This is a genomic window from Candidatus Methanocrinis alkalitolerans, from assembly GCF_029167205.1.
GTDB lineage: Archaea > Halobacteriota > Methanosarcinia > Methanotrichales > Methanotrichaceae > Methanocrinis > Methanocrinis alkalitolerans.
This window is the reverse complement of the sequence record NZ_JARFPL010000005.1, coordinates 1-80,983: the sequence shown is the minus strand read 5'-3', so window position 1 is coordinate 80,983 and position 80,983 is coordinate 1. Positions and strand designations below refer to the sequence as shown.

General features: G+C 59.1%; 91 protein-coding genes and 2 tRNA genes. 39 read left to right on the top strand and 54 right to left on the bottom strand.

Annotation, left to right across the window (positions count from 1 at the left end; translation table 11 throughout):
• Positions 1 to 162: 162 nt before the first annotated feature.
• The 4 genes from P0O24_RS02650 (at position 163) to P0O24_RS02635 (ending at position 3,197) form a co-directional block, all read left to right on the top strand.
• Positions 163 to 1,344: a hypothetical protein gene (locus P0O24_RS02650; RefSeq protein WP_316968188.1), complete on the top strand. Its 1,182-nt coding sequence runs from the start codon at positions 163 to 165 to the stop codon at positions 1,342 to 1,344.
• 14 nt (positions 1,345 to 1,358) lie between these two features.
• Positions 1,359 to 2,036 carry a HemK2/MTQ2 family protein methyltransferase gene (locus P0O24_RS02645; RefSeq protein WP_316968187.1) on the top strand — a complete coding sequence of 226 codons (678 nt, stop codon included), beginning with the start codon at positions 1,359 to 1,361 and terminating at the stop codon, positions 2,034 to 2,036.
• A 248-nt stretch (positions 2,037 to 2,284) separates the two neighbouring features.
• Entirely contained in the window at positions 2,285 to 2,689 is a 405-nt protein-coding gene (locus P0O24_RS02640) for a DUF1699 family protein (protein ID WP_316968186.1), read from the top strand.
• Between the two features lie 103 nt (positions 2,690 to 2,792).
• Positions 2,793 to 3,197, top strand: coding sequence for a DUF1699 family protein (locus tag P0O24_RS02635; RefSeq protein WP_316968185.1), 405 nt, complete (start codon positions 2,793 to 2,795; stop codon positions 3,195 to 3,197).
• 40 nt (positions 3,198 to 3,237) lie between these two features.
• Here the strand turns inward: P0O24_RS02635 and P0O24_RS02630 are convergent, their stop codons facing one another.
• Complete coding sequence (locus P0O24_RS02630) at positions 3,238 to 4,188, bottom strand: NOG1 family protein (protein ID WP_316968184.1); 951 nt, start codon at positions 4,186 to 4,188, stop codon at positions 3,238 to 3,240.
• A gap of 123 nt (positions 4,189 to 4,311) precedes the next feature.
• Here P0O24_RS02630 and P0O24_RS02625 point away from each other — a divergent pair, with 123 nt between their 5' ends.
• Positions 4,312 to 4,590: an H/ACA ribonucleoprotein complex subunit GAR1 gene (locus P0O24_RS02625; protein WP_316968183.1), complete on the top strand. Its 279-nt coding sequence runs from the start codon at positions 4,312 to 4,314 to the stop codon at positions 4,588 to 4,590.
• Positions 4,568 to 5,581: a transcription initiation factor IIB gene (locus P0O24_RS02620; protein ID WP_014587776.1), complete on the top strand. Its 1,014-nt coding sequence runs from the start codon at positions 4,568 to 4,570 to the stop codon at positions 5,579 to 5,581. Before P0O24_RS02625 ends, P0O24_RS02620 begins: the two co-directional genes overlap by 23 nt.
• A 7-nt stretch (positions 5,582 to 5,588) precedes the next feature.
• On the opposite strand, the gene truA is transcribed toward P0O24_RS02620, so the two are convergent.
• Both truA and P0O24_RS02610 read right to left on the bottom strand, forming a co-directional pair.
• Complete coding sequence (gene truA / locus P0O24_RS02615) at positions 5,589 to 6,392, bottom strand: tRNA pseudouridine(38-40) synthase TruA (RefSeq protein ID WP_316968182.1); 804 nt, start codon at positions 6,390 to 6,392, stop codon at positions 5,589 to 5,591.
• 27 nt (positions 6,393 to 6,419) lie between these two features.
• Complete coding sequence (locus tag P0O24_RS02610; protein WP_316968181.1) at positions 6,420 to 7,682, bottom strand: 3-isopropylmalate dehydratase large subunit; 1,263 nt, start codon at positions 7,680 to 7,682, stop codon at positions 6,420 to 6,422.
• 215 nt (positions 7,683 to 7,897) lie between these two features.
• Between P0O24_RS02610 and P0O24_RS02605 the strand changes: the two genes are divergently transcribed.
• Complete coding sequence (locus P0O24_RS02605; protein WP_316968180.1) at positions 7,898 to 9,250, top strand: TrpB-like pyridoxal phosphate-dependent enzyme; 1,353 nt, start codon at positions 7,898 to 7,900, stop codon at positions 9,248 to 9,250.
• Between the two features lie 14 nt (positions 9,251 to 9,264).
• Complete coding sequence (locus P0O24_RS02600; RefSeq protein ID WP_316968179.1) at positions 9,265 to 10,407, top strand: ATP-NAD kinase family protein; 1,143 nt, start codon at positions 9,265 to 9,267, stop codon at positions 10,405 to 10,407.
• 265 nt (positions 10,408 to 10,672) lie between these two features.
• Here P0O24_RS02600 and P0O24_RS02595 read toward each other — a convergent pair whose 3' ends face one another.
• The 10 genes from P0O24_RS02595 to P0O24_RS02550 form a co-directional block, all read right to left on the bottom strand.
• Complete coding sequence (locus tag P0O24_RS02595; protein ID WP_316968178.1) at positions 10,673 to 11,419, bottom strand: V-type ATP synthase subunit D; 747 nt, start codon at positions 11,417 to 11,419, stop codon at positions 10,673 to 10,675.
• A 4-nt stretch (positions 11,420 to 11,423) separates the two neighbouring features.
• On the bottom strand, positions 11,424 to 12,806 hold the full coding sequence (locus P0O24_RS02590; RefSeq protein ID WP_316968177.1) for a V-type ATP synthase subunit B: 1,383 nt from the start codon (positions 12,804 to 12,806) through the stop codon (positions 11,424 to 11,426).
• Positions 12,807 to 12,818: 12 nt separating this feature from the next.
• Complete coding sequence (locus P0O24_RS02585; RefSeq protein ID WP_316968176.1) at positions 12,819 to 14,552, bottom strand: V-type ATP synthase subunit A; 1,734 nt, start codon at positions 14,550 to 14,552, stop codon at positions 12,819 to 12,821.
• Positions 14,543 to 14,842, bottom strand: a complete 300-nt coding sequence (locus tag P0O24_RS02580; RefSeq protein WP_316968175.1) for a V-type ATP synthase subunit F — start codon at positions 14,840 to 14,842, stop codon at positions 14,543 to 14,545. Before P0O24_RS02580 ends, P0O24_RS02585 begins: the two co-directional genes overlap by 10 nt.
• Positions 14,842 to 15,885 carry a V-type ATP synthase subunit C gene (locus P0O24_RS02575; protein WP_316968174.1) on the bottom strand — a complete coding sequence of 348 codons (1,044 nt, stop codon included), beginning with the start codon at positions 15,883 to 15,885 and terminating at the stop codon, positions 14,842 to 14,844. The genes P0O24_RS02580 and P0O24_RS02575 overlap by 1 nt, the downstream gene beginning before the upstream one ends.
• A gap of 4 nt (positions 15,886 to 15,889) precedes the next feature.
• Positions 15,890 to 16,438, bottom strand: coding sequence for a V-type ATP synthase subunit E family protein (locus P0O24_RS02570; protein WP_316968173.1), 549 nt, complete (start codon positions 16,436 to 16,438; stop codon positions 15,890 to 15,892).
• A 29-nt stretch (positions 16,439 to 16,467) separates the two neighbouring features.
• A complete protein-coding gene (locus P0O24_RS02565) occupies positions 16,468 to 16,725 on the bottom strand; it encodes an ATPase (RefSeq protein ID WP_316968172.1) in 258 nt (85 codons plus the stop codon).
• 33 nt (positions 16,726 to 16,758) lie between these two features.
• On the bottom strand, positions 16,759 to 18,825 hold the full coding sequence (locus P0O24_RS02560) for a V-type ATP synthase subunit I (protein ID WP_316968171.1): 2,067 nt from the start codon (positions 18,823 to 18,825) through the stop codon (positions 16,759 to 16,761).
• A complete protein-coding gene (gene ahaH / locus P0O24_RS02555; protein ID WP_316968170.1) occupies positions 18,818 to 19,144 on the bottom strand; it encodes an ATP synthase archaeal subunit H in 327 nt (108 codons plus the stop codon). The genes P0O24_RS02560 and ahaH overlap by 8 nt, the downstream gene beginning before the upstream one ends.
• Before the next feature lie 144 nt (positions 19,145 to 19,288).
• A complete protein-coding gene (locus P0O24_RS02550) occupies positions 19,289 to 20,458 on the bottom strand; it encodes a RuBisCO large subunit C-terminal-like domain-containing protein (RefSeq protein WP_316968169.1) in 1,170 nt (389 codons plus the stop codon).
• Positions 20,459 to 20,779: 321 nt separating this feature from the next.
• Between P0O24_RS02550 and fbp the strand changes: the two genes are divergently transcribed.
• The 8 genes from fbp to P0O24_RS02510 all read left to right on the top strand — a co-directional run bounded on the left by fbp (position 20,780) and on the right by P0O24_RS02510 (position 30,027).
• Positions 20,780 to 21,892 (top strand): fructose-1,6-bisphosphate aldolase/phosphatase, encoded by a 1,113-nt coding sequence (gene fbp / locus P0O24_RS02545; RefSeq protein WP_316968168.1) that lies wholly within the window; start codon positions 20,780 to 20,782, stop codon positions 21,890 to 21,892.
• A 244-nt stretch (positions 21,893 to 22,136) separates the two neighbouring features.
• The gene (locus P0O24_RS02540) at positions 22,137 to 22,610 is read left to right on the top strand and encodes a 4Fe-4S binding protein (RefSeq protein WP_316968167.1); all 474 of its coding nucleotides are present in this window, start codon (positions 22,137 to 22,139) and stop codon (positions 22,608 to 22,610) included.
• 27 nt (positions 22,611 to 22,637) lie between these two features.
• Positions 22,638 to 24,374, top strand: a complete 1,737-nt coding sequence (locus tag P0O24_RS02535) for an aldehyde ferredoxin oxidoreductase family protein (RefSeq protein WP_316968166.1) — start codon at positions 22,638 to 22,640, stop codon at positions 24,372 to 24,374.
• Entirely contained in the window at positions 24,365 to 25,306 is a 942-nt protein-coding gene (gene pfkB / locus P0O24_RS02530; protein WP_316968165.1) for a 1-phosphofructokinase, read from the top strand. The genes P0O24_RS02535 and pfkB overlap by 10 nt, the downstream gene beginning before the upstream one ends.
• Positions 25,307 to 25,311: 5 nt before the next feature.
• Positions 25,312 to 26,238: a beta/alpha barrel domain-containing protein gene (locus tag P0O24_RS02525; protein WP_316968164.1), complete on the top strand. Its 927-nt coding sequence runs from the start codon at positions 25,312 to 25,314 to the stop codon at positions 26,236 to 26,238.
• Between the two features lie 54 nt (positions 26,239 to 26,292).
• A complete protein-coding gene (locus P0O24_RS02520) occupies positions 26,293 to 28,392 on the top strand; it encodes a thioredoxin domain-containing protein (protein ID WP_316968163.1) in 2,100 nt (699 codons plus the stop codon).
• Positions 28,393 to 28,514: 122 nt separating this feature from the next.
• A complete protein-coding gene (locus P0O24_RS02515) occupies positions 28,515 to 29,240 on the top strand; it encodes a hypothetical protein (protein ID WP_316968162.1) in 726 nt (241 codons plus the stop codon).
• Between the two features lie 178 nt (positions 29,241 to 29,418).
• The gene (locus P0O24_RS02510; RefSeq protein WP_316968161.1) at positions 29,419 to 30,027 is read left to right on the top strand and encodes a COG1470 family protein; all 609 of its coding nucleotides are present in this window, start codon (positions 29,419 to 29,421) and stop codon (positions 30,025 to 30,027) included.
• Between the two features lie 3 nt (positions 30,028 to 30,030).
• On the opposite strand, the gene P0O24_RS02505 is transcribed toward P0O24_RS02510, so the two are convergent.
• The 3 genes from P0O24_RS02505 to P0O24_RS02495 form a co-directional block, all read right to left on the bottom strand.
• On the bottom strand, positions 30,031 to 30,954 hold the full coding sequence (locus P0O24_RS02505; protein ID WP_394356668.1) for a ribose 1,5-bisphosphate isomerase: 924 nt from the start codon (positions 30,952 to 30,954) through the stop codon (positions 30,031 to 30,033).
• 26 nt (positions 30,955 to 30,980) lie between these two features.
• Positions 30,981 to 31,466: a flavodoxin family protein gene (locus P0O24_RS02500; RefSeq protein WP_316968159.1), complete on the bottom strand. Its 486-nt coding sequence runs from the start codon at positions 31,464 to 31,466 to the stop codon at positions 30,981 to 30,983.
• A 118-nt stretch (positions 31,467 to 31,584) separates the two neighbouring features.
• Positions 31,585 to 31,944, bottom strand: coding sequence for a cyclophilin-like fold protein (locus P0O24_RS02495; protein ID WP_316968158.1), 360 nt, complete (start codon positions 31,942 to 31,944; stop codon positions 31,585 to 31,587).
• Positions 31,945 to 32,082: 138 nt separating this feature from the next.
• On the opposite strand from P0O24_RS02495, the gene P0O24_RS02490 reads away from it, so the two are divergent.
• Entirely contained in the window at positions 32,083 to 32,274 is a 192-nt protein-coding gene (locus P0O24_RS02490) for a DUF433 domain-containing protein (RefSeq protein WP_316968157.1), read from the top strand.
• Positions 32,275 to 32,586: 312 nt separating this feature from the next.
• Here the strand turns inward: P0O24_RS02490 and P0O24_RS02485 are convergent, their stop codons facing one another.
• Positions 32,587 to 33,111: an ester cyclase gene (locus P0O24_RS02485; RefSeq protein WP_316968156.1), complete on the bottom strand. Its 525-nt coding sequence runs from the start codon at positions 33,109 to 33,111 to the stop codon at positions 32,587 to 32,589.
• A 107-nt stretch (positions 33,112 to 33,218) separates the two neighbouring features.
• On the opposite strand from P0O24_RS02485, the gene P0O24_RS02480 reads away from it, so the two are divergent.
• Complete coding sequence (locus P0O24_RS02480; protein WP_316968191.1) at positions 33,219 to 33,662, top strand: DUF4231 domain-containing protein; 444 nt, start codon at positions 33,219 to 33,221, stop codon at positions 33,660 to 33,662.
• A gap of 285 nt (positions 33,663 to 33,947) precedes the next feature.
• Here P0O24_RS02480 and argB read toward each other — a convergent pair whose 3' ends face one another.
• From argB to P0O24_RS02460, 4 genes are all read right to left on the bottom strand, one after another.
• Positions 33,948 to 34,826, bottom strand: coding sequence for an acetylglutamate kinase (gene argB, locus P0O24_RS02475; protein ID WP_316968155.1), 879 nt, complete (start codon positions 34,824 to 34,826; stop codon positions 33,948 to 33,950).
• Between the two features lie 41 nt (positions 34,827 to 34,867).
• The gene (gene oadA / locus P0O24_RS02470) at positions 34,868 to 36,574 is read right to left on the bottom strand and encodes a sodium-extruding oxaloacetate decarboxylase subunit alpha (RefSeq protein WP_316968154.1); all 1,707 of its coding nucleotides are present in this window, start codon (positions 36,572 to 36,574) and stop codon (positions 34,868 to 34,870) included.
• Positions 36,575 to 36,595: 21 nt separating this feature from the next.
• On the bottom strand, positions 36,596 to 36,868 hold the full coding sequence (locus P0O24_RS02465) for an HVO_A0114 family putative DNA-binding protein (RefSeq protein ID WP_316968153.1): 273 nt from the start codon (positions 36,866 to 36,868) through the stop codon (positions 36,596 to 36,598).
• A 124-nt stretch (positions 36,869 to 36,992) separates the two neighbouring features.
• Positions 36,993 to 37,373 (bottom strand): YkgJ family cysteine cluster protein, encoded by a 381-nt coding sequence (locus P0O24_RS02460; protein ID WP_316968152.1) that lies wholly within the window; start codon positions 37,371 to 37,373, stop codon positions 36,993 to 36,995.
• Between the two features lie 475 nt (positions 37,374 to 37,848).
• Here P0O24_RS02460 and P0O24_RS02455 point away from each other — a divergent pair, with 475 nt between their 5' ends.
• From P0O24_RS02455 to P0O24_RS02435, 5 genes are all read left to right on the top strand, one after another.
• Positions 37,849 to 38,256: a DUF1699 family protein gene (locus P0O24_RS02455; protein ID WP_316968151.1), complete on the top strand. Its 408-nt coding sequence runs from the start codon at positions 37,849 to 37,851 to the stop codon at positions 38,254 to 38,256.
• A 434-nt stretch (positions 38,257 to 38,690) separates the two neighbouring features.
• Positions 38,691 to 39,098 (top strand): DUF1699 family protein, encoded by a 408-nt coding sequence (locus P0O24_RS02450; RefSeq protein ID WP_316968150.1) that lies wholly within the window; start codon positions 38,691 to 38,693, stop codon positions 39,096 to 39,098.
• A gap of 387 nt (positions 39,099 to 39,485) precedes the next feature.
• Positions 39,486 to 39,893, top strand: coding sequence for a DUF1699 family protein (locus tag P0O24_RS02445; protein ID WP_316968149.1), 408 nt, complete (start codon positions 39,486 to 39,488; stop codon positions 39,891 to 39,893).
• 283 nt (positions 39,894 to 40,176) lie between these two features.
• Positions 40,177 to 41,025: a DUF4198 domain-containing protein gene (locus tag P0O24_RS02440; RefSeq protein WP_316968148.1), complete on the top strand. Its 849-nt coding sequence runs from the start codon at positions 40,177 to 40,179 to the stop codon at positions 41,023 to 41,025.
• A 153-nt stretch (positions 41,026 to 41,178) separates the two neighbouring features.
• A complete protein-coding gene (locus P0O24_RS02435; RefSeq protein ID WP_316968147.1) occupies positions 41,179 to 42,042 on the top strand; it encodes a DUF4198 domain-containing protein in 864 nt (287 codons plus the stop codon).
• 86 nt (positions 42,043 to 42,128) lie between these two features.
• Here the strand turns inward: P0O24_RS02435 and P0O24_RS02430 are convergent, their stop codons facing one another.
• From P0O24_RS02430 to P0O24_RS02395, 8 genes are all read right to left on the bottom strand, one after another.
• Positions 42,129 to 42,896: an energy-coupling factor ABC transporter ATP-binding protein gene (locus P0O24_RS02430; protein WP_316968190.1), complete on the bottom strand. Its 768-nt coding sequence runs from the start codon at positions 42,894 to 42,896 to the stop codon at positions 42,129 to 42,131.
• A 59-nt stretch (positions 42,897 to 42,955) separates the two neighbouring features.
• Positions 42,956 to 43,735, bottom strand: a complete 780-nt coding sequence (gene cbiQ, locus P0O24_RS02425) for a cobalt ECF transporter T component CbiQ (RefSeq protein WP_316968146.1) — start codon at positions 43,733 to 43,735, stop codon at positions 42,956 to 42,958.
• Positions 43,736 to 43,784: 49 nt separating this feature from the next.
• Entirely contained in the window at positions 43,785 to 44,201 is a 417-nt protein-coding gene (locus P0O24_RS02420) for a hypothetical protein (RefSeq protein ID WP_316968145.1), read from the bottom strand.
• Positions 44,198 to 44,599: a hypothetical protein gene (locus tag P0O24_RS02415; protein WP_316968144.1), complete on the bottom strand. Its 402-nt coding sequence runs from the start codon at positions 44,597 to 44,599 to the stop codon at positions 44,198 to 44,200. Before P0O24_RS02415 ends, P0O24_RS02420 begins: the two co-directional genes overlap by 4 nt.
• Positions 44,600 to 44,601: 2 nt before the next feature.
• Positions 44,602 to 45,231, bottom strand: a complete 630-nt coding sequence (cbiM, locus tag P0O24_RS02410) for a cobalt transporter CbiM (protein WP_316968143.1) — start codon at positions 45,229 to 45,231, stop codon at positions 44,602 to 44,604.
• Between the two features lie 18 nt (positions 45,232 to 45,249).
• Positions 45,250 to 46,032, bottom strand: a complete 783-nt coding sequence (locus tag P0O24_RS02405; RefSeq protein WP_316968142.1) for a DUF4198 domain-containing protein — start codon at positions 46,030 to 46,032, stop codon at positions 45,250 to 45,252.
• Positions 46,033 to 46,245: 213 nt separating this feature from the next.
• Positions 46,246 to 47,064: a DUF4198 domain-containing protein gene (locus P0O24_RS02400; RefSeq protein ID WP_316968141.1), complete on the bottom strand. Its 819-nt coding sequence runs from the start codon at positions 47,062 to 47,064 to the stop codon at positions 46,246 to 46,248.
• Positions 47,065 to 47,243: 179 nt separating this feature from the next.
• A complete protein-coding gene (locus P0O24_RS02395; RefSeq protein WP_316968140.1) occupies positions 47,244 to 48,041 on the bottom strand; it encodes a DUF4198 domain-containing protein in 798 nt (265 codons plus the stop codon).
• A 345-nt stretch (positions 48,042 to 48,386) separates the two neighbouring features.
• Here P0O24_RS02395 and P0O24_RS02390 point away from each other — a divergent pair, with 345 nt between their 5' ends.
• A complete protein-coding gene (locus P0O24_RS02390; RefSeq protein ID WP_316968139.1) occupies positions 48,387 to 49,199 on the top strand; it encodes a PDC sensor domain-containing protein in 813 nt (270 codons plus the stop codon).
• Between the two features lie 183 nt (positions 49,200 to 49,382).
• Here P0O24_RS02390 and P0O24_RS02385 read toward each other — a convergent pair whose 3' ends face one another.
• Entirely contained in the window at positions 49,383 to 49,655 is a 273-nt protein-coding gene (locus P0O24_RS02385) for a non-histone chromosomal MC1 family protein (protein ID WP_316968138.1), read from the bottom strand.
• A 258-nt stretch (positions 49,656 to 49,913) separates the two neighbouring features.
• Here P0O24_RS02385 and P0O24_RS02380 point away from each other — a divergent pair, with 258 nt between their 5' ends.
• The 4 genes from P0O24_RS02380 (at position 49,914) to P0O24_RS02365 (ending at position 53,247) form a co-directional block, all read left to right on the top strand.
• The gene (locus tag P0O24_RS02380) at positions 49,914 to 50,456 is read left to right on the top strand and encodes an adenylyl-sulfate kinase (protein ID WP_316968137.1); all 543 of its coding nucleotides are present in this window, start codon (positions 49,914 to 49,916) and stop codon (positions 50,454 to 50,456) included.
• Positions 50,457 to 50,521: 65 nt separating this feature from the next.
• Positions 50,522 to 51,676: a glyceraldehyde-3-phosphate dehydrogenase gene (locus P0O24_RS02375; protein ID WP_316968136.1), complete on the top strand. Its 1,155-nt coding sequence runs from the start codon at positions 50,522 to 50,524 to the stop codon at positions 51,674 to 51,676.
• 14 nt (positions 51,677 to 51,690) lie between these two features.
• On the top strand, positions 51,691 to 52,749 hold the full coding sequence (gene endA, locus P0O24_RS02370; RefSeq protein WP_316968135.1) for a tRNA-intron lyase: 1,059 nt from the start codon (positions 51,691 to 51,693) through the stop codon (positions 52,747 to 52,749).
• Positions 52,750 to 52,773: 24 nt separating this feature from the next.
• The gene (locus P0O24_RS02365; protein ID WP_316968134.1) at positions 52,774 to 53,247 is read left to right on the top strand and encodes a tetratricopeptide repeat protein; all 474 of its coding nucleotides are present in this window, start codon (positions 52,774 to 52,776) and stop codon (positions 53,245 to 53,247) included.
• Positions 53,248 to 53,306: 59 nt separating this feature from the next.
• Here P0O24_RS02365 and P0O24_RS02360 read toward each other — a convergent pair.
• The 4 genes from P0O24_RS02360 to P0O24_RS02345 all read right to left on the bottom strand — a co-directional run bounded on the left by P0O24_RS02360 (position 53,307) and on the right by P0O24_RS02345 (position 54,541).
• Positions 53,307 to 53,378 (bottom strand) — tRNA-Ala (locus P0O24_RS02360).
• A 25-nt stretch (positions 53,379 to 53,403) separates the two neighbouring features.
• Entirely contained in the window at positions 53,404 to 53,670 is a 267-nt protein-coding gene (locus P0O24_RS02355; protein WP_316968133.1) for an elongation factor 1-beta, read from the bottom strand.
• A gap of 9 nt (positions 53,671 to 53,679) precedes the next feature.
• Complete coding sequence (locus P0O24_RS02350; RefSeq protein ID WP_316968132.1) at positions 53,680 to 53,847, bottom strand: HVO_2753 family zinc finger protein; 168 nt, start codon at positions 53,845 to 53,847, stop codon at positions 53,680 to 53,682.
• Between the two features lie 10 nt (positions 53,848 to 53,857).
• A complete protein-coding gene (locus P0O24_RS02345; protein WP_316968131.1) occupies positions 53,858 to 54,541 on the bottom strand; it encodes an amino acid kinase family protein in 684 nt (227 codons plus the stop codon).
• 245 nt (positions 54,542 to 54,786) lie between these two features.
• Here P0O24_RS02345 and P0O24_RS02340 point away from each other — a divergent pair, with 245 nt between their 5' ends.
• Genes P0O24_RS02340 through P0O24_RS02325 form a run of 4 tightly spaced genes read left to right on the top strand, consistent with a single transcriptional unit; the run spans position 54,787 to position 57,837 of the window.
• A complete protein-coding gene (locus P0O24_RS02340) occupies positions 54,787 to 55,176 on the top strand; it encodes an NUDIX hydrolase (protein WP_316968130.1) in 390 nt (129 codons plus the stop codon).
• Between the two features lie 29 nt (positions 55,177 to 55,205).
• The gene (locus tag P0O24_RS02335; RefSeq protein WP_316968129.1) at positions 55,206 to 56,903 is read left to right on the top strand and encodes a glutamate--tRNA ligase; all 1,698 of its coding nucleotides are present in this window, start codon (positions 55,206 to 55,208) and stop codon (positions 56,901 to 56,903) included.
• A 27-nt stretch (positions 56,904 to 56,930) separates the two neighbouring features.
• The gene (locus P0O24_RS02330) at positions 56,931 to 57,518 is read left to right on the top strand and encodes a hypothetical protein (protein ID WP_316968128.1); all 588 of its coding nucleotides are present in this window, start codon (positions 56,931 to 56,933) and stop codon (positions 57,516 to 57,518) included.
• Positions 57,519 to 57,549: 31 nt separating this feature from the next.
• Positions 57,550 to 57,837, top strand: a complete 288-nt coding sequence (locus tag P0O24_RS02325; protein WP_316968127.1) for a hypothetical protein — start codon at positions 57,550 to 57,552, stop codon at positions 57,835 to 57,837.
• 106 nt (positions 57,838 to 57,943) lie between these two features.
• On the opposite strand, the gene P0O24_RS02320 is transcribed toward P0O24_RS02325, so the two are convergent.
• Entirely contained in the window at positions 57,944 to 58,765 is an 822-nt protein-coding gene (locus P0O24_RS02320) for a geranylgeranylglycerol-phosphate geranylgeranyltransferase (protein ID WP_316968126.1), read from the bottom strand.
• A gap of 145 nt (positions 58,766 to 58,910) precedes the next feature.
• Between P0O24_RS02320 and P0O24_RS02315 the strand changes: the two genes are divergently transcribed.
• Complete coding sequence (locus tag P0O24_RS02315; protein ID WP_316968125.1) at positions 58,911 to 59,561, top strand: hypothetical protein; 651 nt, start codon at positions 58,911 to 58,913, stop codon at positions 59,559 to 59,561.
• A gap of 123 nt (positions 59,562 to 59,684) precedes the next feature.
• Here P0O24_RS02315 and trpD read toward each other — a convergent pair whose 3' ends face one another.
• The 8 genes from trpD to P0O24_RS02275 all read right to left on the bottom strand — a co-directional run bounded on the left by trpD (position 59,685) and on the right by P0O24_RS02275 (position 67,001).
• Positions 59,685 to 60,794, bottom strand: coding sequence for an anthranilate phosphoribosyltransferase (gene trpD, locus P0O24_RS02310; protein WP_316968124.1), 1,110 nt, complete (start codon positions 60,792 to 60,794; stop codon positions 59,685 to 59,687).
• A 64-nt stretch (positions 60,795 to 60,858) separates the two neighbouring features.
• On the bottom strand, positions 60,859 to 61,890 hold the full coding sequence (locus P0O24_RS02305; protein ID WP_316968123.1) for an alcohol dehydrogenase catalytic domain-containing protein: 1,032 nt from the start codon (positions 61,888 to 61,890) through the stop codon (positions 60,859 to 60,861).
• 278 nt (positions 61,891 to 62,168) lie between these two features.
• Positions 62,169 to 62,999, bottom strand: a complete 831-nt coding sequence (locus P0O24_RS02300; RefSeq protein ID WP_316968122.1) for a D-aminoacyl-tRNA deacylase — start codon at positions 62,997 to 62,999, stop codon at positions 62,169 to 62,171.
• Positions 62,996 to 64,057 carry an Lrp/AsnC family transcriptional regulator gene (locus P0O24_RS02295; RefSeq protein ID WP_316968121.1) on the bottom strand — a complete coding sequence of 354 codons (1,062 nt, stop codon included), beginning with the start codon at positions 64,055 to 64,057 and terminating at the stop codon, positions 62,996 to 62,998. The genes P0O24_RS02300 and P0O24_RS02295 overlap by 4 nt, the downstream gene beginning before the upstream one ends.
• A gap of 137 nt (positions 64,058 to 64,194) precedes the next feature.
• Positions 64,195 to 64,806 carry an MBL fold metallo-hydrolase gene (locus P0O24_RS02290; RefSeq protein ID WP_316968120.1) on the bottom strand — a complete coding sequence of 204 codons (612 nt, stop codon included), beginning with the start codon at positions 64,804 to 64,806 and terminating at the stop codon, positions 64,195 to 64,197.
• 15 nt (positions 64,807 to 64,821) lie between these two features.
• Positions 64,822 to 66,162 (bottom strand): adenylosuccinate lyase, encoded by a 1,341-nt coding sequence (gene purB, locus P0O24_RS02285; protein WP_316968119.1) that lies wholly within the window; start codon positions 66,160 to 66,162, stop codon positions 64,822 to 64,824.
• Between the two features lie 387 nt (positions 66,163 to 66,549).
• Positions 66,550 to 66,780: a type II toxin-antitoxin system HicA family toxin gene (locus P0O24_RS02280; RefSeq protein WP_316968118.1), complete on the bottom strand. Its 231-nt coding sequence runs from the start codon at positions 66,778 to 66,780 to the stop codon at positions 66,550 to 66,552.
• Positions 66,777 to 67,001, bottom strand: a complete 225-nt coding sequence (locus tag P0O24_RS02275) for a type II toxin-antitoxin system HicB family antitoxin (RefSeq protein WP_316968117.1) — start codon at positions 66,999 to 67,001, stop codon at positions 66,777 to 66,779. Before P0O24_RS02275 ends, P0O24_RS02280 begins: the two co-directional genes overlap by 4 nt.
• A gap of 599 nt (positions 67,002 to 67,600) precedes the next feature.
• Between P0O24_RS02275 and P0O24_RS02270 the strand changes: the two genes are divergently transcribed.
• Both P0O24_RS02270 and P0O24_RS02265 read left to right on the top strand, forming a co-directional pair.
• Complete coding sequence (locus tag P0O24_RS02270; protein WP_316968116.1) at positions 67,601 to 67,828, top strand: type II toxin-antitoxin system HicB family antitoxin; 228 nt, start codon at positions 67,601 to 67,603, stop codon at positions 67,826 to 67,828.
• Complete coding sequence (locus P0O24_RS02265; RefSeq protein WP_316968115.1) at positions 67,812 to 68,045, top strand: type II toxin-antitoxin system HicA family toxin; 234 nt, start codon at positions 67,812 to 67,814, stop codon at positions 68,043 to 68,045. Before P0O24_RS02270 ends, P0O24_RS02265 begins: the two co-directional genes overlap by 17 nt.
• Before the next feature lie 142 nt (positions 68,046 to 68,187).
• Here P0O24_RS02265 and P0O24_RS02260 read toward each other — a convergent pair whose 3' ends face one another.
• The 10 genes from P0O24_RS02260 to P0O24_RS02215 all read right to left on the bottom strand — a co-directional run bounded on the left by P0O24_RS02260 (position 68,188) and on the right by P0O24_RS02215 (position 74,715).
• Positions 68,188 to 68,487, bottom strand: a complete 300-nt coding sequence (locus P0O24_RS02260) for a hypothetical protein (RefSeq protein ID WP_316968114.1) — start codon at positions 68,485 to 68,487, stop codon at positions 68,188 to 68,190.
• 148 nt (positions 68,488 to 68,635) lie between these two features.
• On the bottom strand, positions 68,636 to 68,857 hold the full coding sequence (locus tag P0O24_RS02255; RefSeq protein WP_316968113.1) for a type II toxin-antitoxin system HicA family toxin: 222 nt from the start codon (positions 68,855 to 68,857) through the stop codon (positions 68,636 to 68,638).
• Between the two features lie 4 nt (positions 68,858 to 68,861).
• The gene (locus tag P0O24_RS02250; RefSeq protein WP_316968112.1) at positions 68,862 to 69,113 is read right to left on the bottom strand and encodes a type II toxin-antitoxin system HicB family antitoxin; all 252 of its coding nucleotides are present in this window, start codon (positions 69,111 to 69,113) and stop codon (positions 68,862 to 68,864) included.
• Positions 69,114 to 69,192: 79 nt separating this feature from the next.
• A complete protein-coding gene (locus tag P0O24_RS02245) occupies positions 69,193 to 70,128 on the bottom strand; it encodes an ATP-grasp domain-containing protein (protein WP_316968111.1) in 936 nt (311 codons plus the stop codon).
• A 32-nt stretch (positions 70,129 to 70,160) separates the two neighbouring features.
• Positions 70,161 to 71,582: a proline--tRNA ligase gene (proS, locus tag P0O24_RS02240; protein ID WP_316968110.1), complete on the bottom strand. Its 1,422-nt coding sequence runs from the start codon at positions 71,580 to 71,582 to the stop codon at positions 70,161 to 70,163.
• Positions 71,579 to 72,202 carry a stage II sporulation protein M gene (locus P0O24_RS02235; RefSeq protein ID WP_316968109.1) on the bottom strand — a complete coding sequence of 208 codons (624 nt, stop codon included), beginning with the start codon at positions 72,200 to 72,202 and terminating at the stop codon, positions 71,579 to 71,581. Before P0O24_RS02235 ends, proS begins: the two co-directional genes overlap by 4 nt.
• A 100-nt stretch (positions 72,203 to 72,302) precedes the next feature.
• Positions 72,303 to 72,920, bottom strand: coding sequence for a LysE family transporter (locus P0O24_RS02230; RefSeq protein WP_316968108.1), 618 nt, complete (start codon positions 72,918 to 72,920; stop codon positions 72,303 to 72,305).
• Positions 72,921 to 73,018: 98 nt separating this feature from the next.
• A tRNA-Ala gene (locus tag P0O24_RS02225) sits at positions 73,019 to 73,090 on the bottom strand.
• A gap of 85 nt (positions 73,091 to 73,175) precedes the next feature.
• Positions 73,176 to 73,901: a glycosyltransferase gene (locus P0O24_RS02220; protein WP_316968189.1), complete on the bottom strand. Its 726-nt coding sequence runs from the start codon at positions 73,899 to 73,901 to the stop codon at positions 73,176 to 73,178.
• Positions 73,828 to 74,715: a UbiA prenyltransferase family protein gene (locus tag P0O24_RS02215; RefSeq protein ID WP_316968107.1), complete on the bottom strand. Its 888-nt coding sequence runs from the start codon at positions 74,713 to 74,715 to the stop codon at positions 73,828 to 73,830. The genes P0O24_RS02220 and P0O24_RS02215 overlap by 74 nt, the downstream gene beginning before the upstream one ends.
• Before the next feature lie 190 nt (positions 74,716 to 74,905).
• Here P0O24_RS02215 and P0O24_RS02210 point away from each other — a divergent pair, with 190 nt between their 5' ends.
• Together P0O24_RS02210 and P0O24_RS02205 are read left to right on the top strand one after the other, a co-directional pair.
• Positions 74,906 to 75,406, top strand: a complete 501-nt coding sequence (locus tag P0O24_RS02210) for a hypothetical protein (protein ID WP_316968106.1) — start codon at positions 74,906 to 74,908, stop codon at positions 75,404 to 75,406.
• A gap of 459 nt (positions 75,407 to 75,865) precedes the next feature.
• Positions 75,866 to 76,195 (top strand): DUF5320 domain-containing protein, encoded by a 330-nt coding sequence (locus P0O24_RS02205; protein WP_316968105.1) that lies wholly within the window; start codon positions 75,866 to 75,868, stop codon positions 76,193 to 76,195.
• 63 nt (positions 76,196 to 76,258) lie between these two features.
• Here P0O24_RS02205 and P0O24_RS02200 read toward each other — a convergent pair whose 3' ends face one another.
• Complete coding sequence (locus P0O24_RS02200; protein WP_316968104.1) at positions 76,259 to 77,782, bottom strand: cobyric acid synthase; 1,524 nt, start codon at positions 77,780 to 77,782, stop codon at positions 76,259 to 76,261.
• 334 nt (positions 77,783 to 78,116) lie between these two features.
• On the opposite strand from P0O24_RS02200, the gene P0O24_RS02195 reads away from it, so the two are divergent.
• Both P0O24_RS02195 and P0O24_RS02190 read left to right on the top strand, forming a co-directional pair.
• Positions 78,117 to 79,040 (top strand): hypothetical protein, encoded by a 924-nt coding sequence (locus tag P0O24_RS02195; protein ID WP_316968103.1) that lies wholly within the window; start codon positions 78,117 to 78,119, stop codon positions 79,038 to 79,040.
• Positions 79,041 to 79,143: 103 nt separating this feature from the next.
• Positions 79,144 to 80,694, top strand: coding sequence for a hypothetical protein (locus P0O24_RS02190; RefSeq protein ID WP_316968102.1), 1,551 nt, complete (start codon positions 79,144 to 79,146; stop codon positions 80,692 to 80,694).
• Positions 80,695 to 80,983: the final 289 nt, after the last annotated feature.

Sequence of the window (80,983 nt, the reverse complement as noted above, 5' to 3'; positions counted from 1 at the left end):
GATTAGAGAGAGCGATTAGAGAGAGCGATTAGAGAGAGCGATTAGAGAGAGCGATTAGAGAGAGCGATTAGAGAGAGCGATTAGAGAGAGCGATTAGAGAGAGCGATTAGAGAGAGCGATTAGAGAGCGAAGAAGATGAAATCCGCCGAATTTGATATAAAAATGCCCCGGGCCAAAAAGAGACCTTCTGCCATCGGGTCCCTCTTGGGGGCCGCCCTCATCATATCGATGGCGGCCCAGACCGCCCTCGGTCAGCCTCCGGATCTCCAGTGGGAGAAGAGCTTCGGCGGGGCAGGCGACGAGAGGGGGCTCGCGATCCAGGAGACGAGAGACGCGGGGCTCATAGCGACCGGGTTCACCGGATCGAAGGGGGCGGGAGGAAGAGACATCCTCCTCATCAAGACCGATAAAGATGGGGGGCTGGAGTGGGAGAGGACCGTCGGCGGTCCCGGTCGCGACGAGGGGTGGGCTTTGGTGGAGACGAAAGAAGGGTTCGTCGTCGCCGGGGTCACAGACTCCTGGGGTTCCGGCAAAAAAGACCTGTTGCTCGTCAATACCGACTCCGAAGGGTACGAGAAATGGAAGAAGAGCTTCGGCGGGGCCGGCGACGACTGGGGAGTCGCCCTCCTGGAGACGAAAGAAGGGTTCGTCGTCGCCGGAGTGACCACCTCCAGCGGGTCCGGCAGCTCCGACGGCTGGATCGTAAAGACGGATCCCGACGGGAACGGGGAATGGGAGGTCGCCATCGGCGGATCGAAGAACGACGGCTTCAACTCGATTTTGGAGACGGAAGACGGCTACCTCCTGACGGGGACGACCGAATCCTACGGTTCCGGAGGAAAGGACCTCTGGATCGTGAGGACCGACGGCAACGGCGAGAAGATATGGGAGAAGACCTTCGGCAAAGGCGCAGACGAGAGGGGAAACTACATCCTGGAGGCCGGGGGGAGCCTCTATGCGGTCGGGGCAGCGGAGTCGGGGAGCTATGGCGGAAGAGACCTCTTCGTCGTCAAGACCGGCAAGGATGGAGAGAAGGTCTGGGAGGGTGCATACGGTGGGACCGGCGATGACGGCGGCTCGTCTGCCCTGGCGGCGGAGGACGGTGGGATCATCATCGTCGGCTACACCAGATCTCAGAGAAATGGCGATACAAACCTTTGGCTGTTGAAGATAGATCCCGAAGGGGAGAAAGTATGGGAGAGGACCTTCACAGGAGCGGGCTTCGACCTCGGAAGGTCGGTCGTCACGACCAAGGACGGCGGCTTGGCCATAGTCGGGTGGCGGAGACCTGCGGGGTCGGGGTCCGAGGACTTATGGCTCTTGAAGACCGAGAAGCTTCAGTGAATCGACCCCGCCGGATGGACGGTCGGAAGGGAGGGGGCGGGCCTGCAACGCCTGTAGCTGAGCCTCCACCAGAAGGCCGCGATCTCGATGATATCTACGAGCCAGCCGAAGACACCTTCCTCCTCCTCCGGGCCGCCGAAGAGGAGGTCGGCCCCGAGGATCGAGTCCTGGAGGTGGGGTGCGGCAGAGGGGTCATATCAAAAGCTATCGCCCCCCTGGCCCGGAGGGTCATCGCCACCGACATCAACCCCGGAGCAGTCTCCCTCCTCCATAGGGAGGGGATCGAGACGATCCGGGCCGACCTCTTCATGGGGATCGGATCAAAGTTCGATCTCGTCCTCTTCAACCCCCCGTACCTCCCCACCGAGGAGGATGAGGTGCTGGAGGGGTGGCTGAACCTCGCCTTCGACGGCGGAAAGACGGGAAGAGAGGCGATAAACCGATTCCTGGAGATGCTGAAAGACCATTTGGATCCTGATGGAGGGCGGGCCCTCCTCCTCGTCTCAAGCCTCTCCGGCCCTTCCGAGGTGGCAGAGAAGGCGCGACGGGAAGGGCTGTCGTCTGAGGTGGTGGCGAGGGAGAGGTACTTCTTCGAAGAGCTCTTGGTCCTGAGGCTCGCCCCCTGCCCGCCGGAGGGAAAAGAGGGGTGGAGGGGGCGCGAGATCGAGGCGTCCAGTCCCGTACCTATTTAAATATACATAATATATACGGAGTTGGAGGCGCGTCCTATGATGGATCCCTCTGATGAAGGGCGGCGCCATCACAGATCGATGTAACTGATCCTAACTCATCCTGATGCGCGACCATCTTCAGAGAGTTAAAAGACAGAAACCCCCTGACCGAAGGGGCTTCCCGTTCTTTGCTGATATTGAGCAAAAATGTTAGAATGCAATAAACTTATATTAGAGGAACAACAACACGTTATATCAGAGGTGCGTTGATGATAAAAATCAGAGTCGTCAGTTCAAAGGAAGAGATCGGCGAACTTAACCGAAACGAACATATGATACACCTGGCCTTCAGAGCCTCCAATACGGACATATTCAAGCTCCTCCAGTCCTGTCCCAGGCTCAGGGCGATCCAGGTCCCCTCTTCATATTACAAGACTATGTCCCACGCAGGCCAGATGTTCTTGGAGATGCAGGGCGTGGAGATCATCGAGGGAGACGTCTGGGGGCACAGAAAGGATATCGACGAATATTACACCGTCGAAGACAGGGTGATTGAAAGAATTAACGATCTCCAGTCCGATGGGATAAACGTCGACGAGATCGCCGGGATGATCTCGAGAGAATCTAAGCTCTCGCCTTCCATGGTCAAGTACATGGTAAAACAGGCGGCCTGAGATGGGAGAAGGGCTCTTCGAGACCTCCGAAGGGCGGGTCCCACCTTTTTAGAAGGCGATGCAGGACTATATATAAATTTGTCATAATTTGGTTGCGGTTACCATGATGAAGATCAGGATAGTAAGCTCCAAGGACGACATAAAGGATCTCACGAGGAACGATCTGACGGTTCACCTGGCCTTCAGGGCCTCCAGCACCGACATGTTCAGGCTGTTGCAGGCTAGCCCCCGCCTCCGGGCGGTCCAGGTCCCCCCCTCCTACTACAAGAATATGCCCCAGACAGGCCGGGCTTTCCTGGAGACTCAGGGGGTGGAGATCATCGAGGGGGACGTCTGGGGGCACAGAAAGGATATCGACGAGTATTACGTAGTCGACAACGAGACGATCGAAAGGATAAACGATCTTCAGTCTGAGGGGCTGAAGGTCGAAGAGATCTCGTCGAGGATCTCCTGGGAGTCGAAGCTCTCGCCGGCGATGGTCAACTACATCATCAAACAGACGGCCTGAAGGGGGGGAGAGATCTCCCTCATCCCTTTGAGGGTCGCGGCTACTCTTCTCTTGATTCTCCTTCCTCTTTGTCCACCTCGCCCAGCATCTCCACCATCCGATCCAGGACCTCGGCGACGCCGGCGCCGCTCTGGGTGGACATGGTCATATCCGCCCCCCCGTAATCTGATAGATCGCTCTTGTTGGACACCACCAGGACGGGAAGGTGAAGCCAGCCCCTCACGTCGGAGAGGAGTCTCAGCTGCTCCTCAAGGGAGAAGCCGCAGTATTCGCTGGGGTCGAGGATGAAGAGGACGGCTCCCCGAAGGTGTCGGAGGGCGGCTATAGCCTGGAGCTCTATCTCGTTCCTCTGGGATAGGGGCCGGTCCAGAAGCCCCGGTGTATCCACCACCTGGTACCTCTGATGATCCCGGATGAAATGGCCCACCCCCACCCCTTTCGTGGTGAAGGGGTAGCTGGCGATCTCGGGCCTCGCCCCAGTGACGGAGATCATGAAGCTGGACTTGCCGACGTTGGGGTAACCCGCGACGATGATGGTGGGGACGTCGGGGTCGACGGTGGGCATGAACCTGAGCTTTTGGCGGGCGTCGTTGAGGAACAGGAGGTCCGGCTCGATGGACTTCATCACCGAGGCCATCCTCCCGAAGGCCGCCCTTCTGACGGACGGCTTATCCACCGTCCCCTTCATCCTGGTCAGGTGGTCCTTTGTGATCGTCCGGATCTGGGAGGCGGCCCAGGTGACCCGAGAGAGGTGGATCCTCATATCGTCCACCCCCACCACGGCGTCGGCCAGGTCGTGGTAGAAGGGGGGGATGTTCATGAAGGAGGGGTACTTTCGGACCAAATTTGCCAGATTGTCTGAGAGGATGTTCCCTGCGGTCATCAGCATCGCTTCGTCCTTATTTTGGCTCGAAGCCGCCCTCTTCGACCTTCTGAAGGCCCGGTCCACCAGCTCCTGGGATGTGGGGACGGTTGGAAGCCTTTCGAACATAACAGCTACGGACGTCCCTCCGAGGAGATAAACTTTGAGTCTGAGGGTGAAAACTCATCAAATAAAATGTTTGCGGAACCTTTATATAAGATCAACCCGAACAGAGGAGGTTGAGGTGACCTGTTGAAAAGGTTGGGCACCACCCATCATTTCGTTCAGAAGAAGTTGATTGTGAGAGGAGAGCCCTCAACTGGCGAAAGGAAAGAAGAGATTCCGAAGATCAATTCTGTCGTGGTAGATCAGAAGAAAGCCGGAATCGGCCGGGTTTTTGACGTATTCGGTCCCGCAGATCGGCCGTACATCATCGTCAAGCCTTATCGGAACGTCGATGCATCGGTTTACCTGGGGAAAAAACTCTATTTCGAGGAGCGCGGATTTGGTGGAAGAAATAGAAAAGATTAGGGAGATAGAACGGTCTGAGAAGGAGAAGATCCAGGAGAAGATCAAGCTCAGGCGAGAGAAGGAGAAGGTGGACGAGTTCGAGAAGTTCATTGTCGAATGTCCAGAGTGCGGCAGCCATGCCCTCGTCCACGACTACGAGAGGGCGGAGCTCGTCTGCTCCGACTGCGGACTCGTCATAGACGAGAACTTCATCGACCAGGGGCCTGAGTGGCGGGCCTTCGACCACGACCAGAGGATGAAGAGGTCGAGGGTCGGCGCCCCTATGACCTACACCATCCACGACAAAGGGCTTTCGACGATGATAGACTGGAGGAACCGGGACTCCTACGGCAAGACTATATCATCCAAGAACAGGGCCCAGCTCTACCGTCTCCGAAAATGGCAGCGGAGGATCAGGGTCAGCAACGCCACCGAGAGGAACCTAGCCTTCGCTCTATCGGAGCTGGACCGGATGGCATCGGCCCTGGGCCTCTCCCGGAACGTCAGGGAGACGGCGGCCGTAATATACCGAAAGGCCGTCGACAAGAACCTGATCCGGGGAAGATCCATCGAGGGGGTCGCCGCAGCGGCGCTCTACGCCGCATGCCGGCAGTGCAATGTCCCAAGGACCTTAGACGAGATCGCCGAGGTCTCCAGGGTCAGCAGAAAGGAGATCGGGAGAACCTACAGATTCGTCTCTCGGGAGCTGGCCCTGAAGCTGATGCCCACAAGCCCCATCGACTACATACCCCGGTTCTGCTCCGGGTTGAGCCTCAAAGGCGAGGTCCAGGCCAAGGGGATCGAGATCCTACGGCAGGCGGCGGAGAAGGAGCTGACGAGCGGCCGGGGCCCCACGGGGGTGGCGGCGGCGGCAATATACATCGCATCGATCCTCTGCGGCGACCGGAGGACCCAGCGGGAGGTGGCGGACGTAGCCGGGGTGACGGAGGTCACCATCCGGAACCGCTACAAAGAGCTGGCAGAAGAGCTGGGGATCGAGATCATCCTCTGAACCGGCTTCATACGACCATGGACCTGGCGAGGACCTCAGTCGCCTCCGCCAGGGCCGCATCTCTTTTCCAAACGGCAGTGAGCCTCTCATTTGCCATCCTCATGGAGTAGGGCTCCATCTTCCAATCGATCCCCTGGTATCCTACGTCCATCAGTATCAGCCCCTCGGCGGGGGCTGGAGGGACTCCAGAGTTGGTCGCGGGATCCAACAAGCTGCGAACCCACTCTATATCTCGCTCATTTGAGCCGACCATCACCAGAACTGTGGCGATCTTCCTGACCATATTCCAGAGGAAGCCGTCAGCTCTTACATCCATGACGACAGACCCCTTCTCCTCGGTCACCTCGATCTTCATAAGATTCCGGGTGGAGGGCCCCCTCTTCTCCGACGAGAGGTTCCGGAAGTTGTGAACGCCCAGGAGCGTCCGGGCCGCCTCCCGCATGAGATCGATCTCGATGCCGTCGTCCCTTGGAAGGATGTACCTGTACTCCCGCCAGAGGGCGGCGTGCCTTGCGCTGAAGTTCTCGGGGACGGAGGCGACCGCCCAGGTCCAGACGTCCGGGGGAAGCCTGCTGTTTAAGACCCTCGGAACCGCCAGATCCGCCCTCGCTGGATCGATGTAGAAGTCGATCACCTGGGAGAGGGCACAGACCCCCCTGTCGGTCCTCCCGGCGTAGCAGAAGCTGCCGTCGTTTAATTTTAAAGACCGGAGGGCCTCGCCGACGACTGCCTGGACCGTCGGCACGCCCGGCTGGAGCTGAAAGCCGTGGTAGTTCCTTCCGAGGTAGCCGAGCTTGAAGGCGACTTTCATGATCCACTCCGGCCCAAGCCCTCCGGATCAGATCTCTCTGGGGTCGGTGATCTCGCCGGTGATCGCCCCCGCGGCAGCCGTCGCCGGGGAGGAGAGGTAAACCCGGGCCTTGGGGCTCCCCTGCCTTCCTTGGAAGTTTCTGTTGGACGTCGAGAGGGAGGCCTCGCCGTCCCCCAGAAGGCCGAAGCTTCCGCCCATGCAGGGGCCGCAGCAGGGAGATTCGACGGTGGCGCCCGCCTCCATGAACGTCTCCACGAGCCCCGCCCGGAGGGCCTTCATGTACTCGGTCCTGCTGGCGGGGATCACCACCATCCGCACCCCCCGGGCGAGGGGCTCGCCTCTCATCACCTCGGCGGCGAGGGCGAGGTCCTCGAACCTCCCGTTGGTGCAGGAGCCGAGGAAGACCTGGTCGATCTTAGTTCCGGCAAGCTCGCTCGCCGCCACGACGTGGTCGACGTTGTGGGGGACGGCGACCTGGGGAGGAAGGGAGCTGACATCCCAGATCTTCTCATCGAAGACGGCGTCCTCGTCGCCGTGGAGGGCACTCTTCCGGTCGAAGCTCCCGACCCTCTCTTCGATGTACCGGTACGTCGTCTCGTCGGGGTCGACGAGCCCCGCCTTTCCGCCCATCTCGATGGCCATATTCGTCATCGTCATCCTCTCTGGAGTCGACATCCTCGATACCGCAGAGCCGGCAAACTCGCAGGCCTTGTAGGTGGCGCCGTCGGCGCCGACGTCGCCGATCATCCTCAGGACGACGTCCTTGGAGGTGACGAGCCTCTGGAGGGTTCCCTCGGCCCTGAGACGGAGGGTCTCGGGGACCATGAACCAGAGCTTTCCTGTTGCGAAGACAGAGGCCATATCGGTGCTCCCGATCCCGGTGGAGAAGGCGCCCAGGGCCCCGTAGGTGCAGGTGTGGGAGTCGGAGCCGACGATGAGGTCCCCGGGGAGGGCATGCCCCTTCTCCGGCATCACCTGGTGGCATACCCCCTCGAAGATGTCGTAGTTGAGGATGCCCTGCTCTTTTGCAAACTTCCGGAGCATGATGTGGTTTTCGGCGGCCGCAAGGCTATCTGCCGGGACCTGATGATCGAAGAGTATCACTATCTTTTCAGGGTCCCAGACCGCTCCGTCCTCGCCTGCAATCTCATAAAACCCCTTCACCGCCAGGGGGCCGGTGATGTCGTGGACCATGGCTCTGTCGATATCGGCCATCACGAACTCGCCGGCCCTCACCTCCTTCTTCGAGGCTCGAGAGAAGATCTTCTCAGAGAGGGTATAACCAGCCATGGCCGGAGAGATCTCCGGCAAAATAGATAAAGCTTGACCCAGACCTTCGGAGATCGATGAGAAGATGGCGGGGGAGGAGAATGGATCGATAATAGACTTTTTTAGTCGAATTCTAGGGGTAAAAAGAGACCCCACAACCCTTAAATAACGCCGCCATCATTACCCTGATGCACATTAGAGTACATCAAAACTCATCGTTTCTGGAGGACATGCCCTTGAAAACCAAAATTCTGCTGGATGAAGAAGAGATCCCCAAGCGGTGGTACAACGTCGCCGCAGACCTTTTAACACCCCTGGACCCGCCCCTCCACCCCCAGACGGGAGAGCCCCTCAAGCCCGAAGACCTGGAGATGATCTTCCCGAAGGGGCTGATCAGGCAGGAGATGTCCACCGACCGGTGGATCGACATACCCGACGAGGTCCGGGATATCCTCCGGCTCTGGAGGCCGACACCCCTCTTCCGGGCCCACCGCCTCGAGGAGCACCTCAAGACCCCGGCCAAGATATACTACAAGTACGAGGGGGTCAGCCCCGCCGGGAGCCACAAGCCGAATACCGCCGTCCCCCAGGCCTACTACAACATGAAGGAAGGGGTCGAGAGGATCGCCACCGAGACCGGCGCCGGCCAGTGGGGCTCAGCCCTATCCATGGCGACGTGCCTCTTCGACCTGGAGTGCAGGGTCTACATGGTCCGGGCGTCCTTCGACCAGAAGCCCTATCGAAAGTCCATCATGCAGGTCTGGGGCGCCGAGTGTGTCGCGAGCCCCAGCGAGCTGACGAACGCCGGAAGGGCGATATTAAAAGACCACCCCAACACCGGCGGAAGCCTGGGGATCGCCATCTCCGAGGCGGTCGAGGACGCGGCGACCCACGATAACACCAACTACGCCCTCGGATCCGTCTTAAACCACGTCCTCCTCCATCAGACGGTGGAGGGCCAAGAGCTGATGGCGCAGCTGGCGATGGTCGACGACTATCCCGACGTCATCTACGGCTGCGTCGGCGGAGGCTCAAACTTCCCGGGGATGGTCTTCCCCTTCATCCCCGACAAGTTGAAGGAGAAGAAGGAGATCAGGATGGTCGCCTGCGAGCCCTCCGCCTGCCCGACCCTGACGAAGGGGCTCTTCACCTACGATTTCGGCGACACGGCTAGGCTCACCCCCCTCCTCAAGATGTACACCCTCGGCCACGACTTCATACCGCCATCGATCCACGCCGGGGGGCTCCGCTATCATGGCGACGCACCCCTCCTCTGCAACCTCGTCCACGACCGGGTGATCGAGGCCATGTCCTTCCACCAGAACGAGGTCTTCAAGGCCGCCGTCACCTTCGCCAGGACGGAGGGGATCCTCCCCGCCCCCGAGGCGTCCCACGCCCTCAAGCCCGCCATCGACGACGCCATCGCCTGCAAGAAGACCGGCGAGGAGAAGACGATCGTCATCTCCCTCAGCGGCCATGGCCACTTCGACCTATCCAGCTACGACGCCTACTTCGCTGGTAACCTGGAGGACTACGAGTATCCAGCGGAGCTGGTGAAGCAGTCCCTGGCCAATCTGCCCAAATTCTGACCTATGATGGGGGAATGATCAGCCTGAAGAAGGTGGGGTTCCTGATTAACCCCATAGCCGGGATGGGCGGGGCGGTCGGCCTCAAGGGGACCGACGGCCTCGCCGAGGAGGCAAGAAGGAGGGGAGCGAAGCCTGTCGCCACCCACCGAGCCGAAACTGCCCTGAAAAAGCTTTTGGGCCTCGATGCCCTATTTTTTACAGCCAGCGGCAAGATGGGCGAATCTGCGCTTAGAAGATGCGGCCTAGAATATCAGGTCGTCTGCCAAACGTCGGAAGAGTCGAGCGCCGAGGACACAAAGAAAACCTGCAGATCATTTCTCGAGAAAGGCGCTGATCTCGTCGTCTTCTGCGGCGGCGACGGGACCGCCCGAAACGTCTCAGGGGTCATCAGATCACAGGTCCCCATAATCGGCATCCCCGCCGGCGTGAAGATGCACTCGGGGGTCTTCACCATCAGCCCTCAAGCTGCAGGAGAGCTGATCAGAGGATACCTGGAAGGGGATCTCAACGTGAGAGAGACCGAGATCGTGGACGTCGACGAGGAGAAATACCGGGCCGGGACCCTCGATACCAAGATCTACGGGATAGCAGCGACCCCCTACAAGCCTGCCCTCGTCCAGGAGAGAAAGCAGATCTACTCCGCAAGCTCCGAGGAGGAGTTCAAAGAAGAGATCGCGATCTTCGCCTCGGAGTTCATGCGAGACGGCTCGGCCTACATCCTGGGGGCCGGGACCACCACCGCCAAGATCGCTGAAGTCCTGAGGGTCGAGAAGACCCTTCTGGGGGTGGACGTCGTCAAAGACGGTCGCGTGATCTGCACCGACGCCTCGGAAGAAGACCTCCTCGGGATCATCGACGAGGTGGGTGAGATAAAGATCATAGTCAGCCCCATCGGAGCGCAGGGGTTCGTCCTGGGGAGGGGAAGCCAGCAGATAAGCCCCAAAGTCCTACGTAAGGTGGGGCCGGAGAACCTGATCATCGTCGCCACCCCTCACAAGCTGAAGGAGACGCCCCGCCTCCTGGTGGAGACGGGCGACTTTGATCTCGACGAGACAATCTCAGGAAGGCGGCAGGTGATCTGCGGCTACAGGATCGCCCAGCTCAAAGATGTAGAGGCCTCATCGAGAGTTGGGATGGATCAGAGCGGCTCATTCTAATAGCTTTAAAAATAGGGAGTGACGGGGTGCTCGATCTCCCATGATGGCGAGAGAACACAAGACCCCATCGCCTTTACCTCAGTGAGTTCCAAAGGGCGGTCAAATGATCGCCGTACAGAACGTAAATGAGGATGAACACCCCGAGGATGATGTACATATTCGATATGTACACGAGCCACTGTAGCAGCCGCGCCTTCTTCTCGGGGGTTCCAAACCAATCTTTTGCCTTTCGTTCCAGCAGGTTGGGCATAGGTCAACGTCGAACTTAAGCCGCTTGCGTCTTTGGCAAGCCCTTCGACTTCCCGGTTCCGGGCCCCAGGGGCTCAGTGCCGGATCCCTCAATAGCTGCCCTCTTAGCCTCGGCCTCTGCGGCCTTCTCGGCCCTCTGAGCCTTCCCCTTCAGCATCTTCAGCTTGACGAGGTTGTCTCGTTCCATCTCTTCAAGAGCGAAGCCGATGAACCGGACGGTATCGTAGATGTCGGGGATTACCTTGAACTCCAGAGCGTTCACTCGTCTCTTGGTGGCCTCGATGTCGTCCACCAGCTTTATCAGAGCGGTCTCCACCTCTGCGGCGGTGATGACCTTGTCCACCAGGCTCTCGTATGCCTCAGCAGCTTCGTCGATGGCGGCGCTCGTACCGATGATGCCGTATCCACGCTCGAACATCTGCTTTTGAACAGAATCTGCCGTAATCTTCGGCACAACGACGCCCATGATGTTCCTGCTCTCCAGCTCTATGGCCGGCTCCTTCTGGAGGGCGAAGGCGACGCTCTTGATCGCCAACGCGCCCTCGGTGGCCTTGGCCATGTTGAGGCTCTGCTGAGCTTTTATGAAGTCCTCGACCAGCTCCTGCCTGATCGTCCTCGCCTGGCTGAGGACCTCAAAAAATTCGATCATCAGACCATCCCGCTTCATCTTAAGAAGCGAGTGTCCGGTCTGAGCGACCTTGATCCTCTTCTTCAGGCTGATCAGGACGGCCCTAGTCGGCTTTGTCCCAGGGATTACGGCCATGATCTCACTCTTTCTTCCTGTACCTGGGGTGGTACTTTTTGATGAGGTGGTCGTCGATCCTCGTCAGCATCGTCTCAGGAAGGGCCTGGAGAAGGTTCCATCCGATGTCCAGGGTATCGAAGATGCTTCGATCCTCGTCTCTTCCCTGATTGACGAACTTCTGCTCGAAGGCGTCGGCGAACTCCAGGACGAGCCGGTCCCTCTCAGAGAGAGCTTCCTTGCCGACGATGGCCACCAGCCCCCGGAGATCGCAGCCCTCTGCGTAGTAGGCGTAGAGCTGGTCTGAGACCGCCCTGTGATCCTCTCGGGTGTGGCCTGCGCCGATCCCGGAGTTCATCAGCCTGCTGAGGGAAGGCCTGATGTCGATGGGCGGATAGATCCCCTTTCGGTGAAGCTCACGAGATACGATGAGCTGACCTTCGGTGATGTAACCGCTGAGGTCTGGTATCGGGTGAGTGATGTCATCGCCGGGCATGGTGAGGATCGGGAACTGGGTGATGGACCCGTTCTTACCGGTGATGATCCCAGCACGCTCGTACTGGATCGCCAGGGTGGTGTACATGTAGCCGGGGTATCCTCTTCGGCCAGGCACCTCTTCTCGGGCCGCGCCCATCTGTCTCATCGCCTCACAGTAGTTGGTCATGTCGGTGTAGATGACCAGCACATGCATGTCGAGGTCGAAGGCGAGATACTCTGCCGTGGTCAGGCCGAGCTGAGGTGTCAGCAGCCTCTCGACGGCGGGGTCGTCGGCCAGGTTCAGGAAGACGACAGCCCTCTCAAGAGCTCCGGTCCTCTCGAAGTCGGCCATGAAGTGCTGAGCTTCCTCGTTGGTGATCCCCATGGCGCAGAAGACCACGGCGAAGGACTCGGCCTCTCCGAGGGCCTTGGCCTGACGGGCGATCTGCAGAGCCACATCGTTGTGGGGAAGACCTGCCCCAGAGAAGATGGGAAGCTTCTGGCCCCGGACTAAGGTGTTGGTCCCGTCGATGGTCGATATGCCGGTCTGGATGAAAGCTCTCGGCTTCTCTCGGGCGGCGGGGTTGATGGCCGCACCAGAGATATCTTTCGATACGTCGGGCACTATCGGCGGGCCGCCGTCTCGGGGCTGGCCTGATCCGGACAGAACTCTCCCGATGATGTCGGGGGAGAGGGGCATCTTGATGACGTCGCCGGTGAACTTGACGGAGGACTCCTTGCCCAGTCCGCCCGTACCCTCGAAGACCTGAACGACGACGACCTGATCGGAGGTGTCCAGAACCTGGCCTCTCTTCAGCTCACCCTTCTCGGTCCGGATCTCCACAAGCTCGTTGTAACCTACGGGCTCGGTCTTCTCGACGAAGAGGAGAGGGCCCTTGATCTCGTTAATCGTTTTGTACTCCTTGGTCATTGAAAACCACCCTCATGCCATCGTCTTGAACTCGCTCTCCATCTGAGCCTGCACCTTCGCGAGCTCCGGCTCGTAGTCCTCAAGAAGTCTGACCTTTGCCAGGGCGTCCTTCGAGGGAGTCCCGAGGATCACGTCGGTGGGAACGCCACGGGCGAGAGCCTCGAAGGCGTGATCCCTGAACTGGAGGATGGCCTTCAGCAGGTCGAACTGCTTCTTGTAGGGACAGAATGTGTCCACCGGGTGGAAGGCGCTCTGAGCCAGCCAGAAGTTGATGATCATCCTCGCGACCTCGAGGGTCAGCTGCTGATCCTCTGGCAGAGCGTCGGAGCCGACGAGCATCACGATCTCTTCCAGCTCGGCGTTCTCCTGGAGGATCTCCATGGCACGCCTCTTGTTCTTGTTCCAGTCGGGAGATACGTTCTCTACGAACCACGGCTCCAGTGCCAGGTCGTAGAGGGAGTAGCTGTCCAGCCAGTTGATCGACGGGAAGTGACGCCTCTGGGTGAGCTTAGAGTCGAGAGCCCAGAATACCTTCGTGATACGGAGGGTGTTCTGAGTTACGGGCTCGGTGAAGTCTCCTCCGGGGGGACTGACCGCTCCTACGATGCTGATGGAACCCTCTGTGCCCTCCAGGGTGGTCACCCTGCCGGACCTCTCGTAGAAGTCGGCGAGCCTCGCCCCGAGGTAAGCGGGATACCCTTCCTCACCAGGCATCTCTTCAAGACGGCTGGAGAGCTCTCTCATCGCCTCTGCCCACCGAGATGTGGAGTCGGCGGTCATCATGACGTCGTATCCCATATCTCTATAGTACTCTGCAGTGGTGATCCCGGTGTAGATGGACGCCTCCCTCGCGGCCACGGGCATGTTCGAGGTGTTGGCGTAGACGATGGACCTCTCCATCAGGGGCCTGTCGGTCCTGGGGTCCACCAGCTCCGGGAACTCGTGGAGCAGGTCCGCCATCTCGTTGCCGCGCTCACCACAGCCGACGTAGACGACTATGTCGACGTCCGACCACTTGGAGAGGGTCTGCTGCATGACCGTCTTGCCGGTGCCAAAGCCGCCGGGGATGGCCGCGGTTCCGCCCTTGGCCAGGGAGAAGAAGCCGTCAATGACCCTCTGTCCCGTCCTCAGGGGGATGGTGGGAGCCTCTTTAGATCTTGAAGGCCTCGCTCTTCGGACCGGCCAGTACTGGATCATGGGAAGCTCGGTTCCGTCCTCCAGGACACAGATCGTGTCTTCGACGTTGAAGTTGCCGGAATGGACCTCCTTTATGGTGCCCCTCTTGTCTGGAGGCATCATTATCTTGTGCTTGATGAGGAGCTGTTCCTGGACGGTTCCGATCGTCTGTCCCGGCTCCACCTTGTCGCCCTTCTTTGCGACGGGGGTGAACTCCCACTTCTTCTTATGATCGATACCATCAACGAAAAGACCTCTGCTGATGAAGTTTCCAGAAGCCTCCACCAGCTGGGGGAGAGGTCTCTGGATGCCGTCATAAATAGAGGTAAGAATCCCTGGACCGAGTTGTGCTACCAGGGGTGCACCGGTCTCCTTGACGGGTTCGCCCGGCTTCACGCCCGCGGTATCTTCGTATACCTGAATGACGTGCTTGTCCCCGGCGATGCCGATGACCTCGCTCATCAGCCCCTCTTCGCCGACCAAGACCAGGTCATACATGTGAGATTTAAGACCTGTAGCTTGCACCACCGGCCCGGCAATTCTGTAAACTTTGCCCGCGCCTACTTCCATAAATCAACACCTATTGCCCTTTTAATCTTCTCTCTCATCTCTGTGCTCTGCTCAGTTCCGATGGAGATCACCGTCGGCTTTACAGAGTCGGTAAGCGTTCCCCTCAGCCTTGAGGGGAGATTGTTGAAATCCGACTGGCTCAAGACCAGAATTCCTACATCAGGATCCGCCATGACCTCTTCGATCTTGGCGATCAGCTCATCTTCTGAAGTGGCCTCGTAAGCCTTCCTCACACCTGCCAGGGTGAAACCTATTACGGCATCACCGCTGCCGATGACTGCGATCTGCATTACGCCACCACCAGTTCTTCGATGAGTTCAGCAGAAAGTCCCGCCTCTTTGCCGCGGACGATCTTCCTGATGTTTGAGACTTCGGTATCTTTGCTGACGATATAACCGAGCACAGGAAGGATGGACAGAGGATGATAGTTCGATATCGCCCAGGCGTACCTCACCAGATATGCCCGCAGCCGCGCCTCTATCCTGCTCACACTGCCTCCTTCGGCCGCGACGTCAGATATGGCGCTCCAGAAGGGATAGCCTTCAAGCCCTCGGACGAACTCGTTGTAAGACTGGCCCGCCATCCGGCTCAGCTCGTCGTGGAGCTTCCCGCCGGGGATCAGGTTCTCCTGTATTACGCTTGCCTCGATTCCGGCCTTGTTCATCCGGAATAGGGTGACCAGGTTCTTGACGTCGATTTCCTTGCGGACGTACTTGAGAAGGAGGCCGCTACCAACAGAGAGGGTGCCGCCTACAGCCCGTTCCATCCGGAAGTAATACAGTTTGTCCAGGGCGTTCTCCACCGAAGAGAGCATATGTCCATCGAACTGAGTTAGAGCCTCGTAGTAGTCAGTCCCATCGAAAGCCTGTATGACCTCCTCGATCTTCTCCTTCTTGGCAAGGCCCTCCAGAAACTCTGGATCCAGCTCGCCGGCAGGGACGAGATACTTCATTATCTCCTCTTCGCTCGCCCCGTGGAACTTGCCTCGGAGTATCGTCTTGATGTTCCAGATATCCCAACGCCTCAAGTACTCGAGAATGAGGAACTGAGGTTCATCGATCGAAACCCTCAGGAGCTTCCTGTAGGTATTGGCAAGGTTGGCGAAGGTGGCGTACTCCACCAGCTCAGCGCCGGAGTGGTCCTTGGCCATCGAATCGATCTCTTCCTTGTATTGGGTCTCCTCCAAGTAACGGGTGATCTCGGGTATCTCCATGCCGAGCATCCTCTGATACATCTCGTGGGGTATGAGTTTGGTCTTCATAGCCCTAACTCTGCCCGTGATGTATGCGTACTTCACCGGTTTTCCGAACTTCGGCAAACGTAGTACCGGCATGGACTCACCCAAACAGTATCTTGGAGACGTCTTTCATGGACTTGCTGAATGCTTCACTCGCCAGAGTTTCGTAGGTGTGATCGTAGCTCATCGATCCATCTTCGCTCTCTATTACGACTCCGCCAGCGGTATCGACAGTCCCGACAAAGTTGGGGGCAAGAGAAGAGACGAAGGCCTCGTCCTTCTTGCTGGACTTGACCTTCATCTCTTTCAGGTTGTAGGGCTTGACGATCTCCTTGATGAGGTTCTCGTTCTCCTTCTCGGGCAGCTTTGATACCGCCTCGACGAGCTTCTTACGAGTCTCATCCATGAGATCTTTGCGCACGTTCAGCTCCGCCCTCTTCACCTGAAGATGAGCGCTGGATATTACCCTGCGCTCGAGAGCCTCTACGGCGCTGTCTGCCTCCCCTTCTTTTTCGGACTTGATTTCCGCGGCACGTTCTCTGGCTTCATTAAGTATCCTTGCAACCTCTTGCTCGGTCTCGGCGTTTATCTCCGCGACCTTGCTCTTGCTGGAGGCAAGGATGTCCTCAACTACTGCGTCTAGTGCCATTCCTCTCGACCTCGCTCAGGATGGCGAATTCACGCGAAGGGCGTCCAGGCGAACATCAGGATCAGCGAAACAGCAAGACCGAAGATGATGAGCGTCTCGGGCAGAAGCATCAGGAAGAGACCCTTGCCCAGGAAGCCGGGCTCCTCTGCCACGACACCAACCACAGCAGCTCCGATACCCTGCTCACCAACACCTGCACCAATACCGGCAAGTCCAGTCGCAAGACCGGCGCCAACAGCTATAAGTCCGTACAGTATTCCACCATCGACAATATTTTCTACTACCATTTCCTTATCCCTCCGTTAATTAATCCTAATCGCTCAATCTCTCAGGAACCTTCGGACACGTCCGAAGGGTGAGTACTCAACTCCACCACCATGACCGCTGTAGAACTTGGTGAACATCTCCACGTAATGCAACCTCAGAGGGTGCATGAACGGAGAGAGGATCCCCAGGAGCAGGTTGATGAAGTGAACAGTGACCAATACAACTATACCGACGACGATCGCGATCGTCGTGAAGCCATCATGTCCTCCGCCGCTCAGCATCGGCATCGCAACGTAGAATGCCAGCTGGTTTGCAGCGAAAGCGACGCCCACCGATGCGAGGCCTATGGCCAGAAGTCGCAGGTAGGATATCAGGTTGCTCACAAAGAAGGGCACGTGAGTTACGCCCATGACCCCTTCGGGACCCTTCACCATCATGCCTATGGAAACGACGAGGATCACCGCGCTCAAGATTACGAGCGGATGGCTCAATCCCCCAATGATCATTCCCAGAAGACCAACGACGAAGAAGACCTGGAAGAGGAGCACGGGGAGCCTCTCGAAGTAGGCGTGCTTCTTCTCACCGTACGCCAGCTCGTTCTTTACGCCCAGGATAGAACCAACGCCCGTGTGGATGACGCCGATGAATAGGCTGATCCCGATCAACACAAGAACAGAGGCGGTCTCCAACCTGAACATCGGGAATACGGGGCCAGCAAAGCCGGCAATTGTGGGGCCAATCCTTCCAAGGGGACCGTAGAATTCAGGTCCAAAGTCGATGCCGATGCTGTGCGGATGGGCCACCGTCCCCAGAAGCCCCACGTGGTGAGCGCCACTGAATATGTAGGCCCACAATCCGAGTGGCCCGAAGAACTCTCCGAATAGGATACCGAATATTATAGCCCATATGCTCGATATCATGACGATGCTTATCAGAGACTGCCAGCCTGGCGTCCTGAACTTTCGCCGGAGCATCAGCATGACGAGGAATATGATCAATCCGTACCCTACATCTCCCAAGATCAGGCCGAACATCAGCGGGAAGAAGACGAATATCAGAGGCGTCGGGTCGAACTCCTTGTACTCAGGAATGGCAAAGAGCCGCGTGATCAGCTCGAAGGGTCGGACCACCTTGGGGTTGTCCATCTTTGTGGGGATGTCCTCGCCGCCCTCGACGAGCTTCTCAGCCTCGGAACTCTCCAGCATCTCTACCTGGACCCGGCTCCCAGATACGCTCTCCAGTTCCTTCTTCATCATATCGAACTGACCGGTAGGCACCCAACCGTCGACTACGAAGGCGTTCTCCGTCGAGGCGAACCTCAGGGGCGACTCAGCCTTCTGGGACTGTATCGATATGTGCTCGTCGATGGCCAGAATAAGGTCCTCGTGCTGAGCTTTGAGATCCTTCAGCTTCTTCTCCAGCGGCGCCTTCTCTCCCTCCAGCCTCTTGGCGTCGGACTCGAGGGTGCTTATGGCACCGGCGACGCTTCCGGTCAGTCCCCGGGGTACGGATACCTCAGAGAACCCGTGCTCAGAGAGAACCGCTGAAACATCTCCTGCCTTCTCCACCGGCACGAAGACCGCCACAGCGTTCGTTCCACCTGAAGTTGAAGAGAATACCTCGTTGACGTATGAGACCTTCGAGACGTCGGCCTCTACGGGAGATGCGACGGTCCCCACAAAAGCTGCGAGGGAGTCGTAGCCGTATAAAAGCTCCAGATCAAGCGGAAGCCCGGCCAGGGGTTTCAGGGACTTGGCCTGATCCTGCTTGACCTTGATCTCGTTATCGATCTCAGCGATCCGCTCGGCGGTAGCGATAACATCGTCGCCGACGCTGCCGAGGATCCCGTCCATCTGCGAGAGGACCTGAGACTCTGGGAACTGTTTGTCAGGCATCTTGTCGCTGATATCCAGGTATCTCTCGATGGACCGGAGCTTTATGAGCTGTTCGGCGTATAAAGAAGCCTTTTCCAGGGACTTGCCCATCTCGAAGGATTCATCAGCACCAGAATAGTTGACGAGGTGCAACAGGTTCATCTCGTGCAACTTCTCTATGATAGGTTCTACAACCTTATTCGACCCGGCGACGACAACACGACTCATCTCAACGGGTCTAAGCATGCAACAACCCCATAAACTCCTTTAATAGATGTTCTACTGCTTTGTCCACCTTCGCGCTGGCGTTGCCCCTCATCGCATTTACGCTCTTCATCCCTTCATCGATGATCGACTGCTTCTTGGACTGAACTGCGTTGTTGGCGTCTGCAAGACGCTTTTCATAATACTCTTGCGATTCAGCCTCGGCGTTTCTCACAATGTTCGTCGCTTCGACAGTGGCATCGGCGATTCGCTTGTCTCGCTCTTGTTGGGCCCGCTCGATGCTGGCTTGAGCATCGGCTTCCGCCTGCTTAATCTTCGATAAGATTTCGTGTCTCGTCATCTGATCCCTCTACCCTCACTACATCTTTACCGTTTTCAGACAGCGCTACAATCACTCAAGCTGTGATAAACGCTCTCTCCTCATAACATGTAACAATATAAACTCTTCGGTTTTGGGGTACATCGTCTCCCGTTCTGGAATATCTCACCGGGACCACAACTTCAACGCCGCTTCCAGCTCTTTGTGGCTTCTGGCGTACTCCTCCTCCGATACGCCGGCGATCCAGGCCTCCACAGCCTGGACCATCGCCTTCGCGCCGCCGGTCGTCCCCCATGGGTGGCCGTGGACCCCGCCCCCCGCCTGGACTATGCAGTCGGTCCCGTAGCCTTCGAGGTTGGGACGGACGTTCCCGGGGTGGACGCCCCCTGAAGCGACGGGGAAGACTGGGGATAGGCCGTACCATTCGTCCCGCAGGGCGTCCCTGCACCGGTCGTTCTCCTCCCTGTCGCCGGCCATCTTGCCGAGGTAGCTTCCGGTATGGAGGTTCGTTCCCCCAGCCATCCGAACGAGCCTGGATATCGGTATCATCGATATCCCGTGACTTCTGTCCCGGGTGAAGGCTCCGTGCATCGTCCTGTGGACGTGGACGGGTACCTTTACCCCTCGGGAGAGGACCTCCAGGGCGGAGAAGCCCGATGTGAGGACGTCCACCATCACCATGTTGGCACCGCGATCGATGACCTCCTCGGCCCGCCCCAGGATCTCCTCGGCGCCACTGGTGACGTTGACGGCGTAGAACGCCTTCTTCCCGGTCTCTTCCTCGACCTTCGATAGCTCCGCCATCACCGCCTCCACCCTCTCGTCCATGGGGCAGAAGGACTGGTCGGTGAGGGTCTCGTCATCCTTGATGAGGTCGAGGCCGCCCCGCACCGCCTGCCCCGCCACCTCTGCGGTCTCTCTGGGGCTGAGCCCCACCTTCGGCTTGATGATCGTCCCCACCAGGGGACGGTCGAAGACCCCGAGGATCTTCCGGGCCTCCTTTATGCCGAACCTCGGACCTTTGTGAGCCGAGACGAGGCTCTGGGGGAAGATGACGTCCAGGAGCCGGACCTTCTTGAGGTCTCCGAGGCCGAAGAGGTTTCCGGCCACGACGGAGAGGTACTGAGGCATATTCCCGGCCTCGAAGAGTTCTTCGGGGAAGGCGACGTACGCGAAGTTTCCCTCCGCCCTCACGACCCGGGCCGAGAGGTCAGATGCCAGCTTCTCACGCTCTACATCGGTCCAGGTCCCCGTCGACTGCTCCGCCGCGATAGCCTCTGCGGCCTTCTCAATGGGAAGATCGGTCTCGACGCGATATTTTGCTATGACTTCCATAATCCTCGAACGCTCCTCAACGTATGAGGTGGCCCTCCCCCGTAATAAAACTCTCTGGACCTCTCCGATTCACGGGCCCCAGTCCCGGCCCCGGAATAGAGGATACCATCGATAACCGACCCTTTCGGGATCTGGGTGTAAAAAAACGGAACCGTAACAGGTAAAAGGGTTCAGGTACAGCGTGATGCAATAGAATCACCGCGACCGGTTGGCAACGATCCGAATCAACGCTCCCCTTGTCAGTCATCGGCCAAAGGCGGTTGGGGGGGTTAAAGATCTCGATTTCGATTAGAAGGGTCGACCGGATAGAGGGGATTGTAAATGAGCAAAATCACTATCAGCTTAATCAAGGCAGACGTCGGAGGATGGCCCGGACACGCCACCGTTCACCCGGCTCTGAAGGAGATCGCCGAGTCGTCTCTTGCCCAGGAGAAGGCCAATGGAAAGATCATAGACTTCAAGGTGATGTCCGTCGGCGACGACCTCCAGCTCCTGATGACCCACAGTCTGGGTGAGGACAACGCCGAGATCCACGGCCTGGCCTGGGAGGTGATGTGCAAGGCGACGGAGAAGGCCGAGGAGCTGAAGCTCTACGGCGCCGGCCAGGACCTCCTATGCGACGCCTTCTGCGGCAACATCAAGGGGATGGGGCCCGGAGTCGCAGAGATGGAGTTCGCCGAGCGGGGCGCGGAGCCGGTAGTCGCCTTCATGATGGACAAGACCGAGCCGGGGGCCTTCAACCTCCCCATATTCAAGATCTTCGCCGACCCCTTCAACACCGCTGGCCTCGTCATCGACCCCAACATCCACGGGGGGTTCATCTTCGAGATCTGGGATATCATGGAGCACAAGAAGGTTCTGATGGACTCTCCTGCGGAGATGTACGACATCCTCGCCCTCATCGGCGCCAAGAGCAGGTACGTCATCAAGAGGGTCTACCCCAAAGCAGGGAAGCTCCCCGGAGACGAGGCCGCCGCCGTCATCAGCACCGAGAAGCTCTACCAGACGGCGGGGACCTACGTAGGAAAGGACGACCCCGTCGCCCTGGTAAGGGCCCAGTCTGGGCTTCCCGCTCTTGGAGAGGTCCTGGAGCCCTTCTCCCTCGGCCACCTCGTCAGCGGATGGATGAGAGGGAGCCACAACGGCCCCCTGATGCCCTGCGCCTTCGAGGACGCCATCTGCACCAGGTTCGACGGACCCCCCAGGGTCATAGCCGCGGGGTTCCAGATCGCGAGAGGGATGCTCATCGGCCCCGTCGACCTTTTCAGAGACCCCGCCTTCGACCTCACCAGGCAGAGGGTCCACGAGGTCACAGACTACATGAGAAGGCACGGTCCCTTCGAGCCCCACAGGCTCCCCATGGAGGATATGGAGTACACCACCCTCCCCCACGTCCTCGATGCCCTGGGCAAGAGGTTCGAAGACGCCAAGTGAGTTCCGACGGCGGCCTAGGGGGGAGGTTTAGAGACCAGCCGTTTCAGACGGCCCCTCTTCCACCGATGATCCACCTGCTGCCGACCTCTCCGCCGCCCCTCGGGGGACTAGAAATGATTAATAATTATGCGAACTAATTTTAGGTCGGCACGAAGTTTAGGTCGGCACGGAGGGATGGACCGGCCAAGCCGTTCTCCATTCAGCGAAGATGCGACCGCGATCTTTTGAGGAAGGTAAAGGAGCTATGAAAGAGGCTGAAGCTGGGACCGGCGGGGAGTCGAAGGAGGCCCCCCCGGAGAGGGCCAAGAGGAAGAGGAGGAGGCTGAAGGTCGCCCACCCCGAACGGTGCATCGGTTGCCTCTCCTGCATGTTCGCCTGCAGCAGGATCAACGCTGGCCGAGCCTCCCTCGACAGGAGCGCCATCAGGGTGAAGACCCAGGGGGGGCTGGAAGGGGACTTCGCCGTGGTGATCTGCCGCGCCTGCAAAGACCCTCCATGCGTTGCGGCCTGCCCCCGGGGGGCGCTGGAGAAGAGGGGGGACGGGAGGGTCGTCTTCAAGAAGGACCTCTGTGACGGGTGCGGTGCCTGCGCCGACGCCTGCCTCATACGGGCGATATCCATGGACGCTGAAGGGAAGGCGATCAAGTGCAAGCACTGCGGAGCATGCGTCGCCTTCTGCCCCCACGGGGTCCTGGAGATGGAAGAGGTGGAGGAGTGAAGATTATCGGGAAAGGAGGTGGAACGGATGCTCAGAAGAGTTCTTTACATCGATCTCGACAAAAAGGAGAGCTTCGTCGAGGATAGGGGCGACCTCTTTGAGGAGTGGCTGGGGGGAACCGGTGTGGCGACCCAGCTCCTCCTGGAAGAGTGTCCGCAAGGAACAGACCCCCTCTCGCCGGAGGCGCCCATAATATTCGGGATCGGACCGCTCACCGCCCTATTTCCGGCGATGACCAAGACCGTTGCGACCTTCAAATCCCCCCTCAACGGCGAGCTGGGGGAGTCCTACGCCGGCGGGAGGCTCGCCATGTCCATGAGGTTCGCAGGCCATGAGGCGATAGTCATCAGGGGCGCAGCAGACCGGCCCTGCTACATCTCCATCAGGGATGGCGAGGTGAAGATCAAGGACGCAAGGTCGATATGGGGGATACCCGCCACCGTCGTCGGCTACATCCTGCGCGACGTGGAGAAGGGTGTGGGCCGAAGAAGCATCATCAGGATCGGGCCCGGAGGCGAGCAGCTCGTCAAGTACGCCGGGGTCGTCGTCGACACTTACAGACACTTCGGGAGGCTGGGCCTGGGCGCCGTCTTCGGCTCGAAGAACCTGAAGGCGATGGTAGTCTCGGGGACGGAGGATGTGGAGGTCCCAGACCCCAAAAGGTACAGGGAGATCTACAACCAGCTCTACAGGACTGTCGTCAAGACCGACGCCATGGAGAAGTATCACGACATCGGAACCCCCATCAACATCAACGTCTTAAACCAGCTGAAAGGGCTTCCCACCCGAAACTTCCAAGACAGCAGCTTCGAAGCGGCGGAGAAGATCAGCGGCGAGGTTCTCGCCGACAACTACCTATTCCGGAGGGTATCCTGCGCCCACTGCCCCATCGGCTGCATCCACATCGGTATGCTCAAGACCTCCTTCTCCCGCCATCACGAGTACGAGATCAGAAAGATATCCTACGACTTCGAGCTGATCTACGCCCTGGGATCAAACCTCGGCGTCACCTCTCCCGAGGGGATTTTAGAGCTGATTGAGGCCTGCGAGCGGCAGGGGATCGACGCCATCAGCACCGGAGTCGTCCTCGCCTGGGCGACGGAGGCCCTGGAGCGGGGGCTCATAACCACCGAGGATACCCTGGGCCTGGCCCTAAAATGGGACGACGTCGAGGGCTATTTGAAGGCGATAGACGAGATCGTCAAGAAGAAGAACGAGTTCTATTCGGCCCTGGCAGAAGGGGTCGAGGTCGCCTCGGAAAAGTACGGCGGCAGGGAATTCGCCATGGCCCTCGGCGGAAACGAGGTTCCTGGCTACCACACCGGTCCCGCATCCATCGTAGGCCTCACCGTGGGGGTGAGGCACTCCCACCTGGACAACGCCGGATACGGCATAGACCAAAAGGCAGCGAAGAAGAGCCTCAGCCCCGAAGAGATGGTCGACGCCATCATCCAGGAGGACGACGCGAGGGGGGTCTACAACTCCCTCATTGGCTGCCTCTTTGCTCGAGGCGTCTATTCCACCGAGAACATCATCGAGGCCCTGGGATCGGTGGGGATCGAGAGGAGCGTGGAGGATCTGGAGATCCTGGGAAGAAAGATCTTCGAAGAGAAGTACAGGTTCAAGGTGCGGGAGGGCTTCGACCTGAAAAAGGCCAGGATACCGGCCAGGTTCTACGAGACCGTCTCCACGGTGGGGATGGTCGATCCCGAGACGGTGGAGACTATGATGAAGATCTACCGGGAGAGGAGAGGATGGGCATGATTTACACCATAACCCTGAACCCTGCCCTCGATCGGACCCTCCTCATCGACGAGATGAGAGAGGACGTCCCCAACAGGATAATCCGAGAGGAGAGCTACGCCGGAGGGAAAGGGATCGACGTATCCAAGGTCCTGACCGCCTTCGGCATAGAGAACAGAGCCCTCGGCTTCATCGCCGGCTTTGCGGGGAGGCAGCTGGAGGGCCAGCTGGTCAGAGACGGTACCGGCTGCAGCTTCATCCCCGTATCCGGCGAGACGAGGATCAACGTCATCGTCCACGAGATCGCCACCGGCCGTCAGATCATCTTCAACTCCATAGGCCCCATGGTCAAGCCCTTCGAGCTGATCGAGATCGTCGACGTGGTGAAACGGGTGGAGGAGCCGGAGTTCGTCAGCATCGGCGGAAGCCTCCCGCCGGGAGCCCACCCCGAGATCTATCGGAAGATCATAGAGACCGCACGGCTTCGAGGAGCGAAGGTGGTCCTGGACGTAGACAGGGAGGCGCTCTCGGTGGGGATAAGGGGCAAGCCCGACATCATCAAGCCTAACATCCACGAGCTGAGCCACCTTTCAGGAAAAAAGCTTGAGAAGAGGGGGGAGATCCTGGAGGCGGCCCGAAAGATCAACAGAAAGGGGGTGGAAACCGTCCTCGTCTCCATGGGGCCGAAGGGAATCCTCCTCGTCTCCGACGGGAAGGCCTACCAAGCGGTACCTCCAAAGGTGGAGGTGGTGAACACCATCGGCGCCGGAGACTCCTCAGTGGCGGGGTTCATCTACGGCCTCTCGAAAGGAGATGACCTTAAAGAGGCCCTGATCTGGGCGACGGCCGCCGGGACGGCGACGACGCTGCGACGGGGGACGGCCCTCGCCACCCGGGAGGACGTCGAGAAGATCGTCCCCCTGGTGGAGGTTGAGACGATATCGGAGGATTGAGGAAGATGACGATAAAGATAGGACGTGAGGACGTATCGGTACCCCTGGACGTCCCCCCGGGAATGAGGGACGATTACATCGACCATTACCTCGAGATCACAAAGGAGAGCGGCAGGCTGATGCTCTTCGCCGGCGACCAGAAGGTAGAGCACCTCAACCGGGACTTCTTCGGAGAGGGGATCAGCCCCGAGGACGCGGACCCCGAGCACCTCTTCCGGATCGCCAACAGGGGTAAGATCGGGGTCTTCGCCGCCCAGCTCGGCCTCATCGCGCGATACGGAATGGATTATCCGAGGGTCCCCTACCTCGTCAAGCTCAACTCCAAGACCGACCTTGTCAAGACTGACCAGATGGACCCCAGAAGCCTCCAGCTCATAGAAGTCGATCAGGTGGCGGATTTTGCCGACGACAGCGGCCTCGACATTCTGGGGGTCGGCTACACCGTCTACCTGGGGAGCGAGCACGAGGCAGAGATGCTCCGGGAGGCGGCCCAGGCGGTATATCAGGCCCACAGCCTCGGGCTCGTCACCGTCCTCTGGATCTACCCCCGGGGCAGAGCCGTAAGCAATGAGAAGGACCCCCACCTCATCGCGGGAGCGACCGGGGTCGCCGCAGCCCTGGGCTCAGACTTTGTAAAGGTCAACTATCCGAAGAGGGAGGGCGAGAGGTCCCAGGAGATCTTCAAAGAGGCGGTGGCCGCCGCCGGGAGGACGAAGGTCGTCTGCGCCGGAGGGGCGAGCCGCGACCCCGAAGAGTTCCTTCGGGAGCTCCACGACCAGATCCACATCAGCGGGGCCGCCGGGAACGCCACCGGAAGGAACATTCATCAGAAGGGGCTCGACGAGGCGGCGAGGATCTGCGACGCCATCTACGCGATAACCGTCGAGGACAGAAGCGTCGAAGAGGCTCTGCGAATATACCACGGGGATTGAAGGGCGGCGTGATCGAGAACAGCGCCGCCATGAAGAGTCGAGCTGGTGATCATTATGGGAACTAAAAAGAACCGACTGGCTTACGAATCGAGCCCCTATCTCCTCCAGCATGCTGATAACCCCGTCGACTGGCACCCCTGGGGGGAGGAGGCCTTCAGGAAGGCGGATAGGGAGGATAAGCCGGTCTTCCTCTCGATAGGGTACTCCACCTGCCACTGGTGCCACGTCATGGCCCGCGAGTCCTTCGAGGACGAGGAGGTGGCCGGCCTTCTGAACGCCACCTTCGTCTGCATAAAGGTGGATCGGGAGGAGAGGCCGGACATCGACGCCGTCTACATGAACGTCGCGCAGATGATGACCGGCTCCGGCGGCTGGCCCCTCAACGTCATCCTCACCCCCGATAAGAAGCCCTTCTTCGCCGCCACCTACATCCCCCGGGAGTCGAGGTTCGGAAGGATTGGGATGCTGGACCTCGTCCCGAGGATCGGCCTCCTCTGGAGGACGGAGCGGGGCGAGCTTCTCAATTCCGCGGAGGAGGTGACCGCCGCCCTCCGACGGTCCCCACCGGAGGTCCCCGGAAGGGGGCTCGACGAGGCGGCGATCAGACAGGCATACCAGAGCCTCGTCGCCCGCTTCGATGCCAGAAACGGGGGTTTCGGGTCCGCCCCCAAGTTCCCCTCGGCCGCCACCTTCCTCTTCCTCCTCCGCCACGCCAAGAGGACCGGCGATCCCGGAGGCCTCTCCATGACGGAGATCAGCCTGAACGCCATGAGGAGGGGTGGGATCTTCGACCATCTCGGATACGGTTTTCACCGTTACTCCACGGACGCCGGCTGGATCCTCCCCCACTTCGAGAAGATGCTCTACGACCAGGCGATGATCGCCATCGCATGCCTCGAGGCCCACCAGGCCTCCGGGGACGAGAGGTACGGCAGGATCGCCCGGGAGGTCTTCGAGTACGTCCTGAGGGATCTTGCCTCTCCTGAAGGGGGCTTCTACTCCGCCGAGGACGCCGACAGCGAGGGAGAGGAGGGGAAGTTCTACCTCTGGACGAATGGCGAGCTGAACGCTCTCCTCGACGGCGAAGAGGCAGCAGCCGCGGCGAGGGTCTTCGACGTCCGGGGTGAGGGAAACTTCCGGGAGGAGGCGACGGGACGGTTCACAGGAAAGAACGTCCTCCACCTGAAGAGGGCAGTCGGAGAGGTGGCGGAAGAGCTGGGGGTCAGAGAGGCTGATCTGTATGAGAGGCTCCAGGTAGCCCGCCAGAAGCTATTCTCCGCCCGAAAGGAGAGGACAAGGCCCCTCCTGGACGACAAGATCCTCGCCGACTGGAACGGCCTCACCATCGCCGCCCTCGGACGGGGCGCCCAGGTACTGGGGGAGGTGGCCCTGGAAAAGGCGGCATCCAGGGCTGCGGATTTCGTCCTGGAGAAGATGAGGGACGGGGATGGACGGCTCCTCCACCGCTACCGCCGGGGATCCGCCGGGATCCTGGGAAACCTCGACGACTACGCCTTCCTGATATGGGGGCTCCTGGAGCTCTACGAGGCGGGGTTCGAGACGAAATACCTCCAAGCAGCCAACGACCTCGCGGGAGATATGGTGGGGAGGTTCCATGACGAGGAGGGTGGAGGCTTCTACTTCACCCCCATCGACGGCGAGGATCTGATCCACAGGAGAAAGGACTCCCACGACGGCGCCCTCCCCTCGGGAAACGCCGTGGCCGTCTTCGACCTTCTGAGGCTCGCCAGGATGAACGCCGATCCGAAGCTCGAAGTGATCGCCTCAAAAGCCTTGGATGCCTTCGCCCCCCGGGCGTGGGCTGCTCCGGCCGCACACCTCCACCTCCTCTCTGCCCTCGACTTCGCCCTGGGACCGGCATCGGAGGTGGTGATAATAGGGCATCCGGATTCCCCGGATACCGGAGAGATGAAGAGGGCCCTCTGGTCGAGGTATCTGCCCAGAAAGGTAGTTCTCTTCAGGCCCGCGGGAGAGGAACCGGATCTATCTATGTTCCCCGAGTTCGCGGCGCACCTCTCGATGGTGGACGAAAAGGCGACGGCCTACGTCTGCAGAGAGTACGTCTGCCACCGGCCGACGACGGACCCCTTGGAGATGCTGGCGAGGATCAACCGGCCATCTCGGGGCTCTTGAGATTCGAAGGCGGGTTTTTGTCGATGAAAAGCTTATTAACGGTGGAACGAAATTGTGAGATGGCAGTGGGGATAAAAACGCTGCCCTCTAACGGAGTGGGAAAAAATGAAAGAGGTGTTAGCTTGAAATATAGATGTATCGTTCTATCTTTGATCCTCGCCATCTCCCTATTATCAGGATTTTCGATGGCACAAAATGCCGACGAATCGACGAACGGGACGGAGATCGACACGACGGTCGTCGCCGGGCCGACGGAGACGTCAACGACCGACTTAGATGCGGCAGAACCCGAGGCCTTTACGCAACCAGAGACGTCGGCCACCGAAGGTGCCGAGTCTGCGGCTTTGACCCTCCAGGGAACCTGGATATTGACCGCTGACGACTCCCTAATCTCCATGGTCATCCACCAGTCGGAGGATATCCTCTTCGGCGCCGCCAACTCCCAGACCCCCAAGCCCTGGAACGGCGTAGTCTCCGGGTCAGTGTCAGGTGACGATATCGAGCTTCATATCCTATCCCTCCAGGACGGCGTCCTGGTATCGACGCTGATCGTCGGGACCGCCACCGCAGATGACCTCGCGGGAAGCTTCGTCCAGTCCGATAGCAACGGGAAGGTCAACGAGGGGATGATCTCCGGCTTTTTGGCCAACCCCGACACCTCGGGGTATGAGCCCGCCAGGGTGGCCGCTGCAGCCCCGGTGACGACCGCCGCCACGTTGACCCCAGCCGCCGAGACCCCCGCCGTCGCGATGACGGCACCGACGACCGACGACGGCCGAAAAAAGCCGGTGGACGTGACCACCTTAATGTCGTTCCCAGTTGGAGCCGGCGCACCTTTGCCGATTTAGGTTAATTTTTAGGAGACTCCAAGTCGGGTTTGCGGTCCCCCCCGGCGGGGTGGCCGCAGTTCTCCACCATTTTTTATCCGGTCCGTATATCTGGCGGCCTCACCTTCAGATCGGCTTTTTCCTCAGGATCTCATATCTGTCCGAAAGGAGTTTAATCATGGTCAGCCTATAAAAGAGCATGAAACGAGTCTTTGCTGCTCTTCTCCTCCTCATAATCGCAGGAGGGGCGGAGGCGTCGGTATTCTTCAAGATCGTGGATGCTCCGACCATCTTCGTCAGCCCAGAAGGCGAAGCCGGCTTCACCATATCCGTCCAGAACCTGGGGTCCCAGAGCACCTATGCGGGGCTCATCTTCAGAAACATCCCCGAGGGGCTCTCCATAGTCGGCCCCCGTTGCACCAAATGGGTCGATTCAGGGACGAGGCGAAAGTTCGACTGTCAGCTCTTGGTGGAGGCGGCGGCCGTTCCTCCGGGAAGCTACACCTTTGAAGTCGGGATCGCAGCCGCGGGAGCCCCGCCGGAGTGGACCCCCGTCGAGGTCATCGTCGCCGACGATCCGGCTCCAGGAGCAGACCGTGCCGAAGATGCCGTTTCGAAGGAGCCTTATGAGGATCTGATGGAGCAGGAGGAGGAGTATCCGGCCTGCCCCGTCGTGAGAGACCTGGGTGGAGCAGAAGGAGATGGAACATCCGAGAGGGAGGAGATGCCGGGGTTCGGGATATGCGCCGCCCTGGGCGCCGCAGCGGTGCTGATTTTTAGAAGGGGGAGGAGGATCGGAGGGGGGTGATCTTTAGAGGCGCTGCCTCTCCAGCTCCCCGCCGAGCATCTCCTTTATCACCAGGTAGCTCATCTCGGGGGGGATCGCCCCGATCTCGGTGCAGATGACGTCGATGTACCGATGGGGGGTGACGTCGAAGGCGGGGTTTCTCACCCGGACGTGCTGCAACTTTGATATTTCGGGGTAGACCTCCTCAGGGGACCTCATCTCGATGGGGACGAGCTCCCCCATGATCGTCTCGGGGCTGAACTTGTAGGTCTCCGCCGCCACGACGAAGCTCGTCCTCGCCTCGGAGGCGGCGAGGGCGATCGCGGCGGTCCCGATCTTGTTGACGAGGGAGCCGTTGGCGGTTATTACGTCCGCCCCCACGATGACGTGGTCGACCTCGTTGATGACGGTCCTGACGGCGGAGTCGACGATGAGCTCCGTCTCGATCCCCCAGCCGTCCAGCGCCTTTATCGTCAGGTGGCCCTGGTACCTTGGCCGCGACTCCGTGGCGATGACCCTGATATCCTTGCCGGAGTCGAAGGCGGTCTTGATGATGGATAACGCCACCGAGGAGTTGCAGTGGGTGAGGATCACATCGCCGTCGAGGACCCTCCGGGACCCGATCTCCCCGATCCTCTCGACGGCCTTGAGGGATCGTTCTACGAAAGAATCAGCGTTCTTCGCCAGGGACGACCGGGCAGCCTCCAGGTCGTCGCCGCGGTAGCGCATCACTATCCTGACGGCGTTGGATAGGGAGACGGCCGTAGGCCTCGTATTCAGGAGGACCTCGGCGGCCCGGCGGACCTCTCCGTTGAACTCCTCGAGGCTTGCGGCCTCGATCGACAGGGCGAAGTCCTTGAGGGCCCCGGCGGCGGCCCTTCCAATGAGGGCCGCCCCCCGGATCTCCATCGACCTTATCCTCTCCGCTGTATCCAGCAGCTCTTCCATCGGTAGGGTCATGATCCTCCGGGATTTCAGGGCGCTCCGACGACCTTCGCCAATTTGGCGACCCGCTCGCCGAGCTTTCGGCAGGCGATCAGGGCCCCGGCGTCGGGGGCCCCCACGGCGACGGCTCCGTAGTGGCCGCCGGTCTCTAGCGGGTCGCCGACGATCACCATCCCGTGGATCAGCATCCCCTGGATTATCGACAGGAGGGTCGTCTCGTTACCGCCGGTGGGGCTCCCCGAGGAGGTGAAGGCAGCGCCGATTTTATTCTCCAGCTTGCCCCGGATCCGGACCGACCCGTCGATGAAGCCCTTCATCTCGGCGGAGAGGGTCCCAAAGTAGGTGGGTGCCCCCAGGATGATCCCGTCGGCGGCGGCGAGGTCCTCGAGGGTCGCCTTGTCGACCTCTTTGACCACCACGTCCGCCCCTCCTTCCTTCGCGCCCTCCGCCAAGGCCTGCGCCATCTTGGCGACATTCCCGCTCCGGGAATGATAAACTATCAGTACCTTCGTCATCTCGTTCACCTCAAGATCCAGCTCAAAGTATCGTGCTCAGATTATATCTGCCGCCTTCACTATTAATGTTCCTCTGATCATGAGAAAGCCCCACCGGCGGCAAGGCTGGGGCTCCGCCTTAAGCCTCCCCCCTCCGCAGGACGATCCGGTCCCCCTCCTCGACCCTGGGGAATACGTCGATCCCGGAGACGATCCTCCCGATGTGGTTGACGGCGGAGTAGGGCGGGGTCCTACCGAAGAAGATGCAGAAGGCCGAGCCCGGCGTCCAGTAGGAGACGTCCCCGGCCTCCGACGAGGGCGACGGGTTCTCGTCGGTCAAGGCGAAAGGAAGCTCGAAGTAGACCTCCTCCCCCCAGAGCTGGGCTCTAGCCTCCAGGGGGAGCCGCTCGAATATCTCCCGGGCGGTCCGGGGGTTACGGCCGTCGATCTCCGCCAGGGCCGAGCCCTTCCCCTCCACAACGATCTCGATGGAGTTCATGATACGGCACCTTTGTTTGCTCATTTTCTCTCTTATTTGGGGATAGTATGATCCGAAGAGCGACTTAACCTTTCACGATGCGTTAAAGCCATCTATTTAGATAAGATGAAGATCCAATAGCTCCGTAGGTGATAAGAGATGATCTGGCAAGATCGGATCGTCGTCGATCCTGAGATACTGGCGGGCAAGCCCGTGGTCAGAGGCACGCGCCTCGCCGTCGAGTTCGTCATCGGCCTTCTCGCTCAGGGGTGGTCCGAGTCAGAGGTCCTGCGGAACTATCCAGGCCTCACCTCCGAAGACGTCCAGGCCTGTCTGAGCTACCCCGGATAGCAGCTCTTAGAAAATGGTTTTTAATGCCTGTTACATCTCATGAGCGTCTTTATTTCTCACCGATTATGAAGTCGTTATAACCACCCATGGGTCATCGGTTAAGGAGTTTAAGCCACACAATATTGCCATTTTTCACACGAATTATGCGTCATCTAGATTTGATCCGATTTCAAGACTGACTTGCTGTAGCCTCTTTGATCAAGCCAATCTCACCGTACTTGCTACCAATATCGCTGCCTCATCGCGATTCTTCTCTTAACCGATGACCAATGTATAACCATCACGGGATTTGCCATGGGAAGGTTACATTTCCTACTCTGCATCCTCTGGAAAGAGCACCTTTCCTTTTTCTGTATATTCGATAACTCCCAGTTGTTTGAGGAAATCCAGCTCGTCATCTACCTCCCAGCCCTCCGCAAGCCTGCCGTCGACAATCCGCCAGATGAAGACCATCATCATCCTCACCTTCTTGCCGGTAGGGGGCAGTGAAACTCCGAAAAGATTCCATTCTCCCGTATGGGTCCCCGTGGCCTCGACCCGGACCCAGACCTTATCCCCTTCAGCGATGATATCTTCAATATTCTCATGCCAATCGGGGAAGCCCTCGAAGGCCAGGGTGAAGAGCTGCTTGAAGCTTTCCAGGCCCCGCTGTTGATGGGCGTGATCGACGTAATCGGACGCCACCAGCTCGTCAAATAAATCCAAGTTTCGATTGTTATAGGCTTCAATGAACCTGCGAACGGTGGCCTTATTCTCCTCCGATGTCATGCAAAACCACTTCTCTTTGAATTCTTCTTTCTTAATACTTAAGAATTGTTGTCCAAAAGCTCTTCTCACCGATTCGACAGCCGCCCTCTCGTGCCATCATCTGGCAATATAATTTTAAGGTGGTGAGCCCATGAATATAGAAGAAAAAGGGCGCTTCATAAAATCCCGAAGGTGAGATCCTGACCTCGGAAAAACAGATCCTTGACCGGCTGGAAGATCAGCTGAGATGGTACAGCAAAAAGAGCAGATGGAACCAGAGATGTTTCAAGTGGCTCAAGATGATCGAGATCGTCGCCGCCGCCCTCATCCCCTTCGCCGCAGGGCTGAGGGCCGATCCGTTGATCACCGGCGGCCTTGGAGTCGTCGTCGTCGTCATCGAATCGATGATGGGGCTCTTCCAGTTCCAGCAGAACTGGACGAACTACCGGACCACCGCCGAGGCGCTGAAGCACGAGAAGTTCCTCTGGCAGGCAAAGGCCGGGCCGTATAAAGATCCTGACAATCCCACCCTGGAAGCCCTCTTCGCCGAGAGGGTCGAGGCGCTGATCTCCACCGAGCACGCAAAGTGGATCAGGTATCAGGAGCAGGCGGGAAAAGAACAGAAGACAGCCCAAACATGAGGTTTATGTTCTTTTGCTCAATACGCCATCAGCAGAAGAGAAAGATGATACAATATAGATATCTGGGGATTTGGACGAGGTACAGTCGATCATTTTTCACAGCAGCACGGCCTCTTCGAGCACTTTTTTGCGGACGTACCCGTGGACCCCCTCCAGCTCTGCGATCGGGGCCCGGCAGCCCAGAAGATCTTGCAGGTCCATGGGGAGCTGGCCCATATCGAGGAGGCTTCTGCCCGGCGCCCGCCCTGGTTTGAAAGAAAATAGACCTCGACCGAGAGGGGCCCTTCATCCCCTCTCGATCATCGTCCCGACGCCGGTGTCGGTGAAGAGCTCCAGGAGGAGGGCGTGGGGCCTCCTCCCGTCGACGATGTGGGCGGACTGGACCCCGCCCTCGACGGCCTTGACGCAGGCCTCCACCTTCGGGATCATACCGCCGGTGATCACCTTCTCGTCGACCAACCTGCTGAAGTCGGAGATCCTGAAACTGGATATGACGGTGTTGGGGTCCTCGGGCTTCAGCTTCACCCCCTCGACGTCGGTGACCGAGATCAGCTTCCTCGCCCCCAGGGCTATGGCGATGACCCCGGCGGCGGTGTCGGCGTTGACGTTGAGGTTGTTTCCCTCGCCGTCGACGGCTATCGGCGATATCACCGGGATGTACCCCTTCCCGGCGGTGATGAGAAGAATCTCGGGGTTGACCCGGACGACCTCGCCGACCCAGCCCAGGTCGATGGGCGCCTCCTCACCGTCTACGACGATCGGCGCCTTCTTCCTTGCCACTATCAGCTGGCCGTCCTTTCCCGAGAGGCCGATCCCCTTGCCGCCATGCTTTCCGATGAGGGTGACGAGGCTGGAGTTGATGTTCCCCAGGAGGACCATCCTCGCGATCTCCAGGGTCTCCTCGTCGGTCACCCGAAGCCCCCCCACGAAGACGGACTTCTTGCCGAACCGGGCCATCTTCTCGGAGATCTCGGGGCCGCCGCCGTGGACGACGACGGGATGGATCCCGACGTACCGGAGGAGGACGAGGTCCTGGACGAAAGTGTCCAGAACCTCCCGATTGGACATGATCGACCCGCCTATCTTTATCACCATGATCGAGTCGCAGAACTCCCGGAGGTACGGGAGCGCCTCGATGAGCACCTGTTCCCTTTTGACCGACATCTGCTGATCCTTCCCATTTAGAGAGATTTCGGAAGGCGTTCTCAGTCGATGGACATCAATATGTCGCCCGGCGATACCGTCGCCCCCACCTCTGCGTAGATCTCCGCGACGACGCCGTCCTTGTTGGCGTAGACTTCATTCTCCATCTTCATCGCCTCCATGACTGCTACGGCATCTCCCTTGGATACCTGGTCGCCTTTGGCCACAAGATAACGGATTATGACCCCCTGCATCGAGACGGTCACCCCGTCCTTCGGCGCCTTCGGCTCCGCCGCCTCGATCGACATCCCCGCCGGGGCTACCTTGACGAGGTAAGCCTCGCCGTCCACCTCGACGTTGAAAGCGGCGGGCTTTCCGCCGATGGTGGCGATCTGCGCCTCTGGGGAGGCCGCCTTCTTGAGGACCTCCTCCTTCGCCTCGCCCCTGAGGAACTTCTCCGCCACCTGGGGGTAGAGGGCGTATGTGAGGACGTCCTCCTCCCTCTTGACGAGCCCCTTCCCTTCCGCCTCGACCTTCATTTTATCGTACTCTGGGGGTATCAGGTCCGCCGGCCTGACGGAGATGGGGTCCTCGTCCTCCAGGATCTCGGCCTTGATCTTGGGGTTGATCTCGCCCGGAGACCGGCCGTAGAGCCCCTTGACGTAATCCTTCACCTCTTTGGGGACGACCTTATACCTCTCGCCGGTGAGGACGTTGAGGACGGCCTGGCTTCCCACGATCTGGCTGGTGGGGGTGACGAGGGGGGGATACCCCAGATCCTCCCTCACCCTCGGGATCTCGGCGAGGACGTCGTCATACTTGTCGAGGGCCTTCTGCTCGATCAGCTGAGAGACGAGGTTTGAGAGCATCCCGCCCGGGACCTGGTAGACGAGGACGTTGGTATCGACCCTGGCGGAGATGGGGTTGAAGATGGGAGCGTAGACCTCCATCAGCTTCTCGAAGTACCTCTTGATATCCGTCAGGAGCTTCAGGTCCAGCCCCGAGTCGTAGGGGGTACCCACCAGGGCCGCTACCATCGACTCCGTGGGCGGGTGGGAAGTCCCCCAGCCCAGGGGGGATATGGCGGTGTCCAGGATGTCGACCCCAGCCTCGCATGCGAAGATGAAGCTCATGGGGGCCATGCCGCTGGTGCAGTGGGAGTGGAGACAGATGGGTATATCGACGGTCTCCTTCATCGACTCCACCAGATCATAGGCGTCGTGGGGGAGGATGAGGCCCGCCATGTCCTTGATGCAGATGGAGTCGCAGCCGAGGTCGGCGAGCTCCGCCGCCATCTTGGTGAACTGCTCTATGGTATGGACCGGGCTTGTGGTGTAGCAGACGCAGCCCTGGACGTGGGCGTCCATATCTTTGGCGGCCTTGATGGCGACGGTCATATTTCGGATGTCGTTGACGGCGTCGAAGATCCTGAATATGTCTACCCCGTTTGCCGCCGCCCTCTCGACGAACTTCACCACCAGGTCGTCGGCGTAGTGGCGGTATCCCACCAGGTTCTGGCCCCGCAGGAGCATCTGGAGGGGGGTATTGGGCATGGCGAGCTTCAGGGCCCGCAGCCTCTCCCAGGGATCTTCGTTCAGGTACCTGATGCAGGAGTCGAAGGTGGCCCCGCCCCAGACCTCCATGGAGAAGAAGCCCACCTCGTCGAGCTTCTCTGCTATCGGGAGCATGTCCCTCGTCCTCATCCTGGTGGCCAAAAGTGATTGATGTGCATCTCTAAAAACCGTCTCGGTAAGCCTTACTTTGCTCATGAGATCAACCTTCCATCCTTTTCAAATCATCTTATGTCTTTCTAGCTCTCTCAAAACGTGATGCCCCTGATCGGTGAGCATATACTTCTTCCAGGTATGCTTCTCGGGGGTTATGCACTCCACCAGTTCCAGCTCTTCGCACTCCTTTATGGCGCGGCTTATATTCTGAATCGACCGATCCGTCCTTCGAGCCACTTCCGACGCCTTGACCACCCTGGAATTTCTGATCGCCCTCATCAAGAGAAGCCGCCGATCTGCGCTGAGGACCCACCTCTCTATCTCGTCAACGTTCATAAGGATTACCAGCCCGGACCTTTCTCTGGGAAGAGATTATTATAACTTATTTAAACCTGGTGGGAAAGGACCCAGGACGTATCGCAAGGCCATCTCCTGGGGGTTATCCGGCGGGCTCGAAGGTCTAAATCTCCCGGAGCCCCGTCCCAACCTCAGGCCCAAAATCGTATCCACAGCTCTCAACCCCAGCTATATCCATGGGGACCAGAGGGAAGGCCTTGCAGATCTCAGGGCGGCGGGAGTATATCCGGCAACGCATCCCTTTGACATCGAAGGCAGGGCACCCCCGGCAGCACCTTCCGCATCTGTTGCACCTTCCGATCTTCCTTGCGCCCCACTCCGCCACCACCTCCCTTCGCAGATACCAGAAAACCCTCCTGCGGATCCATCCGTCGATCATCGCAAGCCCAGCAGAAAAACCCGCCTCAAAGCTCCGGGGAAAGCGGTCTCCATCCAGCAGCGACAGTATTCCTCTGATACCTCCATCTCGACTCCCTCTCTCCATCCCGGGGTCGATCCGGAAATCTCGATCAATGGTTAAAAATATGGCGGGGCAGGGGAAGACCCCAGAACGGCGATATCAGGTATCGGCGGTTGCGATCCGCCGCCGGGAAAGAGGCGGATGCTATGAAGGGCAGGCGGCGATCTTACGGGAGCGATCGCGGTCAGAACCGAGCTGCCGGTGTGTCAACTTTCTTTGAGATAGGCCCTCGAGATCGAAGAGGAGCGCCAGCCATAAACCTCCACCATTGTCCTTTGATTGTTATGAAGGTTTGATAAATTGTTATGCAAAGTAGGAAGAGGGGTATTCCAGATCAATACTGAAAATATTCGGCGGATTTGGCCGAAGGACCCTTCCAGTTATCCGGATCCTGCCTCCGTTAGGAGACGTTATTGCTGCGATACGTTGATCTGGACATTAGTGCACTCCACAAGTGTCTATTAGTATTTTGTTTTCATCTCGCCGTCCGTGAGGATTCATGAGAGTTAGAGTTGTGAGTTCAAAAAATGAGATACCTAATCTCAACCCCAACGAGAGGATAGTTCACCTGGCCTTCAGAGCTTCAAACGTCGACTTTCTCAACCTGATGAAGATATGCCCCCGCCTCCGGGCGATCCAGGTCCCCCCATCCTACCGGAAGACAATGTCCAAGGCGATCCAGCTCTTCCTGGAGATGCAGGGGATCGACCTTCTGGAGGGGGACGTCTGGGGGCACAGAAAGGACATCGACGAGTACTTCATGGTGGACGATGAGACGATCGGCGAGATCGAGTCGATGATCTCAGAAGGGGTGACCATAGAAGAGGCCACCGACCTGATCATGAAGAAGACGAGGCTAGCCCCCGACCTGATCAAGTACATCGCCAAGTCCAAGATAACGGTCTGAAGCTCCAATGGTGCGACCTCCGGGAGGAGGTCCTCCAACCCCTCATCAATTTTGCTCATATATCCATATGGGCCTTCTGGAGGGTCCATCCCCCCACCCCCATATCCGGAGAGACCCTCCGACGGGTTAGAGAGAACAGATCCCCGATCATCGGCGACGCCGGGATCGATGGGATCGCCGGCAGGCCGCCTCTCCTCTGGCTGAGGGGACTGCGGGAATATGCTCTGATATTCCAACCTGCCAAGGCTCTTTTTCCCGGAGATGACGGGATAGATGAAACTTCAATTTCGAGAAGAGATCTCTGAAAGAGAAGAAAATATCCGTCTTCTATGAAAGCTGTTATCACAGTACATTCAAAATTTAGACGTTACTATACATCGTAAGTAACTATAAGTACTAAGATAACATCCCTGTAATTGTAAAGGTGAAAGATCATGAAGATTAGAGTTGTAAGTTCAAGAGAAGAGATCGCTGAGCTGAACCCCAATGAGAGGAACGTCCACCTGGCCTTCAGGCCCTCCAACGTCGACTTCCTCGACCTGATGAGGATCTGCCCCCGCCTCCGGGCCGTCCAGGTCCCTCCGTCATACCACAAGACCCTCTCCAAGGCGATCAAGCTATTCCTGGAGATGCAGGGGGTCACCCTCCTGGAAGGGGATGTCTGGGGCCACAGAAAGGACATTGACGAGTACTACGTCGTCGACGAAGAGGCGATCGAAGAGATCGGAAGCCTCATCAGAGAGGGCGAGTCCATCCAGGACGCGACAGCTGCCATCCAGAGAAAGACGAGGCTGGCCCCCGACCTGATAAAGTACATCGCCAGGTCCAAGATCACCGCCTGAACCCTCAGGCGGACCTTGGACCCCGCCTCCAAAACGGATCATAACCCATGGCCGGATCCGTCCATGACCCCCTCTTTTGCCATCGCTAGATCATGATCCTGCACTGATGCCCCGGAGATCGACCGCCTTCGATGATGGGCACCTTCTTTGATGGGAAGCGATCGTGAAGAGGCTTGAAGAGTCATTTGGGCCACCAGACCATTTAATCCCGCCAGACGGAACGGAATATCGTCCGTATTTCTGTATAGATCGGCCTGCCGTCCCGGTGAAGAAGGATAGTATGCGATCGATATTCATGGAGAGAAAGTTGCATATGGACGTTAGTATACAACGCAATTGACTATTAATACTTAAGTTCACATTTCAGTATTCTTGAGGTGAAAAATCATGAGAATTAGAGTTGTAAGTTCAAAAGATGAGATCACGGAGCTGAACCCCACCGAGAGGATCGTCCACCTGGCCTTCAGGCCTTCCAACGTCGACTTCCTCGACCTGATGAGGAGCTGTCCCCGCCTCCGGGCCGTCCAGGTCCCCCCCTCGTACCATAAGACGATGTCCAAGGCGATCAAGCTATTCCTGGAGATGCAGGGGATCGATCTTTTGGAGGGGGACGTCTGGGGACACCGAAAGGATATCGACGAGTACTACGTCGTCGACGAAGAGGCGATCGAGGAGATCGGAACCCTGATCAAGCAGGGCGAGTCCATCGAGGATGCCTCCGCCGCCATCCAGAGAAAGACGAGGCTAGCCCCCGACCTGATCAAGTACATAGCCAAGTCCAAGCTCACCGCCTGATCGTCCAGGCGGAAGCTTGGACCAAAAGCTTTTGTCATTCTCCCAAAATCGACTGTCTTGGCTGTCTTCATACCCCTTTTCTTGCCGGGCCACCCCCCGGATCCGGCCGCTCCCTTCCTCAAAGGAGGTTTAGCCAATCACCGAAGATCGCCGAAAGGAGGCCTGGAATTTTTTTTTAATCATTTCTTCTTAATTAATAGCAAAATAGGCGAAAGATTGATGTAATAGTATTACCAATAGACCCTCAGGTGGTAACTTGAGACGAGTCACAATATATATAGTGATGCTGGTGCTGGCCCTGACCACGGGGGCGAGCTGCCACGAGACATATCTGCGACCGATATCCGGGTGGGCCAACCCCGGGGATGTGGTATACCTACCCCTGGGAAGCGGCCACGCCACCGCCAACACCGAGCTGCCTGAAGGGATAGTAAACGTCACCGTCATCGGTCCGTCGGGCGACATAGTCCTCGACGGAACGGGAGAGATCTCCGGATTCTGGGACATCTACAGGTTCGTCGCCGAGGAGGCTGGCCTTTACATCGTCGACGTCTACCACTCCGAAGGCTCCTGGACAAACATCATTACGAACCCTCCGAACGGAAGTTTCTGGGAGCACGCCTACGCCTATGATATCGACTTTGACGCCCTCAACAAGACCGGATGGGCTGACGACTGGTACGTAGCCCAGTCCTATCCGAAGAACTGCTACGCCAAGGCCTTCGTAGCGGTGGGCGACGACGACCTCTCCAAGGCCAACGAGGCCGTCGGCCAGGAGCTGGAGATCGCACCCCTCGACGACATCTCCACCGTCGGGAAGGGCGACTTCGCCTTCCAGGTCCTATTCCAGGGAGAGCCGATCTCCGGGATCGACGTCTGGGCGATGAAGGTCGGCGACGACACCCCGGTGGAGAGCATCACCGACAGGGAGGGGAAGTTCACCCTCAACCTCACCGACGAAGGCTCGCAGCTGACGGAGTGGATCGTCAGGGCCGACACCAAGATGGACCCGAGGATCGTGGAGGCGGTGGACCTTCCCAGGGGAACCCTCTCCCAGGAGAAGAGCATCGTAGGTCCGGTATACCGGGCGGCTCTCACCCTCAGATCCGACTATCGATCTCGAGGATACTGAAAAGCCCTTCTTTGGGGGGGATAACCCCCCCTCAAAAGGGACAGGCATCTCGTCACTGATATGCGGAGGCCGTGCCTGCTAATATTTTTTTTCTGATCATTCAGTGAGAGCATTTAAGTATCTAGTATTAATAAAGATCTACGGGTGTTTTAAATGAACAGACTATTGGCTATCTGCCTCCTCCTGGCCCTCACCATCGCCGGGGGGCAGGCCCACGATACCTGGCTGATGACCACCAGCGGATGGGCGAGCGAGGGGGATCTCGCCCTCATCCAGATGACCGAAGGCCACTCCTTCGTCCCCATGGCGCCGCCGCCAGGGGATATCTCCGTCAGGGTGACCGGGCCCGAAGGGTACATTGAGGAGTTAGATCTCGACGAGACGGCGGCGACCAACGGCCCCTACTACCGCGTCGACTTCGACGTCGCCCTCCCCGGCCTCTACGTCGCGACGGGAGAGCAGCATGAAGGTCCCCTGACCTTCGTGCGGACGAAATTCGGCACCCCGAACGAAGAGATTGACGGGTACGACGAGATAGACTGGGATGAAGTCGACGCCAGAGGTTGGGACTCCGACTGGTACATCGCCGAGGCCTACGACGACCTGGTGAAGTTCTCGAAGCTATTCCTGGTGGCGGAGAACGCCGACTTCGCCTCCGCCTCCACCCCCGTCGGCCAGAGGCTGGAGATAATTCCCCTGGACAACATAACCGCCCTGGGCACCGGCGACTTCAGGTTCCTGGTCCTCTTCGATGGAGAGCCGGCGGCGGGTCTGGACGTCAGGCTTGCGACGACCGGAAACCCAGCCGTGGAAGAAGGGGTCACCGACAAGGATGGAGTCGTCGTACTCGCCGTCCCCGAGCCGGGTCTCTGGATCGCAGCAACGGAGCATAAAGACGGCGAGATGGTGGTTCTGCCACAACACGGACCCGACGCCGACGAGGAGAGCTTTGTAGGAACCGGCTACTTCTCCGTCCTGACCCTCCGGCCAGACTATATAAAGCCCGAGGCGGACTGAAGGTCCACCTCATCTTTTCTTTTTGACGGGAGGAGAAGGAAGATCGAGACGAGAGGTCTCGGGGGAGGCGATCGAGATCAGATCCCTCATCCGAGGATCTTCTTCAGACCCTCGACTGCCTCCTCTTTTGTGATGGGCGTCTCATGGAAGTGGTGGTGGCCGCAGCAGCCCCTCAGGGAGTGGAATAGGTCCACCAGGATCGGGACCTCCAGACCTAGGCCGTCGAGGACCTCCCTCCTGTCGAGGATCTCTCTCGCAGGGCCGTACCCCACCACCCTCTTATCCAGGAGGAGGATCTCGTCGGCCATCAGCGTCACTATGTTTACGTCGTGGGTGGCGGTGATGATCGTAGTCCCCGAATCTTGTAGCGCTCTTATTAGAGAGACGACCGCCCTCTTGGACTTGGGGTCGAGGTTTGAGGTCGGCTCGTCCATCACCAGGACCTCCGGCCTCATGGAGAGGACCGTCGCGAGGGCGGCCCTCTTCTTCTGGCCGAAGCTGAGGCGGTGGGGAGACTTGCCCTCCAGATCTTCCAGCCCCACCGCCTCCAGGGCCCAGGAGACGTCTTTCTCCATCTCAGGCCCGCTGCGGCCGAGGTTCAGCGGGCCGAAGGCTACGTCCTCCCGCAGGTTCGGCATGAAGAGCTGGTCGTCGGGGTCCTGGAAGACCATCCCCACCCGGCTCCTGACCCAGGGGAGGTTATCTTCTTCGACCTTCCGGCCGAGGATCTTGACCGCCCCGTCCCCCCTCAGCAGGCCGTTCATTGTGAGGAGGAGAGTCGACTTTCCGGCTCCGTTGGGGCCGAGGAGGGCTACCGACCGCCCCCTCTCGACGGAGAAGCTGACCCCGTCCAGGGCTCTGGTCCCGTCGGGGTAGCTGTAGCTGAGATCCTGGATCTCGATGGCATATTTCGTCAGATGATCACCCCCTGGGTTGAAGCGAAATCGATGATCTGGAGCATAAGGGCCGCCCCCGTCACGGCGAAGCTCTTCGCCCAGTCCCCCCCCTTCATCTCAAACTTCACCGTCGACGGCAGGGTCCCTTCGTATCCCCGGGATACCATCGCCCTGTATATCCTCTCCGACCGCTCGTAGCTTCTTACAAAGAGCATCCCCAGGGCGGTCCCTATCACCCTGGCCGTCCGCAGGTCGGTCTTCTTCGCGAAGCTCTTGGAGGCGAGGGACTTCTCGATGGAGATCATCTCCTCCCTGAGGAGGAAGAGGTAACGGTACGTGAAGAGGAATATCTGGGCTGTGACCTCCGGCATCTTTAGTCCCCTCATCGCCTGGACGGTGATGTTGAAGGGGGAGGTGGCGAATAGAGGGTAGGCGAGGATGACGGCGGCCACCCCCCTCGTCAGAATGAGGGAGCCGAGGAATATGCCGTCGAGGCTGAGGTCCACCGTCGATATGACGACGGTCCTCTCCCCCCCGCCAGTGAAGGGGAGGATGAAGAAGATGGGAAGAAGAAAGATCACCGGCCACCTCACCCTCCTGGCGACCTCTCTTAGGGGGAGCCTCGAGGCAAGGAGGATCGCCACGGAGAGGGCGAGGCCGAGGAGGGCGACGCTGATGCTCTCCACCATGACGACGGAGAAGATCAGGATGAGGATCGATGCGATCTTAGCCCGGGGGTCCCAGCGGTGGATCGGAGAGTCGATCCCTGCGTGACCGTCTATGTCGAGGCCGCTCATGACCCAATCCCCTCGGCGATGGCCTTCGATCCCGTCCCCATCCTCCCTCCTATCTCCTCTTCTTCGATGCGTAGATCATGGATATCCCGGCTATCCCTAGGAGGTAGCCGAACCCTGCGGCGACCTTCATTGCCACCGGTACCTCCGGCTCGACGGAAACAACCCCATCCGCCCCTATCCTAGTCTCAGCCCGATGGCCGACGGAAGAGGTGACGAAGAGGAGGTCTTCGACCTTCCTCCCCTCAGGCCTGAAGGTGAAGATCCCCCGGGAGTCCGTCGACCCCTCGGCGACGAGGTCGCCCTCGTCGTAGGCCCTGACGGCGACGCCCCCCGCAGGGGTGCCGTCGTCGTAGAAGACGGATAAAGAGAGCTCTTCGATGCTGTAGCCCATCAGCATCCGGTGTCCGGCGGCGGTCCCGGCGAATACCAGGACCGCCAGTACCGCATATACCGCGACCTTCTTCATCTCTTCTTCACTCTCCACGCTATCAGAGCCAGGGGGAGGATGGCGAGGGTCAATAGCTTTCCGTCCGGGGATGAAGGCCTCTCGCTCGATATGCCGATGAACCCCTCTTCGGCGTGGCCGTGGCCAGAGATGGCATAACGCCACTGGCCGGTCCCCTTTCCGGGGAGGGTCATCATATAAATCCCCTGGGAGTCGGTCACCCCTGCCTCATAAAGGTCGTAGTCTTGCGTCGTCGCGTTCAGCCGGTATATCGCGATATCGGCGTTCCTCGCAGGCTCGCCGTCGTCGTAGATGGCGAAGATCTCAAGAGTCATCCGGTGGCCGACGAACATCCTGTGCGCCTCCGCCATCCCCGCTGTGAGGAGGAGAAGGAGGACCAAAATAAGAGCTCTTCTCAAAGTCAAGCACCTCCATGGCCAGAACCTCTGGCGCGGATCAGCATCTCCGGCTTGACGGACTGGAGGAAGCCTGCCGCCAGCCCTATCACCGCCGTCTCGATCAGCATTATCGGTACGTGGGCCGCGAGGACCAGGGCAGCGATCTCATTGAACGCCTCCCCGAGGATGAGCAGCTCCGCGGATAGGATCAGGGTTGCTCCAAGGACGGCAAACCCCCCGGCGACGGCTCCGAAGACCACCTCCCTCTTGGGCGAAGTGAGGCCGCGGCGCCCCTCGAAGATCTGCCAGGCGAGGAGGGCGGGGATCCCCATGTTGACGGCGTTGACCCCGATGACGCTGATCCCGCCGTGCTGGAAGAGGACCGCCTGGAGGGTGAGGGCGACGGCGACGCTGGCGAAGGCCCTCTTCCCCAGGAGGATCCCGGCAAGGCCGTTCATCACCAGGTGGACACTCGTCGGACCCACCGGGAAGTGGACGAGAGAGGCGACGAAGATCGCCGCCGTGATGAGGGATATCTTGGGGACCTCCTCCGCTTTGACGTCCCTCAAGGTCAGAAGGATCATCGCCCCGGCGAGGAGGAATCCCCCCGCCAGGATCGGCGGCGATAGGACGCCGTCGGATATGTGGACCAATCCATCACCTTCCTCCCTTCACCTGCCGCACCAGAAGGTGAGGTAGGCGGTGGGGGCGATCTGGTCGTAGTCTAGGCTGTCGCCATTCCGGTACCGGCCGCTCGGATCGTCGCTGGTGGCGGTCCAGGTCCCGGACTCGTCGATCGTCGCCTCGAAGGAGACGACCCAGAGGCCGGGCTTCGAGAGGGCGAACTCGATCGTCCCGTCGCCCGTGGTCCCTTCAACCTCGCTCTCATAGGCGTGGAGGACCGTCAAGAGGTCCTCGGGGGTCTTCACCACCATGGCGGTGAAGTCTCCCTCCACCATTTCACCGTTCCAGAGGGCGGCGGCCCTGAACTGGTCGCCCCGACCGATGCCGGTCATATCGACCTGCGGAACGATCTCAAGCCCCTCGCCGGTGGATATCTCGCAATCCCTGCCGGCCCCCACCGGCATTACCGCCCGTCCATACTTCGGCAGGAACGAAGACTCTCCGCTGAAGCCGATCCAGCCGGGGTCGAAGTAGGTGGGCTCCATCTCATAGTCCAGGAGGTAGCAGCCGGGGTCGCCGACCATTACCTTTCCCGCCAGGCCGCCGTCCCTCTCGGCGAGGCTCAGCCCTTCCGTCCCGTCGGGGCTGATCACCACGGCTTTCGCGAGCTGGGGCGCCGTCTCCCCTTCGACGTCGTGGCTGTATGTGATCCATATATTCACGTCCGAGTCCTCACTGACGTCCTCGGGAAATACCGCAAAGAGCATATGACCCGACGCCAGGGCGACGAGCCCGGCGACCGCCAATGCCGAGAGATAAAGCCGTCTCATATCTTATCGCCACCTCTTCTTCTACCGTTCTATCCTTTTGGTCCTCTCGATTATGGCGAGGATGATCGTTATGGGATTTAAGGCTGGTTATATGATTTAAGGCTTTTTTAAGCCGCATAAGATACCTATTTGCGGTTTTATAATCCGTATTTATTAAAAAATCTGGTTTCTTATGATGGCAGGTCGCCGGGAAGAAATATAGGCGGGGAGGGCTTAAGCCTTCACCCAGACCGACATGACGTTGGTGTACCTTACGACGTTGTAGTCCACCTCATCCCCGGCCTTGAACCTTCCAGCGCTGTGGTCGTAGGTGGCGGTCCACTTTCCGGGCTCGTTGATGTCGACGCTGGCCATAACCTGCCAGGGCCCCGCCTGGGTGAAGCTGACGGTGAACTGGCCGTCCTCCCCGGCGGGCCCGGTCTGAACGGCGTCTCCGCCGTGGGCGTCCCAGGTCCAGTAGTAGGCGGTGAAGGTGGCGTTGACGGGCTCGCCGTTCCAGAGGGCCTTGAAGGTGACGTCATCCTTGGCACCGATCTCGTAAGGGGCCTTCTCAGGGACGATCTCCAGGGGAACCCCCGCCTCCCAGCTCTCCATCCCCTCGTCACCGGCGTGGATCACCATGGTGGCGTAGCTGTAGCCGAGCCTCGGGTTGCTGGGCTGGGTTCCGCCCCATCCCGGATCGTAGACGGAAGGAGACCTCGCCACGGCGAAGACGTAGTCGCCGGAGCTGCTGAGGGCCACGTCACTATACCCATAGGGGACCCAGCCGTATCCCGGGACCCAGTCGCCCGTCTCCATCGCAAGGTCGATCCTCTCGCCCGCCGGGGTCAGGAGGTAGGCCGCATCCATCAGTGGGACGGAAAAGCCTGCAACGCTCCCGGCATGGCCGTAGAAGAAGTAGACGGTCTGAGAGTCTCCCACGTCGGCGATATCCTTCGATTCGACCCACAGGGCGTGGGCGCTGGCGTTCATCGTCATCCCTCCCAGGATCAGGAGGAGTAACAACGGAATTATGCTCTTCGTTTTAATCACCCCACCTGATAGTATCCCTAGTATGATAAATAGATTTTGGTATAACATTTAGTAACAATAATTTCGGATTTTCCTTTGGGAGACTCTATTCGACTCGCGATAAAATCAAACTGCACAGGTAGATCAGAACCCCAGAAGATCCAGATATCGTATTAAAAAAGGTGGAAAGGGGGAGGAGATCACCTCACCCAGAGGGTGAGGGAGGACCGGTGCCAGACCTTCTCGTAGGAGACGAGGTCCCCCTCCTTGTAGTAGGGGTTGCTGTAGGTGGCGGTCCACTCTCCCGCCTCGTCCGTCGTCGTCTCCACCTCGATCACCCAGGGGCCCGCCTTGTCGAAGACGACGGTGAAGCTCCCTCCATCGCCGGCGGTCCCCCTCTGGGCATCGGGGGAGGTGTGGGCGTCGACGGTCCAGTACCAGGCGGTGTAGTTGGCGGCGACGGACTCGCCGTTGGAGGTGGCGACGGCGTTGAAACTATCCCCCGACTTGACACCGTAAGGGGCGCTGTCGAACTCGATCTCCAGAGGGAAGCCTCCGTCCCAGGTCTTCTCGCCCCCTTCCCCGGCAGAGATGATCGCCTTTGCGTAATCCATGACCAGCATCGGATCGCTCTCTCCGCCGTGCCATCCCGTATCGTAGACCCCTGGCGCCCTCACCGAGGCGAGGACGTAGTCTCCGGGCCAGTAGAAGGCGGCCTTGCCGGAGAGGTAGCCGATCCTTCCGAAGCCTGGAATCCAGCCGCCCTCCTCCGCCGCGAGGTCGAGCCTCTCTCCGGCGGGGGAGACGAGATAGAAGGCTTCCATCAAGGGTACGTACATCCCCGCCGAACTTCCGGGGTGGCCAAAGAAGGAGTAGACATCCTTAACCGCGCCGACCTCCACCGCGTCCTCGGCCTCCACCCAGAGGCTGTGGGCAGCGGCGGGGGCCATCAGAAGGCTCAGGAGAGCCATGGCGATGACGATATTCCATTTCATCATATAACACCGCGGAATAAAGCATTATTTTTCATATAAATGTTTCTCTTTGTAACAAATAAAGCTATGAAATCTGGAATACGATGCACGAGCCCATGATGGACCGGCCGCCCCATGAAAGAGGGGCGATAGGGAAGTGTATTCTAGAAAACCGGTCCTCCTAGACCACAATGAAATTGTGGTCAAACGGATCAAACTCCCCAGGTCCGACCTCTCAGGTGAGTCGGCGGAGCGCTCGATACATTAAAGCATTTCCCGTACCATAGATATGCTGGTGTTGCCATGAGCCATCAAAAGAGTACCCCAGAAAATATGAGAATATCTGAAAGGACGCCAAAACGATTGGTCATGACTGCTTTGGCCGCAGCCCTCACCGCCATCGCCCTCCTCGCCCCTGCCGCATCAGCCCAGGAGGCGGGACCCGAGGACGACTCCGCCCGGGGGGACCTGTTCTGGAGCTTCGTTGTAGCAGTCAATGAGGTGAACGCGAAACTGGCCGAGATCGATGGTGCCCTCTGCAGCGCCAGCCTCGCCCTATCCGAGACGGGGATAGAAGGAGAGGAGGCGCGGGGAGTCCTCCAAGATCTGGCGGAGCTCGGTCCCTTTGTGATAGATGCTATAACCGTCGACATAGACGGCGTCATCTCAGAGGTGATGCCCGAGGAGTACCAGCACGTCCGGGGGGTCAGCATAAGTGACCAGGCCCATATCGAGCGGCTCCTCACCACCAGACGGCCCGTCGGCCTCGCCTACATCGAGAGCGTCGAGGGGGTTTATGCCATGGACTTCGCCTCGCCGATCTTCGATGAGGGGGGGAGGTTCGCGGGAGCTGTTACCGTCCTCGTCAATTCGACGGTCCTCTTCGGCGAGATCCTGGCGCCGTATCAGGCCGGCGGCTCCGCCAAGATCTGGGCGATGACCCCCGAAGGTACGGTCATCTACGATCCCGACGCCGACCAGATCGGAAAAAACACCTTCTATGACCCCCTATTTGCAGATCTCCAGGAGCTTTTGGCGGTGGGGAGGAGGGTCCAAAAGGAGAGGTCGGGGACCGGATATTACGAAATATTTGGGGAGACAAGAGAGGTCTTCTGGACGACGGCTGATTACCAGGGTGGAGAGATCAGGGTCCTTCTCAGCGTCGATCGGGGTGGTGTTTAAATAAGCCCCTCAGAAAAAAAGCGTATCAACGGGTGAAGACGGAAGCGACAGGAAGGATAATATGGCGGACGGCCCAGCTGCCTGCCTCTTCCCCACCTCGGGCCTTCCGCCTCCGGCCCGAAGCGGCCGCCACAGATCCCAGGCCTCGAATGGCCGCCCGCAAACGTTCCAGGGACGAGATCTTCAGATCGTCTCCAGCTTCTCTATGCCCACCTTCTTTACGTTCGGCTTCCAGATCTCTTTCGGCATCCAGTCGGGGGCGTTGGAGGGCTTTATCACCAGCTTCCTCTCGCCTTCGAAGATGTGAACCTTCTTCGTTCCCCTCTCCCTCAGCCTGATGTCGGTGTATCCCCGGTTTGCAGCCTTCAAAGCCGCCTGCCTGGGCTGTTTTCCCGTAAAAACGCCGATCTCGTTGCCGTCTTTGTCTCTCAACGCGAAGTTTCTTTTATTGGTCATATTTTTATACCTCTCATTATCCCTATGCAGAGAAGGATATGTCCCGTTGCATCTCTATATATCAAGAACACTTATATTAATCTTTTGTCTGATCGAATATTTTCTTTGAAGTACCCGGTGCGGAATATCCCGGATAGCCGGGCCCATGCCGCCCATATACACCTCGAAGCCCACCCCTTCAGGCGAAGTCGTCGAGCCCTGCGAATCGTCGCCATCCGGGGGAATGATATTTATCCGCCGGAACGGCTATCTTCCTCAATGTCTTGGGTTGTCTGGTTCACAGGCCTTCCAGGTTGCGGAAAGACCACCATTGCCCAGAGGGTGAAGGCGAGGCTAGAAGAGGAGGGCGTCGACGTGAAGGTCCTGGAGCTCGACGAGATCCGCCGGGTCATAACCCCAGAGCCCACCTATACCGACCAGGAGAGGGAGGTGGTATACGCCAGCCTCGCCTACATGGCGATGCTCCTCTCGGAGGCGGGGACGAACGTCATCGTCGACGCTACAGCCAACAAACGAAGATATCGGGACCTTGCTAGGAGGCTCATCCCCAACTTCGCCGAGGTTTACGTCAAGGCGTCCCTGGAAGCCTGCATCGAGCGGGAGCGGGGGCGGAAGGCAGCCTACTCCCCCAAGGGGATATACGCCAGGGCGGGGGAGAGGGGTGCGACGGTTCCGGGGGTAGACGTCGCCTACGAGGAGCCCGTCGACCCCGGGGTGGTGGTGGACGCCGAAAGGTTCGGTCCCGACCAGAACGCCGAAGCTGTGGCCGCCTGGATCCTCGACGCCTTCGGCGTGTCTTAGATCCAGAATTTTGCAGGAAAGGTTAATATCAGCACACTTCTTTAACCTCACAAGGAGGAATCTGATTGAAATTAGACGCCGGCTTCGTTGGATTTGACGGCACGGAGAACAAGAGAACCATTCTGGCCATCGACGCTGTGAAGAAGGCCGGAGGCATCGAGGGAGATATAAACCTCCTCTTGCGCCAGCCCCACGGCAGGGCTAAGAGCATCCTATCCAAGATGGTCAGGCTCTGCGACGCCAAGGCCTACGTCTCGGACGACGCCGATAAGGGCAGGTGGGAGGGTGCGGGCTTCACGATCCAGGGGGGTTATGAAGAGTTCTTCGAGGACTCCGACTTCATCATGGTCGGGACCCCGGGAGACCAGGAGACGCCCTACGTAGAGGCGGGGCTGGCCCACGGCTGTACCGTCTCCCTGATGGGAGGAGCCCACAGAAACAAGATCCAAAAAGCCCTGGTGGATAAGGGGGTCGAGATCACAGACGACCTCCGGGCAGACTTCGAGCGGGAGTTCTTCTTCGGCCTCGAGAACTACGAGCGATTTCTCAAGGAGAAGCCGAAGGTGATCCAGTGCACCAGCTGCAACACCACCGGGATCTGCAGGGCATCTCTCGCCGCCCGGCCCCTGGGGCTGAAGATGGTCTTCGGAAACATCGATCGAAGACACGGCGACCCCCACACCGTCGTCAGAGCCTCTCCATCCGCCGTCTCCATCGGCAAGGGCGTCGGCCACCAGGGAACCGATGCGGGAACCGTCTTCGAAGAGGTCTCCTACAGCATCAGGGCGTCGAAGATCCCTACGACGATGCCCCATACCAGCTTCCTGGAGTTCGTCTTCGAGGGGGACGTGGCGCCTGAGGAGCTGGTGGAGAGCCTCGCGGCGACTAGAGAAGTAGTGGTCATCCCCTACGATGACGAGGGCGGAAAGAAGCACGAGTGGACGAGCGAGATCATGGAGGCGTTCCTCTCAGGGTTTGAGCGGCCCATCTCCCCCGAGATCTTCGAGCTCCTCGTATCAGACGCCATAATCCCCGTCAAGCTCGGGGACTACACCATCCTCCAGACGGTCTTGATGGTCGAGCAGATGTCCATCGCAGTCCCAAACCACGTCGAGTCTTACCTCCTGAGCGGTGGCTACTCGGCTGAGAAGGTTCACAGCACCGTCGACGAGGCCCTCTCTTGCGTCCACGGCGTCTGGCCCGACAGCCTCTCCACTTGATGGTCCCATTTTTTATGTCCAACGGCGTGATCGAAGGCGACCTCTCCGGAAAGAAGGTCATCCTGGGAGGAGAGGCGACGGAGGAGCTCTACCACCAGGGGTCCTTCGGGAGGCCCGTGGAGGGGGGCCTAGAGCTCTCCCTGGTGGAGGCTGCCTACCTCCTGGACCGGGGGAGGATAAAAGTCAGCCTCGACGGGGCCGACCTCGACTTCCGATCCTTCTTCGAGGCGGCGACGTCCATCGAGACGGGGTTTGAGTTTCGGTACGTCGTCTACAAGGACCTCCGGGAGAGGGGATACTACGTCCAGCCTGGGGTCACCGACTTTCGGGTCTATCCCCGGGGCGGAAGGCCTGGGAAGACCCCCGCCGAGTTCTACGTCCAGGTGATCTCTGAGAGGCATCCGGTATCCCTAAAAGAGCTGGTGGAGCCGATGAAGGTCTCAAGACAGATGAGAAAGAGGCTGATGCTGGCGGTCGTCGATGAGGAGAGCGACATAACCTTCTACGAGGCGAGGGAGAGGGAGCTTCGAGGGGATATGAAAGTGGAGGCCCGGGGAGGGACCGCCACCCTCCTGGAGGATAGGGTGATGCTCTGGGACCCGGAGGCCTCCGAAGACCTCCATGAGGGGGGGTTCTACGGAAAGCCCGGTGGCGGAAGGCTCCAGCTCTCCCTGGTGGAGTCAGCGTACCTCCTGGAGAGGCAGGTCCTCGATATCGTCGACCGCTCTGGCGCCCACCTCTCACCAGAGGAGTTCGCAAGGAGGGCGAAGGAGATCGAGGAAGACTTCGAGATGAAGCGGCAGGTATACCGGGATCTCCGGGACCGAAACCTGGTGGTCAAGACCGGGTTCAAGTTCGGAAGCCACTTCCGGGTCTACAAAAGGGTGGAAGGTTCAAAGAAAGTCCCCCATTCAGAGTACCTCGTCCACGCCGTCCCCGACGACCACGTATTCCACCTCCCCGTCGTCTCCAGGGCCGTGAGGCTCGCCCATAGCGTGAGAAAGGTGATGATCTTCGCCCGGCAGGAAGAGGGCGAAGTGAGGTATCTGGAGATAAGCAGGCTCAAGCCCTGAAGGCCGAGAAGACCCATCGATCTTATGATCAGATCAGGTGTAGGAATCAGGCGGCTCTTTTCTTCCTTTCAGCCCCCCTCATCATCAGAACGGAAACCTCCATCATCATCGAAAGATGATCGAGATCTCCTCCGCGATGGAGACGGCCACCTGAAAGAGGGGATGCTAGACCTCGCCCTCCGGTCCTACCAGAGGGCAGCCGGGACGGGCGGCGGCGGTCCGGCGGAGAAGAGGGCGGCGATGATCTACGAGATGATGGGAAGGTACATGGAGGCGATCGCCTCCCTAGATCGAGCGGTGGCGATCGACCCCACCGATACGACGGCCTGGATGGGCCGGGGCTTCGTCTTCTGGCGGCTGGAGATGTGGCCAGAGGCCCTCGCCAGCTTCGAGCGGGCCATCGCCACAAGCCCCAAGGACGGATATCCCCGCTACTGCAGAGCGGTGACGGCAGAGGAGATGGCCAAAAAAAGGAGAAGATGCCGATGGAGAGGGTGATGGGCTGGCCTTTGTAGAGCTGACCCGCAATGAGCTAAAATTTTTCCGAAGGAGTCGGATGGACTCGGCGGGATTCGAACCCGCGGCCTCTACCTTGCGAAGGTAGCGATCTACCCCTGATCTACGAGCCCTCGATTAAAACGGCAAAGGAGAGGTTCAGAGAAGTCCTACCTCTTCCACCTCTACCGACTGGACGCCCTCCACCCCGGCGACGGCGGCCTCCAGCCCCTCAGTCCCGGTAACCCCCTCCGCCAGGATCACCGCCAACATCAGCGCCTTCAGGCCGAAGGCTATGGGCACTTCGGCGAAACCATGAAGCCTCGCCCCCTCCGGAAGGACCGCCACTACGGCATCCTTCAGCTTCTCCAAGTCGACCTCGGCGGACTCGGGCATAACCTTCAGCTTGGCAGCAACTTCCCCCATCTCATCACCTCAGGGGCCCAAAAACCCGCAGTTGGGACACGTATAGGGGTTGCTCTGCTTTCTGCATTTGTTGCACCTCATAATTATATCCCCGCAGTTGGGGCAAGGGAACCTGGCGCCGTCCGGCCCGATCATCGTCACTCCGCATGACATGCATCTCTCTGATTTTTCCGTCATGTTACTCTCTCTATCTGCCTTGATCGATCCCAGGGTATAAACTTTCCCTTACGTCAGGACCGGACCGACCAACACCCCTCCCTCTTATAAGGGTTCCGCCCCCACCGGTCTTCAGGTTCGCGACGAACCGGCCGGGGTCCCTCCCGTCGAGGACCAGGCAGCTACTCCCCGATCTCCTCAAAATCCGAAGAGCGCCCTGGTCGATGCAGCTCTCAATCCCCAAGAGCTCCTCTGCTGAGACCTCCACCGCGACCCCGCCGTCGAGGATGACGCCTTCGACGTCCGTCGCCTTGACCAGATCGACGGAGAGCCTCGAGGCGACGAGGGCGGCTACGGAGTCGGAGGTGTACTCCCAGCTATGCTCAAGCTCCCGGTCGTCTTCCATCAGGAGACGGCGCGGGAGGAGGATTCGGACCCCTGAAAAGGGAGGTTTTATATCTTCGGTGAGGGCAGCCCCCGTCCCGTCCGCCAGAAAGTGGGCGTAGACTTCCATCGACAATATCGCCATCCAGTGAGCAGTCTCCTCGGATAGATCGTATCGGTCGTATAAAGATCTCACCAGGTCCGCCATGGGACCGCCGCCGGGAACCATGAGGAAGCAGATCCCTTCCTCCGAGAGAGAGACGAGCCCCCTCACGATATCCCTGGAGACGTCGATCAGACTTCCCCCGATCTTGATCACGCAGAGGGTCATGCCGACTCCAGGGCTTACAAGGTATATCTGAAATGCGGAACGAACGTTGCGAAGGAGGACCGATTCAGAAGGAGGATCAAACATATGGTTTTGAAGAGAAAAGAGCGCAAAAGCCGATATTGGATGTAGGGTAAAGGAGGGAGACTAAGTCCATCGACTTTTGCCAATCTGACCTACGTCATTTGTCGAATATAAACCTTTCGGTGGGCCACTGCCTTTAAGTCTATATAAATCTTCTGCCTCCCATGAAGACGCCGTCGCTGGCAGCTGACGCCCTGATCCTCTTCGGCGAGGGGATCGTTCTGATAAGAAGGGAGAACCCGCCCTACCGGGGAAGTTACGCCCTCCCCGGAGGGTTCGTGGAGGTGGGGGAGACCGTCGAGGAAGCGGTCCGGCGGGAGGCGAAGGAGGAGACGGGGCTGGATATCACCCTCCTGAAGCTGGTGGGGGTCTACTCGAAGCCGGATCGAGACCCCCGGGGGCATGTAGTCTCGGTATGCTATCTCGCCTGGGGGTGGGGGGAGATCTCGGCGGGGTCGGACGCCTCTGCCGCGGAGGTCTTCGGCCCCGAGGTCCTGCCTCCTCTCGCCTTCGACCACGCATCGATGGTCAGAGACGGGCTGGAGAAGCTTTAAGATCTCCGCTGAGAGGAAGGTGCTCTTGAATGGCCGACGATATCAGGGAGATCATAGAGAAGTACGCCCTTCAGAACGCGGTGAAGTACAGGGCCGCGCCCCAGGCGGGAGCGGTGATGGGAAAGCTGATGGGGGAGCGACCCGACCTGCGGGGGAGGGCGAAGGAGGTATCGCCCATAGTCGCCTCGGTCCTCTCAGAGGTGGCGGGAGGGGGGCCGGAGGAGTGGGAGAAGCGGCTTATCGAGATCGCCCCAGAGCTTCTCGCGGAGCTTGGAAGCAAGAAAGAGCCGGATAAGGGGCTCGCCGCCCTCTCCGGGGCCGAAGGCGGCGTCGTCATGAGGTTTGCCCCAAACCCCAACGGTCCGCCGACGGTCGGATCTGCCCGGGGGATCATCATCAACTCCGAGTACGTCAGAAGGTACGGCGGAAGGTTCCTCCTCCGCTTCGACGACACCGACCCCGTCAACAAGAGGCCGATGCCGGAGGCTTACGGCTGGTATATCGAGGACTGCCGGTGGCTGGGGGCGGTCCCCGACGAGGTGATCATCGCCAGCGACCGTCTCCCCGAGTACTACGAGGTGGCGAAAGAGCTGATAGAGAGGGGCGGAGCCTACGTCTGCCGGTGCGATCAGGCCTCCTTCAAGGCCCTGAAGGACGGTGCAAAACCCTGTCCTCACAGGGACCAGAGCCCCGAGGAGAACATGGCCCTCTGGGGAGAGATGATGAGCGGCGGCCTGGGACCCGGCGACGCCGTCCTGAGGATAAAGACGGATATCCTCCACAAGGACCCGGCGTTGCGGGACTGGGCCGCCTTTCGGATCGTCACCGCCGACCACCCGAGGGTCGGCGATAGGTACCGGGTCTGGCCCCTCCTCGACTTCGAGTCCGCCGTCGAGGACCACCTCCTGGGGGTGACCCACATCCTCCGGGGTAAAGACCTGATGGACAGCGAGCGAAGGCAGAGGTACCTCTACGACCACATGGGCTGGAGTTACCCCAAGACGATCCATTGGGGGAGGATCAAGATCCACCAGTTCGGCTCCTTCAGCACCTCCGCCCTCCGGCGGGCCCTGGAGGCGGGGGAGTACTCCGGCTGGGACGACGCCCGGATGCCGACGGTCCGGGCCCTCCGGCGGAGGGGGATCCGCCCCGAGGCGCTCAGGAAGTTCATGGTGGAGCTGGGGGTGGGGGAGACGGATATCAGCATCAGCATGGACTCGATCTTTGCCGAGAACAGAAAGATCGTCGACCCCGATGCCAAGAGGCGTTTCTTCGTCAAGGACCCGGTGGAGATGGAGATCGATGGGAACGTGCCAGCGGTGGCGAACGCCCCCTTCCACCCGACCCTGGACCTGGGTCTTCGCGAGATACCCGCGGGGCCGAAGCTCCTCGTCTCCGCCGACGACCTCACCGACCTGAAGGCAGGAGCAAGCCTGCGGCTCAAAGACCTCTGCAACCTCGAGATCGTCGCCACCGACCCCCTCCGGGGACGGGTCATCGGGACCGACCCCCACCAGGCGAAGGAGATGAAGCTACGGATCATCCACTGGGCTCCCCCCGACGGCGTCCCCGTCCGGGTGATGCGCCCCGACGGCGTCGACTCCGGGATAGGTGAGGTCGGGATAAAAGAAGACCTCGATAGGGTCGTCCAGTTCGAGAGGTACGGCTTCGTCCGGATCGATTCGGTATCTGAGGATGAGGTTGTGGCGTACTTCGCCCACCGATAAGGGAGTCGATTAAGGTGTAGAGGCATTATGAACTCCAAAGATATCGCCCTCACGGGCCTCCTGATAGCCCTCGCCTGGTCGGTCCACTACCTGATGAGGTTCTCTGGATCGATCACCGGCGATCTCCAGTTCGGAATATCGATATCCTTCTACTGCCTCATCGTCCTTCTGATCCGGATGTCCCTCTCGCAGGCCTCCATTGTGGGCCTCGCCACCGGCCTCGCCCTCGCCACCGCCACTGCAGCCCCCTTCCCCCTCGCCAATGTCCCTGCCCACATGGCGGGGATCGTCTCCTGCAAGATCGCCGCAGATAGACTGAGGGGTGAGGACGGCTCTCTGCGGCCGGGGGCGGTCTCGGCCGCTGTCGTCATCGCGACGGCCTCAAGCTTCCTCGCCTTCGTCCTCGCCAGCTACTATGGTATCCTCTCGTTTCCAGAGCTGGCCCGGGGAGGCGCCGGGATAGTCGAGGCGATAGCCGACGGGAGGATCGGCCTCGTCGGATTCGTCGCCCCCTCCTTTATGAAGGTGGGGGTGCCGACGATCTTATCAAACGCCCTCCTGGCGCCGATCCTCTACGCAGGAGCCGCCGGGATCAGGTCGAGATGGCGGCCTTAGAAACGTCGACTGGTGGAAGGATGATGGTGGGATGGAGGAAGGTGAGGGAGGGATGAGGAAAGGTGAGGGAAGGATGGGGAAAGGTGAGGGAGGGATGATGGAAGGAAGGGCCGGGGTTTTGGAGGTGACCATCATCCCAGGGGAGAAGGAGTGCGAACTCTGCGGAGGAGGAGGGAAGATCCTGGTCAGAAGGGCGATCTGCACCGAAGCCCTGGAGGAGACGAAGATCTGCCCCGGGTGTGGCGGCGGTGGCCAGGGCCGCAGCCGCCCCTCATCCGGCGGATGGCGGCGGATCTTGAGCCTTCTGCGACTCCGATGATGGGGCAGTCTTCAGACTCGGGACCTTTTTTGCGCGCTTTATTTCATCTTCGCCGTCTCCGGGCGGCTTACCTCTGAAATGCCCGTCTATCCAGCCGGTACCCCCTTTAAAGATACCCCAGCCCCGAGGCCGCCGCCACCATGAACGCCACCAGGGCGGCCGTCATCCCCGCCTTCAGCATCTTCTGGGCCCTGGGAGCGTCCCCTTGGAGGATCCTCGCGAGGGCCACAAGAAATAGGAGGTCTGCGACGGTGACGGCGACGAGGTAGGCCCTCCCCAGGGGTGCGAGGTAGCTTAAGACGATCGCCGCGACGACGAAGAGGGCGGCGAGGAAGGACGACCTCCTCTCGCCGATGACTATCGGCAGGGTCCTGGCTCCACTGGCGCTGTCGCCGGCGACGTCCTCGATGTCCTTCTCGATCTCCCTTGCCAGGGTCGCCAGGGCCGCGAGGCTGAAGAGGAAGACGGTTATGCCGACGTTCCCTCCTGCCGCTCCGCCGAAGAGGAACGTCGATCCCGTCAGGTACCCGACGGCGAGGTTTCCGGCGAAGGGCGTCACCTTCAGGTTTCTGGCATAGAGGTAGAGGAGGATCGAGTTTGCGACGGCTATGGCGAAGGCGAGGGCGTTTATGAATAGAGCGAGGGCGGACCCGGTGGCGAAGAGGACGACCGACCAGCCCCTCGCCCAATCCGGGCTGATCCTCCCGCTGGGTATAGGCCGGCGGGGCCTGTTGATGGCGTCGATCTCCCGGTCGAAGTAGTCGTTGATGCCGTTTCCCGCCCCCGTCACCGCGAAGACCGCGAAGAAGACCAGGGCGAGGGTGAGGGGGTCGGGGCTGCTGCCGGCCACCAGGAGGCCGATCAGTGCGGCTATCCCGGCCAATAGACAGTTTCCGGGCCTCATAATCTCCAGATATACCTGCACCATTATCCTCCAAATCCTCCCGACGGATCTGACTTAGCTCTCATCTATGGATAAATTTATGCCCCCATCGTCGAGGGCTCAAAGGGCGGCACCGTTTGATCCGGGGCCAAAGGTCTTAAACTCTGAAGATATATAAGTCCCAATATGAATGGGTCTCGAAAATCAGGCGGATCGCAGAGCCGTGAGAGGTCAGAACGGCTGGCTTCAGGAGCCTCCAGGCCCCGGGGGATCTGATCCGATGGCCGTCACCTTCGATCCGGAGACGAGGCTGGACCACATGGCAGACTACCTCGGCAGGTTTCATCTCAACCTCACCTTCGAGGAGGGGAGGGTCCAGCTCCTCCGGCTCCGGCTGACCGGCTACAAGCTCGCCGCCGAGATCGGCGACGGGGCGGGGAGGAGGAGGGTCGACGATATGATCAAGAAGGGCTATCAGAGCCTCGGGGAGCACTGGGAGAGGGAGTCCCTCGACCCCTACGACGACCCCTGTCACGCCCAGTACGAGCTCCTGGCGGAGCTGCGGTCCTACGTCTACCGGGACCTCTCAGAGCCGTTCATGGCCTTCATAAGGTCGGAGTTCAAGAAGATCTTCGTCCCCACCCTGCGGCTACTGACGGAGCTTTGCAGATCTGCGAACAAGTACCCCTGGGACCAGGTGAAGGTCCAGCTCCAGGAGATCATGGCGGAGATCGATGTCGACGTCGAGTGGAAGGTCTGCGACGATTACATGGAAGGGTACCTCGCCAAGGTCTCTGGGATTTTGGAGATCCGAGATGAAAAGGCGACGGGTGCGGATTGACCGGGTTTGAGGATGCCGTTATCTCGCAGCATAAGAGACGGGATCGGCTGCTGAGGAGCATACGCCTCTCCACCCCCGTCGATCTTCTGAGGCCGCCTCTAAGCCGCCTCGTTGATCTTCCCATCAGCTGGCCATATCGATGAGAAGCTCCAGCCTCTCAGCCCCGGCGAGGGGGTCGGAGTTCTGGGAGGCGACCCAGTCGGCGAGCTTATCTATGGCACCACCGGACCTGATGAGATCCTTAGATATCGAGAAACCCTCCCGCAGGCCGTCGGCCTTCCCGGCGGTGCAGAGGACGGGCGCGGAGTTGATGCATACCGCCATCTCCCTGGGACCCCTCTCCATCCCGGAGAGGACCCTTAAGAGCTCCACCGCCTCCTCGACCCGATCTTCCCGGGGGAGGAGGAGGTTCTCGTCCACCGATCCTGCCCCGAAGTCTCTCGGAGATACCTCGAAGGTGGCGATCCTGCCGTCTTCCCCAACTTCGGCGACGAAGGTCTTCCCCGATGGAGATACCTCGTCCATACCGCGTTTGCCGTCGGCAGAGAGGCCGTGGACGACCATCGCCCTGGAGTAGCCTATCTTCTTCATCGCCTCGGCGATTGTAACGACCAGATCCTTTGAGTAGACCCCCCGCAGGCCCCTGCGGGGCATCGCCGGGTTCGCCAGGGACCCGGCTATGTTCAGGACCGTCCCGAACCTGATCTTAGCCAGGATCCGGCCCAGACCCAGGGGGTGGACTTTGGGGCTCATGCCGTTGAAGATTCCTATCCCCGCCCTCTCGATGCTCCCTACAACGATCCCGGGGTCCGCCTCCACCTCCACCCCAAAAACTTCCAGGATGTCGACGGTCCCGCACCGGGAGGTTATCGCCCTGGCCCCGTGCTTTGCCATGGGGACCCCTGCGGCGGCGGCGACGATCGACGCCGCGGTGGAGATGTTGAAGGTATCGACGGCGTCCATCCCCGTCCCGCAGTTCTCGAAGAGCTCTCCGGAGACCCTGGGAGACACCTTGAAGGTGTCAAGGTCGTAGATCGCATCCCACCCTCCTGCGATCTCGTCGGAGGTGGGACCCTTGGCGGTGATCGCCGCCAGAAACGCCCCCTGATGGGCGTCGGGCTGCTCATCAGAGATCACCTGGGTGAACATCTCCCTGGCCTCATCTCTCGAAAGGCTTTCTCCGGCTATCAGACGGTTCAACCGCGACCCAAAGAGCTTCGCTCCATCATCCAAATCCGATCACTCCATCCAAATCAGTCCGATCCGTATGATTACGACCGCCATCCGGACAGGATCGCTATCCAGAATCGGCCACCACCGCCTTCAGCCCCCGGCGCTCGCCGACGTGCTCCATCCCCCTCATGATCTCCCGCAGGGAGATCCTCTCGGTGATCAGACGGCGGACGTCGATGCGCCCCGGGATCAGCTCCAGAGCCTTCCGGTTCTGGGCGGGGGTGCATCCATAGGAGCCGACGATCATATGTTCCCGGTAGTGGAGCCGGTTCAAGTCCAGCCTCGCCGAGGCGAGGTTCGGGGGGAGCCCTGAGAAAAGAGATATCCTGCCTCGGGTGGCTAGGAGAGAAAATAATTCGGAGTCGACGAGAACGTCCCGGCTGGCGAGGATTATGACGTCGAAGCCCCTTCCTGCCGTCAGGTCCATCCCGAGATCGAAGAGATCCTCCCTATTGGGATCGACGACGAGATCCGCTGAGGATCGGGCGAGGCGCGCCCGGCGATCCAAGGGCTCCGCTACGGCTACCACCGACGCCCCCCTCAGGCGGGCCAGCATGGCATGAAGGAGCCCTGCAGGACCCGCCCCAAAGATCAGGACGGAATCTCCGACGCCAACCCCCGCCAGCTCCTGGGAGTTTATGCAGCAGGCGAGGGGCTCCGCCAGGGCCGCCTCCTCGAAATCTAAGTCATCGGGGATGGGGTTGACGGATCCGTTCTCCACAGACGCCCTTGGAACCGCGAGATACTCGGTGAACCCGCCGTCGAGGTTGAAGCCGATGATCCTGATCCGCTCGCATAGGTTTTCTGCCTTACTCCGGCAGGAGGGGCAGCTTCCGCAGTAGACCCCAGGGTAGATCTGGACCCTCTCGCCGACTCCTGGGCCCCGGCCGTCCCTCTCGGAGACGAACCCGGAGATCTCGTGGCCCAGGATCCGGGGATAGACGAGGTCTCTCTGGCCGCGTTCGTACATCTTGACGTCGGTGCTGCATATCGAGGAGGCCACCACCTTCAAGAGGAGACCTCCGGGAGGACATTTCGGATCCTCCACCTCCCGGAGGTTCATCCTTCCAGGCCCCTCCAGCACGGCGGCCATCATAAAAAAGTTACCTCAATAGTTATTATACAGCTCTCCATAATCCAAACCTCCATCAAGGGGAAATGTCTTCTTTCGACGGCTTACAGAGGTATATTCTTGTATTTAACAGTTTCTTATTATTAACAAAGATTGATCAGCGATAAAGCTGACTTTAGTTATATCAAATTCGTATTCTGATTTTGGAACCGTTTCGAGAAGATGAGTCAGCACCAGATGCAGGGGTTATGAAGCAAGAGAGGCGAGGCGACTGAGGTCGCTGAAGCCTTTAGACAGAGGGGCTATCGTATCTCCAGGGGATAGATCTCCCTTATCTCCCCCTCAATCATGGCCGGAAGGCCGATCTCCTCCAGCCCTTCGATGATCTTCCTCTTATCCGCCGACCGGAGGGACTTTCGGTCGAGGTAAGCTCCGACGGCCCCCGACTTCCTCCTCGCCTCCTCGAGGACCTCCGCGTCCAGCCCCCCGGCCTGGTAGTTGGAGAATAGGTGACCGAAGGCGATATTCGTTTCCATGAGGAGCTGATTCTGCCGCTTTAAGTAGTGCCCCCCGCCAAAGCCTATGAAGGGGGGAGAGTTCAGATCCGAAAGCTCCAAGATAGACCTGGCCACAGCCTCGCCAGCCGCGGGATCTCTCCACTCCTCCGGGCCGCTTCCGATCTCCGCGAAGAAGGAGGGGGTCGATAGGTCTGTAGGGCCGTGGTGGGTCGCCTCGACGGTCACCTCAAACCCCTCCATGGAGAGAGCGGCCAGGTTCAAGATGAAGGACTTCAGGGCCTTCGGAGCCGCAACCGCCAGCTCCCTGTCGCTGCCGCCCAGGACAGCTTCTCCGGGGTTACCCGAAAAGTGGCCGCAGAGCCGGGGGACGGCGTCCTTCGCCTGGTGTCTAGAGGCGAAGACGATCAGCTCCGGAGATAGGCCCATCCTCCCCAGCCTCTCCTCCAGCCCCCGGAGGGATATCAGCTTCTCCCCGAGGATGACTAGCCTGTGCTCTTTGAAGCTGGCAAACAGCCCCCCTTTGTCCTCCCAGGGGGCGAGGCTCATCAAACTCTCGGCGATGTTGAGGCTGGCGGGGTCGCATCTTGTGGCGACGACGACGATATCGCCGGTCATACGTCAGTCTCGACTTCGAGCATCGACTTGACCATGGGGGCAAAGTCGACCTTCCGGACCTTCAGCTCTCGGAGGGGCATTATGACGTACAGGGGCCTCTCCTCTATCAGACCCGCCTCGGCGAGAGCCCTCAGCTCCAGGTCCATCCTCTCCTTCATCTCTACGTAGCACTGGGATAAGAAGGACCCGAAGATCTCCCCCGGCTGGATGTAGCTGTAGACGGCAGCCCCGATCCTCCGGAAGGAAGAGTAGACCTTCATCATATCGTCGGAGGTTGCCTTCGGCCTGACGTTGATGTGGTAGAAGATCATCAGCTCGCAACCTATCTTCTTCCAGTTGACGTTCGCCTGCCGGGTCAACAGCCCGCTCTGGAAGAACTTGTTCCTCTTTCCGGATATGGTGGGCCTTGAAATCCCCGTCCTTCGCGAGAGCTCCAAGTCCGAGAGGGCGGGGTACTTGACGAAGGCGTGGAGAGCGAGCCTGTCCTTATCGGTTAGCTTGACCGAATCCTCGGGGATCTCCTCCTCCTTGGGAGGCTCCTCCAAAAGGTCGGTTCTGCCGAGATTGAAGGTGTTCTCCACCGCCAGGGCGGAGTCCCAGGAGATCCTTGTCAGGGAGAAGGGGTAATGGCAGCAGCGGATGTCCTCGACGAACCCCGCGTCCCTGTAGTCGTCCATGACGGGATCGAAGACCATCTTGAAGTCGGTGAAGCTCTTAGAGTAGACGATGGATACCGAATCGGTGTCGGTGGCGGAGTGAAATACGGAATGGGGATGGTCGACCCATTCCTGGAACCCAGCCTTCTTCCTCCTCACCTCCACCGGAGCTTTGGGGCTGTAGCTGGCGAAGATCGCGGTCATCATCTCCGCCCCCACCCCCACCCCTGAGGGGACGTTCAGGAGCTGGACCATCTCCCAATCCCTGAACTTTCTTTTGCTCTTGAATATGGTGGATCGATCGACGCCGATCTTCGAGGCGAGATCGATATCGCTGAGCCCCGGGTACCGGGCCAGGCCGTAAAGGACGAGCTTCTCTTTTGACGTAAGTTTAAGCGGCATCGGCGATCCATATACATTTTTTACTATTAATAGATTGCCTATTTTGCATTTTAGATTGATTGCCGCCGCATATAAGCGAGATCAAGATGACATTTTTAGCAGGGATCCGGGAAAGGATCGCCGATACAGGTCGAAGTTCAGCCCAGGCCCGTCACCCTCGTCCTCTCCAGAACTGAGAACGGGTGGTCGTGGCCAGGGACCACCAGATCCGCCACCTCCACGATCTTCTCCATGCTCATCATCGCCAGTTCTCGATCTACATGGAGGCGAGGAGGTACCCACTTCAGATAGTTTCTCATCAAGGGGAGGGCATCTCCGGCGATGACGATCCTACTCCCGGACTCGCAGACGACGGATATGGAATCCGGGGTGTGGCCAGGGGTCTCCATGATCCAGACGCCGGGAGCGACGAGATCCCCCTCCTTCAGGCCAACCTCCCCCCCATCCTCGGCCTCGACCTTTCCCGATAGGACCTGGGCCCTGGTGAATAGCCGGTTACTTCCACAGTGGTCGGAGTGGTCGTGGGTGTTGATTACCATGTCTATTTCTTCGGTGGAGAGGCCGTGGGCTGCCAGCGCCTCGGCGACCTGACCTGCCTCGTCCTCTCTCCCGGTGTCGACGACGATCTTTTTGGGGCCGGCGAGGATGAGGGTCACCGAGGAGCGGGCGTCGAGGACATTCCCATCCTCGTCCCTAACAAGGCAGCCGGCCTTCAGCAAGAAGGCCCTGGGCCTGGCTTCTGCATTCATCTTCGAAGGTGCTCATCATTTTAGGAGCGGCGATAGCTTCAAAAGGAGCCGGTCGACCTGCTCGACGGCGGTACCTATGTACTGGTGTGGATCGAGGAGCCGGTCGATCTCCTCGTTGGATAGGTGAACCGCCACAGTCTCCTCCCCGGCCAGGACCTCAGCTAGGGTTCGATCATCCTCGACGGCCCTCATGGAGGCGCTCCTCATGATCTCGTGGGCCTTCTGTCTTCCGACGCCCCTCTTCGCCAGCTCCACCATCACCGATTCCGCCATGTTAAGTCCCCGGAGAAGTTGGAGGTTTATTTCGACCTGCTCGAAGTTTATGGTGAGCCCCTCCAGGATCCGCGCCGTGAGGGCGAGGATGTGGTCGGTGAAGATGAAAGCCTCGGGGAAGAGGATCCTCTCGCAGCTGGAGTTGGTGAGGTCCCTCTCGTCCCAGAGGGGGATGTTGGCGAAGGCCGGCTCCATCTGGGCTCTGACGATCCGGGCGAGGCCGCATACCTGCTCGGACTTGATGGGGTTACGCTTGTGGGGCATGGTGCTCGAGCCCACCTGCCTCTTGCCGAAGACCTCGGAGACCTCGCCGATCTCGGACCTCTGGAGGGTCCTGATCTCGACGCAGATCTTCTCGAGGGTCGATGCGACGAGCCCCATCCAGCAGATCATCTCTGCGTGGCGGTCCCTCTGGACGACCTGGTTGGAGACGTCCACCTCGAAAAGGTCGAGGAGCTCCATCACCCTCGCCTGGACCTTCATCCCGTCGGCGCCGAAGGCCGCCTGGGTCCCGACGGCGCCGCTCATCTTCCCGACGGCGGCCCGGGGCTCCATCTGGGCAAGCCTCTCCAGGTGGCGGGCCATCTCCGAGGCCCAGACGGCGAACCGGAGGCCGTAGGTGGTGGGAACCCCGATCTGGCCGTGGGTCCTCCCGGCGCAGACGAGCCCCTTGTGCTCCTCGGCCCGGTCGAGGAGGACTCTCAAAACCCACCTCACCTTCTCCTCGAGAACGGAGAGGGAGGCCTTGATCTGCAGCCCCGTCGCCGTGTCCAAGATGTCGTTGGAGGTGGCGCCGAGGTGGACCCACTCGCCGGCCTCCTCGCAGGCCTCGGCGAGGGCGTGGACGACGGCCATCATGTCGTGGCCTATCTCGTCCTCGATCTCCTTCGCCCTCTCGGGGCGAGCCCGTTCGGCGGCCCGGGATATGTCGTCGGCGGCCCCCGCCGGGATCAGACCCAGCTCCTCTTCGGCCCGGGCGAGGGCGGCCTCCACGCGAAAGAGGCAGCGGAACCTGTAGTCTTCAGACCAGAGATCTTTCATCTCCGGGTTTCCGTAACGATACTCGATGGGATGAATCGCCATGATCAAAGCTCCAGAAGGGGATGAGAGAGGGTATAAAAGGAGGTTTTGGTCGCGGGCCTCCGATCGCGGGCCTTTCGGCCCCCCTCCCGCTGCCTGCGGGTCGAGGGCGCCCTGGGGTCGATCCTAAACTCCGGGGCAGTTAATAACCATGGTCCCACTGATAGCGAAAAAACAGCATACCTAGTTAATAAAATTATAACTATGCATCAGGCATAATTAAGCTTACTGGTGCTGTATTTGGCCTGCATGGTTATTAAACTTGCGGAGTTTAGGGTCGATTGGCCGGGAGACGCGCGGCGTGGGTTTGTGGATGGCGAAGATTATGCGCCCGAACCGCCAGACGGAGAGGATGGGCGGCGGGGACGCTGAAAAAGATAAGGCGGCCCTTTATTTCATAAGATCCCTAAATTCGTCCGCCGTCAAGTCCGCATCTTTCAGGATGCTTTTTAGGATTTTTGGGTGGAGGATCTTTCCCGAGTGGTACGGAATGGTTATCCTCGTGCCTTCTTCGTTCTTGAAAATTTTATGGCTGCCGCTCTGCCTCGCCAGGAAGAAGCCTGCCCTTTCTAAGGCTCTGATGGCGTCATCGGCGGAGACTCGTGGAAGTTTATCCGTCATACGGCCACTTCAAGAGATGTCAGGCTGACGAATTCGACCTCTGGAAGCTCTTCACCAGCCTCAAGGATATCCTTCACGTGCAGTGATATCGCGTCCTCTATATTTTCCAGGGCCTCTTCATAAGTATCTCCCTGGGTGTAGCAGCCCTGAAGTTCGGGACAGAAGGCAAAGTACCCGTCCTTGTCCTTCTCGATCACCACGGAAAAGCGATAATTCTTCATGCCTTCACCATTTGTGTTCATTAGATTCTGGTCTAATACCTTAAGAGGATTTCGAAAAACCCAGATGGTGGTGGAGGCAACGATCCCGGCCTTTCGGCCTCCCTCCCGCCGCCCACGGTCGAGGGTGCCCTGGGCTCGATCGGCCGGGTGACGAGCGCGGCGTGGGTTTCGGGGACGGTGGAGATGATGCGCCCGACCGGCGCCGCACGGGGATGAGGGTTCACGTACCCGAGCCGAGGGAGGTCGCCGACGACGAGGTCGATCCCGGCGCGGCCCGAAAGGCCAGAGGGCTCAATGCGCCCGGCGATCACAAGGAGATCGCAGCCTGGCGTTCGGCCGAGTCGAGCCCAATAGACCAGCGCCGAGGGCGGCGCCCGCCCTCGGCGGGCGCAAGCCGCCCAACAGACGACCTCAAGCTGCCTTTTGCAGTTTTGGGTCGCGTACTCGCTTTACTGAAAATCGCCACTCGAATCGAATTCAAGGGACTTATTTTCCGCCAAACAGCCATTACGTCACCCGTTAGCGCTATTCAGTAATCTGGGTACGCGACCCAGTTTTGCAGAGAAGATTTATATTCTGAAAAGCGAAAATAACCTTTGATGAAGCGCCTTCACGACTATACGATCGTCCTTCGTCCGGACGATAACGGCACCTTTGTAGCCTACGTGCCCGCCATCCCGGGGTGCCACGCCTGGGGGCGAACTCCCGAAGAGGCGCAGGCCGAGATCGTCAACGTATTCGAGATGATCAAAGAAGAATACAGAGAAGAAGGAAGGCGATTGCCCCAGGACGTCGACCTGGAGACCGTCGGTGCCTGCCAAAGCTAAGGACCTGGAACGGGCAGCCGCAAAGCTTGGATTTCAAAAGATCCGACAGAAAGGCAGCCACGCCCGTTGGAAGCATCCTGATGGACGGGCGACGACCATTCCCATCCACGGCAACAGCGAAATTGGCGGATGGCTATTTTATGAGATCCTCAAGCAGCTGGGCATCTCTGAAGAGGATTTCTGGAAGCTCGCGCGGGGCGACGGCGGCAGAAGATAGAACGATCTGCTATCACCACTCTTCTAGCAAGGCGACAAAATCGAGCCAGAAAGTCCGCGATTACCATAGAGACTTTGAGAATTGGCCTGGCCCACCAGCATCATCATCGGCCCGAAGATAGCCCTCCTCCTACAGTTCCAGCTCACCCTTCCGAAACTCGCATTCTCCCTCCACCCTCACCCTCTCCGGCAGCGTCGAGACCCGCGCCCTCAGGATAAGGTCCGCCAGCACCTCCGCGCATCACCCTCGCGATCCCCACGATGGAGGTGGTGAGCAGGGGGTTCCCGTACACCACCCGGGGGAGGTCGCCAACGACGAGGTCGATCCCGGCGCGGTCAGAAAGGCCCAGGGGGCGAAATGCGCCCAGTGAGCACCGCGAGATGGCGCCGTGATTTCGGCCGAGGCGAGCCCAGCAGACCGACGCCTGGGGCGGCGCCGCCATCTCCAGGCGCTAAAGCCCCGGCTATTGGCACCAGCCATCCTTTTGCAGAGAAGATTTATATTCTGAAAACACCTGTCGGATGGTATCGGTCACTATAACTGCTGATATATCCATCGACTCTTCTGCATTAGATTCAGCAGGAGTATCGCTAGACTGATAGCCAATCCTCTCTGCTGATCTCCCCCTGCCTCAGGATCTTCTTTAATAGATCAACGCTGATGTCGCCTCTATGCGGATTTGGAACCATTAACCTGGTAGATCCCTTCAGCATGATGGGATGGGGACCTCTCCCTGAATAGGGACCCTCAAATCCCAGGGCGTGCAACCGCCTGATCAACTCATTCCATGAGACTGGAGAAAGCCGAGACATGGTCCTAAGCTTCTACCGGCGCCTCTGGCACTTCGATCTTGTGCCCTTCGATGGCTGGTATAGGAAGATCAAACCGCAGGCTGAAAGCTATCCAGTCCTCTATCGCAAGCCTCAAGTTCTCTCGGCACTCAACCTCAGATTTGCCGGCCGCCCATACGCCAACAAGCTCCGGGACCTCGCCGTAGTAGGGCTCCTCATCATCGATCATCTCGAAGATCGCCCTGGACAAAGCCGCCTGGATGTACTCGCAGAACATATCGAAGCATCATTTGATCGTCTTGAGATATAAATCAGCTCTCATTGGACAGCAAGTTCAGAGGACCAGATCGGCGGATCTACTCCACCATTGTACCCGGCACCCCCTTCCGAAACTCGCAACTCCCCTCCACCGTCACCCTCTCCGGCAAGCTTGCAAACCTCGCCCGCAAGATCAGATCCGCCAGCTCTTCTCGCATCACCTTGGATATTCCCACGATGGAGGTGGTGGGCCGGGGGTTGACGTCCACCACCCGGGGGAGGTCGCCGACGACGAGGTCGATCCCGGCGTAGCCTCGAAGATCGAGGGCCAAAGCCGCCATCCTCGCCACTTTCAGGATCTCCTCCTCCCGGTCCGAATGGTAGGGGACGATCCCGCCCTGGTACTCGAAACCCGCCTCGACACAGACAAGCTGCTTGTTGACCGTCAGGGGGAGGACCCGGTCGCCGGAGGCGACGAGGCTGACGCTGAGGGGCTCGCCCCGGTGGAACGTGGTCGCGATTCTGTCGCCCAGCTCTTCCGGGAGCTCGTCGACGAGCTCCATCCTCTCGGAGCCGCACCCGAACCGGGGCTTCAGGACGAAGGGGCCATCGCCGGGGTCGTCGGGATTCTCAGGGTCGACCGCCTCGACGACGGGAACGCCCGCACCCTCCAGCAAACGGGTGCAGGCGAGCTTGTCGGCCGATAAAAGAGCGGCCTTCGGGGAGGTGCCGAGGTTTGTGGTGCCGCTTTCCTCAAGGGTCTTCAGAAAGCCGGGGAGAATCTCGTCGGGGGCGATGACGAGGCCGGCATCGGTGTCCGTCCCGGCGAGGAGATCTTCGAATGCCCGATCGCTTCCGCCGCCAAGGCGGATCGCCCGTCCGGCGCCGATGACCGGCCCCGCCGTCGGGTAGACGACCTCGTGGCCGAGCCGCTCAAAGCTCTTCGTGAGGGTGGAGAGCATCGCCCTCCCCTCCACCTCGTAGGTCCCAGGCATGCCCGTGGCGACGGCGTACTCGGCGATCAGAACCTTCATGATCTCCTCGGATTCGGATCTCTGGTTTATCTCTAGTACTGCCTGGCGAGAAGGGCGCACTTCTCGGTCTTCGCGCCGCAGATGACGCAGCTTCCCTGGTAGGTCTCTTCAGAGCGCCAAGGCTCACCGAGGACGGCCGCGCCGACCTCGTCCTCGATCGCATGGCCGCAATCCTCCAAGCCGCACCATCCTACCCGGGCGACGCCAGCCTGCGTCTGCTCTTTCGCCTCCTCTACCGTCTCGCAGTCCTTCACCCTGCTCTCCTGGAAGGCCTGGGCCCGGGCGAGCATCACCTCGTGGAGGTCGGCGGCTTCGTTCAGGATCGTCGTCTGGAGATCGTCCAGGGAGACGGTCAGCTTTTTGCCGTCCCGCCGTGCCAGGACCGCAACCCCGTTCTTGATGTCCCTGGGACCGATCTCGATCCTGATGGGGACCCCCTTCATCTCCCACCTGTAGAACTTGGCGCCGGGCCGCTCGTCGCCCTCGTCGATCTCGACCCTGATGCCGGCTGCCGCGAGCTTGGCTTTTATATCCCGGCAGACCTCTAGCGTCGCCTCCTTCTCCTTGAAGAGGATGGGGACGATGACCACCTGGACCGGGGCGACCGACCAGGGGAGGACGAGCCCCTTATCGTCGCCGTGGACCGATATTAGCGCAGCGATGCACCTCTCGGAGACGCCGTAGCAGGTCTGGTTAACAAACTCTTGCTCTCCGGCCTCGTTCTCGAAGGTGATGTCGTAGGTGGTGGCGAAGTTCGTTCCCAGGAGGTGGGCGGTCCCGATCTGAAGCGTCCTTCCGTCGGGCATCACCGTGTCCAAGGCGATAGAGTAGTCCGAGCCGGGGAACTTGTCCCAGGAGGGCCTCTTGGCGAAGAGGAAGGGGATGGCGAGGCGGCGGTAGAACTCGGCGTAGATGGTGAGGGCCGCCTCCACCTGCTCGGCCGCCTCCTCCCAGGATGCGTGGACGGTGTGGGCCTCCTTGAAAGAGGTGATCTCCCGCAGCCTTATGAGGGGGCGGGTGTGCTTCGTCTCATACCGGAAGGTGTTGACGATCTGGTAGATCTTGAGGGGAAGGTCGGCGTGGCTCCTCACCCAGAGCTTGAAGATGGGGTAGATCGCCGTCTCGCTCGTCGGCCTGAGGGCGAGCTTGATGTCGAGGGGGCTCGTCCCGCCGTGGGTCACCCAGTAGACCTCGTCCTCGAAGCCCTTGATGTGTTCTGCCTCCTTCATGAACTCCGTCTCGGGGATCAGTAGGGGAAACTGGGTCTCCTGGTGGTCGGGGTCCAGGAGGACCCTCATCAGGTCGTAGACGTTCCTTTTCAGGGCGAAGCCCGAGGGGTACCAGACGCACATCCCCTTGACGGGGTACCGCACGTCTATGATCTGCCCCGCCTTCAATAGCTCGTGATACCATTCGCTGAAATTCTCTTTGCTGGGTAGCTTGGACTCGGTCATTCCATCACCGATAAAGGTTGAAGATCCGCTGCTGGCTGGATGAAAGGTTGGACGAGGACAGGGGTTATGAAGGTCTCGATCGCCGCCGCGATGAAGAGGAGGAGAACGACCCACCTGAGGAGGCGCAACGCAGCCCTCAATTCCCCCTCAAGGTCGCCGTCCCTGCCGAGCAAGGTCAGAATCATCAGGTGGCCGAGCCGGAAGCCCACAGCTATGCAGACGAGGACGGTGGGCAGCTCTATGATGCCGTGGGGGAGGATCGCGACGATAACAAAGGCCGCCCCGCCAGCCAGGACCGCCTGATGGACTACGAGCCCCACCACCAGGCCGTTGACGACGACGACGATGAAAGGAACGATCCCAAAGCCGACCCCCAGGAGGAGGGCCATCGAGGATGCCAAGAGGTTATTTGCAAATATCGCCACCATCATCTTTGCGGGGCTCAGCTCCAGGATCCAACGGAGCTTCTCCGCGACGTCTCCGACGTAGGCCGACGCCAGATCAGGCTGGAAGATCGATATTACGAACCCGAGGATCGCCGCGGCCAAGAATAGGAAGACTGAGAGGAGTATGTAGGGGCGGATGGACCTGATGTACGTGACGTCTTCTTTCCAGTTCAAGGGAGACCACCTCCTCCCTCACCCTCCGACATCGTATAAGATTCTGGCGATTTTTCCGGAAGGACCACCTGATGGAAAAGGGTGTCTAGATCTGAGCCGCTCAGCCAGTCCAGGCGCCAGAAAGGTAGCTGGCGCCGAAGATGACGAGGAAGGCTCCACAGAGACCGAGGGTCCTCCTGTAGTTCTCCTCGGATAGGAGGGTCCTTCCCCGGTCCAGGCTCGTCGAGACGAAGGTGTACCAGCCGAAGTCAGCGCCCCAGTGGCCTATCATGAAGATCATGGCGAGGATGAGCCCCTCCCGGAGCTCCGCCAGGACCAGGGCGGAGCCGATGGACAGCCACCATATCCAGAAGTAAGGGTTGGCTACGCTGGTGAGTGCTCCTGCAATGTAGGGGTTTGAGGTCGCGTCCTTTGAGGAGGTCTTCATGGTGGCGGTTCTGCTCCCCTTCAAAGTCAGAAGGCCAAAGAGGATCAGGGCCGTCCCGCCGACGGCAGCTACGATGGCGGTATGCTCTTCTGCCAGCGCCGCGAGCCCCACCACAATGAGGAGGAAGACCACCACCTCGGCGAGGGCGTGGCCCGCCGCCACCTTCGGCCCCACCGTCCACCCCCGCTGGAGGGACGAATTTATGGTGGCGACGAGGGTAGGCCCTGGAGCCAGAGCGCCGGTGAGGCCGATGGTGAACGCCAAGATGAGGGTCTCGATAGCCCCAAGCATATCAATCTCCCAATGATCGTATCGTATCTGAACCTTTCCATCCGGGTGGGGATGGATAGAAAAAAAGACGTCCGGGTTTTTCGTCGAGATGAACCCCATGGACCGGTCGGGATTTGAACCCGAGGCCTCTACCATGCCAAGGTAGCGATCTACCCCTGATCTACCGGCCCTCTGGGCGGGGCATACGCAGACCTATTTCATAAAGATATCGGTCTTCCTCCTCCGACGCTAAGGGCGCGAATCGGGGCCGGAGGTTCACTTCTTCAGGGTGGACTGAACCGTCTCCACCGCCGATACGACGTTCCTACCCCAGCGGATCCCGTTGAGGACGTCTTTGACCGTCATCTTCTCCACCTTCGGGTAGTAGAGGAGCTTATCGTAATCCTTCGTTACGGTGTAGTTGTAATGGCCGTAGGCGACGGTCACCCCGTATGTGAGGAGCTTTTGGGCCCTCCGGGACGAGGTGTAGACAGCCTGTTTCGGGTCGTAGACGGCGTCCGCCCCGATCTTGAAGAGCTTCACCGAGAGGTCGTAGTCGTCCAGGAGGGATATGTCCCTGTGCCCTCCCGTCCGCCGGTACGTCTCCCTCCTCATGGCCATATTGGAGCCGATCATGTAGCAGAAATTGAAGGCTTTGAGAAGCTTGTAGGAGCTTCGGACCGCCGTCAGAATCTCGGTTCTGAGGTCTTTATCCTGGAATATCACAGGACCGGTGCTGGCATCGTGCCTCTCCAGGTTTCGACTTATGACCTCAAGCCATCCCCGTGGAAAATCGGTGTCTGCGTCGGTGAAGGCGAGGATGCCGCCGGATGCCGCCTCCGCACCGTCCCTCCTGGCACCTCCTATGCCTGGGTGGATCTGGACGATAACCTTGTCAGCGTACTCCTCCGCGATCTCTATGGTTCCGTCATCTGAACCCCCATCGACTACCACGATCTCGTAGTTCTCTCTTCCCAGGGATTGGCTCAGAAGGGACCTCAGGGTCGCCTCTATCTGCTCCCCCTCGTTCAGCGCAGGGACGATGACTGATATCATTCAACATACCTCTGACCGAATAGGCCGGATAGGCCACGAGATAAAGTGCCGACGCCGCTGTCACAGCCAACGAAAGCTGATAGATCCGGGCGGCGGCGAAGGCGAATACCAGGGACAGGGCGGCGAGCCCCCCCAGCATCAAGAGGCCGTTCATCACCCCGATCCTCGTCACTGTGGTGGTCGTCGACCCCAGGTCCTCCGCATAATCCACTATCTGATGGGCTATCAGGGCTTCGCAGCCGACTATAAAGAAGAGGAGAGATATCAATATTATCCCTCTGGTGATGTCGCCTCCAGAGAGGAGATATCCAGAGAGGAAGGGGAGCGCTCCGAACATCAGGCCGTGGCTGACCCCATCCCACAGGTACCGTTCCTTCAGCCTTATGCGCCTCTCTGAATAGGCGGTCAATACCAAGAGGTTGATGACGACGAACGCCGCGCCCAATCTGTCCAGGCGGATGGAGAGGATCAAGGGGGTCAAGATGAGGGCGATCATGAGCAGCAGAACACCCCTCTCGCTGACCTTTCCCGCAGCCAGGGGGTTTGTTCCGGACTCCATCTTCCGGCGGTGTAGCCTGTCGATATCGGCATCGAAGTAGTTGTTGACGACGAAGGCATAGCTTATGATGCAGGTATAAGCGACCAAGACCAGCATGATCTCATATCGCCCGCCTTCGGCCAAATAGGCCCCAGCCAGCGGAAATAGCGGATAGAACTTGATCCAGTCTCTGATGCGAAGCATCCTCAGGTAATCGATCATCCTTTCTCTCTCCCCGGTTGAGGTAACGGCATTCCTGTCAACCCTTATCTACCTTTTCGGCTCCGGCCACGTCGGCAGGATGGGCGCTTTCACCTTTATTGGGGTCGGTCCAGACGAACCGCATCGTAATGATCTGATCTTCACGGACCGCTCGGCTAAAATAGCTTAGAGACCATGAGATACTGCTATCATGAGATCGTCGTATATTCTTCTCGCCTTTTCTCTGATCTTCACCGCCGCCGCCCAAGAAGACGGCGAGGGCGAGGACTATCTGGGAGTCATCGAACCTTCTGGATTCATCGAACCTTCTGGATTCATCGCCGGAGCCAACTATTCCGAGTACGGTTCGGCCTTCGAAGAGCTCATGGCCGGCCCCCCTGAGCAGAACCTCTCGTCCTATCCAGACTACCTGGTGGAGTTTCTGGAGGAGGAAAGGGAGCTGCCTTCTGCAAATTACAGCCTCTACTCCCCCGCCTTCGAGGAGTTCATGAACCTGAGCAACAGGAGCAGCCTGAACCTCTCGTCCTACCCGGAGTATCTGGTCCAGTATTTGAACCGCAGTCCTGACGCCCTGAGAGCAGATTACGCTCTGCGCCCTCCGACCTTCGAGGAGTTCATGAACCTGAGCAACAGGAGCAGCCTGGACCCCTCTTCCTACCCGAGATATCTCAGATGGTTCTTGGGCCGATAGCGGGATGGAACGGCTGCGAGCCAAAGGTGGGCACTGACCCGGCGAAAGATGAGGATTTCGCCTCCATTTGGCGAGATCGTCGTCCTTCTTCCTTCAGGCGTTTGGTCTCTGGGTAGATCGGGTCTGCCCGAGGGCTTAACTTCAGAGATCAGATCCGGCAAAGATCCTCTTCTGCCCCGGCCATCTAGCGCTCCAGAAGGCTTTTTGGGATGCACCCCTTGACAAGCTGCCTCTTAACGCTGCAGTTAGGGAAGGTTTGCCGAGGCTCAATCGCCGGCCTCTGCCCGCGACGTCTGGCACTCCCCGAACCTTTGAATCAGCCGCGTCGAGGATTCAGCTGAGGTTTGCCGAGTTTTCTCAGAAATGTTTATATATTAGATCTCATAAGGGATTTATTAGACGGTGCGCACAGGAGACGACCGCGATCGTCCTGAGATTACAGTATGAGGTGAACGAGATATGCCTGGTGGAGATGGAACCGGCCCTGCTGGATTCGGACCTAGAAGCGGCAGAGGAATGGGATACTGTTCGGGGTTTAATGCCCCTGGATACTTCAATGGGGGCTATTGCAGGCCTTTTGGCGGAGGTGGCGGGCGAGGCCGGGGAGGAGGAAGAGGAAGATGCCTTCGCTTCTGGCCCTCCTGGACAGGTGCCAGCTTTGGGCCCTATCAGAGAGCTGCTCCTTCCGCGGAGGTGGAGATGGCAGATCTGGAGGGGATGGCCGAGGGCCTCGAAGCTCAGCTGAAGAGCATAAAGGCCAGGATGGATGAGTTGAAGTCCGAGAAGTGACCCCTCCTGGCAACCCTCCTTTTTCCTTTTCAAAATTCTTTTGCTCAGTTATTCCGCTTCTGATTATTTTATTTGTGATTCGACTTGGTACCGCGACGTTTCTGGTTCGAGATCGATCATGCTCCATATCATCCCCATCTCCAGATACTTCTCGGCTGCCTTCGCCAGCTCATCGTACCCATCTCCCGCCAAAGCCGACCTCCGGGGCAGGTTCTTTCTACTGTATAGGTGATCCAGGAAGGCGTCCCTGAAGTTTCTGTTCTCGAAGATCCCGTGGAGGTAGGTTCCCATTACGAGCCCATCACCGCCTACGCCGCCGTCGTCCCCGAAGGCCGGAGGGTCCAGACTGGTGGTGACGCCCATATGGATCTCGTAACCAGAGACCATCTCTCCCTTTATCGGGCCCAGGATCGGGCCGTCCCCGGTCACCGTCTTCTCCGTCTGGACGGTCCTCTTCTCGTACCGGTCGAAGCGGGTCTTTGCATTCAGGAGACCGAGACCGGGGACGACAGAGTCTCCGTCCTCGATCCCCCGATCGACGATCTCCCGCCCCAGGATCTGGTAGCCGCCGCAGATCCCCAGGATCGGAACGCCCTCGTCCCGGAGGGCGAGGATCTCACGGTCGGCCCCCTTGCGTCTCAGCTCCAGAAGGTCTGCGACGGTGTTCTTCGTCCCGGGGATGATTACGGCGTCGGGCCTTCCCAGGGGCTGGCCCGGGGTGACGTACCGGAGGTTCGCCTCCCTCTCCAGGGGTTCAAAGTCGGTGAAGTTCGATATCCTCGAAAGCCTTATGACTGCTATATCGACGGACTCAGACCCGCCAGCGTCCTCCCGGTTGGCCCCCGCCCTTCCGCCGCCCTTCTTGTCCCCCAGGGAGACGGAGTCCTCGGATGGCAGGTCGAGGTCGAGGTAGGGCATCACCCCCAGGACGGGAACGCCCGTCAGATCCTCCAGCATCGCCAGGCCCGGCTCCAGGATGGCAGGATCGCCCCGGAACTTGTTGATGACCAGGCCCGAGACGAGGGGCCTGATATCCGCAGGCAAAAGCGCCACCGTCCCGTAGAGGCTCGCGAAGACCCCGCCCCTCTCGATATCCCCCACCAGGATGATGGGGGCGGCGAGCTTTCTTGCGACGTAGATGTTGGCGATGTCCCGGTCGTAGAGGTTGATCTCGGCCCCTCCGCCAGCCCCCTCGACGACGATGTAGTCGTACTCCCCCGACAGCTCCTCGATCGCCCGGTCGACGACGGACTTCATCCCCTCGATCCCCCGGTAGTACTCCTCGGCGGACATGTCGGCTAAGGGCTTTCCAAAGACGATCACCTGGCTCGTCCGGTCCCCCTTCGGCTTCAGGAGGATAGGGTTCATCACTTCCTTCGGCTCGACCCCCGCCGCCCAGGCCTGGACCGCCTGGGCGATCCCCATCTCCTTGCCATCGGAGGTGACCCAGGAGTTGAGGGACATGTTCTGGGACTTGAAGGGGGCTACTTTGAGGCCCCGGTTTCGAAGGATCCTGCAGAGGGCGGCGACGACGGTGCTCTTTCCGGAGTGGGAGGTGGTGCCCAGGACCACGATGAATCTAGTCATGTCGTTTCGGGGAGGGGCGGGCAAGTTTATTTGTCTTTTGGAAGGAGGGGTTGGATGGATGGAAAATTTTGTATGTATTGTTTCACTTCGACATATATAATAACTAAAAGATTATTGAAATTAAACCGTATATATCAAAAAATATTTCGTAATATCCTAGCAAACCTGTCCCAGAAAAGAGATTATTAATAGGTTCTAATAGGCTCCTCAGATACGAATAGTCTTAGAATAGTATTTGAGCACGAAGCCCGATCGCATGAATTTCGGCTGAGAAATATAAAAATTATTTTGTAAATTACTATATAATCTAATACTTGAAGAGATAATTTAAAATATGATAAAAGACGATATACACCTCATGGTCGAAATACCTGACGAAATCAACATTATGCGGCCGCTCAATCCTCCTATTGGAGTCGCTGCTATTCCGCCAATGCCCGATGGTATCCGGAAAACAGGATCGGGCATCAACGAGCTGGATACAGATCCGGGCAGGATGAAAGTGTATGATGTCGACGACGTGATGGACTATCTGGAGACCCTCAAGTATGGAACCTATATAAAAATATACCACGACTGTGAAGATAGAGCCTTCTGGGGGATGGCCCACGCCCGTCATAGATTCCCCGGCTTGCCCATAGGCGTTGCAAGTGGCGAAGCCGTCGAGGGACCCATCGCTGACCTTCCAGACAAACGCCATGCTGTGATCGTTCTGTGGTATCAAGGTGAAAGAGAGATCGAGCCCGTATTCTGGGATCCGCTGCCTGAGCATCAGGGGACCGTCGAATTCAGAAATGTCAGGTCGATCATTGCATTTCCCATCGGACGCGGCCCCTATACCCCCAGGCCTCTTGGCGGCTTTACACCATTGAACAACCAAGCTCTGATATTTGACGAGAGGAGAATTATATATCGTAAGAGTGACGTATTGAGCTATCTCAATAATGAGATGTATGAGAGCGGAGATCATAGATGTGCCGAGGACCATACAACTCCGTATACGTTATCTCTGCGAAGGATGTGGCGACATTACGACGCCGCCCTATGGGCGTTTGTTCATGTCAGGCGAGCTTTTGTAGGCGGTCCCATCGGTGTGGCGATCAGAGATCCTACTCCGGGTGAAGCGTCAGACACCTCCATAATCCTCTGGCATAAGAAGGACGAATCCAAAGAAGGGAACGATCTCGGATACGCCTACTGGGATCCCATCAGGAAGGAGGAGATGGCCGGGTTCAAACCTAAAATTATTTTCGTTTGATTTTTGGGGATTTTGAACTGGTGGAGATGAGGGGGTCTGACGTTTACGGATTATAGGCAGATCTCCTTCAGTTGAAGGTGAGGATGAAGCTTGGTGGGGAGGGATGTTTATCAGACTGACCATTTCGATAATTGTGCTGGCAGTGGCATTGTGCGTTACATCTTCCGCAGTAACCGTAGTGAGCACATTTGAATGCAAGACTACCGCTGATAATGGAACGATGTCTCATTACAGCTACCTTAAAGAGCCGAAGGTGCAGAAGAACGGCTATACCATCGGATATAAGACGGGATCGATTAACTACTTCTTCGACGGAAATATTAACTTCAGTAACAAGATGACCTATTATGACGGGCAGATAGAACCCGGTTTTGAGGAAGGGGACGACACCAACTCCTCTGTTCGCCATATCCAGATGGTCAACTTTTCGGGTAAAAGAGGGATCTCGGAGTTCTACGCCCAGGGCTTCTTCCCCAGCAATAGGGCGCTGTCCGCCGGGAAGAAGATACGGTTTGAGAACCTCACCTCAATAGAGTATAAACCCGTAACCAGATCCACGGCTATAGTAGACTTCTCCCGTGATAGAACACAATACATCGGGAAGAATCCAAAACGACCCGATAGCTTGGCCTCCGTGAAGTACGAAACACCAAACAAAACTGCCTCTGAAGACCCGTTTTTGCGCAATTATGGTGCCTCCCGCATCCTCGCTTATGCAGATGTGGGCATGGGACCCTCAAGCAGAACCGGAAGCGATGGCGACTATGACTTCAAATACCAAGCCGCCGTAGAAAATGGAGTTATCGAGATACGCGACTCGACCGGATGGACAAATGAGACCGGAGCCAGGAGAATAGACTGGGATCAAGACGCCATAATGAGGGGTAGCTTCAACATAACGAATAACCTCTATGCTGAGGACCTCTTCTTCCCGGGGGCCGGCCTCAATGACGATTGGCTCCCCTGCTGCTTCGACGGCACCAGACCGCCGATACAGAACCGGAAGTATCCTGGCGTGCTATCTCCTGAGAAGTTGCTCCCGCAATACTCCAGAGACCGGACAGGGGCAAACATCAGCATCAACTGCACCCCAGATAACTGCACAGGGTTCGAATGCATCTTCACCTATGCCAAAGGCGAAGGCTCGATATTTAGCGTGCCCAAGAGGAAGCTACCCACTCCAGAGGTCAGCAGGCTATATGCTTCGAAGGTCATCCTTGAAGTAAATGACATTGAAATGAAACCAGGAATACGTCCGACGGTAAACAACAGCGACACTGTGACATATGAGATCCGAGTCGAGCATAACGATAGGGACATGCTGGTGAGGGACATTGCAGTGACTGACATCCTCCCCCGTGATATGATCTACGTTAACGACAGTGCACGGCTGAAGTACGAGACAACCGATGGAGAAAAGGAGCTAAAATTCCCGCCGAAGCCAGGTGTTGATAAAGGAACTCTGACCTGGTACTTCAACGAAACCAACGATCCAAATCTCATGGAGCTAAGAAACGGATTCTCTGTGTTTATCGACCTGAAGGTTATTGTAGGATCAGTAGATGCAGCTTTCGCAAACGAGGTCAAAGCTAGCGGGATCTCTGGAAATAAGACGTTTGAATCTGGAGTGGTCAGAGTGTCGACGACGAGATGAGATCCCCCGAGGAGACGAATCTGAGGATTCGACGCGGAAATGTAGGAATCCTCAGATTTTTTTAAAAAGAAAGCGAACAACATCTGGCCTCACAGATCATCCCATCTGAAAATCGAGTGTCTTAAACCAACCTCGCCGTTAAGGAGACTTATGGCCATCTTGCCCACATTCCGCACCTTCAGTTCAGCCCGTAGTAATTTTCGCATTCTGGCCCCAACAGCCTCAGAATGACAATCTGCGATTCGCTAAGATGCACGATGACTTTGACAATTTTTCCTCGATCAACTAC

Bases quoted from the DNA above. Each gene is read 5' to 3' on its own strand.
- P0O24_RS02500 (WP_316968159.1), bottom strand. From the start codon at position 31,466: ATGACGAAGGTACTGATAGTTTATCATTCCCGGAGCGGGAATGTCGCC.
- proS (WP_316968110.1), bottom strand. From the start codon at position 71,582: ATGACCGAGTCCAAGCTACCCAGCAAAGAGAATTTCAGCGAATGGTAT.
- P0O24_RS02510 (WP_316968161.1), top strand. From the start codon at position 29,419: ATGAAACGAGTCTTTGCTGCTCTTCTCCTCCTCATAATCGCAGGAGGG.
- P0O24_RS02560 (WP_316968171.1), bottom strand. From the start codon at position 18,825: ATGCTTAGACCCGTTGAGATGAGTCGTGTTGTCGTCGCCGGGTCGAAT.
- P0O24_RS02205 (WP_316968105.1), top strand. From the start codon at position 75,866: ATGCCTGGTGGAGATGGAACCGGCCCTGCTGGATTCGGACCTAGAAGC.
- ahaH (WP_316968170.1), bottom strand. From the start codon at position 19,144: ATGACGAGACACGAAATCTTATCGAAGATTAAGCAGGCGGAAGCCGAT.
- P0O24_RS02440 (WP_316968148.1), top strand. From the start codon at position 40,177: ATGCTGGTGCTGGCCCTGACCACGGGGGCGAGCTGCCACGAGACATAT.
- P0O24_RS02490 (WP_316968157.1), top strand. From the start codon at position 32,083: ATGATCTGGCAAGATCGGATCGTCGTCGATCCTGAGATACTGGCGGGC.
- P0O24_RS02460 (WP_316968152.1), bottom strand. From the start codon at position 37,373: ATGGAGAGAGGGAGTCGAGATGGAGGTATCAGAGGAATACTGTCGCTG.
- P0O24_RS02505 (WP_394356668.1), bottom strand. From the start codon at position 30,954: ATGGAAGAGCTGCTGGATACAGCGGAGAGGATAAGGTCGATGGAGATC.
- P0O24_RS02450 (WP_316968150.1), top strand. From the start codon at position 38,691: ATGAAGATTAGAGTTGTAAGTTCAAGAGAAGAGATCGCTGAGCTGAAC.
- P0O24_RS02195 (WP_316968103.1), top strand. From the start codon at position 78,117: ATGATAAAAGACGATATACACCTCATGGTCGAAATACCTGACGAAATC.
- P0O24_RS02275 (WP_316968117.1), bottom strand. From the start codon at position 67,001: ATGAAGAATTATCGCTTTTCCGTGGTGATCGAGAAGGACAAGGACGGG.
- P0O24_RS02390 (WP_316968139.1), top strand. From the start codon at position 48,387: ATGACTGCTTTGGCCGCAGCCCTCACCGCCATCGCCCTCCTCGCCCCT.
- P0O24_RS02550 (WP_316968169.1), bottom strand. From the start codon at position 20,458: ATGGAAGTCATAGCAAAATATCGCGTCGAGACCGATCTTCCCATTGAG.
- P0O24_RS02280 (WP_316968118.1), bottom strand. From the start codon at position 66,780: ATGACGGATAAACTTCCACGAGTCTCCGCCGATGACGCCATCAGAGCC.
- P0O24_RS02495 (WP_316968158.1), bottom strand. From the start codon at position 31,944: ATGAACTCCATCGAGATCGTTGTGGAGGGGAAGGGCTCGGCCCTGGCG.
- P0O24_RS02650 (WP_316968188.1), top strand. From the start codon at position 163: ATGCCCCGGGCCAAAAAGAGACCTTCTGCCATCGGGTCCCTCTTGGGG.
- pfkB (WP_316968165.1), top strand. From the start codon at position 24,365: ATGGGCATGATTTACACCATAACCCTGAACCCTGCCCTCGATCGGACC.
- P0O24_RS02405 (WP_316968142.1), bottom strand. From the start codon at position 46,032: ATGAGACGGCTTTATCTCTCGGCATTGGCGGTCGCCGGGCTCGTCGCC.
- P0O24_RS02260 (WP_316968114.1), bottom strand. From the start codon at position 68,487: ATGGCGGCGCCGCCCCAGGCGTCGGTCTGCTGGGCTCGCCTCGGCCGA.
- P0O24_RS02435 (WP_316968147.1), top strand. From the start codon at position 41,179: ATGAACAGACTATTGGCTATCTGCCTCCTCCTGGCCCTCACCATCGCC.
- P0O24_RS02575 (WP_316968174.1), bottom strand. From the start codon at position 15,885: ATGCCGGTACTACGTTTGCCGAAGTTCGGAAAACCGGTGAAGTACGCA.
- P0O24_RS02385 (WP_316968138.1), bottom strand. From the start codon at position 49,655: ATGACCAATAAAAGAAACTTCGCGTTGAGAGACAAAGACGGCAACGAG.
- P0O24_RS02350 (WP_316968132.1), bottom strand. From the start codon at position 53,847: ATGACGGAAAAATCAGAGAGATGCATGTCATGCGGAGTGACGATGATC.
- P0O24_RS02420 (WP_316968145.1), bottom strand. From the start codon at position 44,201: ATGAAGAAGGTCGCGGTATATGCGGTACTGGCGGTCCTGGTATTCGCC.
- P0O24_RS02540 (WP_316968167.1), top strand. From the start codon at position 22,137: ATGAAAGAGGCTGAAGCTGGGACCGGCGGGGAGTCGAAGGAGGCCCCC.
- P0O24_RS02455 (WP_316968151.1), top strand. From the start codon at position 37,849: ATGAGAGTTAGAGTTGTGAGTTCAAAAAATGAGATACCTAATCTCAAC.
- purB (WP_316968119.1), bottom strand. From the start codon at position 66,162: ATGGCGATTCATCCCATCGAGTATCGTTACGGAAACCCGGAGATGAAA.
- P0O24_RS02245 (WP_316968111.1), bottom strand. From the start codon at position 70,128: ATGAAGGTTCTGATCGCCGAGTACGCCGTCGCCACGGGCATGCCTGGG.
- P0O24_RS02325 (WP_316968127.1), top strand. From the start codon at position 57,550: ATGGAGGAAGGTGAGGGAGGGATGAGGAAAGGTGAGGGAAGGATGGGG.
- P0O24_RS02395 (WP_316968140.1), bottom strand. From the start codon at position 48,041: ATGATGAAATGGAATATCGTCATCGCCATGGCTCTCCTGAGCCTTCTG.
- P0O24_RS02570 (WP_316968173.1), bottom strand. From the start codon at position 16,438: ATGGCACTAGACGCAGTAGTTGAGGACATCCTTGCCTCCAGCAAGAGC.
- P0O24_RS02610 (WP_316968181.1), bottom strand. From the start codon at position 7,682: ATGGCTGGTTATACCCTCTCTGAGAAGATCTTCTCTCGAGCCTCGAAG.
- P0O24_RS02200 (WP_316968104.1), bottom strand. From the start codon at position 77,782: ATGACTAGATTCATCGTGGTCCTGGGCACCACCTCCCACTCCGGAAAG.
- P0O24_RS02365 (WP_316968134.1), top strand. From the start codon at position 52,774: ATGATCAGATCAGGTGTAGGAATCAGGCGGCTCTTTTCTTCCTTTCAG.
- P0O24_RS02640 (WP_316968186.1), top strand. From the start codon at position 2,285: ATGATAAAAATCAGAGTCGTCAGTTCAAAGGAAGAGATCGGCGAACTT.
- P0O24_RS02335 (WP_316968129.1), top strand. From the start codon at position 55,206: ATGGCCGACGATATCAGGGAGATCATAGAGAAGTACGCCCTTCAGAAC.
- P0O24_RS02520 (WP_316968163.1), top strand. From the start codon at position 26,293: ATGGGAACTAAAAAGAACCGACTGGCTTACGAATCGAGCCCCTATCTC.
- P0O24_RS02305 (WP_316968123.1), bottom strand. From the start codon at position 61,890: ATGATGGCCGCCGTGCTGGAGGGGCCTGGAAGGATGAACCTCCGGGAG.
- P0O24_RS02355 (WP_316968133.1), bottom strand. From the start codon at position 53,670: ATGGGGGAAGTTGCTGCCAAGCTGAAGGTTATGCCCGAGTCCGCCGAG.
- P0O24_RS02465 (WP_316968153.1), bottom strand. From the start codon at position 36,868: ATGAACGTTGACGAGATAGAGAGGTGGGTCCTCAGCGCAGATCGGCGG.
- P0O24_RS02600 (WP_316968179.1), top strand. From the start codon at position 9,265: ATGATCAGCCTGAAGAAGGTGGGGTTCCTGATTAACCCCATAGCCGGG.
- P0O24_RS02445 (WP_316968149.1), top strand. From the start codon at position 39,486: ATGAGAATTAGAGTTGTAAGTTCAAAAGATGAGATCACGGAGCTGAAC.
- argB (WP_316968155.1), bottom strand. From the start codon at position 34,826: ATGTCGGTCAAAAGGGAACAGGTGCTCATCGAGGCGCTCCCGTACCTC.
- P0O24_RS02250 (WP_316968112.1), bottom strand. From the start codon at position 69,113: ATGTTCTGCGAGTACATCCAGGCGGCTTTGTCCAGGGCGATCTTCGAG.
- cbiQ (WP_316968146.1), bottom strand. From the start codon at position 43,735: ATGAGCGGCCTCGACATAGACGGTCACGCAGGGATCGACTCTCCGATC.
- P0O24_RS02595 (WP_316968178.1), bottom strand. From the start codon at position 11,419: ATGGCCGTAATCCCTGGGACAAAGCCGACTAGGGCCGTCCTGATCAGC.
- fbp (WP_316968168.1), top strand. From the start codon at position 20,780: ATGAGCAAAATCACTATCAGCTTAATCAAGGCAGACGTCGGAGGATGG.
- P0O24_RS02525 (WP_316968164.1), top strand. From the start codon at position 25,312: ATGACGATAAAGATAGGACGTGAGGACGTATCGGTACCCCTGGACGTC.
- P0O24_RS02295 (WP_316968121.1), bottom strand. From the start codon at position 64,057: ATGCCGCTTAAACTTACGTCAAAAGAGAAGCTCGTCCTTTACGGCCTG.
- P0O24_RS02340 (WP_316968130.1), top strand. From the start codon at position 54,787: ATGAAGACGCCGTCGCTGGCAGCTGACGCCCTGATCCTCTTCGGCGAG.
- truA (WP_316968182.1), bottom strand. From the start codon at position 6,392: ATGAAAGTCGCCTTCAAGCTCGGCTACCTCGGAAGGAACTACCACGGC.
- P0O24_RS02345 (WP_316968131.1), bottom strand. From the start codon at position 54,541: ATGACCCTCTGCGTGATCAAGATCGGGGGAAGTCTGATCGACGTCTCC.
- P0O24_RS02590 (WP_316968177.1), bottom strand. From the start codon at position 12,806: ATGACCAAGGAGTACAAAACGATTAACGAGATCAAGGGCCCTCTCCTC.
- P0O24_RS02535 (WP_316968166.1), top strand. From the start codon at position 22,638: ATGCTCAGAAGAGTTCTTTACATCGATCTCGACAAAAAGGAGAGCTTC.
- P0O24_RS02320 (WP_316968126.1), bottom strand. From the start codon at position 58,765: ATGGTGCAGGTATATCTGGAGATTATGAGGCCCGGAAACTGTCTATTG.
- P0O24_RS02635 (WP_316968185.1), top strand. From the start codon at position 2,793: ATGATGAAGATCAGGATAGTAAGCTCCAAGGACGACATAAAGGATCTC.
- P0O24_RS02565 (WP_316968172.1), bottom strand. From the start codon at position 16,725: ATGGTAGTAGAAAATATTGTCGATGGTGGAATACTGTACGGACTTATA.
- P0O24_RS02315 (WP_316968125.1), top strand. From the start codon at position 58,911: ATGGGTCTCGAAAATCAGGCGGATCGCAGAGCCGTGAGAGGTCAGAAC.
- P0O24_RS02630 (WP_316968184.1), bottom strand. From the start codon at position 4,188: ATGTTCGAAAGGCTTCCAACCGTCCCCACATCCCAGGAGCTGGTGGAC.
- P0O24_RS02230 (WP_316968108.1), bottom strand. From the start codon at position 72,920: ATGCTTGGGGCTATCGAGACCCTCATCTTGGCGTTCACCATCGGCCTC.
- P0O24_RS02270 (WP_316968116.1), top strand. From the start codon at position 67,601: ATGAAGCGCCTTCACGACTATACGATCGTCCTTCGTCCGGACGATAAC.
- P0O24_RS02290 (WP_316968120.1), bottom strand. From the start codon at position 64,806: ATGAATGCAGAAGCCAGGCCCAGGGCCTTCTTGCTGAAGGCCGGCTGC.
- P0O24_RS02330 (WP_316968128.1), top strand. From the start codon at position 56,931: ATGAACTCCAAAGATATCGCCCTCACGGGCCTCCTGATAGCCCTCGCC.
- P0O24_RS02380 (WP_316968137.1), top strand. From the start codon at position 49,914: ATGTCTTGGGTTGTCTGGTTCACAGGCCTTCCAGGTTGCGGAAAGACC.
- P0O24_RS02645 (WP_316968187.1), top strand. From the start codon at position 1,359: ATGGACGGTCGGAAGGGAGGGGGCGGGCCTGCAACGCCTGTAGCTGAG.
- endA (WP_316968135.1), top strand. From the start codon at position 51,691: ATGTCCAACGGCGTGATCGAAGGCGACCTCTCCGGAAAGAAGGTCATC.
- oadA (WP_316968154.1), bottom strand. From the start codon at position 36,574: ATGAGCAAAGTAAGGCTTACCGAGACGGTTTTTAGAGATGCACATCAA.
- P0O24_RS02300 (WP_316968122.1), bottom strand. From the start codon at position 62,999: ATGACCGGCGATATCGTCGTCGTCGCCACAAGATGCGACCCCGCCAGC.
- P0O24_RS02585 (WP_316968176.1), bottom strand. From the start codon at position 14,552: ATGGAAGTAGGCGCGGGCAAAGTTTACAGAATTGCCGGGCCGGTGGTG.
- P0O24_RS02255 (WP_316968113.1), bottom strand. From the start codon at position 68,857: ATGTCTCGGCTTTCTCCAGTCTCATGGAATGAGTTGATCAGGCGGTTG.
- P0O24_RS02190 (WP_316968102.1), top strand. From the start codon at position 79,144: ATGTTTATCAGACTGACCATTTCGATAATTGTGCTGGCAGTGGCATTG.
- P0O24_RS02210 (WP_316968106.1), top strand. From the start codon at position 74,906: ATGAGATCGTCGTATATTCTTCTCGCCTTTTCTCTGATCTTCACCGCC.
- P0O24_RS02215 (WP_316968107.1), bottom strand. From the start codon at position 74,715: ATGATCGATTACCTGAGGATGCTTCGCATCAGAGACTGGATCAAGTTC.
- P0O24_RS02580 (WP_316968175.1), bottom strand. From the start codon at position 14,842: ATGCAGATCGCAGTCATCGGCAGCGGTGATGCCGTAATAGGTTTCACC.